Source organism: Streptomyces sp. PA03-5A (assembly GCF_033792725.1).
GTDB lineage: Bacteria > Actinomycetota > Actinomycetes > Streptomycetales > Streptomycetaceae > Actinacidiphila.
Genome location: NZ_JARAVL010000001.1, coordinates 112,253 through 225,153, shown reverse-complemented (window position 1 = coordinate 225,153; position 112,901 = coordinate 112,253). Strand labels below are relative to the sequence as shown.

The window sequence follows — 112,901 nt, the reverse complement described above, 5'->3', positions numbered from 1 at the left end:
CCGTCGACGCGCACGGCACGGAACACCCGGCCGGCCACGTCGTCGTCGCCGGCAACCGCATCGAGTCCGTCGGCGCGGGCCCCGCCCCCGCCGCACTCGACGGCGTCGTACGGAGGGTGGACGGCACCGGTCACCTGCTCACCCCCGGCCTGGTCAACACCCACCACCACTTCTACCAGTGGCTCACCCGGGGCCTGGCCACCGACCACAACCTCTTCGACTGGCTCGTCGCCCTCTACCCCGTCTGGGCCCGCATCGACGAGCGGATGACCCACGCGGCCGCCCAGGGCTCCCTGGCGATGATGGCCCGCGGCGGGGTCACCACCGCCATGGACCACCACTACGTCTTCCCGCGCGGCACCGGCGACCTGTCCGGCTCCATCATCCGGGCCGCCTCGGACATGGGCGTGCGCTTCACCCTCGCCCGCGGCTCGATGGACCGCGGCGAGTCCGACGGCGGCCTGCCCCCGGACTTCGCCGTCGAGAGCCTCGACGAGGCGCTCGTCGCCACCGAGGAGACGATCGACCGGCACCACGACGCCTCCCCCGACGCCATGACGCAGATCGCCGTCGCGCCGTGCTCGCCGTTCTCGGTCTCCACCGAACTGCTGCGCCAGGGCGCCGGACTCGCCCGGCGCAAGGGCGTGCGGCTGCACACCCACGGCAGCGAGACGGTGGAGGAGGAGCAGTTCTGCAAGGAGCTGTTCGGCATGGGGCCGACGGACTACTTCGAGTCCACCGGCTGGCTCGGCGAGGACGTGTGGATGGCGCACTGCGTCCACATGGGCGACTCGGACATCGCCGCCTTCGCCCGCACGCGGACCGGTGTCGCCCACTGCCCCTCCTCCAACGCACGCCTGGCCGCCGGCATCGCCCGCGTCCCCGACATGCTCGCCGCCGGCGTCCCGGTCGGCCTCGGCGTGGACGGCACCGCGTCCAACGAATCGGGCGAGCTGCACACCGAGCTGCGCAACGCGCTGCTCATCAACCGCCTCGGCGCCCACCGCGAGGCCGCACTGACCGCCCGTCAGGCACTGCGGCTGGGCACGTACGGCGGCGCCCAGGTACTCGGCCGGGCCGCGGAGATCGGTTCCCTGGAGCCGGGCAAGCTCGCCGACCTCGTCCTGTGGCGGATGGACACCCTCGCCCACTCCTCGATCGCCGACCCGGTCACCGCGCTGGTCCTCGGAGCGGCGGCCCCCGTCACCCTCTCCCTGGTGAACGGCCGGCCGGTGGTGGAGGACGGCCGGCTCGTCACCGCCGACGAGCAGGCCATCGCGCGCGCCACCCGTGACGAGGCCCGGCGGCTCGCGCGGATCGCGGGCCTGGCGGGATGACCGCCGCGGTCCTGCGCTGACCCCGGCCGGGGGAGGGACGGCCCCCCGGCCGGTGCCGGGCCCCGCCCTGCCCGGGCGGGGCCCGGCGTTCGGCGTTGCCCCGGCCGCCTGCGCCCGGGCCGCTTGTGCCCGGTCTAGCGGGCCGCGGGGCCGCGGCCCTGGGAGCGGCCCTGGGCCTCGCGCCGGACGGCGCCGCCGCGGGCGACGGTGTAGAGGTCCGTCGGCACCGGCCAGCCCTTCTGCCCGGCGTGGTCGCCGTTGAGCCTGCGGGCCCACTTGCTGTAGTCGGTCTCCAGACCGTTCCCGGTGATGCGGATGCCGGGCGGCACCATCCGGGCGGCGCCCGAGGCCGGCTCGGCCACGGTGTGCCGCAGGGTGACGAACAGGGCCTGGTTGGCGGGGTGGTCGGGTCCGGCGTCCAGGTGCAGGGCGACGACCTCCCGGCGCACCGGCAGCCAGAGCCGCAGCGCGGCCCGGGCCGACCGGGGAAGCGTGAACTCCTGCCGGGTCGCGGCGGTCCGGCCGGGCAGGTTCACGGTGAGCCGGATGCGGGACTCCTGCCCGGACAGGTCGGTGACGTCGGCGGCCACCAGGCCCTCGCGGGGCACCGCCGTCGCCCACAACACCTCCAGCGCCGCCAGCAGCCGCAGCCGGTACGGCTCGCGGCGCGGCTCCACGGGGGTGCTCAGCGCCCGGCGCAGCACGATGTGCCCGGTGAAGTCCAGGGGCTCCTTGGTGTGCTTGGACCACGGGCGCATCCCGCGGGCCTGCCACCCGAACGGGGGGCGCCCGGCCGCCCGGTTGAGGTCGGCGATGCCGTCCATGATGTCGCGCTGGCTCGCCGGGGTGAGCTCCCTGCCGACCTGCCCGGCCCGGGTGCGGTACAGGCCTGCCGCGATGCGGCCGAGCACGGTCTCCGGCCGGCCGGGGTGGCCGAGGACTGCGTCGTCGAACAGGTCGTCGAGGCTGCGCAGCGCCTGCGACGGTACGTCGGCGGCCGCCCGTTCCAGCACGGCGGTGGCCTTTCTCAGCCGTTCCTCCCGGGAACGGGACGTGGCGATGTGCGGGTCGGCCAGGGCACGTTCCAGGACGGCGCGGAGCTGGCGGAGGGCGGGCGCGTTCACGGCAGCAGGGTAGGGGCCGACGCTGACAGACGGGTGGAGAAAAGTAATGCGAGGGTCGAGAACACCGCGCGCCGCGGGCGCCCCAGGCCATGGAGCCGGGCGGTTCAGTCCCGGCAGACCGCCAGGAGCGCCATGTCGTCGCTGCGGGGGCCGCCGGTGTGCGCGTGGACGTCGTCCAGGAGGGCGTCGAGCAGTTCGGCGGGGCCGGTGAACGGCACCCCGGCCAGCCGGGTGACGGGGTCGTAGAAGGTGCCGTCGGCGTCGCGCGCCTCGGTCACGCCGTCGGTGTGCATCAGCAGGGCCGAGCCGGGCGGGAAGGGGACCGTGTCGGCCTCGTCGGTCACGTCGCCGAGGCCCATGCCCAGGGGCAGGGCGTGACCGGCGGGTTCGGCGTAGCGCACGGTGCCGTCGTGCAGGACCAGCGGGGGCGGGTGGCCGCGGTTGACCAGGCGCAGTGCGGTGCCGCCGGGCGGGAACTCGGCGAGGACGGCGGTGGCGAACCACTCCAGGCGGTCCATGCCCTCGCGGCGTTCGGCCTCGCGCCACAGCGCCCGGTCCATCCGTGTCGCCACCCCGGCGAGGGTGGGTTCCTCGTCGGCGGCCATGCGGAACGCGCCGAGCACCACGGTGGCCGCCTCCACGGCCGCCATGCCCTTGCCGCGCACGTCGCCCATGATGCAGCGCAGCCCGTAGGGCGTTTCCTGGACGGCGTAGAGGTCGCCGCCGATCTCCGCCTCGGCCTCCGCGGTCTCGTAGCGGGCGGCGATGCGGTACGGCCCGACGCGCCGCGGTGGTTCGGGCAGCACGGCCCGTTGCACGGCGGCGGCGACGCTGCGTGCGGAGCGCAGCCGGACGTCCCGGATGTGGAGCAGGCGGTTGATGAACACGGCGACGACGGCGACCGCGCTGATCGACAGCAGTTCGCTGATGCCGCCGGGGCCGCTGATGTAGCCGAAGTGGCTGAGGATGCCCGCGTCGGCGGCGACGGCGCCGAGCCCGACCAGCACGGTGCCGGTCAGGGACATCAGGGGGGCCGCGAGCATGGGGGCCACGGAGTAGAAGGCGGTGGCGCTGAACTGGGCGGGGGTCAGGTAGTCGACCAGGAAGCCGCCGACGAGCAGCACGACGGGGAGCAGCCGGACGTACCGCAGTACGTCGCGTCCTTCGTCGGTGAGGTCCTCGCCCCCACTCGCCACGCGTGTGCTCCTGCCGTCGCTCTCGGGTCGCCGGACTGGGTCCAAGGGTCCCCGTGGTCCCGTCGCCGGGCCAGCCATGGCGGTCCCCGCGGGTGAACGGCGGGGTGGCCGCCGGGCTCCGGGTAGCGCGCCGCGGCCGCTCGGGCGAGGCTGGGGGCACGACCCGTGAGCACAGGGAGCAGCAGCGATGATCCGCACCGACGCCCTCAACGAGCCGGCCGTCCGCGCCTTCGTCTCGGCGGTGAACGCCGGGGACCGCGAGGCCTTCGCGGCCGCGCTCGCCGAGAACGCGACGATGTCCGACGACGGCTCCGACCGCAATCTGAAGGAGTGGGCGGACCGCGAGATCTTCGAGTCCCACGGTCACATGGACGTGCAGTCCCAGGACTCGGCGGGGCTCACCCTGATCGCCGACTACCGCAACGACGCGTGGGGCGAGATGCGTACCAAGTGGCGCTTCACCGTGGACGACGGCAAGGTCAGCCGTTTCGACACCGGCCAGGCCTGAGCGGGCCGGCCGGACGGTTCAGCCGCCCGTCCCTTCGCGGTACGCCAGCAGGTAGCGCCAGAACAGCAGGCGTTGGATGCGGCTGCCCGGCAGCAGTTGTGCCGCTTCGGTGCGGATCTGCGGCAGGGGTGTGCCCGGTGGGTGTACGGGTGCCCGGACCGGTTGCGGGTGGTGGCCGCGGATCCGGTCGGCGGTGGCGACGGCGAGCCGGGCGGCGGCGTTGACGGGGACGGCGGCCAGGCTGACCGCCCAGTCGGCGGGGGTGCGCTCGGGGTAGCAGCCCAGGACGAGCAGGGTCCCGCCGGGGGCGAGCGCGGCGCGCAGCGCGGTGACCGTGTCGAACGGTACGTGGTGCAGGCTGGCCAGGCAGGTGATGAGGTCGTAGTGGGCCGTGGGGAGGTCCACGCGGGTGATGTCGGCGACGCGGAAGGTGACCCCGGGCGCGGTCCCGGCCGCGGCCACGGCTTCCGGGGAGGCGTCGATCGCGTCGACCCGCAGTCCGCGGGCGGCCAGGCGGCGGGCGAAGCGGCCGGTGCCGCATCCGACGTCCAGGGCGGTGAGGGCGCCGGGCGGGACCTTGCGCAGGAGCAGCCGGTGGTAGTGGTCGTTGTGGTCAAAGGGCATGTGGCGTGCCCCTCCAGGCCATGCGGTCGGGGAAGAGTTCGGCCGTGCCCTTGGCGACGGCGCGCAGCGGGACGCCGGCCTTGGCCGCGTACCGCGTCGTCATGTCGAGGCGGCCGGAGTCGGCCGTCGCTGCGGCCGGTTCGCTGCCCTCGGCGGCCCCGAGGCTGAGCATGGGGTACGGGCCGGGGATGGGCCCGTCCGCCTCGACGTCCACCGGGATGTGCAGGCTGGGCCGCACGGCGCGCGGTCGTGGTGCTGGCATGCCGACGATCATGCCAGCGCCCCCTGGCCCGGTGCGTGTGCTTTCCCGGGACGGCCGGCACGTGCGGCGGGGGTGACGCGCGGGGCCCCGACGGGTGCGGCCGGGGTCCCGCGCGGGAGGGTCAGTCGAGCAGTTCGTACGCGGGCAGGGTGAGGAAGTCGACGTAGGTCTCGTCGAGCGCCGTCTTCAGCAGCAGGTCGTGGGCCTGCTGCCAGCGGCCCGCGGCGAAGGCCTGTTCGCCGATGTCCTCGCGGATGGCGGCGAGTTCCCGGCCGGCCAGGGAGCGTACGAGGTCGGCGGTCGCCTTCTCGCCGTTGTCGGCGAAGACGACGCCCGCGTTGACCCACTGCCAGATCTGGGAGCGGGAGATCTCGGCGGTGGCGGCGTCCTCCATGAGGTTGAAGATGGCGACGGCGCCCATGCCCCGCAGCCATGCCTCGATGTAGCGGGTGCCGACCTGGACGGCGTTGCGCAGTCCCTCGTAGGTGGGCTTCGCCTCCAGGGAGTCGACGGCCAGCAGGTCGGCGGCGGTGACGTGGACGTCCTCGCGCAGCCGGTCCTTCTGGTTCGGCCGGTCGCCGAGGACGGCGTCGAAACAGGCGCGGGCGATCGGCACCAGGTCGGGGTGGGCGACCCAGGAGCCGTCGAAGCCGTCGTGGGCCTCGCGGTCCTTGTCGGCCTTGACCTTCTCGAAGGCGACCGCGTTGACCTCGGCGTCGCGCCGGGAGGGGATGAAGGCGGCCATGCCGCCGATGGCGTGGGCGCCGCGCTTGTGGCAGGTGCGGACCAGTAGTTCGGTGTAGGCGCGCATGAAGGGCGCGGTCATCGTCACGGCGTTGCGGTCGGGCAGGACGAAGCGCTCGCCGGCGTCGCGGAAGTTCTTGACGATGGAGAACAGGTAGTCCCAGCGGCCCGCGTTGAGGCCGGAGGCGTGGTCGCGCAGCTCGTGGAGGATCTCGTCCATCTCGAAGGCCGCGGTGATCGTCTCGATGAGGACGGTGGCGCGGATGGTGCCCTGTGCGATGCCCAGGTGGTCCTGGGCGAAGACGAACACGTCGTTCCACAGGCGGGCTTCGAGGTGGGACTCGGTCTTGGGGAGGTAGAAGTAGGGGCCCTTGCCCTTGGCGAGCAGGCGCCGTGCGTTGTGGAAGAAGTACAGGCCGAAGTCGACGAGGGCGCCGGGGACGGGCTCGCCGTCGACGGTCAGGTGGCGCTCGTCGAGGTGCCAGCCGCGGGGGCGGGTGACGACGGTGGCGAGTTCCGTATCGTCCCGCAGGGCGTAGGTCTTGCCCTCGGGGGAGGTGAAGTCGATGCGGCGTTCGTAGGCGTCGATGAGGTTGACCTGGCCCCCGATGACGTTCTCCCAGGTGGGGGCGGAGGCGTCCTCGAAGTCGGCGAGCCAGATCCGCGCGCCGGAGTTGAGGGCGTTGATGGTCATCTTGCGGTCGGTGGGGCCGGTGATCTCCACCCGGCGGTCGTCGAGCGCGGCGGGGGCGTCGGCGACGCGCCAGTCGCCCTCGCGGATGTGGGCGGTCTCCGGGAGGAAGTCCAGGGTGCCGGTGCGGGCGATCTCGGCGCGGCGGTCCTTGCGCTTGGCGAGGAGTTCGGCGCGGCGGGGCGCGAACCGGTGGTGCAGTTCGGCGAGGAAGGCGAGCGCCGCGTCGGTGAGCACCTCCTCCGCGCGCTCGACGGGGGGTGCGGTGTCGGCGACGACGGCGTGCGGTGCGGTCCCTGGTGCGGACATGAACCTGACTCTCCTCTTGCCGATGAGGGGTGCCGTGCGGCCGGGGGAGCCGGGCGGCCACCGCGCTCCGGCCCTGGCACGGGGTGCCGGACGGGGCGGTTTTCGGCTGCGAGGCGCGCCGACCGTACGGGCGCTTCTGCTGGGTGGAGCATAGTTTTTGCATGGTGGAAGTTCAACGTTTTGTGGCACCCGGTGCAGGGGGCTCCGGCGGGTGCGCCAGCAGCCACAGGTCGTCGGGGGTGTCGATGTCGGCGGGGACCGCGACGTCCCCGCACTCGACGCGTGCGATCGCCTCCTCGTGCCGCCTCAGGTAGGAGCGTGCCCCCTGGTCCCCGGCCGCACTCGCGGCGATCGCCGCCCAGTGGGCCGCGCCCAGCAGGATCGGGTGGCCCCGCCTGCCGCCGTACGTGGCGCAGGCGAGGGTGCGCGGCGAGGCGTAGGCGGCCACCACCCGGGCCACCGCCGCGGCGCCGATCCCGGGCTGGTCCACCAGTGCCACGACCACGGCCGGCGCGCCGGTGCCCGCCAGTGCCTCCAGGCCGGCGCGCAGCGAGGAGCCCATGCCCTGCTCCCAGTGCGGGTTCACGGTGACGGCGTAGTCGTCCAGGGCGGCCTGTCGGCGCACCTGCGCGGCGGCCGCGCCCAGCACGATGTGCACCGGGTCGCAGCCGCCGGCGCGCAGGGCCCGCGCCGCGTGCTCGACCAGCGGCCGGCCGTCGTACTCCAGCAGTGCTTTCGGGCAGCCGCCCAGCCGCCTGCCCCCGCCGGCCGCCAGCAGCAGCCCGGCGATGGCGCCCGTGCCCGCGTCGCGTTCCATGCCCCCTGGATACCGTGGACGGGGAGCGGGGGAAAGGACCGGCCATGACGCGCTGGATCATCGCCGTACGTCACGGCGAGAGCGAGGCGAACGCGGCCTTCGCCCGCGGCAGGTCCCTGGACGGGGTCAGGGACGCCGACGTGGCGCTGACCGCGCTCGGGCGGGAGCAGTCGGCCCGGCTCGGCCGCGACCTGCTGGCCCTGCCGGGCGCCGAGGCGCCCGGCCGCGTGCGCTGCTCACCCTTCGAGCGGGCCCGGCAGACCCTGCGCGCCGTCGAGGAGGCCGGTACGGCCGCGGGCCGCGAACGCCCGCCCGTCACCTACGACGAACGCCTCCGGGACCGCGGCATGGGCCTGCTGGAACTGCTCACCCCGCAGGGGGTCCGCGAGCGCTTCCCCGAGGAGGCGCGGCGGCGCGAGCGCGAGGGCGAGGCGGCCTACCGCCCGCCGGGCGGGGAGTCGCCGCGGGACGTCGAGGCCCGCGTCGGGGACTTCCTTGCGGACGCCGTCGCCCGTCCGGGGCCGCCCCTGCTGCTCGTCACGCACGACGCGGTGGTGCTGGCGCTGCGCCGGCTGCTCGGGCCCCCGCCGCCGGGTGACGCGCGCGTGGTCAACGCCTCGATGGCCCGGTGGCGGCGTGACGGCGCGGGGCACTGGGAACTCGTTGACTGGAACCGAACCGCGGCCCCCGGACGTTAATGTCGGCAAGTCGTCACGTGAGGCAGGAAGTTACGGCGGATTTCGCTCTCCGTATAGCGGGGGAAGCGCTCCGTCGCGTTTACTGTCCTCCCCGATACGGCGGACCGGATGGGGCCGGCCGTCCATGGGAATCACCGGGGGCCTACCTGTGGGGGACGTATCTGTGGTGAAGGACATGGCCGCCCGCGCGGCGGTCGACGACGAGGGGACCCTCGATCCGAGGGTGACCGCCCTGCGGGCCGCGGTCGCCCGGTGTCGCCGTGAACTCGCCGGGTACCGCGCCAACTTACCGGACCGGCACATCGCCGAGGACGAGCTCTCCGCGCTGGCCGCCGCCGCGACCGCCGGCGTCCCGGACGTCCTGCGGCTGCGTCGCGGCCTGCTCGTGATCGCCGGGGCGCTCGGCTCCGTCAGCGCCCTGGCCGGTGCCCTCACCGAGGTCCGGCGGGCGATCGAGCTGTTCGGCACCCCGCGTCCCGAGTGACGCGGGGTGCCCGCGGGGCCGGTCAGCCGAGCTCGGCCAGCCGGGGGACGGCCGGCGCGCAGTGGCTGTCGATCCAGCCGGCCGGTTCGGCGTCCGGCGGGACCACGATGACCGTGTCGATGCCGAGTTCGGCGTAACCGGCCATCTCGGCGACGAAGGCGTCGGTGTCGCCGGCGCGGAGGGAGTCGCCGACGAAGAGCATGGTCTTGCGGATCCGCGCGTAGTCGCGTCCGGCCTCGTCGCAGTGCGCGCGCAGCACGTCCAGCTTGTGCGCGACGTCGGCGGTCGAGGAGGCGAAGAGGTTGCAGGCGTCCGCGTACCGGGCGACCAGGCGGAGCGTCTTCCGCTCGCCGCCGCCCCCGATCATGATCTCGGGGCGGGGGGTGCTCACCGGGGGCGGCGTGCAGCGGGTCTCGGCCAGTGAGTAGTGCGTGCCCTTGAAGGGGCCGTCGTCGTCCTGGTCCCACATCTGCAGGCAGATCCGCAGCGTCTCCTCCAGCCGCTCGAAGCGCTCCGCGAGCGGCGGGAAGGGCACGCCCAGGCCCAGGTGCTCACGCTCGTACCAGGCCGCGCCGAGGCCCAGGGTCGCCCGGCCGCCCGACAGTACGTCGAGGGTGGTCGCGATCTTCGCCAGCAGGCCGGGATGGCGGTAGGTGATCCCCGTGACGAGGACGCCCAGCCGTACGGAGGAGGTGCGGGCGGCGAGGAAGCCCAGCGTCGTGTAGGCCTCCAGCATCGCCGCCTCGGCGCCCCCGTTGTTCTCCATCTGGAAGTAGTGGTCCATCACCGACAGCCAGCCCGCGCCGGCCGACTCGGCGGCCTCGCCGGCCGCCGCGAGCGCGGGCGCGAGCCCGGCGGGTCCCTGGGGATGGTCGAATTTCGTGAGGTGCAGGCCCAGTTGCATGGTTCTCCCCGTCCGGGGTCGTGGTCGCTACGGTAGGACCGTAGGCCTTGGAGTGCGCTCGAGGTCAAGCCGCCGTGGGACCGCCGTGAGGTGCCCCGAGCCGCCCTGGGCGGGCCCTCGCACCGGTTCCGCGCCGGCCGGGCCGGCGCATCCGCGTCGGCTCGACGTCGCGCGCGAGGGCCTGGGCGAGCGGCATCCGCAGCGCGAGCGCGATGGGTGCGACCCCGATGGCCGCGACGCCGGCCCCGCCGCTCGGCGGCACCGTGTCCGGCGGCGCGGCCTCACGCGGTGCCGGCGGCGCCCCGGCGCGAGCACCAGGAGGGCGGCCAACGCGGGCACCGTCACCGCCCGCACGGCACCGGACCCGAGGGGTGGAATCGTGACGCCCCGCCTTAGGCGGCGCCGTTGCTGGCCAGCGCGGACGACAGTTGCCGTGCCACACCGTGCAGCACCGGCACGATCTTCTCCGTGGCCGCCTCGGTCAACCGTCCGGCGGGTCCGGAGATGGAGATGGCGGCGGCCGTGGGGGAGTCGGGGACGGTGACCGCCAGGCAGCGGACCCCGACCTCCTGCTCGTTGTCGTCCACGGCGTAGCCCTGGCCGCGGATGTGCTCCAGTTCCGCGAGGAAGGCGTCCGGGTCGACGATGGTCCGCTCGGTGGCCGCCGGCATCCCGGTGCGGGCCAGCAGGGCACGTACCTCCTCCGGCGGGACGTGCGCCAGCAGGGCCTTGCCGACGCCGGTGGAGTGCGGCAGGACGCGCCGTCCGACCTCGGTGAACATCCGCATCGAGTGCCGCGAGGGGACCTGGGCGACGTAGACGACCTCGTCCCCGTCCAGGAGCGCCATGTTGGCGGTCTCGCCGGTCGCCTCGACCAGTTCCGCCAGGTAGGGGCGGGCCCAGGTGCCCAGGAGGCGGGCCGAGCTCTCGCCGAGGCGGATCAGCCGGGGTCCCAGCGCGTAGCGGCGGTTGGGCTGCTGGCGCACGTAGCCGCAGTCGACCAGGGTGCGCATCAGACGGTGGATCGTGGGCAGGGGCAGCCCGCTGCTCGCGGACAGTTCGCTGAGGCCCACCTCCCCGCCCGCGTCGGCCATCCGCTCCAGCAGGTCGAAGGCGCGTTCGAGGGACTGCACGCCCCCGGCGCGGTCTGACGCCACGTTTCCTCCCCAGGCGGACGGTGTAGTGGTGCAGCCTACCGACCCTGACCAGGCATGCGATCGCCGTTCGGGGCGGTCGTGGGCGCGGCGGTGGCCGGTGGGCGTGGAAAACGCATTCCATTGGGTGGAATTCTCCAACTGTACTGCCGGAGCCTCCCGTGGTGCCCGGGCAGGGGTTGACGCGGGCTCGCGCGCGAGCGGAGGATGCATTTCAACAGAACGTTGAATTTCTGTGGGACGCCGGTGGAAGGGGAACGCGTGTCCGAGGCCGCTGACGGGATCGAACTGGTGCTGCGTTCACCACGGGTGGTCACACCGCAGGGCGAGCGCCCCGCCGACGTGGCCGTCGCCGGCGGCCGGATCGCCGCCGTCCTGCCGTACGGGACCGAGCCCCCTCCCGGCGCCCGCCTGGTCGACCTCGGCGCGGACGCCCTGCTCCCCGGCCTGGTCGACACCCACGTGCACGTCAACGACCCCGGCCGCACCGAGTGGGAGGGCTTCGAGACCGCCACCCGGGCCGCCGCCGCCGGCGGCGTCACGACGCTGGTCGACATGCCGCTCAACAGCGTCCCCCCGACCACCACCACCGCCCACCTGGAGGTCAAGCGCGCGACCGCCCGCGGCCGGATCCACACCGACGTCGGCTTCTGGGGCGGCGCCGTCCCCGGCAACACCAAGGACCTGCGCCCGCTCCACGACGCCGGGGTCTTCGGCTTCAAGTGCTTTCTGCTGCCCTCCGGCGTCGAGGAGTTCCCGCAGCTCGCCCCGGCCGAACTGGAGGAGGCGATGCGCGAGATCGCCCGCTTCGACGGGCTGCTGATCGTCCACGCCGAGGACCCCCGGCTCATCGACGGCGCCCCGCAGCCCTCCGGGCCCGCGTACGCCGGCTTCCTCGCCTCCCGCCCCCGCGCCGCCGAGAACGCCGCCGTCGAGTCGCTGATCGCCCTCGCCCGCCGCCTGGACTGCCGGGTGCACGTCCTGCACCTGTCCTCCGCCGAGGCCCTGCCCCTGATCGCCGCCGCCCGCCGCGACGGCGTACGCCTGACGGCCGAGACCTGCCCGCACTACCTGACGCTCACCGCCGAGGAGGTCCCGGACGGCGCGACCCAGTTCAAGTGCTGCCCGCCGATCCGCGAGGCGGGCAACCGGGAGGCCCTGTGGCAGGGCCTGCTCGACGGCACCCTCGACTGCGTCGTCTCCGACCACTCGCCCTCCACCGTCGACCTCAAGCACCTCGACACCGGCGACTTCGGCGCCGCCTGGGGCGGGATCTCCTCCCTCCAGCTCGGCCTGCCCGCGATCTGGACCGAGGCCCGCCGGCGTGGCGCCACGCTCGCCGACGTGGTCCGCTGGATGGCGCGGGGCCCGGCGCGCCTGGCCGGACTCACCACCAAGGGCGCCGTCGCGCCCGGCCACGACGCCGACTTCGCCGTCCTGGCGCCCGACGAGAGCTTCACCGTGGACCCGTCGGCGCTGCACCACCGCAACCGGGTCACCGCCTACGCGGGCCGCACCCTCCAGGGGGTCGTACGGAGCACCTGGCTGCGCGGCGAGCGGATCGCCGACCACGGCACCCCGGCCCACCCCTCCGGCCGCCTCATCACAAGGGAGAACGCGTGACCGCCACACCCCGGTACACCGGCGCCGCCCAGCCGTACCCCGGAGGGGACCCCTACGCCGACTACCGCGGCGCCGACCTGCCCTTCACGGGCCTCGTCGACCTCGCCGACCGGCGCCTGGGCGCCGGGGTGATCGCCGCCAACGACGAGTTCTTCGCCGAGCGGGAGAACCTGCTCGTCCCCGGACGCCCCGAGTTCCGCGCCGAGCACTTCGGCCACAAGGGCCAGGTCATGGACGGCTGGGAGACCCGCCGCCGCCGCGGCACCGACGCCGCCGACCCGCACCCCGCCGACGCCGACCACGACTGGGCACTGATCCGCCTGGCCGCCCCCGGGGTCGTGCGCGGCCTGGTCGTGGACACCGCCCACTTCCGCGGCAACCACCCCCAGCAGATCGCCGTCGAGGCCACCTGCGCGCCCCTGGCCGCCGCGCCCGCGGACCTCCTCGCCGACGGCGTGCGGTGGACGGAACTCGTGCCCCGCACGGCCGTCGGCGGCCACGCCGCCAACGGCTTCGAGGTGGCCGTGGAGCGCCGCTTCACCCACCTGCGGCTCAAGCAGTTCCCCGACGGCGGCATCGCCCGGCTCCGCGTCCACGGCGAGATCGTCCCCGACCCGGCGTGGCTGACCGCGCTCGGCACCTTCGACCTGGTCGCGCTGGAGAACGGCGGCACCGCCGAGGACGTCTCCGACCGCTTCTACTCCTCCCCGCTCAACCCGATCCTGCCGGGCACGTCCCGCCGCATGGGCGACGGCTGGGAGACCCGCCGCCGCCGCGACAAGGGCCACGACTGGGCGCGCTACCGCCTCGCCGGGCAGGGCGTCGTCCGCGCCGCCGAGATCGACACCGGCTACTACAAGGGCAACGCCCCCGGCTGGGCCGCCCTGCTCGGCCGCGACGGCGAGGACGGCGAGTGGTTCGAGATCCTGCCCCGCACCCCCCTGCAGCCCGACACCGTCCACCGCTTCCTGGTCGACGTCCCGCCCGCCACCCACGTACGCCTGGAGACCTACCCCGACGGCGGCATCGCCCGGCTGCGCCTGTGGGGCTCGCTGACCGACGCGGGCGCCGACCGCCTCACCCGGCGGTGGGACACCCTGGCCTGACGGGCTTCACGAGGCGGCGGGCACGAGCCGCACCAGACCGAGCGAGGTGCGGTCGCCGGCCCTCGTCTGGAAGGCGCGTACCGCCCAGTGCCCGGGAGGCAGCGGGACGGGGGCCTGTTCGGGCCTGCCTCCGCCGGGGTATTCCACGCCCAGCAGGCCCCCCGCCTCGGCGGAGTCCATGAGCACCGCGGGCCCGTCGGTCCGCCACGTCCCGGACGCCTCCCACTCGACGGCGGGATCGGCGAGAACCGCCTCGGCCGCCGCGACCAGTTCGGCCTCGGAGTCGGCGCCGCCCCAGCGCAGGAAGGCCCGGTGCGCCGGGAGGTAGCACGTCCTGGCGGGCATGTCCCCGAGGACCAGCCCCTGTCCGCCGTCACGGCCGACGGGGATCACCCCCGCGAGGTCGTCCACGGCGCAGGCCCGGTCGTAGTCGTCGGGGACGTCCCCGTCACCGACGACCATCCCCTGCTCCGTGCAGCCGCCCCAGGCGGACAGGGCGGAGACGGGAACGACGATCAGCGGGCCGCCCATCGACTCCACCCACGCGGGGGCAGGCCGGGGCGCCGCGGAGACGTCGGGCGTGAAGGCGTCCATGGCGTGAGTATGGCGCGCGGCGCCGACAGTGCGCCCCCTCCGGGGCCCCGGTGCCCCGGAGGGGGCGCTGGTGCCGCGCGGCACCGGCGTCTGCCTCGTACGCCGGCGCCGCGCGGGGTCGGTCAGCCCGCCGGTGTCAGCCGGAAGGACTGCGCGGCGGTGCCGTTGCAGGTGTACTGCTGCAGCAGGGCGCCGTCGGCCGTCGAGGCCGCCGTGACGTCCAGGCACTTGCCGCTGTGCCGGGCCGTGAGGACGTACGACCCGTCCGCCTGGAGCACCGGCTTCCACTGCTGGTTGGCGCCCGAGGACCACTGCCAGGTCTGCACCGGCACGGAGTCAGCCGTCGCCGACGCCCCGCCGGTGACGTCCCAGACCTGCTCGGTGGCGGTCGCGTTGCGGTTCGCCACCCGGTAGTAGCCGCCGTCGGTCGGGCGGAACTGCCACTGCTGGTTGGCCTGCCCGGCGACGCAGCTCCACTGCTGCACCGCGGTGCCGTTGGCGGTGCCCCGGTCCTTGGCGTCCACGCACTTGCCGGAGCCGGCGCCGGCCACCTGGTACCAGGCGGAGGTGCTGATGCCGTCCCCGTCGCCGCCCCCGCCGCCGGTCGGCGCACCGGACCAGGTGAACGTGGTCGTGGCGCGGGCGGGCAGGCTGTACGAGAAGTGCTGCCCGGCCTCGCGGACCGTGACCTGCTGGGCGGACGACGAGGAGTTGTGGGTGACCAGCACCCGCTGCCCGTCGGTGTTGACGAAGGCCGTGTTCCACACCGGGTCGGTGGCGTTGCTGCCGATCCGCACCGCGCCCGCGCGGGCGAACTTCGTCAGCTGGCCCATCGTGTAGTACTCGACGGTGTAGTCGACCTGCCCGCTGCGCGCGTCGCCGTTGTGCACCGTGATCAGGCCGGTGCAGGTGCCGCAGCCGCCCGCGTGCGGGCCCATCGCCTGGTCCAGTGCCAGCGACCACTTCACGTAGGAGCGGGCCCAGTTGCGGGTGAAGCCGGTGATGTCGCGCAGGTCCTCCAGCTGCTGGTCGGTGACCCAGGTGCCGCCGGAGTGCTCGGTCTCGTACTGTGCCACGCCCGGGTACTGGCTCTGGACGGTGCTGCCCAGCGCGTAGTTCGGCGGGGTGGGCGCGTAGCCGTGCCAGGCGACACCGCCGAAGAGCGGGTCGCCGCGCAGGGCGGCGTCGGCGAGCTGGCCGGCGCCGGTGGTGTTCCAGTCGCCGTGGTTCCAGTCGTGGATCAGCGCCTTGGTGGTGATCCCGGCCGAACGGAACGCCGGGAAGAGGTGGTTCTTGGTGAAGTCCAGCAGCGTGGCCGCCGTCCACTCCATCGTGGGGTAGCCGCTGTTCGCGCCGCAGCACTGCGGCTCGTTCTGCACCGAGACGTAGTCGACGTGGACGCCGCGCTGCTCGTACGCCTGCAGGTACTTCACGAAGTACTGCGCGTAGGTGTCGTAGAACTCCGGCTTCAGCTTGCCCATCTGGGTCAGCTTGCCGTTGTCCTTCATCCACGCCGGCGCCGACCACGGCACTGCCATGATCTTCAGTGCCGGGTTGAGCTGCCGCGCCTGCTGGGTCAGCGGCAGGACGTCGGCCAGGTCCCGGGAGATGGAGAAGTCCGACAGGTCGCAGCAGGTGTCGTCGTACGTGTAGTGGCTGCGCGCGATGTCGGACGCGCCCATCGGGTTGCGCAGGAAGCCCAGGCCGATGCCCTCCGTGGGGGAGAACAGCTTGCGCATGGTGGCGTCACGGGTGGCCGCCGGCAGGGCGCCGGAGGAGTTCATCAGCCAGGCGGCGCTGTCGGTGAAGGACGCCCCGCCGCCCTCGAAGGGCTGGTAGCGGGCGGCGGGGTCCACCGTGATGACCGTGCCGCCGCTGCCGCTGCCCGCCTCGAAGGCGGCCGGGGTCTGCGCCTGCAGGCCCTTGACGACGGTCCTGCCGTCGGAGGTGATGGTCATGGTGACCTGGACGGCCGTGGCGGCGGCCGCTCCCGGTCCGGCGAGCACCAACCCGGCTAACGCCGCGGCGACCGCCGCGAGCACGGCGACCAGGCGTCTGACGTGGGAGGAGTGTGGCATCGCGGATCTCCTGTGTGGGGGGTGGAGACGGGATGGCGAGGGAGGTCAGGCCGCGCTGCGGGCGCGGCGCCGGTGGGCGGCGATGATGTCGGCGTAGCGGCGGCCGCTGCCCTTCACGGTCCGGCGCTGGGTCTCGTAGTCGACGTGGACGAGGCCGAAGCGCTTGGCGTAGCCGTACGCCCACTCGAAGTTGTCCAGCAGCGACCAGGCGAAGTAGCCGGCGAGCGGGGCGCCGCCGCGCACGGCACGGGCGCAGGCCGCCAGGTGCTCCTCCAGGTAGGCGGTGCGCTCGGGGTCGTGGACCTGGCCGTCGGGGCCGACGTGGTCCTCGTACGCCGAGCCGTTCTCGGTGACGTAGATCTTGCGGGCGCCGTACTCCTCGGTCAGCCGCAGCAGCAGCCGCTCCAGACCGCCGGCGTGCACCTCCCAGTCCATCGCGGTGCGGCGGACGTCCGGGACGCGTACGGCACGGGTGTGGGGGACCGGCCCCGACGGGTCGTCGGCAACGATGTCACGGAAGTAGTAGTTGAGGCCCAGCCAGTCCAGCGGCGCGGCGATGGTCTCCATGTCGCCCGTCTGCACGGGCAGTTCCACCCCGTACAGCTCCAGCATGTCCTGCGGGTAGCCGCGGCCGTGGATCGGGTCCAGCCACCAGCGGTTGGTGTGGCCGTCGGAGCGCAGCGCCGCGGCGACGTCCTCGGGGCGGTCGGAGGCCGGCTCGCAGGGGCTGAGGTTGTTGACGATGCCGATCTGCGCGTGCGGGACCGCGGCGCGCAGCGCCTGCACCGCCAGGCCGTGGCCCAGGTGCAGGTGGTACGAGGCGCGGACGGCGGCCGTCAGGTCGGTGAGGCCGGGGGCCATCACGCCCTGCAGGTGGCCGATCCAGGCCGAGCACAGCGGCTCGTTGAGCGTCGCCCAGTGGGTGACCCGGTCCCCGAGCCGCTCGGCCACCACGGCCGCGTAGTCGGCGAAGCGCAGCGCGGTCTCGCGCTCCGGCCAGCCGCCGCGGTCCTGCTGTGCCTGCGGCAGGTCCCAGTGGTACAGGGTGGGGAAGGGGGTGATGCCCGCCTCCAGCAGGCCGTCGACCAGCCGGTCGTAGAAGGCCAGGCCGGCGGGGTTGACCGGCCCGCCGCCCTGCGGCATCACACGCGGCCAGGCGAGGGAGAAGCGGTACGCGTCCAGACCGAGCCGGCCCATCAGGCCGATGTCCTCCGGCACGCGGTGGTAGTGGTCGCAGGCGACGTCACCGGTGTCGCCGTTCGCGACCTTCCCCGGCGTTCGGGAGAAGGTGTCCCAGATGGATGGTGCACGGCCGTCCTCGGCCACGGCTCCTTCGATCTGGTAAGCGGCCGTCGCGGCGCCCCACACGAATCCGTCGGGGAGGGCGCTGAGGTCGAGGGTCACGGACTGCCTTTCGTTCGGGGGACGCTGAGGGGCGGTGGGGCTCACTTGACGGCGCCGGCGGTCAGCCCGGCGACGAGGTAGCGCTGCAGGAGCAGGAACCCGGCGACCACGGGCACGCTCACCACGAGCGAGGCGGCCATGACCTGGTTCCAGTACACGTCGGTCTGGGTGGCGTAGCCCTGCAGGCCGACGGCGAGCGTGCGGGTGGTGTCGTTGGTCATGACGGAGGCGAAGAGGACCTCGCCCCAGGCCGTCATGAAGGCGTACACGCAGACCGCGACGATGCCGGGCACGGCGGCCGGGACGACCACCCGGAACAGCGCGCCCAGCGGCCCGCAGCCGTCGACCATGGCGGCCTCGTCCAGGTCCCGGGGGATCGAGTCGAAGTAGCCCGCCAGCATCCAGATGGAGAAGGGGAGCGAGAAGGTGAGGTAGGTCAGGATCAGGCCGCCGCGGCTGCCGTACAGGGCGATGCCCGTCGCGTTCCCGAGGTTGACGAAGATCAGGAAGAGCGGCAGCAGGAAGAGGATGCCGGGGAACATCTGGGTGGACAGGATCGTCACCGAGAAGAAGCGGCGCCCCTTGAAGTCGTAGCGGCTCACCGCGTACGCCGCGAAGATCGCCACCGCGACCGAGCACAGCGTCGCCCCGCCCGCCACGAGCAGCGAGTTCACGAAGTACCGGGCGAGCGGCACGGTGTGCCAGATGTCGGCGTACGGGCGCAGGGTGAAGCCGCTGGGGAACCAGCGGAACGGGCCCTGCACGTCCTGCAGCGGCTTCAGCGACGAGACGACCATGACGAACACCGGCGCCAGCGCGAAGGCCGTCAGCACGGTCAGCACGATCCGGCGGGTCCACACGAAGGAGCGCGGCGCGGCCATGGGGCTGCGGACGTCAGGCATCCTTCCTCCTCAGGGAGGTCGCGAGCAGGTAGAGCACCGTCACGACGAGCAGGAACAGCAGCAGGAGCACGGACATCGCCGAGCCGGAGCCGAAGTTCCAGGTCACGAAGGACGACTGGTAGATGTGGATCGAGATCAGGTCCGCGGCGTCCGGCGCCGCCCGCCCGAACAGCACGTAGGGCGTGTTGAAGTCGTTGAACGTCCACAGGAACAGCACCAGCACCAGCACCTGGTTGACCGGGCGCAGCGACGGCAGGGTGATCCTGCGGATCTGCTGCCAGATCCCGGCGCCGTCCATCGCCGCCGCCTCGTACAGCTCGCGCGGGATGTTCTGCAGACCGGCCATCAGGCACAGGAAGGCAAACGGCCACTGCCGCCACACCGACACCGTCACCAGCGCGTAGAAGCTGTTGTCGCCGATCAGCCAGAAGGGCCGGCCGTCGGTGAGGTGCAGCTGGTCGTGGATGACGTGGTTGATCATGCCGGTGTCCCGCTGGAACATGAACGACCAGGTGATCACCGCCGCGTAGACCGGCAGCGCGTACGGCACCAGGAAGACCGCGCGCAGCAGTCCCCGGCCGCGGAAGGCGTCCTGCATGAGGATCGCGGCGGCGGTGCCGAACAGCCAGGACAGTCCGACCGCCAGCACCGTGAACTCGCAGGTGACGAGGAACGACTTGAGCAGGTCCTCGCCGACCGGGGCGTTGAAGTCCACCGCCACGCGGTAGTTGTCCAGGCCCTTCCAGGGGGCGGCGGACCAGTCGCTGATGAAGAACTGCGTGAGCTCCTTGAAGCTCATCACGACGCCGACGACCATCGGCACCAGGTGGATCAGCAGTTCCAGCGCGAGGGCCGGCAGCAGCAGGACGTACGGGAGCGACGCGCGCCGCAGCCGCGCCGGAAGGCGCAGCCGCGACAGCGGGGCCCTCCCCCCGGCGGCCCGCCGGCCGCCGGGGGAAGGCGTCTTGGAGCTGTGCCGGACGGGCGGCACGGTGGCGGTCATCGGTTCCTTCACGCTCACGACGCCGGCATCTGCTGCTGGGCCTTTTCGAGGGCGGCCTTGACGCTCTCGGTGGTGACCGGCTTGCCGGCGGCGGCGTCGGCGAACAGGTCCTTCATCGCGGTGCCGACGGCGGTCTCGAACTGGCTCTCGTTGGCGACCTGCGGCAGCGGCGCCGCGCTGTTGGCGAGCGCGTCCGCGAGGACCTTCAGGTCCGGGGTGGCGAAGGCCGGGTCGGACTGGGCGGCCTTGACCGGCGGGAGCGAGCCGTAGGTGCCGTTGAGGAGCTTCTGCTCGTCGTCGCTGGTCATGAACTTCACGAACTTCAGCGCGCCGTCGACGTTGTCGGTCTTCTTGAAGACGGCCAGGTTGATGCCCGCGACCATCGAGTTCACGGCGGTGTCGCCGGAGGCGCCCGCGGCCTGGAACGGCACCTGGGCGACGCCGTAGTCCTCGGGCTTCATGCCGTGGGACTTCAGCGAGGAGCCGGCGGCCTGCCACAGCAGCATGGCGGCCTTGCCGGTGGCGAAGTCGGCGACGGACTGGTTGGCGGCGTACTCGGCGTTGCCGGGGGCCGCGATCTTGTCCTTGGCGATGAAGTCGATGTACTGCTTGACGGCCGCGACCGCCTCGGGGGTGGTGAACGTCGGCTTGCCCGAGGCGTCGAAGAAGTCGGCGCCGTGCTGCTTGCCGAAGACGAAGGCGTGGTGGACGTTCTCGGAGAGGTTGCCGCCCTCGACGGCGAGGCCGTACTTGCCGCCCTTGGTGAGCTTCTTGCCGTCGGCGACGAGCTCGTCCCAGGTGGCGGGCGGGTTGGCTATGCCCGCGTCGGCGAACATCTTCTTGTTGTAGTACAGGCCGTACGCCAGCGAGTACAGCGGGACCGCGGCCGGGTCCTTGCCCTCGGCGCCCGTCGCGCCCAGGGCCGAGGAGACGAAGCGGTCCTTGCCGCCGATGGCGTCGAAGGCCTTGGCGTCGAAGGGGCGCAGCGCGCCGGTGGCCTGCAGCGAGGCGGACCAGGTGTTGCCGATGTTGAGCACGTCGGGGCCCTGGCCGGAGGTGGCCGCGGCGAGGATCCGGTTCAGCAGGTCGGACCACGGGATGACCTCGAGCTTGACCTTGATCCCGGTCTGCTTCTCGAACTTCTTGAGCTCGGGCGTCAGGGTCGCCTTGTCCGCCTCGAGGCTGGCGCCCTGGTTGCTGGCCCAGTAGGTGAGCTCCTTGGGGCTGCCGTTGCCGCTGCCGTCGGTCGAGGAGCCGCCGCCGCACGCGGTGGCGGAGGCGATGAGCGCGGCCGCGAGCGTCACGGCGGCCGTGGTACGGGTGATGTGCATGACCGGGGATCCCTCTCCAGGGTGGGTGCCTTCGGGAAGTGAAGAACGTCACGCCTTAATTCAAGGCGTGATTTAACGTCTGAGAAAACCTGGCGTCAAGACTTGGCGCAGCGATAGATTCAGCCGGGGAGGGAGCACCATGGCAGACCGAGGCAAGCGGACCGTACGCGACCTGCGGCGGGGCAACCGTTCGGCGCTCTTGCGTCACCTGTACTTCGAAGGACCCCTCAGCCGTCAGGAGTTGGCCAGGGACACCGGCCTGAGCACAGGTTCCATCAGCAACGTCGTGGCCGAGCTCATCGCCGACGGCGTCGTCGAGGAGGCCGGCTCCGTCGAGTCCGACGGCGGACGCCCCCGCGTGATGCTCAAGGTCGCCCCCCGCCACGGCTTCCTCATCGGCGTCGACGTCGGCGAGACCCGGGTCCGCGTCACCCTCTTCGACCTCGCCCTCACCGAACTCTCCTCCACCGACCGCCCGCTGGCCGACAGCGGTCACGACGTCGCCCTGGTCGTCCAGCTCATCCTCGACGGCCTGTCCGTCGTCCTGGAGGACAGCCGCGTCGATCCCGCCCTCGTGCTCGGCGTGGGCATCGGCGTGCCCGGCATCGTCGAGCAGGGCACCGGCGGCGCGGGCGCGGTCGTGCACGGCCAGACCATCGACTGGGACGCCGTCCCCCTCGGCGCGCTGCTCGCCGAGGGCACCGCCCTGCCGCTCCACATCGACAACGGCGCCAAGACCCTCGGCCAGGCCGAGATGTGGTTCGGCGCCGGGCGTGGCGCCCGCAACGCCGTGATCGCGCTGCTCGGCTCCGGGGTCGGCGCCTGCGTGGTCGCCGACGGCAAGCCGTACCGCGGCGCCAGCAGCAGCGCGGGGGAGTGGGGCCACACCACCCTCCAGGTCGGCGGGCGGCGCTGCCGCTGCGGCGCCCGCGGCTGCCTGGAAGCCTACGTCGGCGCCGAGGCGCTCATCGAACGCTGGGACGCGCCCACCGGGGTGAGCGAGGAGGCCGCGATCGCCGCCCTCCTCGACGCCGCCGAGGCCGATGACGCGGCGGCCGTCGCGCTGCTCGACGAGACCGCCGAGTACCTCGGTGCGGGCATCGCCGACCTCGTCAACCTCTTCAACCCCGAGCGCATCGTGCTGTCCGGCTGGACCGGCCTGATGATCGGCCCACGGCTGCTCGACGCGGTCCGCGAGGCCACCGCCGCCTACGCGCTGCACCACCCCTGCGCGCAGACCTCCATCGAGCTGGGCCGGCTCGGGACGGACGCGGTGACGGTCGGCGCCGCCACCCTGCCGCTCGCCCGCTTCCTCGACGCCGGCGGCCGCCCGCCCGCCCCCGCCGCACGCCCGGAGGAGCAAGCGGAACCGAATCGTCCGGGTCGTTCGTTGTCGGGTACATCCGTCTGAACGAGGACGTCCCGAGACCACCCGGAGCACCGCAGTGACCCTGAAGCAGCAGATCGTCGGCAACGCCATGCAGATGGCCGTGTGCACCCTCCAGCCCGGCCAGACCGTCTACTGCGAGGCGGGGAAGTTCCTGTTCAAGACCGCGAACGTGAGCATGGACACCCGCCTGGCCGGTCCCGGCGCCCAGCGCGAGGCCCAGGGCGGCGCGGCGGGCGGCGGCATGGGCGGCATGCTCCGCCAGGCGATGGGCACGGCGATGCAGGTCGGCCAGCGGATGCTGGCGGGCGAGAGCATCGCCTTCCAGTACTTCACCGCGAGCGGCGGCGAGGGCACCGTCGGCTTCGCGGGCGTCCTGCCCGGGGAGATGCGCGCCCTGGAACTGGACGGGTCGCGCGCCTGGTACGCGGAGAAGGACGCCTTCGTGGCCGCCGAATCGACCGTCGACTTCGGCATCGCCTTCCAGGGCGGCCGCACCGGCACCAGCGGCGGCGAGGGCTTCGTCCTGGAGAAGTTCACCGGCCGCGGAACGGTGATCATCGCGGGCGCGGGCAACTTCATCGACCTCAACCCCGCCGACTTCGGCGGCCGCATCGAGGTCGACACCGGCTGCATCGTCGCCTTCGAGGACGGGGTCCGCTACGGCGTGCAGCGCATCGGCGGGCTCAACCGGCAGGGGATCATGAACGCCGTCTTCGGCGGCGAGGGGCTGTCGCTGGCGACCCTGGAGGGCAACGGGCGCGTCATCCTGCAGTCCATGACCATCGAGGGCCTGGCCAACGCGCTCAAGAAGGCCCAGGGCGGCGACAAGCAGGGCCCCACCGGCGGCCTCTTCTCCACCCACGCCGGCTGACGCCGTCCCGCGGGCTCACGTGCGAGGCGTGCGCGCGGCAGCGGCGGGACGCAGGCCGGGGCGCGGGCCGAGCGTCGGGTGCCTGAGGGCGTGGCAGGCCCCCCTCACGCCACCCCGGCGGCCTCCAGCACGCGCCGCACCGCCCGGTCCAGCGAGGCCCGCACCGCATCCGCGTCACCGAGCGCGGCGGTCATCACGGCGCCGTCGCGCAGCATCATCAGCGTCGCCGCGTCCTCGGCGGGCTCGGGGGCGCCCGCCTCCGCGAGCAGCCGGGCGACCAGCTCCCGCAGCCAGTCCCGGTGGGCCACGATCGCGCGCGAGACGGGGTCGGCCGGGTCCGGGTACTCCGCGGCCGCGTTGAGGAAGGGGCAGCCGCGGAAGCCCGGTGAGCAGAGCTGGTCGCCGAGCGCTCCGGCGACCCCCGCCAGGGCCTCCCGTGCGGCCAGGCCCTCCAGCGCGGCCTCGGTGAAGGTACGGATCTGCTCGTCGGTGGCCTGGATGTAGCTCAGGACGAGCTGCTCCTTTCCCAGGAAGTGCCGGTAGAGCGTCGCCCTGGTGGTGGACGCCTCCGTGACGATCCGGTCCATGCCCACCGCGTGGATCCCCTCGGCGTAGAACAGCCGGGCCGCGGTGGCCAGGATGCGGTCACGCGGCGGCGCGTCAGCGGCGGCGTACGTGACCAGGGGAACGGCGGGAGGGGCACTCATGTCCTTGACGGTAGCGGACGGCACCGCGTAGCGTCCCCGCAAGAAAGAACGTTCTGTATCGTCACTCCTCGACGACCTGAGCCCGCCCCCTGTGAGAGGACCCCGCCATGCCCGTGCCCGAGACCGGCGCCCCCGCCCCCGACTTCACCCTCCCGGGAGTCCTGCTCACCGGATCGGGCGACGCCGAGCGCGGCGAGTACTCCCTGTCCGCGCACCGCGGCGCCCCCGTCGTGCTCGCCTTCTACCCTGGGGACGACTCGGCGGTGTGCACCAAGCAGCTCTGCTCCTACACCTCCGACCTGGACCGCTTCCGCGACCTCGGGGCGACGGTGTGGGGCGTCAACTTCAGCGACCTCGACAGCCACGAGCACTTCGCCCGCAAGCGCGACCTGCGCTTCCCGCTGCTCGCCGACACCGAGCGCACGGTGGCGAAGGCCTACGGCATCACCATGCCCGGCCTCGGCCTGAAGCGCTCGGTCTTCATCGTGGACGCGGAGGGCATCGTGCGCTGGAAGCACGTCGCTCGCATCGGGCTGACCTTCCAGGACACCGACACCATCACCGCGCAGCTGGCCGCGCTCGCCCCGCGCTGAGCCGCGGCGACGCCGGGCCGGAGCGGCCCGCGCCACCCTTCCGGCCGAGCGTGAAGCTGCGCTGTTGCCGAGCTTAAGAAAAGATCGATGGACTGAACGCTCGAAGCCGGGCAGATTGCTGTGTGCCCGGCGCATCGCGCGAGCCGGCGCCGACGGGCGCCACCGCTCCGCCCGGGCTCCCTCGTGCCCGGTCCGCGTCCCCCCGCGCGGGCCGGGCCACATCGTCTGCCGGCAGGAGTCGCAAGAGTGAAGGCACTGGTGAAGGAGAAGGCCGAGCCCGGCCTGTGGCTGCGGGACGTCCCGGAGCCGGAGATCGGTCCCGGGGACGTCCTCATCAAGGTGCTGCGGACCGGCATCTGCGGCACCGACCTGCACATCCGTGCCTGGGACGGCTGGGCCCAGCAGGCCGTGGGCACCCCCCTGGTGCTCGGCCACGAGTTCGTCGGCGAGGTCGCCGCCGTGGGCTCGGACGTCGACGAGATCAAGCCCGGTGACCGCGTCAGCGGCGAGGGCCACCTCGTCTGCGGCAAGTGCCGCAACTGCCTGGCCGGCCGCCGCCACCTGTGCCGCAACACGATCGGCCTCGGAGTCGGCCGTGACGGCGCCTTCGCCGAGTACGTCGCGCTGCCAGCCTCCAACGTGTGGGTGCACCGGGTGCCCGTCGACCTCGACATCGCCGCGATCTTCGACCCCTTCGGCAACGCCGTCCACACCGCGCTGTCCTTCCCCCTGGTCGGCGAGGACGTGCTGATCACCGGTGCCGGCCCGATCGGCATCATGGCCGCCGCCGTCGCCAAGCACGCCGGCGCGCGCAACGTGGTCATCACCGACGTCAGCGAGTACCGCCTGGAGCTCGCCCGCAAGGTCGGCGTCAGCCTCGCCCTCAACGTCGCCGAGACCACCATCGCCGACGGCCAGCGCGAGCTCGGCCTGCGCGAGGGCTTCGACGTCGGCCTGGAGATGTCCGGTCGCCCCGAGGCCATGCGCGACATGATCGCCAACATGACGAACGGCGGCCGCATCGCGATGCTCGGCCTGCCCGCGGAGGACTTCTCCGTGGACTTCGCCAAGATCGTCACGTCGATGCTCACCATCAAGGGCATCTACGGCCGCGAGATGTTCGAGACCTGGTACGCCATGTCCGTGCTGCTGGAGGGCGGTCTCGACATCGCCCCCGTGGTCACCGGCCGCTACTCCTACCGCGACTTCGACGCCGCCTTCGACGACGCCGCGAGCGGCCGCTGCGGCAAGGTCGTCCTCGACTGGACCGCCTGACCCCTCCCGGCCCCCGAGGCACGGCCCACCGCACCACCCGCAGCTTCCCAGGGAGAACCCCGATGTTCGACTCCGTCCGCGACGACCTGCGCGGCACCCTCGACGAGATCCGCGAGGCCGGGCTCTTCAAGCCCGAGCGCGTGATCGGCACCCCGCAGAGCGCCTCCGTCTCCGTCACCGCCGGCGGCGTCCCCGGCGACGTCCTCAACTTCTGCGCCAACAACTATCTCGGCCTCGCCGACCACCCCGAGGTCACCGCCGCCGCCAAGGAGGCCCTGGACCGTTGGGGCTACGGCATGGCGTCCGTCCGCTTCATCTGCGGCACCCAGGAGGTCCACAAGGAGCTCGAGGCCCGGCTGTCCGCCTTCCTCGGCACCGAGGACACGGTCCTCTACAGCTCCTGCTTCGACGCCAACGGCGGCGTCTTCGAGACCCTCCTCGACGAGAACGACGCCGTCATCTCCGACGCGCTCAACCACGCCAGCATCATCGACGGCATCCGGCTGTCCAAGGCCCGCCGCCTGCGCTACGCCAACCGCGACATGGCCGAGCTGGAGGCCCGCCTCAAGGAGGCGTCCGACGCCCGCCGCCGCCTCATCGTCACCGACGGCGTCTTCTCGATGGACGGCTACATCGCGCCGCTGGACGAGATCTGCGACCTCGCCGACCGCTACGACGCGATGGTCATGGTCGACGACTCCCACGCCGTCGGCTTCACCGGCCCCGGCGGCCGCGGCACCCACGCCCTGCACGGGGTGATGGACCGGGTCGACATCATCACCGGCACCCTCGGCAAGGCCCTCGGCGGCGCCTCCGGCGGCTACGTCGCGGCCCGCGCGGAGATCGTCGCGCTGCTGCGCCAGCGCTCGCGCCCGTACCTGTTCTCCAACTCCCTCGCGCCGGTCATCGCCGCGGCCTCCCTCAAGGTCCTGGACCTGATCGAGGACTCCGAGGACCTGCGCACCCGCCTCGCGGAGAACACCGCCCTCTTCCGCTCCCGGATGACCGAGGCCGGCTTCGAGATCCTGCCCGGCGAGCACCCCATCGCCCCGGTCATGATCGGCGACGCCTCGGAGGCGGGCCGCATGGCGGAGCTGCTGCTGGAGCGCGGCGTCTACGTCATCGGCTTCTCGTACCCCGTCGTGCCGCACGGCAAGGCCCGCATCCGGGTCCAGCTGTCGGCCGCCCACTCCACCGCGGACGTCGACAAGGCGGTGGACGCATTCATCGCCGCGCGCGCGGCCCTGGCAGGATGAATGGGTGATTGACGCACGACGGCTGCGGACCCTGCGGGCCGTGGCGGACCACCGTACGGTGACCGCCGCGGCCGCCGCGCTGTACCTGACCCCCTCCGCGGTCTCCCAGCAGCTCGCCGCCCTGGAGAACGAGACCGGCCACCGGCTGCTGGAACGCGGCGGCCGCGGCGTCCAGCTCACCCCCGTCGGCGAGATCCTGCTCGCCCACGCCAACACGGTCCTCGCCCAGCTCGAACGCGCCGAGGCCGAGCTGGCCGCCTACACCTCCGGCGCCGCCGGCCAGGTGACCGTGGCCTCCTTCGCGACCGGCATCGCGCTCGTGCTCGCCCCGGCCATCGCCGCGCTCGGCGGCACCGCCCCGGGCATCCACATCCGCGTCCGGGACGCCGAGGGCGACGAGTCGCTGCCCATGGTGCTCGACGGCCGCGCCGACATCGCCGTCGCCGTCGAGTACCGCGGCGCCCCCCGAGCCGACGACCAGCGGCTCTCCCGCGTCCCCCTGTACGCAGAGCCCTTCGACGCGGTCCTCCCGGCCGGCCACCCCCTCGCCGACGCCGGGACCGGCACCGTGCGCGTCGCGGGACTCGCCGACGAGACCTGGATCGGCCCCTACCCGGGCAACCCCTGCCACGACGTGGTCGTCCTCGCCTGCGAGTACGCCGGTTTCCAGCCCCGCCTGGAGCACTCCTCCGACGACTTCCGCGCCGTGGTCGCCCTCGCCGCCGCGGGCGCGGGCGTGGCCCTCGTCCCGCGCAGCGCCCTGCGCGACATGGACCTGTCCGGCGTCGCCGTCCGCGCCGTCGACGACGTCGTCGCCACCCGCCGCGTCTTCGCCGCCGTCCGCCGCGGCGCCGAGGACCACCCCCTGCTCCGCCCGGTCCTCGACGCCCTGCGCGACGCGGCCGAGGGCGCGGGCGACGCCGACGGCGCCGCGGGGTCCTGATTCACCGCATTCCCTGGGGAGCCGGTCCCCGAATTCGGCCCTTTGCGGGAAAGTGCTCCGCCATCGCGTGTTCGGCCTCCTCCGTCAACTCCGGGGCCCGCCCCGTGGGGGAGTTGGGGCGCGGCCGCGGCGCAGGTCAGCGCCTCACCCGACCCTCTCGCGGAGTCACCCCCGAGGCCGATCGCAAGGGGACGGCGGAGGAAATTCCCCTCCGGCCGAGAAGTTCGAGCGACGGATGCGCCGGTGCCCATTCGTCCGCAGGCTGCCACCGGCTTTCCGGATTCGGCCTCGGACATTGCCCGCGGCTCCCACGTCCACGGTCGCGTCGGGGCGCGGCGCCGTCCGGTGGGGTGACCGGAAGGTGTGAACTCCCGGGGAACATCCCGTGATTGTCGTTTACATGACAGGCTCTACGCGCGTCATCCTGGAGCCATGAGAATCCCCCCACGGATCCTTCGCCTCGGCGCCCTGGGCGCCCTCGCCTCGGCCCTTCTCGTCGGCGGCCCGGCCGTCGCGACCGCCGTACCGGCGCCCGCCGGCGCCGCGGCCGCGGCTGTCGTCCGGGCCGCGTCGGTCGGTGACATCTGCTACTCCGACCTGCCGTCCCAGGCCTACACCACGCTCCGGCTGATCGACCAGGGCGGCCCGTTCCCGTACCCCCAGGACGGGACGGTCTTCCAGAACCGCGAGGGTGTGCTGCCCGCCCACGCGAACGGCTACTACCACGAGTACACGGTCAAGACGCCCGGCTCCTCGACCCGGGGCGCCCGGCGGATCATCACCGGCCAGGGAGCCGACGAGGACTACTACACCGGCGACCACTACGTGACCTTCGACCTGATCGACCACGGCTGCTGACGCGACCCGTCCACCGTCCTCGGGGCGGCGCCCGGTCGGTCCCACCGGGCGCCGCCCTTCGGTGCGTCAGCGTCCCGTCAGCGTTCCCGTGCGCGTGTCCCGTAGAGCCGCTCCAGGACGCGGGCCACGCCGTCGTCCTCGTTGGAGGCCGTGCGGTGGGCGACCGAGGCGAGCACGGCCGGGTGCGCGTTGGCGACGGCGCAGCACGTGCCCGCCCAGCTCAGGACCGGCAGGTCGTTGGGCATGTCGCCGAAGGCGATGACCTCCTCGGCGGCGATGCCGCGGGAGGCGCACAGGGCCGCGAGGGCGGCCGCCTTGGTGACGCCCCGGGTGCTGACCTCCAGCAGCCCGTGGCCGCCGGAGTGGGTGAACTGGGCCCGGCCGCCCGCCGCGTGCTCGGCCACGGCGAGCAGGGCGTCCGCGTCGAGCGCGGGCGACCAGACGAGCAGCTTCACGACCGGGCCCGGGCTCGCCCACAGTTGCGCGAGCGAGGGCACGGGGACCTCGGCGCCGGAGTCCTCGGGCAGGTGGTGCCCGTACCCCGGGGCCCAGTGCAGCCGGTGGCCCGTCTCGAGGGCGAAGCCGACGCCGGGCGCCGCGTCCCGCAGGGCGGCGGCCACCCGACGTGCGACGGGGACGGGGAGCGGGGTGGACCTCGTGACCGTGCGGCTGCCGATGTCGTACACGATCGCGCCGTTGGCGCACACCGCGGTCCCGGTGAGGCCGGTGGCGGCGGCGAGCGCGTCGAGGTAGCGGGGCGGCCGGGCGGTCACGAGGACGACCTCCGCGCCCGCGCCGGCCGTGGCGCGCAGGGCGTCCAGCGTGCGGGCGGAAAGCGTGCCGTCGTTCCGCAGGAGCGTGCCGTCGAGATCGGTGGCGACCAGGCGGGGGTGGGGCATCGCCGCATCCTACGGAAGCCGGTGCCGCGACGCCGTCCAGGTCACCGGAAGATCGCGTTTTTAAGTTAATTAGCAATTAATATTGACAGGCTTCGGGGGCCCGGCCACAGTTTCCGCCGTGGCACCGGCGCCCGGCACGTCGCCCTCCGTGGGGTGGACGGCCGCGTCCGTCAGGCCGCGCTCCGAGCCCTGTGCGCGACCCGTCCGCTGCGTCTGGCAGCGCATCGCTCCACCCCGTTCCATCCCGCTCCACCTGCGTCAACCGATGCCATCCGGCGCCAACAGGGGTGCCCCCGGGCCTTGTTCGGCCGAGGGCACATCCCTCTCGAAAATAAATTACTAATTAATCTTGACGGGACGCTGACCCCTGCGACAGGCTGTGCCTGCCGCACCCAGAGCCGGGCCGTCAGGGGGCCTCAGCTCCGTTCCGTGGGCACTAAGGGAGTTCACAGATGACCGCCTTCAACGCCAGCCGCCGCCGGTTCCTCGCCGTGTCCGGCGCCGTCGGCGCCGGCGCGCTGCTCAGCAGCTGCGTCACCCAGAGCCCGTCCGCCTCCGGAGGAAAGTCCGGCGGCCCGGTGACCCTGCAGTCCAACCTCTCCTCCCCGCAGGCGAAGACCTCGATGCAGCAGCTCGTGGCCGCCTTCAACAAGCGCGGCGGCGCCGAGGCGGAGCTCAACACCGTCGCGTCGGAGACCTTCCGCACGCAGCTGCCGACGTACCTCACCTCGGCCACCCCGCCGGACATCTACACCTGGTACCCGGGCTCCGTCGCCGAGTCGTACGCCAAGAAGGACCTGCTCCTCGACCTGGACGACATCTGGGGCAAGCCCGAGCTGTCCGGCTACACCGACGCCCTGAAGAAGCTGTGCACCTCGGCCTCCAGCGGCAAGAAGGTCTTCGTGCCCACCAGCTACTACTGGTGGGGCATGTTCTACCGGAAGTCCAACTTCGCCAAGTGGGGCGTCCAGGAGCCGAAGAACTGGGACGAGTTCCTCGACCTGTGCGACAAACTCAAGAGCAAGGGCGTCGCCCCGATCGGCCTCGGCGCCGGCGGCGACACCCCGTGGGTCGCCTCGGCCTGGTTCGACTACCTCAACATCCGCGTCAACGGTGCCACGTACCACCGCGAACTGCTTGCGGGCCAGCACCGCTTCGACGACCCCGAGGTCCGCAAGGTCTTCGACACGTGGGACCAGGCCCGGCCGTTCTTCGACCCCAACGGCACGGCGATACCGTTCCAGGACGCCACCACCGCCCTCCTCCAGGGCCGTACCGGCATGATGCTCATCGGCACCTTCTTCGCCGACGCCGCGCCGAAGGACGCCCTGGGCGACATCGACTTCTTCCAGTTCCCCATCATCGACCCCAAGGTGCCGGTCGCCGAGGAGGCGCCCACCGACGGCTACTTCGCCAGCGCCCGCAGCAAGCACACCGACGGTGTCAAGGAGCTGCTGAGCTACCTGGCGACCGCCGAGGCGCAGGAGCTCTACCTCAAGAACTCCTCCGGCACCGCGCTGCCCACCCACCCGGACGCCAAGGACGCCGGCACCCCGCTGGTGGTCAAGGGCCGCAAGCTCATCGAGAGCGCCGCCGACGTGACGCAGTTCTTCAACCGGGACTCCAGCGACGCGCTCCAGCCGACCGCCGACACGGCGCTGGTGCACTACCTGGCCAAGCCCAAGGAGATCGGCTCCATCCTCACCACGTGGCAGCGCAGCGCACAGAAGATCTGGAGCCAGTGACGATGGCGCTGATCGGCTCCACACGACGGTCCAGGGCCACTCGGGTGCCCCCGGTGGTCCTGGCCTTCGTCCTCATCCCGCTGCTCGCCGAGGCCTTCTGGGTCTTCTGGCCGGCCCTCCAGGGCTTCTACCTCTCCCTGACGTCGTGGGACGGTCTGGGAGCCCCGAAGTTCGTGGGCCTCGGCAACTTCAGCGAGATGCTGCACGACGAGGTCTTCCGCACCGCCGCGATCAACACGGTGCTGTGGCTTCTGCTCTTCGGCGGGCTGTCGGCCGCCCTGGGCCTCGGTGCCGCGCTGCTGCTCCAGCAGGAGCGGCGCGGCATCGGGTTCTACCGGGCGGCGCTCTTCCTGCCGGTGGTCTTCTCGCTGGTCGCCACCGCCCTGGTGTGGCAGGCCATGTACCAGCCGGACGGCCTGATCAACAACGTGCTGGACGGCGTCGGCCTCGGCAGCTTGAAGCACGCCTGGCTGGCCGACCAGGACACCGCCTTCTACGCGGTCATCGTGCCCGCGCTGTGGCGCCAGGTCGGCTACGTGATGGTGCTGTACCTGGCCGGCCTCAAGGGCATCGACCCCGCCCTCTACGAGGCCGGCAAGGTCGACGGCGCCACCCGCTGGCAGCAGTTCCGGCACATCACGCTGCCGCAGCTGCGCAGCGTCAACGCGGTCGTCCTGTCGGTGATCGTCATCGACTCGCTGCGCTCGTTCGACGTGGTGTGGGCGCTCACCCGCGGCGGCCCGTACCACTCCTCCGAACTGCTGAGCACCTACATGTACTCCACCGCGTTCCAGTCCCTGCGCCTGGGATACGGCTCCGCGCTCGCCGTCGTCATCTTCGTGCTGGCGTTCGGCGTCATCGTGGGATACCTCGTGCGCGCCTTCCGGGAGGCCGACTGATGACCGCCACCCAAGCCTCCGCGCGCGTCGAGGACCCGGCCGGCCGCGACGGCGGGACCGCCAAGGTCCCGGCCGCGGCGCCCCGCAGGCCCGCGCTGCGCGGCCGCGCCCTGCGCACCACCGGCTTCCACCTCACCGCGGGTCTGCTGTCCGCGCTGTGGCTGCTGCCGATCGCCCTCGTCCTGGTCACCAGCACCCGGACCTTCGACGACATCGCCGCGCACGGCGTCGGAAGCTGGCCGCACTCCTTCACCTTCGACAGCTTCCGTCAGGCGTGGGTGGACGGCGGCCAGCAGCGCGCGCTCATCAACAGCATGCTGGTCACCATCCCCACCGTGGCGCTCTCGCTCGGCCTCGCCTCCATGGCGGCCTTCGCGCTCAGCCGCTACGACCTGCCCTTCCGGCGCGTCCTGCTGCTGCTCATGCTCGGCGGCAATCTGCTGCCCCCGCAGATCCTGCTGATCCCCGTGTCCAAGCTGAGCGAAGTGCTCGGCATCTACGACCAGCTGTACGCCCTGATCGGGGTGCAGGTCGGCTTCGGTGTCGGCTTCTACGTCTTCGTGCTGCACGGCTTCATGCGGTCGATCCCCGGCGAGATCCAGCAGGCCGCCGTCATCGACGGCGCGGGCCCCTGGCAGATCTACTGGCGGATCATCCTGCCGCTGGCCCGGCCGGCGCTGGCCGCACTGACCGCCCTGTCGTTCACCTGGATCTTCAACGACCTGCTGTGGGCCATCACGGTGCTGCGCACCGACAGCCAGATGCCCATCACCGCGTCCCTCATCGGCCTGCAGGGCCAGTACGTCTCCATGTGGAACGTCATCGCGGCCGGTTCGGTGATCGCCGCCGCCCCGACGGTGGCCGTCTTCCTCCGCTTCCAGCGCCACTTCGTGGCGGGACTCAACCTCGGAGCCGTCAAGTGACCACGCACGACCGGTGGCTGCTGCGCACCGACGCCACCACCTACGCCGTCACCCTGGGCGGCGACCGCCGCTGGGCCGAACTCGCCGCCTGGGGGCCGCATGGCGCCGAGGACGGCCCGTCGCCCATGGAGTGGTCGCGCCGCACCCACTTCATCACCCCCGCCGACGCCGCCCCGGCCGAGTACATCCCGTACGGGCTGCGGCCGTTCACCGGCGCCGACCTGGTCGCCTCCCGCCCCGGCGGCGACCGCGGGAGCTGGTGGCGGTTCGACGGCGCCACCCAGGACGGCGACCGGGCCCTGCGCCTGGACTTCGCCGACGACCTCCTCGGGCTGCGCACCACGCTGTGCTACGAGACGGTGCCCGGCACCGACGTCGTCCTGCGCTGGACGGAGCTGACCTGCACCGGCGAGGACGAGGTGCGGCTGGAGCGCTTCGACTCCGCCGCCGTCAACGTGCCCGTCCAGGGCGGCGCACGGCTGACCTACCTGGCCGGCCAGTGGTCCCAGGAGTTCCAGCTCAAGGAGGTGGCACTGGAACGCGGGCGCTTCGAGATGGAGAGCACCCAGGGCTCCGCCGGGCACGCGTACCACCCGTGGCTCGCCGTCCAGGACGCCGCCGCCCCCGCCGAGGGCGCCACCCCCACCTACGGCATCGCCCTGGAGTGGTCCGGCAACTGGCGGATCACCGCCGACGCCGAGCCCGGCGGCGCGGTGCGCGTCCGGGCCGGCCGGGTGCCCCACGAGGGCGCGGTCCGCCTCGCCCCCGGCGCCGCCCTCGTCACGCCGCGGCTGGCCTGCGCGTTCAGCCCGGACGGGCTCGACGGCCTGGCCCGCGTCTGGCACCGCTACGAGCGGCACCTGACCGGCGAGCGCATCGAGCGGCCCCGCAAGGTCCTCTACAACTCGTGGGAGGCCACCGGCTTCGACGTCGACGCCGGGAACCAGCTGGAGCTCGCCAAGGTCGCCGCCGAACTCGGCGCCGAACTCTTCGTCGTCGACGACGGCTGGTTCACCGGGCGGCCGGACGACACCGGCGGCCTCGGCGACTGGGACCCGGACCCGGCCGAATTCCCCGGCGGGTTCGACCGGTTCGTCGAGGACGTGCGCGCCCTCGGCCTGGACTTCGGCCTGTGGGTCGAACCCGAGGGCATCAGCCCCCGCTCGAAGCTCTACGCCGAGCACCCCGAGTGGGTGTACCGGATCGACGGCCGGCCCGCGACGCTCGTGCGCAACCAGCTGCTGCTCGACCTCGGCCGCGAGGACGTCCAGGAATTCGTCATCGGCACCCTGGACCGGTTGCTCGGCTCCCACGCCATCAGCTATCTCAAGTGGGACATGAACCGTCCGCCCACCGAGCGCGGCCGCCCCGGCCACCTGGCGGGCGCCGACCCCGAGCGCCAGGACCTCGACGCCGCGCACGTCGCCGGCTACCTCCGCGTTCTGGACCACCTGCGCGCCGCGCACCCGCACGTCACCGTCGAGGGCTGCGCGGGCGGCGGCGGCCGCGTCGAGCACGCCACCATCGCCCGCACCGACGTGGTGTGGCCCAGCGACAACACCGCGCCCATGGACCGGCTGCGCATCCAGTACGGCTACCTCCACGCGCACGCCCCGCACACCATGAGCTCCTGGGTCACCGACGCCCCCGGCGTCTTCGACCCTCGGCCCCGCTCGCTGGCCTTCCGCTTCGTCAACTCCATGGCGGGCGTGCTCGGGATCGGTGCCGACATCCGCCACTGGACGCCGGAACAGCGGGCCGAGGCCGCGCGGTGGATCGCCCGCTACAAGGAGGTCCGCGACGTCGTCCACCACGGCGAGGTCCACCTGCTGGGCGGCCCCGCCGACCAGACGTGCGGGATCCAGTACGAGGAACCGGGCGGCGACCGCATGGTGGTGACGGCCTGGAACACCGGCCCCCTCGACGGGGCGCCGCTGGTGCCCGGCCGCGCCGCCCGGCTCCGCCTGCGCGGTCTGCGAGCGGACGCCGTCTACACCGACACCGCCACCGGCACCCGCTACAGCGGCGCCCATCTGACCCACTCCGGGCTGCCGTTCGCGTGGACGGCGGAGTACGACGCGGAACTCGTCGTCCTGGCCCGGCAGTGACGGCACGGCGAGAATCAGCACAGCAGCGATGAAACAGGAGACGACCAGCACCATGAACCCAGCGGCCCGCTTCACCAACCGCGTCGCCGTCGTCACCGGCGCCGCCTCGGGCATCGGCGCCGCCACCGCGGCGCGCCTGGCCGCCGAGGGAGCGGCCGTCGTGCTCGTCGACATCGCCGCCGACCGGGGCGAGGAGACCGCCGCGCGGCTGCGCAAGGACGGCGCGCGCGCCGTCTTCGTCGCCGCCGACGTCGCGAGCGAGGACGACTGGCGGCGGGTCACGGACGCCGCCCACGGCTTCGGGCCCGTGGGTGTCCTGGTCAGCAACGCGTACACGGTGCAGGTCGCCCCCGCGCACGAGACGAGCCTCGCCTCCTGGGAACGGCAGTTGTCGGTCAACCTCACCGGCGCCTTCCTGGGCTTCAAGGCGGCGCTGCCCGACCTGCGCGAGCAGCGCGGCGCCGTGGTGCTCACCTCCTCCGTCCACGCCCACCGGGGCATCCCCGGTCACCCGGCCTACGCGGCCAGCAAGGGCGCGCTGCTGTCGCTGTGCGGCCAGCTCGCCGTCGAGTACGGACCGGAGGTCCGCGTCAACGCGGTGATCCCCGGGCCGATCCTGACCGCCGCCTGGGACCGGGTGCCGCAGGCCGAACGCGAACAGAGCGTCGCCGAGACCGCGGCCGGCCGCTTCGGCACCCCCGAGGAGGTCGCCGCCGCCGTCGCCTTCCTCACCGCCGAAGAAGCCTCGTACATCACCGGATCGAGCCTGCTCGTCGACGGTGGCTGGAGCGTCGTCAAAGCCTCCGCCTGACGGGTACGCCCCGACGGAGACGGCCGAGACGACGGTCCAGCCCCACCGACCAGCAAGAAAGGCATACACATGACGCCATACGCGCGCCGCGGAGTGCACGGCCAGACCGTGGAGACCCTCGCCCGCCGAGTGCTCAGCGGCGAGATCCCCGAGGGAGCGACGCTCGACATGGCGGCCCTGCAGAGCGAGTTGGACGTCAGTCTGACGGCCCTGCGCGAATCGCTGAAGGTCCTCGCGGCCAAGGGCATGGTCGATGCCCGGCAGAAGCGCGGCACCTTCGTACGGCCCCGCTCGGACTGGAACCTGCTCGACGCCGATGTGCTGCGCTGGCAGTTCTCCGAGGGCAGCGACACCGGCGCCGACCTGGCGCTGCTGCGCAACCTCGGCGAGGTCCGCGGCATCATCGAACCCGCCGCCGTACGGCTGGCCGCGGCCCGCCGCACCGACGCGGATCTGGAGCTGCTGGAGACGGCACTGACGGCCATGGGCGAGGAGGGCGGCGCGAACCACGCCGTCGAGGCCGACCTCGCCTTCCACCGGGCGCTGCTCGCGGCCACCCACAACGAACTGCTGGAACGCATGGAGATGGTCATCGAGTCGGGCCTGGCCCAGCGCGACCAGCTCGTGCACAGCGCCCCGCACAGCGAGGACCCGGTGCCCAGTCACCGTGCCGTCCTCGACGCCGTGCGCGACCGGGACCCGGACGCCGCGGAACACGCCATGCGCGCCCTGCTCGACCAGGCGACGCGCGACCTCGACAAGGTCAGCGGCCCGCAGGCGCCCGAGGGCGCGGACGGCTCCACCGAACAGAAGGACGGCCAGGCACAGTGAAGATCGCGCGCGTCGAGACCTTCCTCGTCCCGCCCCGCTGGCTGTTCTGCCGCATCGAGACCGACGACGGCGTCGTCGGCTGGGGCGAGCCGGTGGTGGAGGGCCGGGCCGAGGTGGTGCGGGCCGCCGTGGAGGTGCTCGCCGAACACCTCGTGGGCCAGGACCCCCTGCGGATCCAGGACCACTGGCAGGTGCTCACCAAGGGCGGCTTCTACCGGGGCGGGCCCGTGCTCTCCAGCGCCGTGGCCGGCATCGACCAGGCCCTGTGGGACATCGCCGGCCAGGCCCTCGGGGTACCGGTGCACACCCTGCTCGGCGGCCCCGTCCGCGACTCGGTCCGGGTGTACGCCTGGGTCGGCGGCGACGAGCCGGACCGGCTCAAGGAGGAGGTCACCGCCCAGGTGGAGGCGGGGTTCACGGCCGTCAAGATGAACGCCGCCGGGCGCACCCCGCCGCTCGGCAGCCCCGCCGAGACGGCCGCCGTCGTGGAGCGCGTCGCCGCCGCCCGGGAGGCCCTCGGCCCGCACCGGGACGTCGCGGTGGACTTCCACGGACGGTTCAGCGCCGCCAACGCGCGGCGCGTGCTGCACGAGATAGCCCCGCTGCACCCGCTGTTCGTCGAGGAACCCGTCCTGCCCGAGCAGGCGCACCTGCTCCCGGGCCTGGTCGCGGCCTCGTCCGTGCCGCTCGCCACCGGTGAACGGCTCTACGGGCGGGCCGACTTCCTCCCGGTGCTGACGGCCGGCATCGCCGTGGCCCAGCCGGACCTGTCGCACGCCGGCGGGATATCGGAGGTCACCCGGATCGCCTCGCTCGCCGAGACGTTCGGCGCGCACCTGGCACCGCACTGCCCGCTCGGACCGATCGCGCTGGCCGCGAGCCTGCAGGTCGCCTTCGCCACCCCGAACTTCCTGATCCAGGAGCAGAGCCGGGGCATCCACTACAACAAGGACGCCGACCTGTTGTCCTACCTGGTCGACACCGAGCCCTTCCGGTTCGTCGACGGTCAGGCGCGCCGCACGGACCTGCCGGGACTCGGCGTCGCCGTGGACGAGGACGCGGTCCGCGCCGCGGACCGTTCCGGCCACGCCTGGCGCAACCCGGTGTGGCGGCACGCCGACGGCTCCTTCGCCGAATGGTGACCGGGAACCGGATCCCGGTCTCCGTGGTCAGCGACCTGGACCACGGCGGCCGGTGGACCTCGCTGACCGCCGGCGGCCGTGAATGGCTCTGGCACCGCGACGAGCCCCGCCGCCCCCGGGTCCGGCCCGGCGACCCCTTCGCCGACGCCGGCGGCCTGGAGGAGTGCGTACCCACCGTGCGCGGGCTGCCCGACCACGGGGACGCCTGGTCACGGCCCTGGCGCCGGGAGGCAGAGGCGGAGGTCGTGGACTGCCCCGACTTCCGGCTGACCCGGCGCCTGAGCACGGAGGCGGGAGCCGCCGTCGTCGACTACACGCTCACCGCCGAGCCCGGCTACCGCTTCGTGTGGGCCGCACACGCCCTGCTGGAACTCTCCCCGGGCGCGTGGCTCGGCATCGACACGGCAGCGGAGACCCGGCTCTACCCGGACGAGGGCGCGGGGTGGATCACCGGTCGGTGGCCGCACGTCGAGGGCATCCCCCTCGACCGGCTCGGCCCGGACGACGGGACCGCCGTCGGGGCCGTCGTCCTCACCCCGCGGGTGACCGTGCACGACGGCACCGACGCGCTGCACCTGGCGGTCGAGGCCGGCGGCCGGCCCGTCGCGGTCGCGCTGTGGCGCAACCTCGGCGGCTTCCCGCAGGACGCGCCGTACCGCTCGATCGGCGTCGAGCCGATGCTCGGCCGCGTCTTCGACCGCACCGGGGCGGACGACGACGACACGGTCGTCGTCCCGCCCTCCGGCGAGGTCGCCTGGCGGCTCACCGTCACCGCGACCCGCCGCCCCTGAACACCCATCACCAGAAGGGATGTCGGATGGACCTGCTCGCCGCGCTGCGTGCCCACCGGCTGCTCGCCATCGTCCGCGGCAGCGACCCGGACGCCGCGCTGACCACCGTGCTCACCCTCGCCGAGGAGGGGATCACCCTCATCGAGGTGTCCCTCAGCGGACGTGACGCGCTCGACGTCATCGCCCGGGCGCGCGCAGCGCTCGGCCCGGATGCGACCCTCGGGGCCGGAACCGTGCTCAGCGCCGAGGACGCACGGGACGCCCACAAGGCCGGCGCCGCCTTCCTCGTCACCCCTGCGGTCAGCGAGGGCATCGCCACCGGCCGGGAGCTCGGACTCCCGGTCCTCGCCGGGGTGATGACCCCCACCGACATCCTCCAGGCACTGCGGCTCGGCGCCGACGCCCTCAAGCTCTTCCCGGCCGGCAGCGCCGGCGGCCCCGGGTACCTGAAGGACCTGCGCGGCCCCTTCCCCGACCTGCCCTTCGTGCCCGTCGGGGGAGTGGACGCGCAGGCCGCCGCGGTGTACCTGCGGGGCGGCGCCCTCGCCGTCGGCGTCGGATCGCCCCTGATCGGCGACGCCGCCGAGGGCGGCAGCGTCACCGCGCTGCGCGAACGGGCCCGCACCTTCCTGGACGTCGTCCGCGCGGAGGACCGCCCGTGACCGCCACCGCGTCCCCGGCGGTCCTCGGGACCGACCGCCTCGAACTCGGCGAGGGCATCCGCTGGACGGACGGCCGCGCCGTGCTCACCGACATCCTCAGCGGCCGGCTGCTGGCCGCTTCCGACGGCCCCGCCGCCCCGCACACGTTGATCGCCCAACTGCCGTACCCGCTGGGTGCGGTGGCACCGGTCCAGGGCCGCCCCGGCCACTGGGTCGCGGCCGCGGGCACCGGCATCTGCCGCATCGACCCCGCGGGCCGGGCCGAGTGGATCGCCCGCCCCGAAGACGACGCCCCGGTGCCGATGCGGATGAACGACGGCGTCGCCGACCCGCACGGCCGCTTCTGGGCGGGCAGCATGGCCTACGACACCACCGAGGACGCCGGCTCGCTCTACCGCCTGGACCGCGACGGACGTGTCACCCGTGTGCTGCGGGACATCACGATCCCCAACGGGCCGGCCTTCACCGCCGACGGCACCGTCATGTACCTCGCCGACAGCGCCCGGGGCGTCATCCGTCGCTATCCGGTCGACCCCGCCAGCGGCGACCCCGGCACGCCGGACACCTTCGTCACCCTCGCCGACGGCAGCCCCGACGGCATGACCACCGACAGCGAGGGCGGGCTGTGGACCGCCGTCTGGGGCACCGGACAGGTCCACCGCTACCTCCCGGACGGCAACCTCGACCGGATCGTCGACCTGCCCGCCGGACAGCCCGCCGGACTCTGCCTCGGCGGCCCCGACGGCCGGACCCTCCTCGTCACCAGCGCGCACATCGGCCTGGCCGCCCCGGGACCGCTCGACGGCGCCGTGTTCGCCGTCCGGGTGGACGTCCCCGGCACACCGGCCGCCCCGTACCGCCCGGCGGACCGCGCCGACACCCCCTAGGAAGCCCCCATGAGCACCCCCCGGCCGCTGCGACCCGGACCCGTGGTCTGCGTCGGCGAGACCATGGCCGCCCTCGCCCCCGACCCCCTCGGGCCGCTCGACGACGCGGACCTGCTGCGCGTCGACATCGCGGGCGCCGAGTCCAACGTCGCGCTGTACCTCGCCGACCACGGAATCCCCGCCCGATGGGTCTCCGCGCTCGGCGACGACCCCTTCGGCCGGCGGGTCCGCGCGCGGATCGCCGCGGGCGGCGTCGACGTCACCGGGGTGCGCACCGACCCCGCACGGCCCACCGGGCTCCTGCTCAAGGACCCGGGAGCGCACGGCACCCGCGTCCACTACCACCGCGCGGGGTCCGCCGCCTCGGCGCTCACCCCCGACGTGCTCGACGACCCGGCCCTGGACGGAGCCGCGCTCGTCCACCTCAGCGGCATCACGCCCGCCCTCTCGCCCGGCTGCCACGCCCTCGTCGAACGGGCGCTGAGCCCCGACCGCCCGTGGCCCGTCAGCTTCGACGTCAACCACCGTCCCGCGCTGTGGACCAGCCGCTCCGCCGCGGACGTCCTGCGGCCGCTCGCCGACCGGGCCGACATCGTCCTTGTGGGTCTCGACGAGGCCCAGGCCCTGTGGGGCGGGGGGATCACCGACGCGCGCTCGGTCCGCGAGCTGCTGCCCGGGCCCGGTGTCCTCGTCGTCAAGGACGGGTCCCGGGCGGCCACGGCCTTCACCGGGACAGACGCGCACCGCGTGCCCGCCCTCACCGTCCGGGTGGCCGAGCCGGTCGGCGCCGGGGACGCCTTCGCCGCGGGCTTCCTCAGCGGTTTGCTGCGGGACCTGCCCGTGGAGCGGGCCCTGCGGCTCGGCCATCTGACCGCGGCCTCGGCCCTGCGTGTCCCGGCCGACCGCGGGCCGCTGCCGGACCCCGCCGTCCTGGCCGCGCTGCTGGAGGCGGACGAGGAGACCTGGCGCACCGCCACGATCGGCTGAACCCTTCGGATGAGACCGTCCGGGGTGTCTCGTCCCGCAGGGTGACGTGTCGCGGCGGGCCCCCGGGTTACCGTGCGGCACATGGACACGGTCGATCTCACGGTCTACGGCGAGGAGTTCACCGCCGATCCCTATCCCGTCTACGCCAGGCTCCGCGAGAAGGGGCCCGTGCACCGCGTGCGCACCGCCGACGTCGGGGAGCTGTGGCTGATCGTCGGCCACGACCAGGCCCGGGCCGCGCTCGCCGACACCCGGTTCGCCAAGGACTCCCGCGCACTCGGGTGGACCTCCTACGACGAGGAACTCCTCGGCCGCCACATGCTCGTCTCCGACCCGCCGGAGCACACCCGGCTGCGCAAACTGGTGGCCCGGGAGTTCACCGGGCGCCGGGTCGAGGAGCTGGCGCCGCGCGTGGAGGAGATCACGGCAGCCCTGCTCGACGCGATGCTGGCCCGTCCGGACGGCACCGCCGACCTCGTCGAGGCGCTCGCCTACCCGCTGCCCATCACGGTCATCTGCGAGCTGCTCGGGGTGCCCGACCTGGACCGTGCGGCCTTCCGCGCCTGGTCGAACGAGGTCGTCGCACCGACCGGGCCGGAGGCCGAGCGCAGGGCCATCGAGGAACTCGCCGCCTACCTGCACGAGCTGATCGAGGACAAGCGCTGCGCGCCCGGCGACGACCTGATGAGCGCGCTCATCCGCACCACCTCCGAGGACGGCGACCGGCTCTCGCGCTCCGAACTCGGCGGCATGGCCTTCCTGCTGCTGATCGCGGGACACGAGACGACGGTCAACCTGGTCTCCAACGGCGTCCGCGCGCTGCTCACCCATCCGGACCAACTGGCCCTCCTGCGGGCCGACATGAGCCTCATCGACGGCGCGGTGGAGGAGATGCTCCGCTACGACGGCCCGGTCGAGACCGCCACCTTCCGCTTCACGACCGAACCGGTCGACGTCGCCGGCACCGTCATCCCGGCCCGCGAACCCGTTCTCGTCGCCCTGGCCTCCGCCGACCGCGATCCGGACCGCTTCACCGAGGCCGACCGCTTCGACATCCGCCGGGACACCCGGGGCCACGTCGCGTTCGGGCACGGCCTGCACTACTGCCTCGGCGCCCCGCTCGCCCGCCTCGAAGGACGCATCGCCGTCCGCGCCCTCCTGGAGCGCTGCCCCGACCTCGCGCTCGACGCCGATCCGGAGAAGCTGGACTGGCTGCCCGGCATGCTCATGCGCGGTGTGCGCCGGCTCCCCGTGCGCTTCACGCCCACGGTCCCCGGCTCGCCCGGCGCCTAGAATGCCGGTGCCCCTCACCAGGGCGTCCCCGCACGTCAGGCAGCACAGGAGAACACCGTGACCGTCGTCGCCGTCCCCGGTTCGAAGTCCGTCACCGCCCGGGCGCTGTTCCTGGCGGCGGCGGCCGAGGGGACGACCACACTGCGGCGGCCGCTGCTCTCCGACGACACCGACGGCTTCGCGGAGGGGCTGCTCCGGCTCGGCTACCGTGTGGACCGCGGCCCGGACGTATGGCGCGTCGAAGGACGCCCGACCGGACCCGCGGTCCCCGAGGCCGACGTTTACTGCCGCGACGCCGCCACCGCGGCCCGGTTCCTGCCGGCGCTCGCCGCGGCCGGGCGCGGCACCTATCGCTTCGACGCCTCCGCCCAGATGCGCCGCCGTCCCGTCGCCCCGCTCACCACCGCCCTGCGGACGCTCGGTGTCGACCTGCGCCACGAGGAGGCGGAGGGCCACCTGCCGCTGACCGTCGCCGCCGGCGGCATCGAGGGCGGCGCGCTTGACCTCGACGCGAGCCTGTCCTCGCAGTTCCTCACCGCGCTGCTCCTCGCCGGCCCGCTCATGCGCGAGGGTCTGCGCGTCAACATCACCGGGCTGGTCTCCGTCCCCTACGTCGAGATCACCATCGCCATGATGCGATCCTTCGGCGTCGAGGTCGGCCGAGAGGGCAGCGTGCTCGTCGTCCCACCCGGCGGCTACCGTGCCGTGGACTACGCCGTCGAGCCCGACGCCTCCACCGCGAGCTACTTCTTCGCCGCGGCCGCCCTGACCGGCCGTGAGGTCACCGTTCCCGGCCTGGGCACAGGAGCGCTCCAGGGCGACCTGGGCTTCGTCGACGTCCTGCGCCGCATGGGGGCCCGCGTCGAGACCGACGCCGGCGCCACCACCGTCTCCGGCACCGGCACCCTGCGCGGGATCACCACGACCATGCGGGACATCTCCGACACGATGCCGACGCTCGCCGCGATCGCGCCGTTCGCCGACGGCCCGGTCCGCATCGAGGACGTCTACAACACCCGGGTGAAGGAGTGCGACCGCCTGGAGGTCTGCGCGGCCAACCTGCGCCGTCAGGGCATCCGGGTGGAGACCGGCCGCGACTGGATCGAGATCCACCCCGGCACCCCCGCCCCGGTCGAGATCGCCTGCCACGGCGACCACCGCATCGCGATGAGCTTCGCCGTCGCCGCGCTCCGCACGGAAGGGGTGACCTTCGACGAACCCGGCTGCGTGAAGAAGACCTTCCCCGAGTTCCACGAGGTGTTCGGCGCGCTGCGCGAGGAGTGGGGCCTGTAGCCGCGGACCGCGCCGGCCCGCCGCCGTGAGGATCTTCCCGTCCGTCTTCCCGTCCGTCTTCGTGTCCCTCTTCCTGTCCATCTCGGTCGTCCTCTCCCCGTGACGGCCCTGACGGCCGCGATGGCCGTGCTCCCGTGACGGCCCTTCGAACCGGGAAACCGCCACCGCCGCGGATCGCGTTGCACGGCCACGCGGAATTAACCGGATGCGGTGAAGGGCCCGCCCTGCGAAGCTGCGCCGATGGACCGACGCCGCATCTCGCGCATCGCGCACACCCACCACCCCATCGCCGCACCGCTGGACGACGCGACCGTGCGCAGTCTGCTCGGCAGGGCGCTGCGCCGCGGCGACGAACGCGTCCTCGACCTCGGCTGCGGGGAGGGCGCCTGGCTGCTGCGGGCCCTCGACGGCCGCCCGGGTGTCACCGCGGAGGGCGTCGACCTGGACACCGGGGCACTGCGGAAGGCGGTCCGCGAGGCGGCCGCGCTCGGCGTCGGCGACCGGCTGACCCTCCACGAACAGGACGCGGGCGACTTCACCTCGCCGCACCCCTTCGACGTCGTGCTCAGCGTCGGCGCCGCACACGCCTTCGGCGGCCTCCTGCCGACCCTCGACGCGGCCCGCGCCCACCTCGCCCCGGGGGGCACCGTGATCGTCGGCGACGTCTTCTGGGAGCGCGAACCCACCCCGGAACTCGTCGAGACGCTGGGGGAGTACGAGGACCTGGCGAGCACCGTGGACCGGATCGTCGCGGACGGCTGGACCCCGGTCCTCGCCCACGTCAGCACCGTCCGCGAGTGGGACGACTACGAGTGGTCCTGGACCGGTTCCCTCGCCGAGTGGGCCCTGGACCATCCCGCCGATCCCGACAGCGGCGCCGCCCTCGAAGCCGCCGCCGTCCACCGCGCCGAGTGGCTGCACGGCTACCGGGGCACGCTCGGCTTCGTCACGCTGCTGCTGCGCCGCACGACCTCCTGAGCGGCACCGCTCAGAAGGCCTGCGCTTCGGCCGGCCGGGCACGGAAGCTGGCCACCACGATGTGGAGGCTGACGACCAGTGCCCACAGGGGGAAGACCAGTTCGGCCAACCGCACGTTCGGCACGACGAACAGCAGCGTGACGCCGACGAGGTACCCCAGCAGCACCAGCCAGCGCGGGAACGTCCCCAGCCGCAGCGCGACGGTGGAGGCCGACAGCACGAACACCGCGGCCATCCGCATCGAGTACGTCGTCAGCAGGCTGTAGGTGAGGTGCTGCCCGAAGTACGACAACTCGGCCCGCGGGGGGCCGGGCGAGGCCACCTCCGTGGTGGCCAGCAGGCTGCCGGCCGCTGCGGCGGCGCCGAAGAGCGTCGCGACGAACACCAGGCCGCTGCCGAGGAACACCGTCGAGAGGAACTTGTCCTCGCCCGGGCCGACGTGCGCGCGCACCGCGCCCATGAACCAGAGGAAGAAGATGCCGGCGAAGGGGATGAGGGCCAGCGCCGTCTTGACCCCGCTGCGCGAGGAGAGGGTGAGGGGCGAGCTGGTCAGCGCGCCCTCACCGCTGGGGATGGAGGCCCGGACCAGGACGATGGCGGCGCCGATCAGCACCGCGAACGCGATCCCCACCAGCCCCGCCGCTCGAGGCGTGCGCAGCACCTGGACCTTCATCGCCATGAAAGGTTCTTCCCTCGTGGACAGCCGGGACCGACTCATCCCAGGAAGCACCGGCGTACGTGATCACGCCACCCGGGGCGGACCGCGGGGGTGACGTGCCCGGGGCGCCCCGTGCGGTCACCCCGCGCGCTTGCGGGCGCGCTCCGCGACCTCGGTCATCTCGGCGATCGTGACCGGCCGCCGCTCCCTGCGCGAGACCTCGCACGCCTCCGCCACGAGCAGCGCATCGAGCGCCTCGCGCCCCTCGCAGGGGTTCTCCGACCGGCCCGCCACCACCTGCACGAAGGCGTCGATCTCCGCCCGGTACGCGTCCCCGAAGCGGTCCACGAACCCCGTCCACGGATCCGGCACGCCCGGCGCCGCGCCCGGTTCCACCGACGTGACCGGCGTACGGGGGCCGACGCCGACCGCGATCTGGTCCAGTGAACCGGCGAGTTCCATGCGGATGTCGTAGCCGGCGCCGTTGTAGCGGGTGGAGGTGGCGGTCGCGAGGGTGCCGTCGTCGAGGGTGAGGAGCGCCGCCGCGGTGTCCACGTCGCCCGCCTCACGGAAGAAGCCGGCCCCGCCGTTGGCGCCCATGGCGTACACCTCGACGACCTCACGGCCGGTCACCCACCGCACCGCGTCGAAGTCGTGGATCAGGCAGTCCCGGTAGAGCCCGCCGGACAGCGGCACGAACTCCGGCGGCGGGGGCGCCATGTCGGAGGTCAGGGCCCGTACGGTGTGCAGCCTTCCGAGGCGGCCGGCCCGGACCGCCTCGCGGGCGGCGCGGTAGCCGGGGTCGAAGCGGCGCTGGAATCCCATCTGGAGGACGGAGCCGGCCTCCTCGACCTCACGCAGGGCGGTGACCGTGGACTCCAGGTCGAGGGCGACCGGCTTCTCGCAGTACGCGGGGAGCCCGGCCCGCACGGCGCGGGAGATCAGCCCGGCGTGGGCGGAGGTCGCCGAGGCGATGACGACCGCGTCCGCGCCGCCCGCGAACGCCGCGTCGACCGAGGCCGCCGCCCGCGCACCGGCACCGAGCCGCGCGGCGGCCTCGGCGGCCCGCGCGGCGTCGGCGTCCGCGAGGACCAGTTCGGAGACCTCGGGGTGGGCGTGGAGGGTGGCCGCGTGGAAGGAACCGAGGCGCCCGACACCGAAGAGGACGACGCGCATGTACGGGGTGCCTTTCTCACGGGTGCGGTGGAGGCGCGGGCAGGGCGGCCAGGGAGTAACCGCCCCACCCGCGCCGGATCCGGGGTGACCGGGGACGTGCGTCCCTCAGCGGTAGAACGCCGGTCGGTCGACCAGCTCGACCTCGACGCGTCCGCCCGTGCTCTGCGAGCGGACACCGGCCTCGCAGATCGCCGCCGCGGCGTAGCCGTCCCACACGCTCGGGCCGGTGACCTCACCGCGCCGGGTGGCGTCTACCCACGCCTGGACCTCGCGGTCGTAGGCGTCGGCGAAGCGCTCCACGAAGTCCTCGGCGATCGTGCCGCCCCAGCGGCCCGCGGTGTTGACGAGCAGGTCGTGCGCGTCGCCGATCCGGGCGCTGCCGCGCTCGCAGACCGCCTCGGCCTGCACCTGGTATCCGAAGCCGCAGTTGAGGAAGACCTCGACGTCGACGACGGCCCCGCCGTCGGTCTCGAAGACCACGAACTGCGGGTCGTCCAGGCCCTCGGGCGCGTTCGAGGACGGGCGCGGGCGCAGCACCGTCACGGCGGTGATCTCCTGGCCGAGCAACCAGCGGGTCACGTCCATCTCGTGCACGAGCGAGTCGTTGACGAGGTTGGCGTTGGTGAAGCCGGGAGGGATGCTCGCGTTGCGGTGCCGGTTGTGCAGCATCAGCGTCCGGCCCAGCTCACGGCTGTCCAGCAGGGCCTTGAGCTTCGCGTACTCCGCGTCGTAGCGCCGCATGAAGCCGACCTGCACCCGCCGGTGCCCCAGCCTCTGCTCGGCATCCATCACGCGCAGCGCCGACGCGGCGTCGGGAGTGAGCGGCTTCTCGCACAGCACCGGCAGGTCGTGCTCGAAGGCGGCGAGCAGCGCCGCCTCGTGGGCGGGGCCGGGGGAGGCGATGAGGACGGCGTCCACGTCGGCCGCGGCCATCGCCGCGGCGGGGTCGGTGTAGGCCGTGCAGCCCTCGATGCCGTCGGCGACCGCCTTCACCCGCTCGGCGTCGACGTCGACGACGGCGGTCACCCGGGCGCCGCTCACGACGTCGTTGATGCGGCGTACGTGGTCGGCACCCATCTTGCCGGTGCCGATGACGGCGACCCCGAGCGGTCCGTGCTGCGTCATGATGCGTGTCTTCCCTTTCGTGGGCGGTGCGTCAGGCACCGCAGGAGCGCAGGAACTTCCGGGTGCGCTGCGCGATGGGCAGCGGCCGCTCCGGCTCGCAGGGGTACATGTCCTGCTCGACGATGGCGAAGAGGTCCACGCCCAGGCCCTGCGCGGCGGCCAGCACGGGCTCCAGGGCGGGCACCCCGGCCGGCGGCTCGCACATGACCCCGCGCTGCACGGCCGGGCCGAAGGGGATCCCGTTCTTGACGACGTCGGCGAGGATCTCCGGGTCGACCTGCTTCAGGTGCAGGTAGCCGATCCGCTCGCCGTAGGTCTCGATGAGCTTGACGCTGTCGCCGCCGCAGTAGGCGTAGTGGCCGGTGTCCAGGCAGAGGCTGACCAGACCGGGGTCGGTGGCGTCGAGGAAGCGCTCGACGTGCTCCTCGGTGTCGATGTGCGTGTCGGCGTGCGGGTGGACCACGATGTCCAGGCCGTACGTGTCGCGGACCTGGCGGCCCAGGCGCTCCATGCCGGTCGCGAGGTGTCCCCACTGCTCGGCGGTGAGCTCGCGCGGCTCGATGACCTCGGCGGTCTTGTCGTCGCGCCAGAAGGACGGGATGACCACCAGGTGACCGGCGTCCATGGCCTGGGCGAGGGCGGCGACCTGGCCGACGTGCTCCCACGTGGCGTCCCACACCGAGGGCCCGCGGTGCAGGGAGGTGAAGACGGTGCCCGCGGAGACCTTCAGGCCCCGGCGCGCGGTCTCCTCGGTGAGCCGGGCGGGGTCGGTCGGCAGGTAGCCGTACGGGCCGAGCTCGATCCACTCGTAGCCCGACTCGGAGACCTCGTCCAGGAAGCGCTGCCAGGGCACCTGCTGCGGGTCGTCGGGGAACCAGACGCCCCACGAGTCGGGCGCGGAGCCGATCCGGATCCGGTCCAGAACGGGGGAGGGGGCAGTCATGAGGAGGGCTCCTCTCACCGGTCGCCGCGGACCGGTCGTGGTTCGGTAGGGCGGCCCGTCAGGGCGGTGGTACGGATGCCCGCGAAGCTCCGTGGTCCCGCTGGAAGCTTCGCCGTCCGGCCGGGCAGCCGTCAAGAGTTAGTCCTGACATACGGACGTCATGTCAGAGTGGAACCGGGGCCGGGCGGGCCCTCACGGGGAGGGACGGCCTTCGCCCAGGTCCTCCGGTTCGGGCAGTTCCTCCACGTCGACACCGCGGACCTGGGCGAGTTCGTGCTTGAGCGCGGCCAGCTCGGCGCCGCCGGCCATGTGGTGGGTCAGCTCCTCCAGGGAGACCTCGTCGCGGCCCGCGCTCAGCTCCAGGGTGCCCAGCCGCAGCACCGAGAAGTGGTCGCCCACCATGAAGGCGTGGTGCGGATTGTGGGTGATGAAGATGACGCCCAGACCCCGGTCGCGTGCGGCCGCGATGTACTTCAGGACGACACCCGACTGCTTGACGCCCAGCGCCGCGGTCGGCTCGTCCAGGATCAGCACCCGCGCGCCGAAGTGGACCGCGCGGGCGATGGCCACGGACTGCCGCTGGCCGCCGGAGAGAGTGCCGATGGGCTGTTCCAGGTCGTCCAGGACGATGCCCATCGCCCGCAGTTCCTCGTCCGCGGTCCGTTTCATCCGGGCGATGTCCAGGCGCCGTACGGGCCGGGGGCCGCGGGTCAGTTCGGAGCCGAGGAAGAAGTTCCGCCAGACCGGCATCAGTGGGACGGTCGCCAGGTCCTGGTAGACGGCGGCGATGCCGCGGTCCAGGGCCTCGCGCGGGGTGTTCAGCCGTACGGGTGCGCCGTCGATGCGGAACTCGCCCTCGGTGTGCTGGTGCAGCCCGGAGACGATCTTGATCAGGGTGGACTTGCCCGCGCCGTTGTCGCCGAGGACGCAGGTGACCTGCCCCGGCCGGACGGCCAGGTCGACCCCGTGCAGGGCGCGGACGTTGCCGTAGCTCTTGCCCACCCGGTCCAGTTCGACGACGGGCCCGGGGACGGCGGCGGTGCCGTCGGGGTCGGTGGTGGTGGCGGTGGTCATCGGGCTCACCTCCGGGTCGCCGTGCGGCGGACCCACAGATTGACGAGGGTCGCGATCAGGAGCATCACGCCGAGGAAGAACTTGAACCAGTCGGGGTTCCAGTTGGCGTACACGATGCCCTGGGAGACCATCCCGAAGATGAAGGCGCCGATCACCGAGCCGATCGCCGAACCGTAGCCGCCGGTGAGCAGGCAGCCGCCGATGACCGCCGCGATGATGTACAGGAACTCGTTGCCGACGCCTTCGCCCGACTGCACCGCGTTGAACGAGAACAGCAGGTGCATGCCGGTGAACCAGGCCCCGAAGCCCACGGCCATGAACAGCGCGATCTTGGTGAAGGCCACCGGTACGCCGACCGCCCGCGCGCTGTCCTTGTTGCCGCCGACCGCGAAGGTCCAGTTGCCGAACCTGGTGCGCAGCAGCACCCAGGTGGCCAGCGCCGCGAAGCCGAGCCACCACAGCACCGTCACCTTGAGCTGGACCCCGCCGATGCCGATCTCCGAGGCGAACAGCGCGCGCGCCTGGCCGAAGCCGTCCATGTCGCTGATGGAGTCGGTGGCGACGTTGCCGGTGAAGATCTTGGTGACCGCCAGGTTGAGGCCCTGCAGCATCAGGAAGGTGGCCAGGGTGATGAGGAAGCTGGGCAGCCCGGTCTTCACCAGCATGTAGCCGTTGAGCGCCCCGATGCCCAGGGACACCACCAGGGCGACGGCCACCCCGGTCCACACGTTCATGCTCAGCTGGAAGCTGAACATGCTCGCGGTCAGCGCCGACGCGGTGACCGCGACGCCGGCCGAGAGGTCGAACTCGCCGCCGATCATCAGCAGGGCCACGGGCAGCGCCATGATGCCCATGACCGACGCCTGGTAGAGCACGGTGGCCAGCGAGCCCGCCTCGCGGAAGGACGGCGCCACCGCGAAGAAGAAGAGGTAGACCGCGACGGCGGCGATCAGCGCGCCGATCTCCGGGCGGGCCAGCGTCCTGCGCAGCAGCGAGCGTTCGGCGGTGCGGCCGTCCGTCTTGGAGGCGGGTGCCGCGGGTGGTGAGGGGGACGCCGCTGGGGCGGCTGCCTGGGACACAGGGATCACCGGGTGCCCTTCGCGGCGAACGAGGCCACGGACTCGACGTTGTCCTTGTCGACGAAGGCCGGGCCGGTCAGCACCGGGGCGACGCCTCCACCGCTGACGTTGCCGTTGGTCTTGTACAGCCACAGGGAGTCGACGGAGAGATAGCCCTGCAGGTACGGCTGCTGGTCGACGGCGAACTGCACGCCACCGTCCTGGACGGCCTTGACCAGGTCCTTGTTGAGGTCGAACGTGCCGACCTTGGCCTTGCTCCCGGCGTCCGCGACCGACTGGACGGCCGTGAGAGCGAAGGGCGCGCCCAGGGTGACGACGTAGTCGATGCCGGAGTCCTGCTTGAGCTTCGCCGTGATCGTGGACTTCACCGACGGCATGTCCGTGCCGTTGACGTAGAGGTTCTCGGTCTTCCCCTTGAAGGTCTTCTTCACGCCGGCGCAGCGGGCCTCCAGGGCGACGTGGCCCTGTTCGTGGATCACGCAGATGTTGTGCTGCGCTCCGAGGTCGTTGAGCTTGTCGCCCAGCGCCTCACCGGCGACGCTCTCGTCCTGCCCGAAGTACTCCAGCAGTCCCTGGTCCTTCCAGTCGTCCAGACCCGCGTTGAAGCCGACCACCGGGATGCCCGCGGCCTCGGCCTTGGCGACGACGTCCTTCATGGCGTCGGGCTTGGCCAGGGTGACGGCTATCCCGTCGACCTTCTGGTCGATCGCGTTCTGGATCAGGTTGGCCTGGGTCGCCGCGTTGGGGTCGTTGGAGTAGATGAGCTCCACGTTGTCCTTGGCGGCGGCGGCCTGGGCGCCCTTGCGGATCAGGTCCCAGAAGGTGTCACCGGGGGCGGCGTGGGTGACCATCGCGATCTTCATCCGCGGGGTGCCGGCCTTGCCCGCGGCGGGGGCGTCCGCCGACTCCTCGGCCTTCTTCCCGCCTGAGCTGCTGGAACAGCCCGCTGCGAGGAGGACCGCCGCGGCGGAGAGGGCCGCGACGGCGGAGATCCGACGGTTTCTGCGAGAGCGTTCCATGTTCCTGCACCTCACTGCGGTGGGAGGGAGAAGGGGACGGACGTGTTCACATGGCCGGGTGCTGCACGGGAGCAAACCCCTCCCCGGGGCGCCTGTCAAGACTTTGTCAAGACATCAATTCATCTCGACGTAACGACAAGGTAACGACCCGGACTTCCGGCGGGCGGTACGTTCGTATGTAAGGACATAGTGTTGACATCGCGCGACCGGGCGGGCTAGACCTGACAGGGCCGCAGAGCGACCCCCCGGTGACGCACGACGAGGAGTCACGCCCATGACCGAGCCGTACGACCTGATCACGATGGGCCGGATCGGGGTGGACCTCTACCCCCTGCAGACCGGCGTGCCGCTGCCTCAGGTCGAGACGTTCGGCAAGTTCCTCGGCGGCTCCGCCACCAACGTCGCGGTCGCCGCGGCCCGCCTCGGCCGCAGCACCGCCGTCATCACCCGCACCGGCGACGACCCCTTCGGCGCCTACTGCCACCAGGCCCTCAAGGAGTTCGGGGTCGACGACCGCTACGTCACCCCCGTCGCCGCGTACCCGACGCCGGTCACCTTCTGCGAGATCTTCCCGCCGGACGACTTCCCGCTCTACTTCTACCGGCTCCCCAAGGCCCCCGACCTCGAGATCCACGCCGCCGAACTGGACCTCGACGCCGTCCGGACCGCCCGCATCTTCTGGATGACCGGGACCGGCCTGTGCGCGGAGCCCAGCCGCACCGCCACCCTCGCCGCCCTCGAAGCCAGGGCGCGGCGCGGCACCACCGTCTTCGACCTCGACTGGCGCCCCATGTTCTGGAAGGACCAGGACGAGGCCCGTCCCTACTACGCACGGGCGCTGGCCTCGGCCACCGTCGCCGTCGGCAACCTCGACGAGTGCGAGGTCGCCACGGGGGTGCGCGAACCACGTGCCGCGGCCGAGGCGCTGCTCGCCGCCGGTGTCGAACTGGCCGTCGTCAAGCAGGGCCCGAAGGGCGTCCTGGCCGTCCACCGCGACGGCAGCACCGCAGAGGTCCCGCCGGTGCCCGTCGAAGTCGTCAACGGGCTCGGCGCGGGCGACGCCTTCGGCGGCTCCCTCTGTCACGGGCTGCTCGCCGGCTGGGACCTGGAGCGGATCATGCGCCACGCCAACGCCGCCGGCGCGATCGTGGCGTCGCGCCTGGCCTGCTCCTCCGCGATGCCCACCGCGTCGGAGGTCCAGGACCTCCTCGACCGCGGCTGACGGTCCGTCCTCTGCCCGAAAGTGAGCTCCTCTTGAGCATCAGCATCTCCGACCTCGTGAAGGTGCGGACCCACCATCCCGAGGCGATCGCCGAAGCCGCCGCCCGCCGCGTCCGCCGCCCGCTCGTCGGCGACAGCGGCCGGTTGATGATCGTGGCCGCGGACCACCCCGCGCGGGGCGCGTTCGCCGTGGGCGACCGGGAGTTCGCCATGGCCAACCGCGTCGACCTGCTGGAGCGGCTGTGCACCGCGCTCTCCCGCCCCGGCGTGGACGGGGTCCTCGGCACCGCGGACATCCTGGAGGACCTGCTGCTGCTCGGCGCGCTCGAGGGCAAGGTCGTCATGGGGTCGATGAACCGCGGGGGCCTCGCCGGTGCCTCCTTCGAGCTCGACGACCGCTTCACCGGCCACCGCGCCCAGGACATAGCCCGGCTCGGCTTCGACGCGGGCAAGCTGCTCCTGCGCATCAGCTACGAGGACAGCGGCTCGCTGAGCACCATGGTCGCCACCGCCCGCGCCATCGACGACATGGCCGAGCACCGGCTCCCGGTCTTCGTCGAGCCCTTCATATCCCGCCGCGTCGACGGCAGGGTGCGCAATGACCTGAGCGCGGAGGCCGTCACCAAGTCCATCGCCATCGCCTCCGGGCTCGCCGGGACCTCCGCCTACACCTGGCTCAAGGTGCCCGTCACCGATGACGTCGACGACATGGCCACCGTCATGGAGACCTCCACCCTCCCCGCCGTCCTGCTCGGGGGAGAGGTGGGCAGGGAACAGGACGCGGTCTACGAGAAGTGGCGCAAGGCGCTGCGCCTGCCCACCGTCCAGGGCCTGGTCGTCGGCCGCACGCTGCTCTACCCGGCGGAGGGCGGTGTGGAGACCGCCGTCGACACCGCCGTCGGCCTGCTGTGACGTCCCGGTCGAACCGCGAGAAGTGCGAGGCTCACGCCATGACCAGCACCGAGAACCACCTGGCCGCAGGGAAGGCCGCCGCCGGCCCGTACGCCGTCGACGTCGACCCCCGACGGGCCGGCTGGGACCACTCCTCGCTGCGGATCCTGGAACTCGCGCCCGGCGGGCGGCACGAGTTCGCCACGGGTGACAGCGAGTGGATCGTGCTGCCGCTCTCCGGAGGCTGCGAGGTCTCCACCGGAGAAGGGACGTCCCGGCTCACCGGGCGCGAGAGCGTCTTCGCCGGCGTCAGCGACTTCGCGTACGTGCCGCGCGACGAGACGGTCACCGTCACCACCGCCTCCGGCGGCCGCTTCGCCCTGACCGGTGCCCGCTGCGACCGCCGGCTGCCCGCCCGCTACGGACCGGCCTCCGCCGTCCCCGTCGAGCTGCGGGGCAGCGGCAGCTGCAGCCGCCAGGTCAACAACTTCGGCGCCGCCGGGGTCTTCGAGTGCGACCGGCTGATCGCGGTCGAGGTGCTCACCCCGGCGGGCAACTGGTCGTCCTTCCCGCCGCACAAGCACGACGAGGACCGCGAGGGCGAATCGCGCCTGGAGGAGATCTACTACTTCGAGATCGCCCCGGCGCACGGGAAGGAGGGCATCGGCTACCAACGGGTGTCACCCTCCGGCAACGGCCGCAACACCGACGTCCTCGCCGAGGTCCGGCACGGCGACGTCGTCCTCATCCCCGACGGCTGGCACGGCCCCTCGATGGCCGTCCCCGGCCACGACATGTACTACCTCAACGTCATGGCGGGCCCGGGGGAGGAGCGCGCCTGGCTGATCTGCGACCACCCCGACCACGCCTGGGTCAGGGCCACCTGGCCGGACCAGCCCGTCGACCCGCGCCTTCCGCTGTACACCGCCCCCGCCGTCACCGACGAAGCCCCCGAGAGGTCCTGATGAGCAGCCAGTCCGTACGACGCCACACGGTCGCCCAGGCGCTGGTGCGGTTCCTGTCCGCGCAGTACACCGAGCGCGACGGGGTCCGCCGCCGGCTCGTCGCCGGCACGTGGGGCATCTTCGGCCACGGCAACGTCGCCGGCATCGGCCAGGCCCTGGTGGAGTACCGCCAGGAGATGCCCTACCACCAGGGCCGCAACGAGCAGGCCATGGTGCACGCCGCCGTCGGCTACGCCCGTCAGCTCAACCGGCTGTCCGCGCAGGCCGTCACCACCTCCATCGGCCCCGGGGCCACCAACCTCGTCACCGGCGCCGCGCTCGCCACCGTCAACCGGCTGCCGGTGCTCCTGCTCCCCGGCGACTCCTTCGCCAACCGCCTCCCCGACCCGGTGCTGCAGCAGCTGGAGCACACCCAGTACGGCGACGTCTCCGTCAACGACGCGCTGCGCCCGGTCTCCCGCTGGTTCGACCGGGTCACCCGGCCCGAGGCCCTGATCCCGTCCGCGCTCCAGGCGATGCGGGTGCTCGCCGACCCGGCCGAGACCGGCGCCGTCACGCTCGCACTCCCGCAGGACGTCCAGGCCGAGGCGTACGACTGGCCGGAGGAGTTCTTCGCCGAGCGCGTCTGGCACGTACGCCGCCCGGTCCCCGAGGCCGCCGAACTCGCCGCGGCCGCCGAGGCGGTGCGCGCCGCGCGGCGCCCGCTGATCATCGCGGGTGGCGGTGTCCACCACAGCGAGGCCGAGCCCGCCCTGCAGGCGCTGGCCGACGCCACCGGAATCCCGGTGGCGTCCACCCAGGCCGGCAAGGGCTCGCTGCGCCACGACCACCCGGCCGACCTCGGCGGCGTCGGGCACACCGGCACCGCCGTGGCCGACGACATCGCGCGCACCGCCGACCTGGTCATCGGCGTGGGCACCCGCTACACCGACTTCACCACCGCCTCCTCCACCCTCTTCGCCGCCTCCGGGGTGCGGTTCCTCAACCTCAACGTCACCGGCTTCGACGCCCACAAGCTCGGTGCCCGCACCCTGGTCGGCGACGCCCGCGCGAGCCTCGAAGCCCTCGCCGGGGCCGTGGCGGGACACCGCGTCGACCCGGCGTACGAGGCCGAGTACCGCGCGGGCAAGGAGAGCTGGGAGCGCGTGGTCGACGGCGCGTACGCCGCGGACGACACGGACCGCCCCACCCAGACCCAGGTGCTCGGCGCGCTCGACTCGGTGGTCGGCGACGACGACGTGGTCATCAACGCCGCCGGCTCCCTCCCCGGTGACCTGCACAAGCTGTGGCGCGCCCGCTCACCGCGGCAGTACCACCTGGAGTACGGATACTCCTGCATGGGCTACGAGATCCCCGCCTCGATCGGCGTGCGGATGGCTGCGCCCGACCGGCCGGTGTGGGCGCTCGTGGGGGACGGCACCTACCTGATGATGCCGACGGAGATCGTGACCGCCGTCCAGGAGGGCGTGAACGTCAACCTCCTCCTCATCCAGAACCACGGCTACGCCTCCATCGGCGGACTGTCCTCCGAGGTCGGCGGCGAGCGCTTCGGCACCGCCTACCGCTACCGGGCCGCCGACGGCTCCTTCACCGGCGACCCGCTCCCGGTGGACCTCGCCGCCAACGCCGCCAGCCTCGGGATGGACGTGCTGCGCGCGCGGACGGTGCGCGAGCTGCGCGAGGCGCTGGCCGCCGCCCGTGCCTCCGACCGCCCGACCTGCGTGTACGTCGAGACCGACCCCACTCCGACGGCCCCCGCCGCCCAGGCCTGGTGGGACGTGCCGGTCGCCGAGACCGCCTCGCGGGAGGCGGCCGTCGAGGCCCGCAAGTCCTACGAACGGCACCTGGGCGACCGCCGCCGCCACCTGTGAGGCGGCTCCAGGAACCCGGCACCACCGGCCGCGCCACCGACCGCACCGGCCCGCCCGCGGGCCCTTCGAGAAGGGGTGGACCCAAATGTTCGGACAATGTGATGTCAGAGTTTCCTGAGATCGAGACCGGCGGATACGCTCCCCCTGTGTCCAAAGCAGAGTCCGCGCCGCTCGAGTTCGAGGTGGACCGCTCCAGCCCAGTGCCGCTGTACTACCAGCTCGCCCAGCAGCTGGAGGGCGCCATCGAGCACGGCAGGCTCGCCCCGGGCAGCCTCCTGGGCAACGAGATCGAACTCGCGGGACGGCTCGGCCTCTCCCGGCCGACCGTCCGGCAGGCCATCCAGTCCCTCGTGGACAAGGGACTGCTGGTGCGCCGTCGCGGCGTGGGCACCCAAGTCGTGCACAGCCAGGTCAAGCGGCCCCTGGAGCTGAGCAGCCTCTTCGACGACCTCCAGGCGGCCGGGCAGAGCCCCGCGACCCAGGTGCTGCGCAACGAGACCGAGCCGGCCTCCGCCCTGGTCGCCGCCGCGCTCGGCCTCGCCGAGGGCAGCGACGTCGTCGTGCTGCAACGGCTGCGCTTCACCCACGGTGAGCCAATGGCCCACATGTGCAACTACCTGCCGCCGGGACTGCTGTCCCTGGACAACGCCAGGCTGGAGTCCACCGGCCTGTACCGCATGATGCGCGCCGCCGGGATCACCCTGCACAGCGCCCGTCAGTCGGTCGGCGCCCGGTGCGCCACCGAGGCGGAGGGCGAGCTGCTCGCCGAGGACCCCGGGGCCGCGCTGCTCACCATGAGCCGGACGACGTACGACGACACGGGAAGGGCCGTCGAATACGGCACGCACATCTACCGCGCCTCCCGCTACGCCTTCGAGTTCCAGCTCCTCGTACGGGCCTGAACGACCGCGGAACCCCCCCTTCCGCAAGCATCGCACCCTGTGACGGATACTTGGTCGGTTCCAAGACCTGCAGGGAAAGGCACGACGTGGAGAGCGCGAACAGGGGAAAGCGTGCGCTCGGTGCGCTACTGACAGTGGTCATCGGTGTGGCGCTGGCGGGTTGCAGCAGCACCGGGGGCCTGCGCGCGGAGCAGCGGGCCAAGGAGGCCCAGGCCAACGGATCGGCCGTCGACACACCGAAGTGGACGGTCGCCATGGTCACCCACGCCGGTGCCGGGGACAGCTTCTGGGACATCGTCCAGAAGGGCGCCCGGCAGGCCGCGGCCAAGGACAACATCAAATTCCTGTACTCCAACAGCGACCAGGGCAAGGACCAGGCGCAGCTGGTGCAGACCGCCATCGACCAGAAGGTCGACGGCCTCGTCGTCACGCTCGCCAAGCCCGAGGCCATGAAGGACGTCGTCCTGAAGGCGGAGAAGGCCGGCATCCCGGTCGTCACCATCAACTCCGGGTCCGCCCAGTCCAAGGAGTACGGCGCCCTGGCGCACATCGGCCAGGACGAGACCGTCGCCGGCGAGGCCGTCGGCGACGAGCTCACGGCGCGCGGCAGGAAGCACGTCCTGTGCGTGCTCCACGAGCAGGGCAACGTCGGCCACGAGCAGCGCTGCGCGGGCGTGAAGAACACCTTCGCGGGCACGACGGAGAACCTCTACGTCAACGGCACCAACATGCCGGACGTCCAGTCCGCCCTCCAGGCCAAGCTGGCGGCCGACCGTTCCATCGACGCCGTCGTGACCCTGGGCGCGCCCTACGCCGCCACCGCCGCCAAGGCGAAGGACCAGGCGGGCAGCCAGGCCGAGGTCGACACCTTCGACCTCAACGGCCAGGTCGCGGGCGCGCTGGAGGACGGCACCATCGGCTTCGCCGTCGACCAGCAGCCGTACCTGCAGGGCTACGAGGCCGTCGACCTGCTGTGGCTCTACCGGTACAACGCCGACGTGCTCGGCGGTGGCAGGCCCGTGCTCACCGGCCCGCAGATCGTCACCAAGGACGACGCGGCCGCGCTGAAGGACTACGCGAAGCGGGGCACCCGATGACCGCGGACAGCCTCGCGCCCCCGAGACGGCTCGGGCACCGCCTGCTCAGCCGCCCCGAGCTCGGGGCGGTCGTCGGCGCCGTGGCCGTCTTCGTCTTCTTCTCCGTGGCGGCCGACTCCTTCCTGCGGCCGGCGAGCCTGGGGACCGTCCTCTACGCGGCGTCCACCATCGGGATCATGGCGGTGCCAGTGGCGCTGCTGATGATCGGCGGCGAGTTCGACCTGTCGGCGGGCGTGCTGGTCACGTCCTCCGCCCTGGTGTCGTCGATGTTCAGCTACCAGATGACGGCGAACGTCTGGGTGGGCGTCGGCGTCTCGCTGCTCGTCACCCTCGCCATCGGCTTCTTCAACGGCATCATGCTGGCCCGCACGAAGCTGCCGAGCTTCATCATCACGCTGGGCACCTTCCTGATGCTCACCGGCCTCAACCTGGGCTTCACCAAGCTCATCGACGGCACGGTCAGCACCAAGTCCATCTCCGACATGGAGGGCTTCGCGTCGGCGCGGGCGCTGTTCGCCTCGCACCTGAGGATCGGCGACGTCGACCTCCAGGTGACCATCCTGTGGTGGATCGCGCTGGTCGCCGTCGCCACGTGGGTCCTGCTGCGCACCCGCGCCGGCAACTGGATCTTCGCCTCCGGCGGCGGCCCCGACGCGGCCCGCGCGGTCGGCGTCCCCGTCACCCGTACGAAGACGGGCCTGTACATGGCCGTCGCCTTCTGCGCGTGGATCTCCGGGCAGCACCTGCTGTTCTCCTTCGACGTCGTGCAGTCGGGAGAGGGCATCGGCAACGAGTTCCTGTACATCATCGCCGCCGTGATCGGCGGCTGTCTGATGACCGGCGGCTACGGCTCCGCCGTCGGCTCGGCGGTCGGCGCGTTCATCTTCGGCATGACCAGCAAGGGCATCGTCTACGCCGAGTGGAACCCAGACTGGTTCAAGTTCTTCCTGGGCGCCATGCTGCTGCTGGCGACGCTGCTCAACGCCTGGGTGCGCAAGCGGGCGGAGGCGGCGAAGTGACGGTCCTGGTGAAGCTGACCGACGTCAGCAAGGCGTACGGGCACGTGCGCGCCCTGGAGGGCGTCTCCCTGGAGGTGCACGCGGGGGAGATCACCTGCGTCCTCGGTGACAACGGTGCGGGCAAGTCCACCCTGATCAAGATCATCGCCGGGCTGCACCAGCACGACGGGGGCACTTACGAGGTCGAGGGCGTGCCTGTACGCCACGCCTCCCCCCGCGAGGCCCTCGACCGAGGCATCGCCACGGTCTACCAGGACCTGGCCGTCGTCCCGCTGATGCCGGTGTGGCGGAACTTCTTCCTCGGCTCCGAGCCGAGGAAGGGCCGCGGCCCCTTCAAGCGCCTGGACGTCGCCATGATGCGGGAGACCACGCGCACGGCACTGCGCGACATGGGGATCGACCTGCGCGACGTGGACCAGCCCATCGGCACCCTGTCGGGCGGGCAGCGGCAGAGCGTCGCCATCGCCCGGGCCGTGCACTTCGGGGCCAAGGTGCTCATCCTCGACGAGCCCACGGCGGCACTCGGCGTCCGGCAGTCCGGCGTCGTCCTGAAGTACGTCGCCGCGGCCCGGGACGCCGGGCTGGGTGTGGTCCTCATCACGCACAACCCCCACCACGCCCACCTCGTCGGCGACCGCTTCGTCCTGCTGCGCCGCGGCACGATGACCGGCTCCTACACCAGGGACGGGATCACGGTGGACGAGCTCACGCGGGAGATGGCCGGCGGCTCGGACCTCGAGGCGCTCGCGCACGAACTGCGCCGCCCGGCGCCGTGAGGGCGGGTGGGCGGCCCCCGGTCGTCCACCCGGGCACCCGCTCCGCCGGCGCCCGGGGCAGCGGGCCACGCCCCCGCCGGCCCCGGCACTTAGAATCACTCGGAGAAACGCCCCCGACCCCGGAGAGACGAGCCTTGCGAGCGACGACCGAGCAGCAGTTCGGGACCGAGTCCGGGATCGGATCCACGGGGGTGAACCGATGAGCATGTACCGAGGTGCCGCCCGCTCCTCCAGCAGTTCCACACTCCTGAGCACGGTGGGCCGCCGCGAGCGCCGCTCGCACCTCACCGCGCCCCGGGTCCCCACCGTCGGCATCGACATCGGCGGCACCAAGGTGATGGCCGGCGTCGTCGACGCGGACGGCACCATCCTGGAGAAGCTGCGCACCGAGACCCCGGACAAGAGCAAGAGCCCGAAGGTGGTCGAGGACACCATCACCGAGCTCGTCCTCGACCTGTCCGAGCGGCACGACGTGCACGCCGTGGGCATCGGCGCGGCCGGGTGGGTCGACGCGGACCGCTCCCGGGTGCTCTTCGCCCCCCACCTGTCCTGGCGCGACGAGCCGCTGAAGGCCCGCCTCACCGAGCGCCTGCGGGTCCCCGTCATGGTGGACAACGACGCGAACACCGCCGCATGGGCGGAGTGGCGCTTCGGCGCCGGCCGCGGTGAGAACGACCTCGTCATGATCACGCTGGGCACGGGGATCGGCGGCGCCATCCTGGAGGACGGCCAGGTCAAGCGGGGCCGCTACGGCGTCGCGGGCGAGTTCGGCCACATGCAGGTCGTGCCCGGCGGCCACCGCTGCGCCTGCGGCAACCGCGGCTGCTGGGAGCAGTACAGCTCGGGCAACGCCCTGGTGCGCGAGGCCCGCGAACTCGCGGCGGCGGAGTCCCCTGTCGCGTACGGGATCATCGACCGGGTCGACGGCCAGGTCCGGGAGATCACCGGACCGCTCATCACGGAGCTCGCCCGTGAGGGTGATCCGATGTGCGTCGAGCTCTTCCAGGACATCGGCCAGTGGCTGGGCGTCGGCATCGCCAACCTCGCCGCCGCCCTGGATCCTTCCTGCTTCGTCATCGGCGGCGGCGTCAGCGCGGCCGACGACCTGCTGATCGCCCCGGCCCGCGACGCCTTCCGGCGCCATCTGACCGGCCGCGGCTACCGGCCGGAGGCGCGTATCGTCAAGGCCCAGCTCGGCCCAGAGGCCGGGATGGTCGGCGCCGCGGACCTGGCGCGGCTGGTCGCGCGCCGCTTCCGGCGGGCCAACCGGCGGCGGGTCGAGCGGTACGAGCGCTACGCGAAGGTCGTCGGCAAGTGAGTGCCATGCCCGCGAGGAAGCCGCCGCGCTGGGTGCAGTGGACGGTCGTCCCGCTGCTGATCCTGGTGCCGATCGGCTACGTGATCATCTCCGCCGAGCAGAGCCGGGACAGCGGCGAGGAGAAGCAGCAGCAGGCCGCCGCCACCACGCTCACCTACCTGTGGCCCACCAAGGTGCAGCGGCGCATCTACGAGGTGCCGATCCCGTCCGGGTCGACGCCGGTGGCGTACCTGGAGACCAACAACTGGGCCTCCAGCTCTTTCTACGTGCAGTTCCGCACCAACCAGGGCGGCCTGGACACCTTCCTCGCCCAGGTCGGCACGAGCCGCTCCGCCCTGAGGGACGGCGACGTGACCGTGAGCCCGAAGCAGGCCCGCACGGTGCGCTGGACCTTCGGCACGGACCGCCGGTGGGCCGGTCTCAAGCTCAAGCAGCACGGCGACAAGCCGGACCACAACATCACGGTCGACCTCTCCAACACGGACCACCCCGTGGTCTATGTCGTGTCCACGATAAACTTCCGCTGACCGGCGCCCAGGCGCCGCAAGGGTCCCGCGCCGTCACGGGGCCCGGGCGTCCGTGCCCGCGAACGCCTCGATAGCGTGGAGCGAGTGACCGACGAGCAGACCCCCAAGACCCTCCAGCACCGCATCGACGGCCCGCAGGACGCCCCGGTCCTGGTCCTCGGCCCCTCACTGGGCACGACGTGGCACATGTGGGACCGGCAGATACCCGAGCTGACCCGGCAGTGGAGGGTGCTGCGGTACGACCTCCCGGGGCACGGCGGTGCCCCCGCCGACCCCTCTGCCTCCACCGCCGACCTCGCCGACCGCCTGCTGCGCACCCTGGACGAGGCCGGCGTCGAGCGCTTCGGCTACGCGGGCTGCGCTTTCGGCGGCGCCATCGGCACCCAGCTCGCGCTGCGCGCCCCGCAGCGCGTGGCCTCGCTCGCGCTGGTCTCCTCGGCCGCCCGTTTCGGAACCCCTGACGCATGGCGGCAGCTCGGCGTCGTCGTCCGTGCGAACGGCCTGGAGCAGATCGCCCTGAGCACCCCCGAGCGCTGGTTCGCCCCCGCCTTCCGTGCCGCCCAGGCCGCCATCGTGGACTGGTCCGTGCAGATGGCCCGCGCCGTCGACCCCGAGTGCTACATCGCCGCCTGCGAGGCGCTGGCCGCCCATGACGTGCGCGCCGAGCTGGGCCTGATCACCGTGCCGACGCTGGTCCTGGGCGGCGCCGAGGACCAGGTGACGCCGCCCGCCGACGCCCGGGCCCTGGTCGCCGGGATACCGGACGCGCGGCTCGCGGTCGTCCCCGGGGCCTCGCACCTGGTGCCGGTCGAGCAGCCCGCCGCCGTGGGCGAACTCCTCGTACGCCACTTCGAGGCCACCTGGACCGAGCAGCCCGCCGCCGTGACCCTCCCCGCGCAGCCCGCACATGCGGCCCCCGAGCCCGCTGCGGCGGCCCCCGTACGGCCCGCGCCGCAGCACCGGGGCGGTACCGCGGGCGAACGCCCGGACGCGTACGCGCAGGGCGACCGCACCCGGCGCGAGCTCCTGGGCGACGCCCACGTCGACCGGGCGGCGGGGGAGGCCGAGGAGTCCGCCGGGGACTTCGAGGAGTTCGTCACCCGCTACGCCTGGGGGGAGGTCTGGAACCGGCCCGGGCTCGACCGGCGCACCCGCAGCGTCGTCACCCTGACCGCGCTCGTCGCCGGCGGCCACCACGCGGAACTGGCCGGGCACACCCGGGCCGCGCTGCGCGGCGGCCTCACCCCGGCCGAGATCGAGGAGGTGCTGCTGCACACCGCCGTCTACTGCGGGGTGCCCGCCGCCACCTCCGCCTTCGCGGTGGCGCGGCGTGTCATCCGGGAGGAGACTCGGCCACGGGAGTGAGCCCGCGCGCACGGCGGCAGCCCGGTCGCCCCGTCAGCCCCTTGCCATCCCCACCTGGATGCGGCGTGTGCGGTGCGCACGGCCCCGGCCATGATGGCCATGCAAAGGATCACCGCTCCGGAGGAGAGCCATGAAGCTGACGAAGAGGGGCCATGCCTGCGTCCGCCTGGAGAAGGACGGGCGCACGCTCGTCATCGACCCCGGAGCCTTCACCGAACCGGAGGCGGCGACGGGGGCGGAGGCGGTGCTCATCACGCACGAGCACGCGGACCACTTCAGCGAACAGCAATTGCGCGCCGCCCTGGAGGCCGACCCCGCCGCCGAGATCTGGACGTTGAAGAGCGTCGCCGACCAGGTGTCGGCCGCCTTCCCGGGCCGGGTCCACACCGTCGGCGAGGGCGACACCTTCAGTGCGGCCGGCTTCGACATCGAGGTGCACGGTCAGATGCACGCCGTGATCCACCCCGACATCCCGCGCATCACCAATGTGGGCTTCCTCGTCGACGGCTCCGTCTTCCACCCCGGCGACGCGCTCACCGTGCCCGGCCGGTCCGTCGAGACGCTGCTGCTGCCGGTGCACGCCCCCTGGAGCAAGGTCTCCGAGGTCATCGACTACCTCCGCGAGGTCAAGCCGGCCCGCGCCATCGACGTGCACGACGGGCTGCTCAGCGACATCGCGCGTACCGTCTACGACCGGCTGCTCGGCCCCGACGGGCCCGGTGTCGGCGGCGCGGAGCACGGCAGGCTGGCCCCCGGCGACAGCGCCGACCTGGGCTGACGACCTGCCGCGGACGGCCCCGGGGAACGCCGCGGGGCCGGTTGTCGGAGGCGGGCGGTACATTCGGGTCCATGCGCATCGCCACCTGGAACGTCAACTCGATCACCGCCCGCCTGCCGCGGCTGCTGCCCTGGCTGGAGAAGAACAGCCCGGACGTGCTGTGCATCCAGGAGACCAAGTGCGCCGAGGCGCAGTTCCCGTTCGACGAGCTGCGCGCCCTCGGCTACGAGACCGCCGTCAACGCCACCGGCCGGTGGAACGGCGTCGCCCTGCTGTCCAAGGTGGGTCTCGAGGACGTCGTCGTCGGCCTGCCCGGCGGCCCGCTGTACGAGGAGGTCGACGAGCCCCGCGCGGTCTCGGCGACCTGCGGCCCGGTCCGGGTCTGGTCGGTGTACGTGCCCAATGGCCGTGAGGTCGGCCACGAGCACTACGCCTACAAGCTGCGCTGGTTCGAGGCGCTGCGCGCGGCGGTCGCGCAGGACGCTGCCGGCGGGCGCCCCTTCGCCGTCCTCGGCGACTACAACGTGGCGCCCACCGACGAGGATGTGTGGGACCCCTCGGTCTTCGAGGGGCTGACCCACGTCACCCCCGCGGAGCGGGAGGCGCTGGCGCACCTGCGCGAGGCCGGGCTCAACGACGTGGTGCCCCGCCCGCTGAAGTACGACCGTCCCTACACCTACTGGGACTACCGCCAGCTGGCCTTCCCCAAGAACCGCGGCATGCGGATCGACCTGGTCTACGCGAACCAGGCCTTCGGCAAGGCGGTCTCCGACGCCTACGTCGACCGTGAGGAGCGCAAGGGCAGGGGCGCCTCCGACCACGCCCCCGTCGTGGTCGACCTCGACGTCTGACCGCTCCGGGGCAGGCCCACCGCGAAGCGCCCGCCGGCCCTGCGCTGGAACTCGACGTAGCCGCGCAGGCCGGGCGGGCAGGGCAGGTGCAAGGTGGCCGGATGCGCCACGTCGCGCAGGTCCACCACCAAGGCGTCGTCCGGCAGCCCGGTCAGCGCGCCCGCCAGCTCCGGGTCGGCGTCGGGCCGGGCCTGCCCCACGGGCGTGCCCCGCAGGTCGGGCCGGTAGGAGAAGACGTGCGAGGTCTCGGCGAGCCGCTCCAGCACGGCGGTGTGGTCCGGAGCCGTGCCGTCCGCCCGTTCGGGATCCGGATCCGGCTCGGGCACCGTGCGCTCCAGGGCCGTGAGCCCGGCCCGGGCCAGCAGGGTGACCCAGTCGACCAGCGACGGCGCGACGTACGCCCAGGTGTCGAGGAAGACGCCGGTCGCGGCGAACACCCGGCCCCAGGCGCCGGTGCCCTCGTCCACGTCGACGAAGAGCGTGTCCCCGCCCGACTCGTGCAGCAGGTGCGCGGAGCCGGGCGGCCCCACCGCCCAGCCACCGGGGTGCAGCCCGCGCTCCGGGGCCAGCCGGTACTCCTCCAGCCCCCCGATGCGGATCGACCGCACCCTGCCGACCAGGTGCCGCACCTCGTCGGGCAGCGGCACGCCCCACGCCGCGATCTCGGCGTCGTCCGCGCCGGGTGCCAGCCGCACCGTCCCCGGTGCCCGCGCCGCCAGTTCCTCCAGCAGCCGCCAGGCGCGGTCCGCCGCCCGTGCCGCGGCTTCCCGTTCATCCCGCATTGCATGGCCCTTCTCGCGCGGGGCAGCCTTACGTTACGTATTGTGCGGCAACGGAACGTATACAACGTGTCGTTACCGTTGGCATACGCCCGCGCGTACGCTCCCGGCCATGAAGAGCTTCTCCGTCGACATCGCCGCCGCCGTGCTCGAACCCGACCCCCTGGACCCGGAGCAGATCGTCTCCGGCTCCCCGGAGGTCACCGGAACGGTGCTGTGGCAGTCGCCCGACGGCACCCGTTCGAGGGGGATCTGGCAGATCACCCCGGGCGTGGTGACCGACACCGAGGCGGACGAGATGTTCGTGGTCGTCAGCGGGCGGGCCACCGTCGAGGTGGAGGGCGGACCGACCCTGGAGCTCGGCCCGGGTGACGTCTGCGTCCTCCGCGAAGGAGACCGCACGACATGGACCGTCCACGAGACACTCCGCAAGGCCTACGCCATAGGCTGATGCCCATGGACATCTCCTTCCTGGACAGATGGCGCAAACGGTACGGCGAGGTCCGCGGCGCGGCCGTACCGGAGTCCCTCGCCGAGGACCCGGAAGGAGTCGCGGAACTGCTCTCCGAGTGCGAACTGCTGCGCGCCAGGGCCGAGGCCGAGGGCGTGGAACTGGACGACACGGCCGCCTCTTTGGAGCGCCTGGACCAACTGGTGCCGCGCTGGCGCGACGATCCGGACGAGCTGTCCTGGCTCGGCAACGACGCCGGGCTCTACCTCGGCACGGTCGTCGTGCGCACCGTGCCGGGCGCGAACTGGCAGATCTGGCCCAACGGCCGGCCCGTCATCCTGCTGGCCTCCGGCCGTGAACTCGACGTCGTCGAGGCCGGCCACGAGTGGGCGGAGAGCGGCACCCCGGAGCTGTCCCAGGTCCACGCCGAGGCGTCCGAGGCCTGAGCGCCGCCCGGCGCTCCTAGATGACGCGCTCGGCCTCGCCGAGCATGGCCTCGAACCAGCGGTCGAAGCCATAGAGCACCGAGCCGGGCGGCGTGGCGGAGAGCCGGTAGACCAGCGAGCCCCGCGGGTCCGCCGGCGGTCCGATGACGGAGACGAAGGCGGCACCGTCGAGGCGCACCAACCGCCACACCGGCGCGGTGCGGTAGCGGTAGACCTCCAGCTGAATCGTTCCTTCATCGGCGAGGGCGGCGAGCATGTCCTCCGCGAAGCGCAGGCTCGACGCGAAGAAGCGCGGTGTCTCGCCGACCTCCTCCGCGATCCGGGCGACCGCGGGGCTCTCCGGGTGCAGCAACAGCAGCCGCATGCGGGGAGGAGACCCGGTCCGGCCGTCGCGGGTCAGGGGCCCCCGCAGCAGCGAGTCGCCGAGCGCCACCAGGCCCAGGGCGCGCACGCCCACCACGTCCACCGCGTCGGCGCTCGCGGCCGCCTCGCGGATCTCCGCGGCCGCCTCGGGCTTGGTCAGCGCGACCGCCGCGACCTGCGGATGGTCCATCAGGTCGCGGACGCCGTACGAGCGCAGGCGGCGCGGCGCGAGCCCCATGAGCATCCGTGCGTGGTCCGGCATGCGCAGGCCCTGCGCGATGCGCTCGAACACGTCGAACCGCACCACCGAGCGGCGCCCCCGCACGATCTCGTTGACCCGGCCCTGCAGCAGCCCCGTCGCGGCGGCGATGCGCGACTGGCTCGCGCCGCCGTACTGCTGCGCGAACCGCAGGATCGCCCCGGCGTCGCGGGCCCGCAGGGCCTCCCGTATCTCCTCGCGCTCCCAGGCCCACGCGGGGATCTCGACGGCAGCGCCGGCAACCGGTCCCGACATCCACGACTCCCGTCCGTACCGGCGCCGGTTCCTTCCACCGGCGTTACCAGCGGGTATGTCGTGGTGAGAATAGCGCGGGGGTATCGCGTGCACGTGTGCTTCACGGAATGCTCGGCGCCACCTACGACACCTGTGAGGTGGTCACATGGGGGACAACTTGGCCGCACAGCCCCCGTTCCGGCGCGTCGCCCCCGGCGCCGACCGCGGTGCCGACCGCGGTGCCGGAGACGAGTCCCCTCCGGATACCCTCCATACCCACGGTCCGGCGGCCGAACCCGTCCCGGCCCCACCCGCCACCGTCCTGCTGGGCGAGGTCTTCCTGCCCGCCGACGACCTGGCGCCCGCCCAGGCGCGCCGCATCCTGGCGGCGACCCTGGACGCGTGGGACCTCGGGTACCTGATGGACCCCGCGAGCATCGTCCTCGCCGAGCTCGTCTCCAACGCCGTGCGGCACGCCGGGGGCCGGCGTGTGGGCGTCACGCTGTCGCGGCGGCTGACGCTGGTGCACATGTCGGTCCGCGACGGCTCCCGCACTCCGCCCTGCCTGGTGCTGACCGGGCGGGTCCCCGACACGACGGGGAGCGCCCGCGGTCTTCAGGTGGTTTCCGCCCTCACCTACCGCTGGGGGACAGACCTCCTGCCGGGCGGCAAGCGTGTCTGGGCCGAGATCGCCGTCTGACGGGGCGTCGGGAGGTGCATGATGGGGTCATGGACTCCCTGCAGCAGATGCCCAACATCGGCGCGGTCCTGGCCGAGCGCCTTCGCAGCGCCGGTGTGCCGGACGCCGACGAGCTGCGCCGCCTCGGATCCGGAGGGGCCTTCGCGATGATCCGCGAAGGGCTTCCCGAGGACGCCTGCACCCACACCCTGCTCGCCCTCGAGGGCGCGATCCGCGGTACCCGCTGGACCGCCATCCCCAAGGCCGACCGCGACGCGCTGGTCGGCCGGGTGCTCGGCGAGGGCCACGCGGGCGCCGCAGCCGGAGGCCGTTAGCGATCGCACGCCACCACCGGGCCGAGGGGCGCGGCCTCGCCGGGTCCGGCCACGCGCCCGCCCGGCAGCCGGTCAGGACGAGAAGTCGATGCTGTACGCCACACGCCAGCGGTCGGCGCGGATCACCGTGTCCGAGGTCTCCACGGCGCGGTCGTCGGCGTCGAAGTACGTCCGCTGGACCGCCGTCACGCACTGGCCGTGCGCACAGCCGAGGGTCTGCGCCTCCCAGCCGGTGGCGGGCCGTGATTCCAGGACCTCGCGGGCCCGCACCACGCGGACCCCGATCGCGGCCAGCCGTCCCCGCACACCACGGCGGGCGTAGGGGCCGCGTTCGGGGTGCGCGACGTCCGTGCCGTCGGTGATGGCCAGCGGTTCCCAACTGGTCGCGAGCTGCACGGGCCGGCGGTTCGCCAGGTACTCGTAACGGGTCATCACCACCGGGTCGCCGGTGGCGATGCAGAGCCGCTCGGCGATGGCCGGCGGGGCGGTCGTGGTGACCGTCGAGGACTCCCAGTCCACCATTGCGGCGTCACCGGCGACCCGTGTGGCGAAGGGTGAGTCGACGGCGCCGGTGCCGCGGTCGAGCGTCCCCCGGGCCGAACGGTCGATAACGAACACCCCGCGGCCGAACTGCCCTTCGACGTAGCCCGCCGCCTTCAGCACGCGCACTGCCCGGTCGACGGTCTGGTCGCTCGCCCGGTAGGCCTCCTTCAGCCGGGAACGGGAGGGGATGCGGGACTCGGGCTTGAGGAGTCCCTCGTCGATCCGCCGCATGAGGTCGTCGGCGATCCACTGGTACACCGGCGCCGGCTCGGCCATCCCCGCTGTCCTCTCTCCCGCTCCTGGCACGACGTTAGGTACGCAGGCCACAGCTGCGTACCGAGGTACGCACGCTACGGGAGTGACGGTCGGCGAAGCGGCAGGGAGAGCCGGGACGGGTCCGCCGCCGGGGAGGAGAAGGCCAGCCCGGAGAAGGCCGGGTTGTGCTCGATGTAGAGGGGGTCGACGGTGTCCACGACCACGGTCAGGCGGTGGCCGGCCGGGACGTCGTAGGCGGTGGAGTACAGCTCCAGGTCCACCGCGAAGGGGCTTCCCGGGGTGCGGTCGGTGAAGGTGTAGGGGGCGTGCGTGATCAGCTTGCCGATGCCGAGGGAGTTCACGTCGTACAGGTAGGCCACGAAGGTGCCCCGGGAGGCCGAGGGCGTCACCGTGGTGTGCAGCACGGGGGTGCCGCGGACCTGCTGCACGGTCTCGTCGCGGGGACTCTGCCAGACCGCGGCGAAGGTGCGCGGCAACAGCGGTACGGAGACGACGGGCGGCGCCTGCGCGAGCTGGTCGGCGAGCGAGGAGAGGAAGATGATGCCGCCGTCCGCGCCCGAGTCGACGTTCGCGGCGATGCGGCGGGTGCCGTCCAGCGGCAGCTCGCGGGTGGCCGAGGGTACGGCCGACCAGCTGCCGTACCCCTCGTAGCCGCCACCGCTGCGGGAGGCCAGGCGGACCGGCTGCTCCTTGTCGATGCCGTTGTCCACGCCCTTGAGGTGGTGGTCCAGCCAGCGCCGCGTGTCGGACCAGACGTCGTTGGGCAGCCCGAACAGCCCCGTGATCTCCGGTGTCGCGTGGTCGCCCGGGCGGAACTCCAGGCGCTTGGGGACGGTCAGCCGGTCGTAGAACGAGGCGAGCTGGTTGGGCGAGAAGATCGTGTCGCCCCAGGCGTTGGCGAGCATCACGGCGGTGCCGTTGGCGTTGATCCGGTCGAGGTAGGTGCCGGGGGAGCGCAGCCGGCTCCAGGCGATCAGCTCGTCCTCCTGGTCGTAGTCGGAGGCCAGGAAGTCGGTGAGCACCCGCTGGAACTCGGCGCTGGGCCGGCCCGTGAGGTATCCGGCGGCGCCGAGCAGCAGGGAGGACTGCAGGTGCTGGGTGCGGCCGCCGTAGATGGACTCGGTCAGGTCCGCCCAGCCGCTGAGCGCCGCCACCGCCTTGACGCGGGGGTCGTGCGCGGCGCCCATGAGGGTCAGTCCGGCACCGTAGGAGACGCCGGCCATGCCGATCCGGCCGGGGTCCGCGGGGGTGTTGGCGAGCGTCCAGTCGATGACCCTCGAGATGTCCGCGACGTCGAGCGGCCCGGCGACGTCGATCGTCCCGCCGGAGAGGTAGAAGCCACGAGCGGTGTAACTCACCACGACGTAGCCGGAGTCGGCGAGCTTCTGCGCCTGGGCCAGGTACTGCAGGTCGTTCAGGCCCCAGCTGCTGGGGAGGACGACGGCGGGATAGCGCGCACTTGCGTCGCGACCGCCGTTGCCCGAAGGGGTGAAGACGTTCCCCTTGAGGGTGATCCCGCCGGCTCCCGGGATGTCGACGAAGCGGACGGAAGGGGCGGCGGTGCCCGCCCCGCGGGCCGTGCCGGCCGCGGTGCCCGGGCCTGCGAGCGGGGTCGCGTGCGCGGCGGGGGCCGCGATGCCCAGTGCCGCGGTGGCGAGCAGGACGGCGGAAAACGTTCCCGCGGTGGTACGAAGCGCTCTCATGGCGGCTCCAGATGTCCCCGTGACAAAGTGACTGGAGAGTAACCAGAGCCGCTTACCGTTGGTAATACCTCTGCATGTTACGCGCCAGTAACGATTGCCCTGAGCTGAGGGAACGTCAGTCCATCGAGCGAACTTGCGACGCATCCATTGACTTCGGCCACGCGGGACGCCGAATCTGAACCCGTCAGCGTCGACAGGGGGAGGGCCCGATGGGTGTCGGACGTGCATCGATCCTGGGAGCGGCCGCGGCGGCGGCCGCGCTCGTGCTCGCCGCGGTGAGCACGGTTCCGGCCACCGCGCACTCGCGCGACGGCCACCATCAAGGCAACGGTCACGGCAACGGCCACCGGGACGCGTACGTCGCGCTCGGGGACTCGTACACGTCGGGACCGCTCATCCCCGACCAGGTGGACGCCAATTGCGCCCGGTCGAACCGGAACTACCCCTCGTTGGTGGCGGGGCGGCTGAGAGGCACCAGCCTGACCGACGTGAGCTGCGGCGGGGCCACCACCGCCGAGATGTGGAAGGCGCAGGGCAGCAACCCGCCGCAGCTGGACGCCCTGAGCCGGCGGACCTCCCTGGTCACCCTGCAGATCGGCGGCAACGACGTCGGCTTCGGGAGCATCATCCGCACCTGCGCCGGCGCCGCGGTCTCCGACCCGACCGGCAATCCCTGCGAGAAGTACTACACGGCGGGTGGAACCGACCGGTTGCGGGCCGCCGTGGAGCAGACGGCACCGAAGATCGACGCCGTGCTGGACGCCATCCACCACCGCGCGCCGCGGGCCCGCGTCGTGGTCGTCGGCTACCCGGCGCTGCTCCCCGACAGCGGGGTCGGCTGCCGCCCGGCCGTGCCCTTCGCCGACAAGGACTTCGCCTACCTCCGGGACACCGAGAAGCGGCTCAACGCCATGCTGGCCCGTCGTGCCAAGGCCGCCCACGCGACCTACGTCGACACCTACACCCCGACCGTCGGCCACGACATGTGCACGGCCCCCGGCGTCCGCTGGATCGAGCCGCTCACGCCCGCCGCTCCGGCCGCGCCCGCCCATCCCAACGCGCTGGGCGAGAAGGCCATGGCCGCTGCCGTCCTGGACCGGATCTGCGTGCGCGGCCGCATATGACGGGGCCGCGGGGGCCCGTGCCCCCGCGGCCGTCCCGCCCGGTCCCGGGCCGTCACTCCGCGGCGACGGCCACCGGCGGGCTGGCGGGGGTCTTGGCCTCGCGGGTGACGTCGGCGACGACCTCCACCACGTCGGGTCCGTAGGCGTCGGAGTTGACGACCTTCAGCAGCAGGCAGAAGGTGCCGTCCACCCCGTACTTGCGGGACAGTCGCTGGTAGTGGCGGGCGAGGTAGCGCACGGCGGCCTGGTTGGTCACCCCGCGCTGGCCGGAGGCGAGGAAGACCGGGCGGTTGTTCCCGGTGTTCTCGTTGGCAGCCAGCCGGGCCAGGAAGACGTACTCCACCTTGCCCTTCTCCATACGGTAGGTCTCGCCGCCCACGGTCAGCGCGCCCTGGTCCTCGACGGGCCCGGTGAAGTCGTTGACCTGGAAACCGGGCAGCATGGAGCGCAGGTGCGCCGCCATGCGGTGGTTGGATATCGGACCGCCGACGCAGAACTCGGTGCGCGCGCCGAAGCCCTGCCAGGCGGTGTCGTGGGGCAGGATCTCGGCGTGCGCTCCGCACTCCTTGATCAGCGCGGACAGTTCGATCAGCGCGAAGACGTCATGGCGCGCCACGCTCCATCCCCGTGTCGAGCCCGGATCGCGGTTGATCACCAGCAGGCACTCCGAGCCGGTGGGCAGCCCGAAGAAGCGCTGTTTGCGCCGCAGCTTGCGCCGCCACAGGTACGTGCGGACGAACCAGCCCAGCGCGGCGCTGATACCGCTCGCGGCGAGTCCCAGGACGAAGTTGCGCACGTCGTCGCTCATGGGCCGGGATCGTAGTTGAGGCGTTCCTGACGAGGAAGGCAGGGTGGGGTTAGGCTGCCCGGACGGTCGCCCCAGTGGAGGTCCACGTATGCGTCGTCACGCTGTACGGAGTCTGTCGCTGCTCGCCGTAACCGCCACCGCCGCGCTGTCGGTGGCCGCGGCCCCGCCGGGGGCGGACGCCCGGGCCCGGGACGCCACACCCGCCAAGGTCCCGCTCGCCGTCGGCTACGGGGGCGCGGTCTCCAGCGTCGACGCCGACGCCTCCGCCGCCGGCATCGAGGTGCTGCGGCGCGGAGGGAACGCCGTGGACGCCGCGGTCGCCACCGCGGCCGCCCTGGGCGTCACCGAGCCGTACTCCTCGGGCATCGGCGGCGGCGGTTACTTCGTGTACTACGACGCGAGGCAGCGCAAGGTCCACACCATCGACGGCCGCGAGACGGCCCCCAAGAGCGCCACCGACAAGCTCTTCGTCGAGAACGGCCAGCCGCTGCCGTTCAACGACGCCGTCACCAGCGGTCTGAGCGTCGGCGTCCCCGGTACTCCCGCGACCTGGGACACCGCCCTGAGATCCTGGGGCAGCCGCAGCCTGGGTGACGTGCTGCGACCCGCCGAGCGCCTCGCGCACGACGGGTTCACGGTGGACGCCACCTTCCGCAGCCAGACGGAAGCCAACCAGGCGCGCTTCAAGGACTTCCCGGCCACCGCCGCGCTCTTCCTGCCCGGCGGGCAGCTGCCCGCGGTGGGTTCCACGCTCAAGAACCCCGACCTCGCCCGCACCTACGACGAGCTGGGCCGCAAAGGCGTCTCCGCCGTCTACAGCGGCGGCATAGGCGCCGACATCGTGAACACCGTGCGCAAGCCGCCCGTGGACCCGGCCGCGACGCGGGTCGTCCGCCCCGGCGACCTCACGACGGCGGACCTGAAGGCCTACAAGGCCAAGCCGCAGGACCCGACCCGGGTCTCCTACCGCGGCCTGGACGTCTACGGCATGGCGCCCTCCTCCTCCGGCGGCACCACCGTCGGTGAGGCGCTGAACATCCTGGAGCGGACCGGCAGACTCTCCCGGCTCTCCGACGCCCAGTACCTGCACCGCTTCCTCGAGGCGAGCAGGATCTCCTTCGCCGACCGCGGACGCTGGGTCGGCGACCCGGCCTTCGAGAAGGTCCCGACCGCGGGGCTGCTGTCGCAGTCGTTCGCGGACTCCCGGGCCTGCCTGATCAAGGACGACGCGGTGCTGACCAGCCCGGTCGCCCCGGGCGACCCGTACCACCCGGCGCGCTGCGGCAGTGGCGGCAAGGCCGCCCCGACGACGTACGAGGGCGAGAACACCACGCACCTCACGGTCGCCGACAAGTGGGGCAACGTCGTCGCGTACACGCTGACCATCGAGCAGACCGGTGGCAGCGCCATCACCGTCCCCGGGCGCGGTTTCCTGCTCAACAACGAGCTGACCGACTTCTCGTTCGTCCCTGCGAGCGCCTCGGTGCACGACCCCAACCTGCCGGGCCCCGGGAAGCGGCCGCGCTCCTCGATGTCGCCGACGATCGTGCTGAAGGACGGCCGCGTCGACTTCGCGCTCGGCTCGCCCGGCGGCGCCACGATCATCACCACCGTGCTGCAGGTGCTGACCGAGCACGTCGACCGCGGGCTGCCGCTGGTGGACGCGATCGCCGCGCCGCGCGCGAGCCAGCGCAACGCCGCGACCACGCAGGTCGAGCCGGCCTTCCTCGCGAGCGACGTGGCGGCGGAGCTGAAGGACATCGGGCACAGCTTCGCCGACGCGGGTGAGATCGGTGCGACGACGGGCGTCCAGCGACTGCCGGACGGCCGCTGGCTCGCCGCCGCCGAGACGGTGCGCCGCGGCGGCGGCTCGGCGATGGTGGTTCAGAGCACCACGCGGTAGTGGGTCGTCAGGCGCCGCTCGTCGTCCAGCACGTGGAAGGCGACGCCGGGCGGCGCCGAACGGTCGGCGACCGAGCCGTCCTGTGCGCCCTCCCACGGCATGCGCAGCGTCCACGTCACCCCGGGCGCGGCGATCAGGGGCCGCCCGGCGAAGGTGGTGGCGGCGGGCGTGTGCGCGTGCCCGGTCAGGACGGCGATCACCTCGGGGTGCGCGGCCAGCAGTTCCTCCAGGGGCCCGGGCCCGCCCAGCCGGTAGCCGTCGGGCAGCGGATGGTGGAGCGCGACGGGCGGGTGGTGGAAGGCCACCAGCGCGGGCGTGCCGGGGGCCAGCCCGTCCAGCGTCGAGGACAGCCACCGCAGGGTCTCCTCGTCCAGGAGGCCGTCGTCCTCCTCCGGGATCGTCGAGTCGCACATCAGCACCGCGGTCCCGGCGACGAGGTGCGCGCGGTTCACCGGTTCCGCCGCCTCGGCCTCGCCCAGCAGCGCCTTGCGGTAGGCGGCCCGCCGGTCGTGGTTGCCCGGGCAGGGGAGCACCGGGAAGGGCGCTTCCAGGATCCGGGCCGCCTCCTCGTACTCGGCGGGGGCGCCGTGGTCGGCGATGTCCCCGGTGACCAGCAGCGCGTCCGGCGGCCGGGGAAGCCCGCGCAGGTACGCCATGACGCGGGTGGCGCGCTCCGTCGAGCGTTCGGTGCCGTCGAGATGCAGGTCGCTGATGTGAGCCAGCAGCAGCATGGGCCGCTCCCCTCTAGGCTTAATGCTTAATTCGAGTCCTAACATTAGAACGGTAGGGTGCGGCGGGCGGACGATCAAGAGGAGGGGCGCCGTGGAGCGCTACCTGGCCCTGGAACTGGTGAGCACCATCCGGCACGACGGCGACGGAGGGGTCGCCGACGACCTCTGCGACCCCTCCGCGCTGACGGCGTGGGTCCGCGAACACCTTCCCGGGTCCGGCGGCTTCACCGCCGACGATGCCGCCCTCGCCGACGTCCTCGCACTCCGCCGTGCCGTCCGGGCCCTGTTCGCCCGCGCCGTGGCGCCCGGGCCGTCCAGCTCCGCCGACGCCCGGCGTCTGATGCCCGCGGAGGAGGCCCTCGCCCACCTCAACGCCGCCGCGGCTCGGGTCCCCGTCGTCCCCCGGCTCGTGTGGGAGGCGGAGCAGGCTCCCGTGGCCCGTCTCGTGCCCGGGGCGGAGCGCGACGACCCCGCCGCCCGGATCGTCGCCGAACTGGCCCGCGCGGCCGTCGACTTCCTGGCCGGACCCGAGCGGGAACGGCTGCGTGCCTGCACCGCGCCCCGGTGCGTCCGGTACTTCGTCAAGTCCCACGGCCGTCAGGAGTGGTGCAAGCCGTCCTGCGGCAACCGGGCCCGTGTCGCCCGGCATTACCGTCGTCACCACCCGGAGGCGGCCGGGTCCTGAGGGCCGGGGGACGCCTCCGGCGGCGGCCCCGGCCGGGGGCGCGCCGCCGTGCCTCCGCGCGGGGCCCGGGCGCCCGTGCAGCCTCTGCCCCTTCCGTGAAAACTCTCCGTAGCACCGCCGTAACACAGCGGGTGTCGAATGCCGTGCGGACCACACGCTTCCGCCGCCAGGCGGCGGACAGGGAGGAGCGACAGTGGAGCGCGGGGCGCACAGCCAGGCCATCGAGCAGGTAGGCGAGTTCGCCGGGTACCTCCGGGGGCTCGTCGGCGCGGCGGGCGACACGCCCGGCTGGTACGCGGTCTTCGCCGAACGTGATCCCGACGGCGTACGGGCCTGGCTCGACGGCACCGACGTCCCGCCGTGGGACGTCGTCCTCGCCCTCCTCCAGGACGTCGCCACCGCCCGTGGCACCCATCCGGCGCAGGAGGCGGCCCAGCGCGCCCGCAGGCTGCATGCTGCCGCCGTCGCCGCCCACGACGCCGTACCGGGCGGGGAGGCGGCGCTGAGTTCACGGCTGGACGTCTTACTCCGGGAACGCCAGTACGCGGTGCTGCACGAGCGTGACGTCGCCGCCGCGCTGCGCGGCGCCCCCACCCCCGCGGAGGCGGAGCGTCTGGGCAACGAGCTTGCCTGGGCCCGCGACGACCGCGAACGGGCCGTCGCGCGCTGCGCGGAGGTGCAGGCGCGCCTCGACGCGGTCCGCTCCCGCCCCGCCGTGCCCGACGGGTGGTTCCGCCCGGAGGCGGACCGGCTCCCCCGGGTGCCGACGCCCCGCGCCCCGGCCACGCCCCCGTACCCGCCCGACGCCGGCCAGGCCGCCGCACCCGCACCCGCACCCGCGCCCGGCGACGGCACCCCCGCGCAGGCCCGGACGGACCACCGGCCCTCCGGGCGTGCGAGCAAGGAACGCCCGCGCGGCGGAGCACGGTACGGCGGGGCCCGCTTCGCCGGGGCGCCCGAGGCCGAGGTGGTCGTGCCGCCGGTCGTGCCGCCCGTGGTGGCACCGGAGGACGGCGCCGCCCCCGGCCCCCGCGGGGCGCGCTTCGCCGGCGCGGCGGGCCAGGACACCCCCCACGCCCGCGAGGCCGCGCACGGGCACACCGACGTCCGGGAGGCGCACGTCCGCAGGGAGGCCGCGCGGGCGACCGCGGCACGCATGGCGGAGCTGCGCCGCACCGGCCGCACCGGCGAGGCGTACGTGCTGATGAGCGAGGCCGTCGCAGGCCCGCCCGAGGACGCTCCCGAGCTCGCGGCCGCGCTGGAGCGCTCGGGACTGGCCGCCGACGTGGCCACCCTGCTGTGGGAGCTGGCCGCGCAGCCCCCGCACCGTCTCGCGGCCGCCGCGATTGCCCTGGACTCGGCCGGCCGCGGTGACGACTGCAGGACCCTGCTGCACCAGGCGGCCGCCCGGCCCGCCGCCGAGATCGCCGCGACCGCCGGGGCCCTCCTCGACGCCGGCCACCGGGACGCGGCGCTGAGCCTGCTGGTCGCCCTCGTGCGCGCCCGCAGCCCGGAGACGGCCGCCGGCATCGCCCACGAGGGCGCCGGGCTCGTCGGCCCGCTCCTGGACGCGGCGGGTCTGGTGTCGGTGTCCAAGCGCCGCGACGTGGCCGCCGCACTGCGCCGAGCGGGTCTGCCCGGCCGCGAAATCTGATCGGCTTCGTTGAGTAACGGCGCCGGTATTGCCACAGTGGGCTGTGGGCTCTTACGTTCGTCCCAGCGCCGGATCTACGTGCGTAGACCAGCCCGCCGTTCCGGCGTGACCTCGCGTCAAAGGAGCTGTCATGCCCAATGTCGTACGCGCCGCGCTCGTCCAGGCGACGTGGACCGGTGACACCGAGTCGATGATCGCTAAGCACGAGGAGCACGCCCGCGAGGCGGCCGCGCGGGGAGCCCAGGTGATCGGCTTCCAGGAGGTGTTCAACTCCCCGTACTTCTGCCAGGTGCAGGAGGCCGAGAACTACCGGTGGGCCGAGCGGGTGCCGGACGGCCCGACCGTGCAGCGCATGCAGGCGCTCGCCCAGGAGACGGGCATGGTGATGGTGGTGCCGGTCTACGAGATCGAGCAGGACGGCTTCTACTACAACACCGCCGCCGTGATCGACGCCGACGGCAGCTACCTCGGCAAGTACCGCAAGCACCACATCCCGCAGGTCAAGGGCTTCTGGGAGAAGTACTACTTCAAGCCCGGCAACCTGGGCTGGCCGGTCTTCGACACGGCCGTCGGCAAGGTCGGCGTCTACATCTGCTACGACCGCCACTTCCCCGAGGGCTGGCGGGCACTCGGCCTCGCCGGCGCGCAACTGGTCTACAACCCCTCGGCGACGCACCGCGGGCTCTCCTCGTACCTGTGGCAGCTGGAGCAGCCGGCCGCGGCCGTCGCCAACGAGTACTTCGTCGCCGCCATCAACCGGGTCGGCCAGGAACCGGACTACGGCGACAACGACTTCTACGGCACGTCCTACTTCGTCGACCCGCGCGGCCAGTTCGTGGGCGACGTCGCCTCCGACAAGGAGGAGCAACTGATCGTGCGCGACCTGGACCTCGACCTGATCCCCGCGGTGCGCCAGCAGTGGGCCTTCTACCGGGACCGCCGCCCTGACGCCTACGGCACCCTGACGGAGGCGTGAACACGTCCATGACCATCACCGAGAACCCGCACGCCGCGCTCCACTCCCGCCACCAGGCCGTGATGCCGCAGTGGCTGGCTACGTACTACCGGGAGCCGATCGAGATCACCCACGGCGAGGGCCGCCACGTCTGGGACGCCGAAGGCCGGCAGTACCTGGACTTCTTCGGCGGCATCCTCACCACCATGACCGCGCACGCCCTGCCCGAGGTCACCGCCGCGGTCCGCGAGCAGGCCGGGAGGATCCTGCACTCCTCCACGCTCTACCTGAGCTCCCATGCGGTCGACCTCGCCGAGCGCATCGCCCGTCTGTCGGGCATCCCGGACGCCCGGGTCTTCTTCACCACCTCCGGCACGGAGGCGAACGACACCGCGCTGCTGCTCGCCACCACGTACCGCAGGTCCAACCAGATCCTGGCGCTGCGCAACAGCTACCACGGCCGCTCCTTCTCGGCGATCGGCATCACCGGCAACACCTCCTGGTCGCCGACGAGCCTGTCGCCGCTGCAGACGCTGTACGTGCACGGGGGCGTCCGGCACCGCGGCCCGTACGCGCACCTGTCCGACGCCGAGTTCACGGCCGCGTGCGTGACGGACCTGGAGGACATGCTCGGCCAGGCCAACGGCCAGGTCGCCGCCCTGATCGCCGAGCCGATCCAGGGCGTCGGGGGCTTCACCTCGGGCCCGGACGGGCTGCTGGCGGCCTTCAAGGAGGTCCTCGACCGGCACGGCATCCTGTGGATCACCGACGAGGTGCAGACCGGCTGGGGCCGCACCGGTGAGCACTTCTGGGGCTGGCAGGCGCACGAGGGCTCCGGCCCGCCGGACGTCCTGACCTTCGCCAAGGGCGTCGGCAACGGCCTGTCCATGGGAGGAGTCGTCGCCCGCGCCGAGGTGATGAACTGCCTCACCGCCAACTCCATCTCCACGTTCGGCGGCAGCCCCATCACCACGGCCGGCGCGCTGGCCAACCTCCAGTACCTCCTCGACCACGACCTGCAGGGCAACGCACGGCGCGTGGGCGGCCTGCTCAAGTCGCGGCTTGAGGCCATCTCCGCCGGGCTCCCGGTGGTCCGGGAGGTGCGCGGCCGCGGACTGATGCTCGGCGTCGAGCTGGCCTCGCCGGCCGCGGCGGGCGTGGTCCTCGAAGCGGCCCGCGAGGGGGGCCTGCTGATCGGCAAGGGCGGGCGGGCCGGCGACGCGCTGCGCATCGCGCCGCCGCTCTCGCTGACCGTCGCCGAAGCGGAGGAAGGCGCCTCGATCCTGGAGTCCGCGCTCAAGCAGGCGCAGAGCGAGCTGGGCGACGGCCCGGCCTGACGGTACGCCACAAGGCCGGGGCCACGGGCCCCGGCCCGCGCCGCCGCGGTCAGAGCTTCAGGTCGACGACGAGCGGCCGGTGGTCGGAGACCGGCACGGCCGGCGCCCACGCCGAGCGCACGGCGGCCCGCCCGACCCCCGCCGCCAGCACGTGGTCGAACTGCACCACGGGACGGTGCGAGGGGTAGGTGCGCGTACGGGCCAGCGCCCGCCAGGCCCCGCCCAGCGCCAGTGAGGGCACCGGGCCCACCAGGTTGAGGTCGCCCAGCAGCAGATGGGGCCGGGGCAGACCGGCGATCCAGCGGCGGACCGCGGTCAACTGGCCCACGTTCCAGCCGGGGACGAACGACAGGTGCACGGCGACCACCGTGAACGGGCCGCGGGCGCCCTCCAGGACGGCGGCCAGCGCGCAGCGCGGCTGGTCGGCCGTCATCCGGAGCCCGGCGAGCCCGGGCACCCGCAGGGGCATGCCCACGGGCGAGGGGGACAGCCGCCGGGCCCGCCATTCCCGTACGGGGAGCCGGGTCGCCAGGGCGATCCCGTGCGACGGCGGGCCCTCGCCCCGGTCCGTGTCCTTGGGCCCGGACACCCGCATCCCGGGTACGGCCGGATCGGGCACCCACCCGGTGCCGGGCACCGAGCGGCCGTGGACCGCCGACGCGTAGCGCCAGTCCCGGGCGCCCGACGCCGCGGCGGCGGCCGCGGCCTGGTCGACCCGGCCGGACCGCTCCTGGAAGCGGTCGAGCTCCTGCAGCGCGAGGACGTCGGCGTTCAGGGACGCGACGGCGCGGGCGAGCGGCTCCCCGGCGGCAGCACCGCCGGGGAAGGGGGCCGGTCCGCCGTCCCTGATCGGCAGGCCGTGCAGCACGTTGAACGTCGCGAGCCTCATGGGCGCCCCACCCGCGGTGCGGCGACGGGCGAGGGTGACGGGGCGTCGGCCCGGCGTCGCGGACGGCCCGGTCTGCGGAAGTGGGCGCACGGCGGGTACGCCTCGAAGGCGACGTCGAGCTCGGGCCCGCGTCGCCGGCCTCCGGGCTCCAGCGCCGGGGTGAACTGCTCGACCAGGGCCATGTGCCCCTTCACCACGCCCTTCTGACGTGGCCCCTGACCGGCCGCCCACGCCAACTGCGTGGCGGCGAAGGAGAACGTGCCGCGGCCGCCGACGAGGAACAGCGTCCACGCGTGGCCGACCGGCCGCAGCCGGTCGCGGGAGTCCGCGTGACGAAACGGCCGCCACCATGCGTCGGCGTCGCGCGCCGTGCGCGCCTCGTCCGTGCGGACCGTCAGTGGCACCCCGCCCGTCAGCCGGTGGCGCAGCCGGGGCCACCGGCTCACCCGCAGGCCCGCCGAGTGGTGGACCAGGACGAGGTCGCCGCGGCCGTCGCGCAGCGGGACGTGGACCGCGAGGGAGAACAGTCCGGCCGGCGTCGAGAGCCCTGCGTGGTCGCCGACCGGGAAGCCGTGCGCGGCGGGGTCGGTGAGCGCCGTGTGACGCGGGGGATGCCAGGTCTGCACGACGCGGGGCTCCACCGGGCCGGTACGCGGGCGGAAGTGACGCAGCCTCAGCCGCATGCGGGATCCTCCATCCTGCCATGGTCGCCGTGCCGCCGCGGCCGGGGCAACGCGATTTCGCACCTCGTCGCCTACAGACCCGCACGCCCGGTTCATGGCATATTGTGAGCGTTCGCCGTACGGGGGTGCGGAGGAGGAGCGAGCGCCCCCGCCGATGGGGAGCAGCGGTATTGCCACCGTGGGTGACCGGTCATACGTTTTCCACCATGGCGGGGTCTACGTGCGTAGAGCCTTTCCGACATGGCATCGAGGTTTCCGGGGACCCCGCCCTCAGCCAGTGGAAGGAGTGGGAGCATGAGCCGCATCGTCATCCGGGGCGGACTGGTCGTCACCGCCGCGGAGGAGGTCCACGCCGACGTCCTCGTCGAGGGGGGCAGGGTCGCCGCCCTCGCGTCGCACGACTCCGACGCGGCGCAGGGCTGGACCGCGTCCGCCGACCGCGTCATCGACGCGACCGGGAAGTACGTCATCCCGGGCGGTGTCGACGCCCACACCCACATGGAGCTGCCCTTCGGCGGTACCCACGCCTCGGACACCTTCGAGACCGGCACCCGGGCCGCCGCTTGGGGCGGTACGACGACGATCGTGGACTTCGCCGTCCAGTCGGTGGGCGAGTCGCTGCGTGCCGGACTCGACACCTGGCACGCCAAGGCCGACGCCCAGTGCGCCGTCGACTACGGCTTCCACATGATCCTCTCCGACGTGAACGAGGACACCCTCAAGGAGATGGACATCCTCGTCGAGGAGGGCGTCACCAGCTTCAAGCTGTTCATGGCCTACCCCGGTGTCTTCTACAGCGACGACGGCAAGATCCTGCGGGCCATGCAGCGCGGTGCCGACAACGGCGGCCTGATCATGATGCACGCGGAGAACGGCATCGCCATCGACGTGCTCGTCGAGCAGGCGCTGGCCGCGGGCAAGACCGACCCCCGCTACCACGGCGAGGTGCGCCACGCCCTCCTCGAGGCCGAGGCGACCCACCGCGCGATCCGGCTGGCCCAGGTCGCGGGCTCCCCGCTCTACGTCGTCCACGTCTCCGCGCAGCAGGCCGTCGAGCAGATCGCCCTCGCCAGGGACGAGGGGCTGAACGTCTTCGGGGAGACGTGCCCGCAGTACCTGTTCCTGTCCACGGACAACATGGCGGAGCCGGACTTCGAGGGCGCCAAGTACGTCTGCTCGACGCCGTTGCGCCCGAAGGAGCACCAGGCGGTGCTCTGGCGGGCCCTGCGGACCAACGACCTGCAGGTGGTGTCCACGGACCACTGCCCGTTCTGCTTCGTGGGGCAGAAGGAACTGGGCCGGGGTGACTTCTCGAAGATCCCCAACGGTCTGCCGGGGGTGGAGAACCGGATGGACCTGCTCCATCAGGCGGTGGTGGACGGGCACATCAGCCGGCGCCGGTGGATCGAGATCGCCTGCGCGACCCCGGCGCGGATGTTCGGGCTGTACCCGCGCAAGGGCACCATCGCGCCGGGCGCGGACGCCGACATCGTCATCTACGACCCCGACGCGGAGCAGGTCATGTCCGCCTCCACCCACCACATGAACGTCGACTACTCGGCCTACGAGGGCCGGCGGATCACCGGCCGGGTCGACACCGTGCTCTCCCGCGGCGAGCCCGTCATCGACGGCCGGGAGTACGTCGGACGGGCGGGCCACGGCCAGTACACCCCGCGCGGAACCTGCCAGTACCTCATCTGAGAAAGGCGCGTGGACCCATGGACTTCGGACTCGTCCTGCAGACGGACCCGCCCGCCTCGGAGGTCGTGGAGCTGATGCGGCGCGCCGAGCGCAACGGCTTCACCCACGGCTGGACCTTCGACTCCACGGTGCTGTGGCAGGAGCCGTTCGTCATCTACAGCCAGATCCTCGCGCGGACGGAGCGGATGGTCGTCGGCTCCATGGTCACCAATCCGGGCACCCGTACCTGGGAGGTGACCGCGTCCACCTTCGCCACGCTGAACGAGATGTTCGGCAACCGGACGATCTGCGGCATCGGCCGGGGCGACTCGGCGATGCGTGTGGCGGGCCGCAAGCCCAACACCCTCGCCCGCATCGAGGAGGCGATGCACGTCATCCGCGATCTCGCCGAGGGCCGCGAGGCCGACCTCGGCGGCACCGTCATCCGCATCCCCTGGATCAAGGAGGGGGCGCAACTGCCGGTGTGGATGGCGGCGTACGGGCCGAAGGCGCTGGCGATCGCCGGGGCGAAGGCGGACGGGTTCATCCTGCAGCTCGCCGACGTCTACCTGACCGAGTGGATGGTCAAGTCGGTCAGGGACGCCGCGGTCGCCGCCGGCCGGGACCCCTCGCAGGTCAAGGTCTGCGTGGCGGCCCCCGCCTACGTCACCGAGGACGACTCCCCGCAGGCGCTGGCCCACGCCCGCGAGCAGTGCCGCTGGTTCGGCGGCATGGTCGGCAACCACGTCGCCGACCTGGTGGCCCGGTACGGCGAACACTCCGCCTCCGTGCCCGACGAACTCACCGACTACATCAAGGCCCGTCAGGGGTACGACTACTCCCACCACGGCCGTTCGGGGAACCCCGACACCACGTTCGTGCCCGACGAGATCGTCGACCGCTTCTGCCTCCTGGGCACCGCCGAGCGGCACATCGAGAAGCTGCGCGCCCTGAAGGCCCTCGGCGTCGACCAGTTCGCGGTCTACGACATGCACGACGCCAAGGAGTCCACCATCGACGCCTACGGCTCCACCGTCATCCCCGCACTGCGCGGCTGAGGGGGGAGCAGCGCACCCATGCCGGCCCCCACGCCGCCCGACCAGATCACGCACCCCGACGGCCGCGTCGAGCTCCGCCTCGACGCGGCCGTGCCGCACGGTCCGTACGCCAACGAGGACCTGCTGCCGATCCCCGTCGCCAAACGGCACTGGACCACCTACAACTTCACCGCGCTGTGGATCGGGATGGCGCACAACATCCCGTCGTGGACGCTCGCCTCCGGCCTGGTGGCCCTCGGCATGGACTGGAAGCAGGCGGTGTTCACCATCGCCCTGGCCAACGTCATCGTGCTCGCGCCGATGCTGCTCACCGGCCACGCGGGCCCCAAGTACGGCATCCCCTTCCCGGTGCTGGCCCGTTCCTCCTTCGGGGTGCGCGGGGCCAACCTCCCGGCGATGCTGCGCGCCGCCGTGGCCTGCGCCTGGTTCGGCATCCAGACCTGGATCGGCGGCCAGGGCATCTTCGTCCTCCTCGGCAAGATCTGGGGCGGCTGGGCGGGCGCCGCGCACGTGGCGGGCTACCCGTGGACGCTGTGGGTCTGCTTCCTCGCCTTCTGGGCGCTGGAACTCGCGATCATCTACCGGGGCATGGAGACGCTCCGCCGCTTCGAGAACTGGGCCGCGCCCTTCGTCCTCGTCGGCGCCGTCGTCCTGCTGGTCTGGATCACCAACAAGGCGGGCGGCCTCGGCCACCTGCTGGACCAGCCCTCCGCCCTCGGCTGGGGCGGGGACTTCTGGAAGGTCTTCTTCCCCGCCCTCATGGGCATGATCGGCTTCTGGTCGACCCTCTCCCTCAACATCCCCGACTTCACCCGTTTCGGGGCCGGGCAGCGCGCCCAGGTCTGGGGCCAGTCGCTCGGGCTGCCGACCACGATGACCTTCTTCGCCGTCCTGTCGGTGCTGGTCACCTCCGGCTCCCAGGCGGTCTATGGCGAGGCCATCTGGGACCCGGTCGAACTGGCCGGCAAGACCGACAACGTCATCGGCCTGCTGTACGCCCTGGTCACGGTGCTGGTGGCCACCATCAGCGTCAACATCGCGGCCAACGTGGTCTCCCCGGCGTACGACCTGTCCAACCTCGCGCCCCGGCACGTCGACTTCCGCACCGGCGCGCTGATCACCGGCGTCGTGGGGGTGCTGATCTTCCCCTGGAAACTGACCTCCACCCCCGAGCTGTACATCTTCACCTGGCTGGGCGTGGTCGGAGGTGTCCTCGGCACCGTGGCCGGCGTCCTCATCGCCGACTACTGGGTCGTCCGGCGCACCCACTTGGCGCTGCCCGAGCTGTACGAGGCAGGTGGCGGCCGTTACTGGTACCACCGCGGCTGGAACTGGCGGGCGGTGCTCGCCCTCGTCGTGGGCGGCCTGCTGGCGGTCGGCGGCTCGTACTCCACCGTCGACGCCGACGGCCGCAAGCAGGGCCCGTTTCCCGTCGACGGCCTGATCCCGCTGCTGAAGCCGCTCGCGGACTACGGCTGGCCGGTCGGCCTGGTCAGCTCGTTCGTGCTGTACAGCGCCCTGATGCGGAAGGCGGGCCCCGCCGCACGGACGGCGTGAACCCGCCAAAGCCACCACGGGTGCGCGGCGCCGCGGACGATCTGGTCTGATGGAGGAGTGATCGATGACGCACTCTTCAAGGCGGTCGAGGACACGGTGCGCGCGACCGCCGAGGCGGAGGTCGTGCCGCGCTGGCGCCGGCTGAGCGCAACCGACATCAGCCACAAGACCGGACCGGGCGACCTGGTCACCGTCGCCGACCGCGAGGCGGAGCTGCGGCTCGCCGAGGAACTGCCGGCGTTGCTGCCCGGTTCGGTCGTGGTGGGGGAGGAGGCCGTGCACGCCGACCCGGGCGTCCTGCGCCGTATCGGCGGGGACGACCCGGTGTGGATCGTCGACCCCGTCGACGGCACCGCCAACTTCGTCGCGGGCAGGCCCGAGTTCGCCACGCTCGTCGCGCTCGCCCGCGGCGGCGAGGTCCACGCCTCCTGGACGTACGTGCCGAGGCTGGCCCTCATGGCCACCGCCCGACGCGGCGGGGGCGCCCTGCTCAACGGCGAGCCGATCCGCACCGCCCGCGACTCCGGCGGGTCCGCGCTCACCGTCGCCACCTCGCAGTTCGCCTTCCTCGACGAACAGGAGCGGCGCCGGTTCGAGGGGCTCGGCACCGACGGCGTCGAGTCCCGTCAGTGCACCTGCGCAGGGCTGGACTACCTGGAGGTCGCCCGGGGCGCCATCGACGCCGTCGCCTTCACCTGGGAGTCGCCCTGGGACCACGCGGCCGGACTGCTGCTGGTCACCGAGGCCGGCGGCGCCAGCATCACCGCGGAGGGCGTGCCCTTCCGCATCGGCGGCGGCAACGCCTTCCCCTTCTCCGTGGCGCGCGACGAGGCGACCGCGCGACGGGTCGTCGACCTCATGGCAGGTGACCGATGAGCAGGGCACACGTCACGGACGTCATCGTCGTCGGAGCCGGGCCCAACGGCCTGACCGCCGCGGTCGAACTCGCCCGCGCCGGGCACTCCGTGGAGCTCTTCGAGGCCGGCGACCAGGTCGGCGGCGGCGCGCGCACCGAGGAGCTGACCCTGCCGGGCTTCCGCCACGACCCGTGCTCGGCCGTGCACCCGCTCGGCGCCGGCTCGCCCGCGTTTAACGCGATGCCGCTCGCCGACCACGGCCTGCGGTGGCTCCACCCCGAGCTGCCGCTCGCGCACCCCTTCGACGACGGCACCGCGGCGGTGCTGGACCGCACCGTCGGCGCGACCGCCGCCTCGCTCGGACCGCGCGACGCGGGCACCTACCGCAGGCTCCTGGCCCCGTACGTCGGCCGCTGGAAGACCCTCGCCCACGACTTCCTGCGCCCCCAGTGGCGGGGACTGCCCCGCGACCCGCTGCGCTTCGCGAGCTTCGGGCTGACCGGGCTGCCGCCGGTGTCCGTGCTCGCCCGGCTGTTCCGCGACGAGAAGGCCCGCGGGCTGCTGGCCGGTCTCGCCGCCCACGCGATCGCCCCGCTGACCAGCCCGCTCACCGGTGCGACGGCGCTGATGTTCGCCGTCTCCGGCCACGAGGTCGGCTGGCCGGTCCCGCGCGGCGGCTCGCAGTCGCTCGCCGACGCCCTCGCGTCCTACCTGCGGCTGCTTGGCGGCACCGTCCACACCGGCGTCATGGTCCGCAAGCTCGACGAGCTGCCGCCGGCGCGCGCGTACGTCTTCGACACCTCGCCGACCGCGCTGGCGCGCATCGCCGGGCTCGGCGACGCGTACCGGAACTACCGCTACGGACCCGCGGTCTGGAAGGTCGACTACGCCCTGGACGGCCCCGTGCCCTGGACCGCGGCAGAGGCCCGCCGGGCCGGCACCGTGCACATCGGGCCGAGCTTCGGCGAGATCGGCGACGCGCTGAACCGGGCGGTACGCGGCCGCCCGCCGCAGACCCCGTTCCTCATCACCGCCCAGCCCACCGTCGTCGACCCCGGGCGGGCGCCCGAGGGCAAGCACGTCTTCTGGGCGTACGGGCACGTGCCCAACGGCTTTCGGGGCGACGCCACCGAGGCCGTCGAGCGGCAGATCGAGCGCTTCGCCCCCGGCTTCCGGGACCTCGTCCTTGCCCGGGCGGTCAGCGGACCGGCCGAACTCGCCGCCCGCAACGCCAACTACGTCGGCGGTGACATCGCCAGCGGGGCCTTCGCCGGCCTCCAGACGGCCTTCCGCCCCAAGCTGCAGTGGAACCCGTACACCACCTCGCGCCCCGGGGTCTTCCTCTGCTCCTCCGCCAGCCCGCCCGGCCCGGGGGTCCACGGCATGTCCGGCCACCACGCGGCCCGCGCCGTGCGCCGCCACCTGGAGGGGACCGCCCGCCGGTAGCCCGGTAGCCCGGTAGCCCGGTAGCCCGGTAGCCCGGTAGCCCGGTAGCCCGGTAGCGCCCGCCCCGTCGGCCGCGGCCGGCGGGGCAGCGACTAGCATCGAAGGCATGGAGCAGCGCGTATTGGGCAGGACGGGCCGCAAGGTGTCCGTCGTGGGTCTCGGCACCTGGCAGCTGGGCGCCGACTGGGGCGAGGTCCGCGAGGAGGACGCACTCGCCGTCCTGGACGCGGCCGTGGCGGAGGGCGTGACCCTCTTCGACACGGCGGACGTCTACGGCGACGGACGCAGCGAGCAGCTGATCGGGCGCTACCTCCGGGAGCGCCCGGACGCCGGGATCTTCGTCGCCACGAAGATGGGCCGCCGGGTCGCCCAGGTCCCCGAGAACTACGTCCTGGACAACTTCCGCGCCTGGAACGACCGGTCCCGGGCCAACCTCGGCGTCGACACCCTCGACCTGGTGCAGCTGCACTGCCCGCCGACCGCCGTCTACTCCTCGGACGCGGTCTTCGACGCCCTCGACACCCTCGTCGAGGAGGAGCGCATCGCGGCCTACGCCGTCAGCGTCGAGACCTGCGAGGAGGCGCTGACCGCGATCGCCCGGCCGGGCGTCGCGAGCGTGCAGATCATCCTCAACGCCTTCCGCCTCAAGCCTCTGGAGCAGGTCCTGCCGGCCGCCGCCGAGGCCGGGGTGGGCATCATCGCCCGCGTGCCCCTCGCCTCCGGCCTGCTGTCCGGCCGCTACACCAAGGACACGGTCTTCCCGGCCGACGACCACCGCACCTACAACCGGCACGGCGAGTCCTTCGACCAGGGCGAGACCTTCTCCGGCGTCGACTACGCGACCGGCCTGGAGGCCGCCGCCGAGTTCACCGCCCTCTCCCCGCAGGGCGCGACCCCGGCCCAGACGGCGCTCCGCTGGATCATCCAGCAGCCCGGCGTCACCACCGTGATCCCCGGCGCCCGCTCCGTCGAGCAGGCCCGCGCCAACGCCGAGGCCGCGGCCCTGCCGCCGCTGCCGCAGAGCACGCTGGACGCCGTGCGGGACCTGTACGACCGGCGCATCCGCGCCCAGGTCCACCACCGCTGGTGACCGCCGCGGCGAACCTGCCCTGAGCCGTGCCCCCGGACGATCCGTCCGGGGGCACGCGCGTCACCCCGCGGCGGCCTCGCGGGCGATCCCGTCCAGGAGCGCGGGCAGCGAGCTCCCGATCGGCTCGCGCACCAGCTCGTCCGCGATCTCGTCGTACGGCGTCGGCTCGGCGTTGACGATCACCAGCCGCGCCCCGTGCTCCGCCGCGATCCCGGCGAGCGACGCCGCAGGCTGCACCTGCAGGCTGGTGCCGACCGCGATGAAGACCGTGCAGCCCTTGGCGATGGCCATCGCGTTGCCCAGCACCACCGGATCCAGCCGCTGCCCGAACATGACGGTCGCCGACTTCAGGATCCCGCCGCACTTTCCGCACGCCGGGTCCGGCTCGCCCGCCCGGACCCGCGCCAGCGCCTGGTCCATCGGCGCCCGGTCGTGGCACCGCGTGCACACGACGGTGCGGGCCGTGCCGTGCAGCTCCAGCACCTTGCGCTCGGGCAGCCCCGCCATCTGGTGCAGCCCGTCGACGTTCTGCGTGATCACGCGCACCGCCACGCCCGACCGCTCCAGCCGGACGATCGCGTCATGCCCCGCGTTGGGCCGAGCCTCCAGCGTCGGGCTCTCCATGCGCATCCGCCACGACCTGCGGCGCACATCGGGATCGGCCATGTAGTGCTCGTACGTCACGAGCTTCTCCGCCTCCGGATCGCGCCGCCACAGCCCGTTCGGACCGCGGTAGTCCGGGATGCCGGAGTCGGTGGAGATACCTGCGCCACTGAGGACGGCTACGAGAGGCCTGGCCATGCGCCGAGGGTAGGACGGCTGGCGGCCCGGCGCGAACGTATATCGGGGGTGCCGCTCGCCCACCGGCCACACCCGCGTTCACCTGCGATTTTGTCTCGACTAACAGCGGTCGTGAACAGTCTCGTACCACTGGACCAAGCAGGGAAAGGTGACCATGAAGCAGTCAGCAGAGGTCTCGCGGGCCCCCCGATCCTTGAGCATCCGCCGGGGGAACTCCCTTGAGTTCGTCGAGTCGCACCCGAGTGAGCCGGGCAAGGGCGTCAGGGTGGCGCATTTCCTCGGCCCGGACAGCGGCGCCAGCCACTTGTCGATCGCGATCGTCGAACTCGAGCCCGGTGGCCAGGTCATCGGTCACCGGCACCCGTTCGAGGAGTCGTTCTTCGTCCTGGAGGGCAACCCGCTGCTCGCGGTGGCCGACCACCGGTACGCCCTGCGTCCCCATGACTTCGGCCTCGTGCCCTACGCCGTCGGTCACGCGTGGAGCAACCCCACGGATCAGCGCGTGCGCATGTTGCGTGTGCACGCTCCCCAGCCGCGCCCCATCGACGGCAGGGGGACGTGGGGGGTGTTCGAAGCGCCTGAGACCCGGGTGCCGACGCAGGGCGTGGCCGTCGACGAACTCGACCCGGCCAAGCCGTACGTCGGTCACTTCGATTAGACGGACATGGCGCCGCCCGGGTCGATCTCCATGCCCGCCTACCACGGGGCGAACGTGCAGAACGTCCAGATCCGCATGATGGTGGACGACCTCCTCGGGGCGCGCCACCACGCGATGTTCATCGTGCAGTTCACCCCGGGCGTGGTGGACAACGCCCCGCTCAAGACGGCGAAGGAGCACTTCCATCCGTTCGAGGAGATCTACTACCTGATCTCCGGACAGACGCGGTCCTTCTGTGACGGTGAGCAGGACCTGGCCGGGGTCGGCGACCTCGTCTTCGCGCCCGTCGGCGCGTCGCACGGATTCGCGGCCCTCGGCACGGAGCCTCTGTGCTGGATCGAGGTGCAGTCGCCGATGCCGCCGGCGAGCGGCGGGTTCACCTTCCACAACGACTGGGCGCAGCACACCAACATCGGTTGATCCGCTCGTCCGGCGCCGGGACCCGCGCGTTTCCGCCCGGGGTCAGCCCAGCGCCGCGCGGACGTCCGCGACGAGGGCGGCGGCGTCCTCCACCGCCGTGACCGGGTCGCCGAGGCCGGACAGCACCGCTTCGGCGCGGGACCGGAAGCCGGGCGGGGTGTCGGGGAGGGCGCCCGCGGCGGCGAGGGCGCCCTTCTCGTTGAGGCACCACACGCGGTGGTGGGCGTGGAGCGACTGCGTCAGCACCCCGACCGCCCGTGAAAGGCACAGGGCGGCGTGCAGGACGTCCCCGCCACCCGCGGACTTGCGGGCGTTCACGACCAGGAAGTCCGCCTCCCAGGAGGCCCCGACGAGGGCCTCGCGCAGCGGCTCCGGGTAGACCAGCGTCCGCTCGCGCAGCGCGGTCAGCTCACCCGCCGGGTCGGCCAGGACGCGGCCGAGGGCGACCTCACCGGCGTACACGGGGGACCAGAAGCCCAGCGGATGGCCGGCCTGGACACCGACCTCGTAGCGGCCGGCGCGGCAGTCGTCCCACACCCGCCCCACCCGGTCCAGGTCCCGCAGGATCCAGTCGACCTGGACGCCGTCGACGCGCAGCCACGCCCCGCCGTTCACCCAGGGACCCCAGCCGCCGGGGCCGGCGATCTCCACCGGTGTGCCCGTCGCCTCGTCGGCGAGCGCGGCGAGCGCCGCCAGGTCCGGTTCGCCCCGGTAGTACACGCCGAGGTCCCAGTCGGAGTCGGGGCGGTGCGTTCCGCGCGCCCGGCTGCCGCCCAGCATCACCGCGACCACACCGGGGACCCGGGCGAGCGACCGTGCCATGGAGGAGACTGGGGGTACGTGTTCGCGCTCGTGGGGCATCGTGCGAGTGTAGGTGCACCCCCGGCGCGAGGAGTACGGAATTGTTCACGACCCGGCCCACCCTCCAAGGCACCTTCGGCATGGCCTCCTCCACGCACTGGCTCGCCTCGCAGTCGGCGATGGCCGTGCTGGAGAGCGGCGGCAACGCCTATGACGCGGCGGTGGCCGCCGGGTTCGTCCTGCACGTGGTGGAGCCGCACCTCAACGGGCCCGCGGGCGAGGTGCCGATCATCGTCGCGCCCGCCGGCGGTCCGGTGCGCGTGCTCTGCGGCCAGGGCCCCGCCCCGGCCGGGGCGAGCGTCGACCACTACCGAGCGCTGGGCCTGGACTTCGTCCCCGGCACCGGTCCGCTCGCGGCCGCCGTGCCCGGTGCGTTCGACGCCTGGATGGTGCTGCTGCGCGACCACGGCACGAAGCCGCTCGCGGACGTGCTCTCCTACGCCATCGGTTACGCCGAGCACGGCCACCCCGCGGTGGAGGCGGTCGGCGCCACGGTCGGCTCGGTCCAGGCGCTGTTCGAGACGGAGTGGACGACCTCGGCCGAGCTGTACCTGGCCGGCGGCCGCCCGCCCCGGCCGGGAGACCTGCTGCGCAACCCCGACCTCGCCGCCACCTGGCGGCGGTTGCTGCGGGAGGCGGAGGCCGCCGGCAGCGACCGGGAGGCGCAGATCGAGGCGGCCCGGCGGGTGTGGCGCGAGGGCTTCATCGGCGAGGCGCTGGCCACCTTCGCCGCCCGTCCCGCGATGGACACCACGGGGGAGCGGCACGCCTCCACCCTGACCGGGGACGACCTCGTCGCGTACGAGGCGCACCACGAGGACCCGGTGACCTTCGACTGGAACGGCTGGACGGTCTGCAAGGCGGGACCGTGGAGCCAGGGCCCGGCTTTCCTGCAGCAATTGGCCCTGCTGCCGCCGGATCCCGCGGAACTGGAGTACGGCTCCGTCGACTACGTGCACACCCTGGTCGAGGGCACCAAGCTGGCGATGGCCGACCGCGAGGCCTGGTACGGCGACGCCCAGGACGACGTCCCCCTCGCCGAACTGCTGTCACCCGCCTACAACGACGCACGGCGCGCCCTGGTCGACCAGGCGAGGGCTTCCCACGAGCTGCGCCCCGGCAGCCCGCGCGGCCGTACGCCGCGGCTGCCGCACTTCCCGCTCCACGACGCCGCCGCGGCAACGGGATTCGACGCCATGGGCGTCGGCGAGCCGACCGTCGCCCACAACGGCGCGACCCGCGGCGACACGTGCCACCTCGACGTCGTCGACCGCTGGGGCAACATGGTCGCCGCCACCCCCAGCGGCGGCTGGCTCCAGTCCAACCCGGTGGTCCCCGGGCTCGGCTTCCCGCTCGGCACCCGCCTGCAGATGACCTGGCTGGAGCCCGGGCTGCCGAACTCCCTCACCCCGGGCCGCCGTCCGCGCACCACGCTCACCCCGTCGCTCGCGCTGCGCGACGGCGTGCCGGTGATGGCCTTCGGCACCCCCGGCGGCGACCAGCAGGACCAGTGGTCGCTGCACTTCTTCCTGGGCGTCGTCCTGCGCGCCCCCGTCCGCGGCGGCCTCGACCTCCAGGGCGCCATCGACGCGCCCAACTGGCACAACGACAGCTTCCCGAGCTCCTTCCACCCCCGGGAGATGCGGCCCGGCAGCCTCACCGTGGAGAGCCGCTTCGAGGAGTCCGTCATCGCCGGGCTCCGCAGCCGCGGCCACGACGTCACCGTTGCCGCCCCCTGGTCCGAGGGCCGCCTGTGCGCGGTGGCCCGCGACCCGGAGACCGGCGTCCTGTCCTCCGCGGCCAACCCCCGCGGCATGCAGGGTTACGCGGTGGGCCGCTGACCCGCCGCCCGGGCAGGCGCCGGCCGCCGGCACGGCCGGCGGCGCGGCGCGGACCTGTGGTGGAGGCCGGTGGCGGGACTGCTCCTCGGTCTCCGGGGGCGTTGCCATGCGCCGGGCGGACAGCCCCGTGGCCCGCGACCCGGAGACCGGTGCGGCCGACCCCCGCGGCATGCGGGGTTACGCGGTGGGCCGCTGACCGACCACCGGGGGGCGGCCGTTGACCAGTTCGACGGGGCAGGCGCCGTCCGCCTGTGCGGCCAGGGCGGCGCGGACACGGCGGTAGAGGCCGGGGGAGAGGTACTCCTCGGCCTCCTCGGGCGTCGCCATCCGCCAGGCGGACAGTTCCTCCTCCTGCAGCACGATCGCGCCGAGCGCGGCCTCGCCGAGCACGCCGCCGTCGTACAGGTAGGAGGTCAGCGGCGGGCGGCCCGGCCACTGCACCCAGTCGACGGCGAGCAGGGCGCCCGGCTCGACGTCCAGACCGACCTCCTCCAGGGTCTCCCGGCGCGCCGCCTCGCGGGGGGTCTCCCCGTCGGCCGACTCGATGGTGCCGCCGGGCAGCACCCACTTGCCGTCCTGGCGGTAGGTGGTCTCGGCGATCAGGATCCGGCCGTCGCCGTCGCGGAAGAGCGTGCTGGCCCCGGCGAGGATCTTCGGCAGGCTGTCGATGTAGGCGTCGAAATCGGTGGTCGTCACGAGCCCCAACCTACGGGTTCGCGACCCTCGACGGCGGCGGCCACCTGCGCCGGGTCCAGGCTTCCGGGGGCGCGGCGGTCGCGTGCCGCACGGTTCGCGAGCCGTCGCAGCGTCTCGTTGACCGGGACGGGTATCCCGTGGAGCCGTCCCAGCAACACGATCTCGCCGTTGAGCCAGTCCGCCTCGACGCTCCCGGTGCCCCGGGTCAGGCTCTGCCAGGACGAGCCGCCGCCCCGGGCGAAGCCGTCGACCGGTCGCAGGCTCACCCGGTCGCCGCGGACCGCCGCCTGCTCCTCCTCGCCCGCGTACGGGATGCCGGCCGCGTCGAGCACCTGGGCGCCCTCGGCCCGCGCCCGCTTGACGAGGCCGGCGGCCGTGTCGTCCCAGCCGCCGCAGAGCGCCTCGACCGCGTTGCCGAGGTTCGACAGCAGCTTGGCGTACTTCCAGCGCATCACGTCGGCCACGACCGGGGCGGCGAACGAGGACTTCTCCAGGTCCGCGGAGACGGCCCGCGCGAGCCCGTCCGTTCCGTGCGGGTAGCGGCCCAGGTGGAGGATGCCGGTGAGCGGACCGCAGGGGGCGACCACCTCGCCGGGCTCCAGGTGGGTCGACGGCAGCCACACGCACATGCCGTACACGTCGCGGAAGCGGCGCAGCGCCATGCGTTCGTTGGCGACGCCGTTCTGGGCGCAGACCAGCGGCAGGTGGTCCGCGACCGGGGCCCAGGCAGCGAGCGCGGCCTCCGTGTCCTGCGTCTTCACGGCGAGCACCAGCACGTCGTCCTCGCGCAGCGTCAGCCCCTCCGGGCCGCCGGCCACCGGGACGGGCAGCGACAGCGTCCCGTCCGGCGTCCGCAGCGTCAGCCCACGCTCGCGCAGCGCCTCCAGGTGCGCTCCCCGCGCGACCAGGACGACCTCGTGACCGCTCTCGTACAGCCGGCCGCCGATCGTCGCGCCGACCGCGCCCGCTCCCACAACGATGTATCGCACACGCGGACCCTACGGCACGAGCAGCGCCGTGCGACGGGCGAGTTCGCTGATCGCCACGCCGTCGAAGCCGAACACCGCGCTGCGCACCCGGTCCTCCAGCGGTTCGGTCCACTGCGGCGGGATCGCCGCTGCGCCGCAGAACACCCCGGCCACCGAACCGGCGGTCGCGCCGCCGGAGTCGGTGTCCAGACCGCCGCGCACGGTCAGCGCGATCGTGGCGGTGAAGTCGCCCGCGCCGTACAGCAGCCCGGCGGTGACGAGCGCGGCGTTGGGGACGGCGTGGATCCAGTGCAGCCCGCGCGTCTCCTCGTCCAGCTCCGCCATCGTGCCGGCCCAGTCCAGCCCCGCCGCGTGCAGCGCCATCGTCCGGCGCACCGTGCGGGCCAGCCGGCAGCCCGGCGGGACGTGCTGCAGCGCCGACTCCAGCGCGGCCCGGGCGTCGGGCGCGGTGAACGCCGCCGCGATCAGCGCCGCGGCCCACATCGCGCCGTACACCCCGTTCCCCGTGTGCGACAGCACCGCGTCCCGGCGGGCGAGCGACGCGGCCCGCCGAGGGTCGCCGGGGGAGGTCCAGCCGTGGACGTCGGCGCGGATCAGCGCCCCGATCCACTCCTGGTACGGGTTGTCGGCCGTGGCCGTCAGCGGCGGCTTCATCCCGCCCGCGAGGTTGCGGTACGCCGCGCGCTCGGCGGTGAAGGTCTGCAGGTAGGGAAGGCGCAGCAGCCACAGCTCGCCGACCTGCTCGGTGGTGAAGTCCGGGCCGTACGTCTCCAGCAGGTCGAGCCCGAGGATCGCGTAGTCGACGTCGTCGTCCCGCGCGCTGCCGTGGATGTTGCCGCGGGTGCACTGCGGCCACTCCGGGCGCAGCTCGAACTCCGCCGGATCCGCAGGCGGGTCCAGCGCCGGGATGTAGTCGGTCAGCGGCAGCGCCCCGGCCCGGCGTAGGTAGCGGTCGATGCGCTCCCGGGTCCAGTGGTCGCCGCGCTCGACGGGCTTGCCGAGCATGTTGCCGGCGATCCGGCCGAGCCAGCCGCCCAGGATGCGGTCGTGGAGAGAGAGGGCCATGCCTCCGGTGTACCGCCCGGACACCCCGGGATAGGGTCCAAGCGGCGCGACCTGCCGTAAGGGAGATCAATGTGACGGACGCACGGCCCGCGCGGGTGCTCATCGCCGCGGACAAGTTCAAGGGCTCGCTCACCGCCGTCGAGGTGGCGGAGCGGCTCGGGGCGGGGCTGCGGAACGCCGCCCCCGACCTCGTCGTCGAGTCCGTGCCGGTGGCCGACGGCGGGGACGGAACGGTGGACGCCGCCGTCGCCGCCGGATTCGAGCGGCGCCTGGTGGAGGTCACCGGGCCGCTGGGGGAGCCGGTCACCGCCGCGTACGCACTGCGCGACGGCACCGCCGTCGTGGAGATGGCCGAGGCCTCGGGGCTGCGGCACCTGCCGCCCGGCGTCTTCGCGCCGCTGACGGCGACCACCCGCGGCACCGGTGAGCTGCTGCTGGCCGTGCTCGACGCGGGCGCGCGGTCCGTCGTGCTCGGCGTCGGCGGCAGCGCGACCAACGACGGGGGCGCGGGCATGCTCGTCGCGCTCGGCGCCCGCCTGCTGGACGGCCGGGGCGAGCCGGTGGGCCCGGGCGGCGCGGCGCTCGCCGGGCTGGCCTCGGCGGACCTGTCCGGCCTCGACCCGCGGCTCGCTGCGACCGAGGTCGTCCTCGCCAGCGACGTCGACAACCCGCTGCTCGGCCCGAAGGGCGCCGCCGCCGTCTACGGCCCCCAGAAGGGTGCCACGCAGGAGGACGTCGCCACGCTGGACGCGGCGCTCGCCCACTACGCGGAGGTGTTGGAGGCCGGTGCGGCCGCCGAGGCCCCGGGGGCGGGTGCGGCCGGCGGGGTCGGGTTCGGGGCGCTGGTGGGCCTGCGCGCCTCTTTCCGGCCCGGCGTCCAGGTGCTCCTGGACATGCTCGGTTTCGCGGCGGCTCTGGAGCGGGCCGACCTGGTGATCACGGGCGAGGGCTCGCTGGACGAACAGACCCTGCACGGCAAGGCCCCGGCCGGTGTCGCGGCCGCCGCCCGTGCCCGGGACGTGGACGTGGTCGCCGTCTGCGGCCGCCTCGCGCTGTCCGGCGCCGCCCTGGGCGCGGCCGGCATCCGGCGGGCGTACGCCCTGACCGACCTCGAGCCGGACCCGGCGCGCTGCATGGCCGAGGCCGGGCCGCTGCTGGAGCGCCTCGCCGAGGACATCGCGCGCGACCTGCCGGCCTGACCCGGGAACGCCAGGGGCCCCGAGCCTTCCCGGCTCGGGGCCCCTGACACGTACGTCGTACGTCGTGCGGCTACGGAAGCTGCGCCGTACGCGCCTCGCGGCGGTTGTTGCGGATCGTGTTGACCCGGCGGGTCGTCGCGAAGAGCGGGATCACCGCCGCCGCGCAGATCTGCAGGGCCGCGCCCGTCTGCAGCAGCACGTCACCGCCGGGGACGGCGAACGCCCAGCAGACCAGGCAGCCCATGCTCAGCACGATCCAGGCCAGCGTGATCGTGGCGAGCCGGCCGCGGGGCTTGGGGTACTCGACCCGGCTGACCATCAGCCACGCCACACCGACGATGGCCAGCACCGTCGGGATGAAGGGCAGCTCCAGCAGCACGACGGAGATGACCGTCATCGCCCCGAAGGGGCTCGGCATGCCCTGGAAGATCCCCTCCCGCACCGTCGTGCAGGAGAACCGGGCCAGGCGCAGGACGACCGCGAGCAGCACCACGACCGCCGCCACCGCCGACAGCTTGCCGTAGGCGTCGTCCGAGATCAGGCCCCAGACGACCACGAAGTAGGCGGGGGCCAGGCCGAAGCTGATCAGGTCGGACAGGTTGTCCAGCTCCGCGCCCATCGCCGAGCTGCGCAGCTTGCGCGCCACGAGGCCGTCGAAGAGGTCGAAGACCGAGGCCATGAGCATCAGCAGCACGGCGGTGGCGGCGCTGTGCCGTGTCATGCCGCCGTCGGTGTTGCCCATCAGGTGCGGGACGAGCACCCCGGTGGTGGTGAAGTACACCGCCATGAATCCGCAGATCGCGTTGCCGAGGGTGAGGCCGTCCGCTATCGACAGCCGCGTCGACAGCGGCATGTCATCGTCGTCGTCCTCGTCCACCGCGGCGACCCACGGTGCCTGGGTGTCGGGATCAATCACGGTCAAGGCGCGTCACCCCAGCCACGGTGGTCTGGCCGACCTCGACGTCGGGCTCGACGCCCTCCGGCAGGTAGATGTCCACACGGGAGCCGAAGCGGATCAGGCCGATGCGCTCGCCCTGCTCCACCTTGGTGCCCTGCGGCACGTAAGGGACGATGCGGCGCGCCACGGCTCCGGCGATCTGCACCATCTCGATGTCGCCGAGCTCGGTGTCGAAGTGCCAGACGACCCGCTCGTTGTTCTCGCTCTCCTTGTTGAACGCCGGAACGAAACCGCCGGGGATGTGCTCGACGGACGTGACGGTGCCGGCGAGCGGCGCGCGGTTCACGTGGACGTTCAGCGGGCTCATGAAGATCGCGACGCGGGTGCGCCCGTCCTTCCACGGCATGATGCTCTGCACCACACCGTCGGCCGGCGAGATGACGCGGCCCTGGGTGATCTCACGCTCGGGGTCGCGGAAGAACCACAGCATGCCCGCCGCGAGGGCGGTGGTGGGGACGGCCACGGCCGCCCAGCGCCCGGAGCGGCGGGCGCGGACGAGGCTGATCGCGGCGGTGGCCACGGTCGGGAGGAGCCACGGCGACGCTCCGCGCGCGAGGCGTACGCCGGCCCGGCTGTCGCGTTGTGCAGAGGAATGGCTGTGGGGCATGGAAGACCTTCGTAGCGGAGGGTGCCGCAATGATGGTGCAGGGGACGGCGGCTTTCCGTGAATGGTATCGGGAGTGACCGGCAACTGGGCAAGCCAGCAGTCGAGTCAGTGGCCGGTATTTGATGACTGGGTGTGACCTTTGGCTCGCACAAAGTGTCACAACCCAGACATTCACCCCTGGATTCGGTACTCCTCGAGCAGCCGACGCCCGATGATCATTTTCTGGATCTCGGCGGTGCCCTCACCGATGAGCAGCATCGGGGCCTCGCGGTAGAGGCGCTCGATCTCGTACTCCTTGGAGAAGCCGTAGCCGCCGTGAATGCGGAAGGCGTCCTCCACGACCTCCTTGCAGTACTCCGCGGCCAGGTACTTCGCCATGCCGGCCTCGAGGTCGTTGCGCTGGCCGGAGTCCTTCTTGCGGGCCGCGTTCACCATCAGCGCGTGGGCCGCCTCGACCTTGGTGGCCATCTCGGAGAGCTTGAACTGGATCGCCTGGTGCTGCGCGATCGGCTTGCCGAAGGTCTGCCGCTGCTGGGCGTACGCGATCCCCAGTTCGAAGGCGCGCTGTGCGACGCCGCAGCCGCGGGCGGCCACGTTGACCCGGCCGACCTCAACCCCGTCCATCATTTGGTAAAAACCGCGGCCGCTCTGACCGCCCAGGACGCGATTTGACGGAATCTTCACATCCTCGAGGATGAGTTCGGTCGTGTCGACGCCCTTGTACCCCATCTTCTCGATCTTGCCGGGCACGGTGAGGCCCTTCACCGTCGGGTTCGGCCCGAAGCCCGGCTCCTTCTCGATGAGGAAGGTCGTCATCGACTTGTGCGGGGCCGCGTCCTCCGGCTGGCCCTCGTCGGTCCGGCACAGCACCGCGACGAGGTTGGAGGTGCCGCCGTTGGTCAGCCACATCTTCTGGCCGTTGATGACGTAGTCGTCACCGTCCCGGACCGCCTTGGTGCGGATCGCCGAGACGTCCGAGCCGAGGCCCGGCTCGGACATAGAGAAGGCGCCGCGCACGTCGCCGGCGGCCATGCGGGGCAGGAAATGGTCCTTCTGCTCCTGGGTGCCGTGCTGCTTGAGCATGTAGGCGACGATGAAGTGCGTGTTGATGATGCCCGACACGCTCATCCAGCCGCGGGCGATCTCCTCGACCGTCAGGGCGTAGGTGAGCAGGGACTCGCCCAGGCCGCCGTACTCCTCGGGGATCATCAGGCCGAAGATGCCGAGTTCCTTGAGGCCCTCAACGATGTCGGTGGGGTACTCGTCCTTGTGCTCCAGCTCGTTGGCGACCGGGATGATCTCCTTGTCGACGAAGCTGCGGACGGTGGAGAGGATCTCCTGCTGGACGTCGGTCAGCCCGTCGGTCTGCGCGAGGCGGCTCATGTCTGCTGTCTCCTAGGCGTTCAGCTCGGGGCGGCCGGGCTGCTCGCCGCCGCGCTCCTTGATGTACGTGGCGGTGGGGACCATCACCTTGCGGCGGAAGACGCACACCAGGGTGCCGTCCTGCTTGTAGCCCTTGGTCTCCACGTGGACGATCCCGCGGTCGTCCTTCGACTTCGACGGCCACTTGTCCAGCACCGTCGTCTCGCCGTAGATGGTGTCGCCGTGGAAGGTCGGCGCCACGTGCTTGAGCGACTCGACCTCCAGGTTGGCGATCGCCTTGCCGGACACGTCCGGCACCGACATGCCGAGCAGCAGCGAGTAGACGTAGTTCCCCACGACCACGTTCTTCCCGAAGTCGGTGGTCCTCTCCGCGTAGTTCGCGTCCATGTGGAGCGGGTGGTGGTTCATGGTCAGGAGGCAGAAGAGGTGGTCGTCGTACTCGGTGACCGTCTTCCCGGGCCAGTGCTTGTAGACGGCACCGACCTCGAACTCTTCATATGTACGGCCGAACTGCATCTCTCCTACGCCTCCGGGGTGTCGAACGTGTTCGTACGGGTGTTCGCTGCCGGGGTCACGCGGCGACCTCCAGCGGCTCCAGCTTGTTGGCCCTGCGGATCTCGTCCACGATCCTGCCGATGATCTCGGTGATCCCGAAGTCCTTCGGCGTGAACACGGCCGCGACGCCGGACTCGACCAGCTTGGCCGCGTCCGCCGGCGGGATGATGCCGCCGGCGATGACCGGCACGTCGTCGACCCCGGCCCTGCGGAGCCGGTCCAGCACGTCCGGGACCAGCTCGGCGTGCGAGCCGGAGAGGATCGACAGGCCCACGCAGTGGACGTCCTCGGCGACCGCCGCCGACACGATCTGCTCGGGCGTCAGCCGGATGCCCTGGTAGACCACCTCGAAGCCGGCGTCCCGTGCCCGTACGGCTATCTGCTCGGCGCCGTTGGAGTGACCGTCCAGGCCCGGCTTGCCCACCAGCAGCCGCAGCTTGCCGGTGCCCAGCTCCTCGGCGGTCAGCGCCACCTTGCGGCGTACCGCGGCCAGCGGCGTGCCCGGCTCGGCGGTGACCGCCACGGGGGCGCTGCTCACGCCCGTCGGCGCGCGGAACTCGCCGAAGACGTCGCGCAGCGCCCAGGACCACTCGCCGGTGGTGACACCCGCCCGGGCGCACTCCAGGGTGGCCTCCATCAGGTTGCCCGTCCCGGCGGCCGCGGCCTTGAGGGCCTCCAGCGACCGCTGCGCCCGTACTTCGTCCCGGTTGTCGCGCCAGTCGTGGAGGGCGGCGACGACCCGTGCCTCGTTCTCCGGGTCGACGGTCATGATGGCGCCGTCCAGGTCGGAGGTGAGGGGGCTGGGCTCGGTGCCCTCGTAGCAGTTGACGCCGATGATCTTCTCCTGGCCGGACTCGATCCGCGCCCGGCGCTCGGCGTGCGAGGAGACCAGCTGCGACTTCAGGTAGCCGGACTCCACGGCGGCCATGGCGCCGCCCATCTCCTGGATGTGCTCGATCTCGGCCAGGGACCGGTCGACGAGCTCGGCGACCTTCGCCTCGACGACGTGGCTGCCGTCGAAGATGTCGCCGTACTCCAGCAGGTCGCTCTCGTGGGCCAGCACCTGCTGGATGCGCAGGGACCACTGCTGGTCCCAGGGGCGCGGCAGGCCGAGCGCCTCGTTCCAGGCCGGCAGCTGCACGGCGCGGGCCCGGGCGTCCTTGGAGAGCGTCACCGCCAGCATCTCCAGCACGATGCGCTGGACGTTGTTCTCCGGCTGGGCCTCGGTCAGGCCGAGCGAGTTGACCTGGACCCCATACCGGAAGCGGCGCTGCTTGGCGTCCTCGATGCCGTAGCGCTCGCGGGTGATCTCGTCCCAGATGCGGGTGAAGGCCCGCATCTTGCACATCTCCTCGACGAAGCGCACGCCCGCGTTCACGAAGAAGGAGATGCGCGCGACGACGTCGCCCATCCGCTCCTGCGGCACCTGGCCGGAGTCGCGGACCGCGTCGAGGACGGCGATCGCGGTGGACATGGAGTACGCGATCTCCTGCACCGGCGTGGCCCCGGCCTCCTGCAGGTGGTAGCTGCAGATGTTGATGGGGTTCCACTTGGGGATGTGGTTGACCGTGTACGCGATCATGTCCGTCGTCAGCCGGAGCGACGGGCCGGGCGGGAAGACGTACGTCCCGCGCGACAGGTACTCCTTGACGATGTCGTTCTGCGTCGTCCCCTGGAGCCTGGTGACGTCGGCGCCCTGCTCCTCGGCGACCACCTGGTAGAGCGCGAGCAGCCACATGGCGCTGGCGTTGATGGTCATCGAGGTGTTCATCTCCTCCAGGGGGATGTCCTGGAAGAGCCGGCGCATGTCGCCGAGGTGGGCGACCGGGACCCCGACCCGGCCCACCTCGCCGCGGGCCAGGATGTGGTCGGGGTCGTACCCGGTCTGCGTCGGGAGGTCGAACGCGACCGACAGCCCGGTCTGGCCCTTGGCGAGGTTGCGCCGGTACAGGGCGTTGGACGCCTCGGCGGTGGAGTGCCCCGCGTACGTCCGCATCAGCCACGGACGATCCTTCTGACGCTCGCTCATGCTCGTTCCCGTTCTCAGACGTTCCGGAAGCGGTTGATGGCGTCGAGGTGCTCGGCGCGCAGCTCCGCGTCGCGGACGCCGAGGCCCTCCTCTGGGGCGAGCGCGAGCACGCCGACCTTGCCCTGGTGCACGTTGCGGTGCACGTCGTGCGCTGCCTGGCCGGTCTCCTCCAGGCGGTACGTCTTCGACAGCGTGGGGTGGATCTTGCCCTTGGCGACGAGGCGGTTGGCCTCCCACGCCTCGCGGTAGTTCGCGAAATGGGAGCCGACGATGCGCTTGAGCGACATCCACAGGTAGCGGTTGTCGTACTCGTGGTTGTAGCCCGAGGTCGACGCGCAGGTGACGATCGTGCCGCCCTTGCGGGTGACGTAGACCGAGGCGCCGAAGGTCTCGCGGCCCGGGTGCTCGAAGACGATGTCGACGTCCTCGCCGTCGGTCAGCTCGCGGATGCGCTTGCCGAGGCGCTTCCACTCCTTCGGGTCCTGGGTGTGCTCGTCCTTCCAGAACCGGTAGTCCTCGGCGGTGCGGTCGATGATGGCCTCGGCGCCCATGCGGCGGCAGATCTCCGCCTTCTGCGGCGAGGAGACCACGCAGATCGGGTTGGCGCCGCCGGCCAGCGCGAACTGGGTGGCGTAGCTGCCCAGGCCGCCGCTGGCGCCCCAGATCAGGACGTTGTCGCCCTGCTTCATGCCGGCGCCGTTGCGGGAGACCAGCTGGCGGTAGGCGGTGGAGTTCACCAGGCCAGGGGCCGCGGCCTCCTCCCAGCTGAGGTGCCTGGGCTTGGGCATCAGCTGGTTGGACTTGACCAGCGCGATCTCCGCGAGGCCGCCGAAGTTGGTCTCGAAGCCCCAGATGCGCTGCTCGGGGTCGAGCATCGTGTCGTTGTGGCCGTCCGCGGACTCCAGTTCGACGGACAGGCAGTGCGCGACGACCTCGTCGCCCGGCTTCCAGAGGTTCACGCCGGGGCCGGTGCGCAGCACGACGCCCGCCAGGTCGGAGCCGATGACGTGGTAGGGCAGGTCGTGGCGCTTGGTGAGCGGGGAGAGCCTGCCGTACCGCTCGAGGAAACCGAACGTCGACACCGGCTCGAAGATCGACGTCCACACCGAGTTGTAGTTGACCGAGCTGGCCATGACGGCCACCAGGGCCTCGCCCGGGCCGAGCTCGGGCACGGGCACCTCGTCCAGGTGCAGCGACTTGCGCGGGTCCTTCGCGCGGCTGTCCACGCCCTCGAACATGCCGGCCTCGTCCTTGTGGACGGTGATGGCGCGGTACGACTCGGGAAGCGGCAGCGCGGCGAAGTCCGCGGCCGTGCTTTCGGACGCCATGATTGCGTCGAGGATGTCCTTCACGGTGATGCCTCCGGCGAAGCGCGACGTAGGGACGCTTGAGGGAACGTCGGGGGTTGCGGTGGGTGGTGCCGTCGGTTCGGCGGTGGTGCTGCTGTCCGTGGCGGTCGCACGGATGGAGCGGGGGCGCTTGGTGGCGCGGTGAATGCCTGTGACGCGGGCGTCCGGGCCTTTGGGGACAGACGGCGTGCGACGGATCCCAGCACGCCGCCCGCCCGGACAGTTCTCACGTTATGGCACCGCGTGCCACCCTGCAAGACACTGCGTGCCAACAATTTTTCTCAGATGGCACCACGGCTTCACGTTTGAGCAACACGCGAAAGCGCCCCCGGCGCGAGGGCCTGGGGGCGCTGGTGGGATGCCGGAGGCGCGGGAGGACGCCGGGGGCGCGAACGGGCGGCTACGCGCCCTTCAGGGCTTTTTCGATCGTCCGCATGACCTCGGCGGGCGAGGCGTCCGTGCGGGCCACCGCGACGACGACCTCGCCCTGCTCGGAGGTGAGGACCGGGGCGGGGGCGGGGGTGGGGCGCCGGCCGATGCCGGTGCCGAAGGTCTGCTTGATCACCTCGAAGGCGTGGTCCAGCTGGGCCTCGACGTCCCCCTTGCCGCCGGCGCGCAGCCAGCGCCGCAGCACGTGGTTGTGGGCGGCGACGACGGCGGACGCGGCGACCTCCGCCAGCAGCGGGTCGTCGTCCCCGTCGTGGTGGGCGCCCTCGTCGAAGTGGCCCAGCAGGTAGCGGGTGAACAGCCGCTCGTAGCGGGCCACCGAGGCGATCTCGCGCTCCCGCAGGATCGGGATCTCGCGGGTCAGGCGGTAGCGCTCCACCGAGACCTCTGGGGCCTCGGCGTACATGCGCAGCACCTCGGTGATGCCACGGCACACCGTGTCGAGCGGGTGCTCGTGCGGTTCGGCGGAGTCCAGCACCTGCCCGACGCGCACGAGGGTGTCGTCGTGGTCGGGGAAGATCGCCTCTTCCTTGGAGCGGAAGTGCCGGAAGAACGTCCTGCGCGCGACCCCCGCGGCCGCGGCGATCTCGTCGACCGTGGTCGCCTCGTAGCCCTGGCTCGCGAACAGGTGCATCGCCGCGGCGGCCAGTTCCTGGCGGACACGATGGCGCTGGGCGGTGGTGGAGGACGCACGGGCGGGCTTCACGGGCTGGGGCATACCGCGAACGTACTGCATTCCCGCTGCACCGTGGGCCGGGCCCGGTTTCCGGAGGCGGTGGGGCGGCCCCAGGAGACCGCCCCAGCCACCGGGATCGTCCCGGCCGTCCCAGCCGCTGCCCGCGTAATCAGCGGCGGGCATACTCGCGGAAGCCGCGGCCGGTCTTGCGGCCGAGGCAGCCCGCGGACACCAGGTGCTCGAGCAGCGGCGCCGGCGCCAGGCCCGGGTCGCGGAACTCCTTGTGCAGCACCTGCTCGATCGCGAGCGAGACGTCCAGCCCGACGACGTCGAGCAGTTCGAAGGGCCCCATCGGGTAGCCCCCGCCGAGCTTCATCGCCGAGTCGATGTCCTCGACCGTCGCGTAGTGCTCCTGGACCATCTTCACGGCGTTGTTGAGGTACGGGAACAGCAGCGCGTTGACGATGAAGCCGGCCCGGTCGCCGCAGTCCACGGCGTGCTTCCTGATCCGGCCGCAGACCTCGTGGACGGTGGCGTGCACGTCCTCGGCGGTCAGCACGGTGCGGACCACCTCGACCAGCTTCATGGCGGGGGCCGGGTTGAAGAAGTGCATGCCGATCACGTCCCGCGGACGCGACGTCGCGGTGGCGACGGCCACCACCGGCAGCGAGGACGTCGTCGTGGCCAGCACCGCGCCCGGCTTGCAGATCTTGTCCAGGGTCGCGAAGAGCTGCTGCTTGACCGGCAGGTCCTCGGCGACCGCCTCGACGGCCAGGTCCACGTCCGCGAAGGCGTCCAGCGATCCGGCCGCGGTCACCCGCGCCACGGCGGCGTCGCGCTGCTCCTGGCTGAGCCGGCCCTTGGCCACCGACCGGTCCAGGGACTTGGCCAGCGCCGCGACCGCCTTGTCGGCCTTCTCCTGGCCGCGGGCGGCCAGCACGACCTCGTAACCGGCCTTGGCGAAGACCTCCGCGATGCCGGTGGCCATGGTGCCCGAGCCCGCGACGCCGACGCTGCGCACGGGGCGCCCGCCGGTGGCACCGGCGGCCTCGGCCGGCGTCTCGGCGTCCGGGACGACGCTCGCGCTGCCGGGGGCCTGGTAGGTGTAGAAGCCGCGTCCTGCCTTGCGGCCCTTGAGGCCGGCGGCGGAGAGCTGCTTCAGGATGGGCGCGGGGGCGTGCAGCCGGTCGCGCGAGGCCTCGTACATCGCCTCCAGGACGGTCTGCGCGGTGTCGATGCCGATCAGGTCCAGCAGGGCGAGCGGGCCCATGGGCAGGCCGCAGCCGAGCCGCATGGCGGCGTCGATGTCCTCGCGGGTGGCGTACCGGGCCTCGTACATGGCCGCGGCCTGGTTGAGGTAGCCGAAGAGCAGCCCGTCGGCGATGAAGCCCGGGCGGTCGCCGACCGCCACCGGCTCCTTGCCGAGCGAGCGGACCAGCTCGGTCACGGAGTCCGTGGTCTCGGGGGAGGTGAGCACGGTGGAGACCACCTCGACCAGCTTCATGGCCGGCGCGGGGGCGAAGAAGTGCAGACCGAGGACGCGGTCGGGGCGCGAGGTGTGCGAGGCCAGCTGGGTCACCGACAGCGCGTTGGTGCCGGTCGCCAGGACGGCGCCCGGCTTCAGGAGGGCGTCCAGGGCGGTGAGGACCTCGCGCTTGATCTCGAAGTGCTCGGTGACGACCTCGATGACCAGGTCGGCGTCGGCCGCCGCCTGGAGGTCGGAGAAGGTGCGGAAACGGGCCAGGACGTCGCCGCGCTCGGCCTCCGTGATCCGCTCGCGCTGCACGGCGCGGGCGGTGGAGGCCTCCAGGGCGGCGACGGCGCGGAGCGCGGCCGCGTCGTCGATCTCGATGCCGATCACTTCGTGGCCGGCCCGGGCGACGACCTCGGCGATGCCGGTGCCCATGGTGCCGAGACCGATGACGGCGACGGTGGGGAAGGGTCGTGGACGGTCCATCGCGGAACTCCGAATGCTGAGGGTCCGCGCCGTGCGTCTCTGCTGCGCAGGCGCGGGGGCGGGAGAGTCGAGGAGCCGCGGGGGTGCGTACGCGTGTGTGGGCGTACCCGCGTGAGAACCGGCGAGCCCTGTCCCGGGGCTGCGCCGCGATGGTGCCGAACCGACAACGGCTGCACGCGGTGGCTGCGTCACCAGGCCCACGCGTGCGTTGGTTAGAGGGTAACCGGTGAGTAACCTCGGCGCCAGCCCTCGCGCCCATGTGATTTACGCCTCCTACAGATGAGCGCGCCATTAGGGTGGACGCACGGGGGAGAGGGGGGACCGTGGAACGGGAGCACGGGGGCGCCGGTCACTCGGCGCGGCGCGCGGACGAGCTGTACGGGGCCGTACGGTCGGGGGAGACGGACGTCGCGCGGCTGCGCGGGCGCGGGGAACCGCGCCGCGTCCTGGGGCTGCTGGAGTTCGCCGGCCAGGGGCGGTGCGAGGAGCGCGGCGCCTATCTGAGGCGGCTCGCCGCCTCACCGGACGCCGCCGCCATGGTGCGGCCCTGGCTGGGGCCCGCCGAACGCGCGCGCCTCGACGTCGTCGGCGGGCGGGCCCCCGCCGTCCCTGCGCTGCTGGCCATGCTTCCCCGTGGCACGGAGGAGGAGCGCCGCTATGCCCTGGAGGCGTTGGCGGTGAAGCGCCCCATGGAGGCGACGGCACCGCTCTTCGACCTGCTCGGCGCATCCGGGCAGGAGGAGCCCTCCTGGTACCCCGGGTTGATGGAGGACACCATCAGCCGCATCGTCATCGGTCGTCACCTGCCCTTCTGGCGCTGGGCAGCCAGGACCGGCCCCGTGCCGCCCGCCGTCTGCGTGCCCCTGCTGCTGCGTCAGGCCTGCCAGGAGGCGCCCCGGGCCCGGCGGCTCGCCCTGACCCTGCTCGGCTGCGACCGCGACCCGGCGCATCTGGACCTGTTCCTCGCGGCCGCCGGCGACCCGGACGAGTCGGTGGCCGAGGAGGCGCTCGTCGCCCTTTGGCGGCGGGACGTCCCCGAGGCCCGGGACCGCCTCGCCGCCGTGCTGACCGAGCCGTCGCGCTCCGTGCAGGAGCGTCTCGTCGCCTCCGTCCTGCTGGGGAGGGCCGGTGACCGGCGGGCCTTCGAGACCCTCGTGCTGTTCCTCAACCACCGCGACGCCTGGAACACCCTTGCCGCGGCCGAGGCCCTGATCCGGCTCGGCGACCCGCGGACCGCGCGTGCCGCCGCCGCGCTCGCCACGAACCGGCTGCGGATCCGCTACGCCCTGGCCGCCGTGCATCTGCTGGGGCGGTTGCGGGCGCCCGAGTCGCTGCCCGCACTCACGTCCACCCTCACATGGCTCATGGACGAGGGGCGGACGGGCTACCAGGCGGCCGCGGGCTGCGTCGAGGAACTGGGACGGCTGGCGGACGTGCGGGCGGTGCCCGTCCTGACCCGGGCCGTTGCGGATCCCCGCCTGCGCGCCGCGGCGGTGGACTCCCTCGGCCGGATCGGCGGCCCGCAGGTACTGGAGACGCTGCTCGGCGTCGCTTCTGACGAGGACGCGGAGGTGCGGGCGGCCGCGGCGCGCGGACTGGCCCGCTACGAGGACGAGCCCCGCGCGACCGCCGCCCTTGTGGGGCTGTGCGCGCCGCCGTACCCCAGGCGGATCGTGCGCGCCCTGGTGCGGTCGGGCGATCCGGTGGCCGCAGCGGTGCTGGCCGCGGCGCGGGAGGAGGCACCGAGTGCCACGACGCGCCGTCTCGCCGGGCGCTTCAGACCAGATCCGTCGCGTACCGCAGCTCCTTGAGCGGGACGCCGTCGTACCTCTCGATCTGGTCGGTGCCGTCCGGTGCGAGACCGGACCGTTCATAGAAGCGCAGCGCCCGCGCGTTGTCCGCGAGGACCCACAGGCGCAGGCTCCGGAAGCCGCGTTCACCGGCGCGGGCCCGTACGGCGTCCATGAGCGCGCGGCCCGCGCCCCTGCCGATCCGGTCGGGTCGTACGTAGATCGCGTACAGCTCGCCGACCTCGGCCTCGTCCGGCTCACCCCGGTAGGGGCCGAGCGAGGCCCAGCCCGTCACCTCGTCGCCGTCCGTGGCGACCAGGGTGTCCACCCGGGTGCCGCCCGCGTCGAACCACTCCCTGCGACGCTCCGCGTCCGCCCCGATGTCCATCGCTTCGAGGTACGCCTGCGGCACGATCCCCGCGTAGGCCGCCTGCCATCCCCGTACGCGGATCGCCGCCACGGCGTCGATGTCATCTCGGGTCATCACCCTCACAACCGTCATGCCGCGACGTTAAGGGGGGTGGAGCCCGGTGGGCACCCGCTTTTCGTGGGCTCAGATCAGGGTCAGTTGCGTCGGCGGGGCCGGCTGGGCGGGCTCGGGTGCGGCGGGCGGCCCGGGGGTGTCCTCCTCGGGCGCGGAAATCCGGCGCGCGGTCCCGGAGCGGCTGGGCCCGATCCCGAACTCGGCGGCGAACTCGTGCACTTGGCGGGTGATGCGCCGCTGGTACCAGGTGGGCGCGTAGGCGCCGTCCGCGTAGAGCGCCTTGTAGCGGGAGATCAGCCGCGGGTGGTGCACCGAGAGCCAGGCCATGAACCACTCCCTCGCCCCGGGGCGCAGGTGCAGCACCAGCGGGGTGACGGACGTGGCACCGGTCCCGGCGATCGCGCGGACCGTCTCGCGCAACTGCTCCGGGGAGTCGCTGAGGTACGGCAGCACCGGCGCCATCAGGACGCCCGAGGGGATGCCGTGCTCATTGAGCGTGCGGCAGACCTCCAGGCGCTTCGCCGGCGACGGCGTGCCCGGTTCCACGGTGCGCCACAGGTCCCGGTCGGTGAAGCCGACGGAGACCGCGGTCGAGACGTCGGTGACCTGGGAGGCCTGCACCAGGAGGTCCAGGTCGCGCAGGATCAGCGACCCCTTGGTGAGGATCGAGAAGGGATTGGCGTGGTCGCGCAGCGCGGCCAGGATGCCGGGCATGAGCCGGTAGCGGCCTTCCGCGCGCTGGTAGCAGTCGACGTTGGTGCCCATCGCGATGTGCTCGCCCTGCCAGCGGGGCGAGGCGAGCTCGCGGCGCAGCAGCTCGGGCGCGTTGACCTTCACGACGATCTGGGAGTCGAAGTCGAGGCCGCTGTCGAGGTCCAGGTAGGTGTGCGTCTTGCGTGCGAAGCAGTACACACAGGCGTGACTGCAGCCGCGGTAGGGGTTGATCGTCCACTCGAACGGCATCCGGGACGCGCCGGGTACGCGGTTGACGATCGTGCGGGCGCGCACCTCGTGGAAGGTGATCCCGCGGAACTCGGGGGTATCGAACGTACGGGTCACGGCGTCCACGCCGAAGAGCGCGGGTGTGGTCGCCGCCGTGTCGCGGCTCAGGTTGTCCCACCTCATGCCGCCTCCTTCGTTGCTCTCCTCCCGAGAATAGAACATCTGAGCGAATAGCGTCGAGGGGATCCGGGGGATTCCCGGGACCACTGTGCGTGACCGCGTGTGACGCAGGGCCCCGGGCGTGCCGTAGGCGCCGTCCGGGGCCCTGCCGGGGCCGTCCACCGTCACTGCGGCCGCAGGCTCAGGACGAGGTCGCGCGGCAGGCCGTGGGTGTCGTGGAGGTAGTGGAAGTCCTCCTCGTCCAGCGGGCCCCGGAAGCGGGGGCGGGCCAGCACCTGCCGGCCGCGCTCCAGGAGCCGCCCGAACCGGCGCTCCTCCTCTAGCAGCACCCGGAGCGGCTCGTCCGGGTCCACGCCCTGGCGGAAGTGGTCCAGGGTGTGCCGGACCAGTTCCTGCGGCAGATCGCCGAGGCCACGGGACGGGTCGTCCCGCCACAAGGTGGTGAGGACACGCCGCACCAGCCGGCGCAGCACGTACCCGCGGCCGGTGTTGGACGGGCGCACCCCGTCACCGATCACCACCACGGCCGAGCGCAGGTGGTCGCAGACCAGGCGCAGCGACGGTTCGTCCAGTGGCCACAGGGACGGTACGAGACTGCGCCAGGGGGTGAAGACGTCGCACTCGAACACCGACGTGCGGCCCTGCAGCAGCGAGGCCAGGCGTTCCAGGCCGAGTCCGGTGTCGACGTTGCGCTGGGGGAGCGGCACGAGCGAGCCGTCCTCGAGCCGGCGGTGGCGCATCATCACGTGGTTCCAGACCTCGACCCAGCGGTCGTCGCGGGTGGGCGTGGACCGCGGCG

108 protein-coding genes (2 of these 108 running past the window's edge) are annotated in these 112,901 nt (G+C 72.9%); 61 read left to right on the top strand and 47 right to left on the bottom strand.

What is annotated here, in order from left to right; all coding sequences use genetic code 11:
* A protein-coding gene (locus PV410_RS01050) for an 8-oxoguanine deaminase (RefSeq protein WP_500321666.1) crosses the window boundary here: on the top strand, positions 1-1,337 show its 3' portion. Its footprint begins 49 nt before the window's first position; 1,337 of the gene's 1,386 nt are visible here — the last part of the coding sequence; the start codon falls outside the window, past its left edge; its stop codon occupies positions 1,335-1,337.
* Positions 1,338-1,471: 134 nt separating this feature from the next.
* On the opposite strand, the gene PV410_RS01045 is transcribed toward PV410_RS01050, so the two are convergent.
* Both PV410_RS01045 and PV410_RS01040 read right to left on the bottom strand, forming a co-directional pair.
* Positions 1,472-2,461 (bottom strand): hypothetical protein, encoded by a 990-nt coding sequence (locus tag PV410_RS01045; protein WP_500321665.1) that lies wholly within the window; start codon positions 2,459-2,461, stop codon positions 1,472-1,474.
* Between the two features lie 104 nt (positions 2,462-2,565).
* The gene (locus tag PV410_RS01040) at positions 2,566-3,657 is read right to left on the bottom strand and encodes a PP2C family protein-serine/threonine phosphatase (protein ID WP_500321664.1); all 1,092 of its coding nucleotides are present in this window, start codon (positions 3,655-3,657) and stop codon (positions 2,566-2,568) included.
* A gap of 187 nt (positions 3,658-3,844) precedes the next feature.
* Between PV410_RS01040 and PV410_RS01035 the strand changes: the two genes are divergently transcribed.
* Positions 3,845-4,165, top strand: a complete 321-nt coding sequence (locus PV410_RS01035) for a nuclear transport factor 2 family protein (RefSeq protein WP_500321663.1) — start codon at positions 3,845-3,847, stop codon at positions 4,163-4,165.
* An 18-nt stretch (positions 4,166-4,183) separates the two neighbouring features.
* On the opposite strand, the gene PV410_RS01030 is transcribed toward PV410_RS01035, so the two are convergent.
* The 4 genes from PV410_RS01030 to PV410_RS01015 all read right to left on the bottom strand — a co-directional run bounded on the left by PV410_RS01030 (position 4,184) and on the right by PV410_RS01015 (position 7,612).
* Positions 4,184-4,789: a class I SAM-dependent methyltransferase gene (locus PV410_RS01030; RefSeq protein ID WP_500321662.1), complete on the bottom strand. Its 606-nt coding sequence runs from the start codon at positions 4,787-4,789 to the stop codon at positions 4,184-4,186.
* Positions 4,779-5,051, bottom strand: coding sequence for a hypothetical protein (locus PV410_RS01025; RefSeq protein WP_500321661.1), 273 nt, complete (start codon positions 5,049-5,051; stop codon positions 4,779-4,781). Before PV410_RS01025 ends, PV410_RS01030 begins: the two co-directional genes overlap by 11 nt.
* A 121-nt stretch (positions 5,052-5,172) precedes the next feature.
* A complete protein-coding gene (gene aceB / locus PV410_RS01020; protein ID WP_500321660.1) occupies positions 5,173-6,795 on the bottom strand; it encodes a malate synthase A in 1,623 nt (540 codons plus the stop codon).
* Between the two features lie 172 nt (positions 6,796-6,967).
* Positions 6,968-7,612: a nucleotidyltransferase family protein gene (locus PV410_RS01015; protein WP_500321659.1), complete on the bottom strand. Its 645-nt coding sequence runs from the start codon at positions 7,610-7,612 to the stop codon at positions 6,968-6,970.
* A 44-nt stretch (positions 7,613-7,656) separates the two neighbouring features.
* On the opposite strand from PV410_RS01015, the gene PV410_RS01010 reads away from it, so the two are divergent.
* Together PV410_RS01010 and PV410_RS01005 are read left to right on the top strand one after the other, a co-directional pair.
* Positions 7,657-8,310 (top strand): histidine phosphatase family protein, encoded by a 654-nt coding sequence (locus tag PV410_RS01010; RefSeq protein WP_500321658.1) that lies wholly within the window; start codon positions 7,657-7,659, stop codon positions 8,308-8,310.
* A 175-nt stretch (positions 8,311-8,485) separates the two neighbouring features.
* Positions 8,486-8,794 carry a DUF5955 family protein gene (locus PV410_RS01005; RefSeq protein ID WP_500321657.1) on the top strand — a complete coding sequence of 103 codons (309 nt, stop codon included), beginning with the start codon at positions 8,486-8,488 and terminating at the stop codon, positions 8,792-8,794.
* Between the two features lie 22 nt (positions 8,795-8,816).
* Here PV410_RS01005 and PV410_RS01000 read toward each other — a convergent pair whose 3' ends face one another.
* Complete coding sequence (locus PV410_RS01000) at positions 8,817-9,698, bottom strand: LLM class F420-dependent oxidoreductase (protein ID WP_500321656.1); 882 nt, start codon at positions 9,696-9,698, stop codon at positions 8,817-8,819.
* Positions 9,699-10,090: 392 nt separating this feature from the next.
* Entirely contained in the window at positions 10,091-10,855 is a 765-nt protein-coding gene (locus tag PV410_RS00995; RefSeq protein WP_500321655.1) for an IclR family transcriptional regulator, read from the bottom strand.
* 258 nt (positions 10,856-11,113) lie between these two features.
* On the opposite strand from PV410_RS00995, the gene allB reads away from it, so the two are divergent.
* Both allB and alc read left to right on the top strand, forming a co-directional pair.
* A complete protein-coding gene (allB, locus tag PV410_RS00990; protein WP_500321654.1) occupies positions 11,114-12,475 on the top strand; it encodes an allantoinase AllB in 1,362 nt (453 codons plus the stop codon).
* Positions 12,472-13,581: an allantoicase gene (alc, locus tag PV410_RS00985; RefSeq protein WP_500321653.1), complete on the top strand. Its 1,110-nt coding sequence runs from the start codon at positions 12,472-12,474 to the stop codon at positions 13,579-13,581. Before allB ends, alc begins: the two co-directional genes overlap by 4 nt.
* A 6-nt stretch (positions 13,582-13,587) precedes the next feature.
* On the opposite strand, the gene PV410_RS00980 is transcribed toward alc, so the two are convergent.
* The 6 genes from PV410_RS00980 to PV410_RS00955 all read right to left on the bottom strand — a co-directional run bounded on the left by PV410_RS00980 (position 13,588) and on the right by PV410_RS00955 (position 20,893).
* Complete coding sequence (locus tag PV410_RS00980; protein WP_500321652.1) at positions 13,588-14,175, bottom strand: Imm21 family immunity protein; 588 nt, start codon at positions 14,173-14,175, stop codon at positions 13,588-13,590.
* 122 nt (positions 14,176-14,297) lie between these two features.
* A complete protein-coding gene (locus PV410_RS00975) occupies positions 14,298-16,253 on the bottom strand; it encodes an RICIN domain-containing protein (RefSeq protein ID WP_500321651.1) in 1,956 nt (651 codons plus the stop codon).
* 45 nt (positions 16,254-16,298) lie between these two features.
* Positions 16,299-17,657 (bottom strand): GH1 family beta-glucosidase, encoded by a 1,359-nt coding sequence (locus tag PV410_RS00970; protein WP_500321650.1) that lies wholly within the window; start codon positions 17,655-17,657, stop codon positions 16,299-16,301.
* 41 nt (positions 17,658-17,698) lie between these two features.
* Positions 17,699-18,559 carry a carbohydrate ABC transporter permease gene (locus PV410_RS00965; protein ID WP_499514741.1) on the bottom strand — a complete coding sequence of 287 codons (861 nt, stop codon included), beginning with the start codon at positions 18,557-18,559 and terminating at the stop codon, positions 17,699-17,701.
* Positions 18,552-19,562, bottom strand: coding sequence for a carbohydrate ABC transporter permease (locus PV410_RS00960; protein WP_499516975.1), 1,011 nt, complete (start codon positions 19,560-19,562; stop codon positions 18,552-18,554). The genes PV410_RS00965 and PV410_RS00960 overlap by 8 nt, the downstream gene beginning before the upstream one ends.
* Before the next feature lie 14 nt (positions 19,563-19,576).
* Positions 19,577-20,893, bottom strand: coding sequence for an ABC transporter substrate-binding protein (locus tag PV410_RS00955; protein ID WP_500321649.1), 1,317 nt, complete (start codon positions 20,891-20,893; stop codon positions 19,577-19,579).
* A gap of 139 nt (positions 20,894-21,032) precedes the next feature.
* On the opposite strand from PV410_RS00955, the gene PV410_RS00950 reads away from it, so the two are divergent.
* On the top strand, positions 21,033-22,304 hold the full coding sequence (locus PV410_RS00950; protein ID WP_500321648.1) for an ROK family transcriptional regulator: 1,272 nt from the start codon (positions 21,033-21,035) through the stop codon (positions 22,302-22,304).
* A gap of 34 nt (positions 22,305-22,338) precedes the next feature.
* Positions 22,339-23,154 carry an AIM24 family protein gene (locus PV410_RS00945; protein WP_500321647.1) on the top strand — a complete coding sequence of 272 codons (816 nt, stop codon included), beginning with the start codon at positions 22,339-22,341 and terminating at the stop codon, positions 23,152-23,154.
* A gap of 104 nt (positions 23,155-23,258) precedes the next feature.
* Here PV410_RS00945 and PV410_RS00940 read toward each other — a convergent pair whose 3' ends face one another.
* A complete protein-coding gene (locus PV410_RS00940; RefSeq protein WP_500321646.1) occupies positions 23,259-23,861 on the bottom strand; it encodes a TetR/AcrR family transcriptional regulator in 603 nt (200 codons plus the stop codon).
* A gap of 107 nt (positions 23,862-23,968) precedes the next feature.
* Here PV410_RS00940 and PV410_RS00935 point away from each other — a divergent pair, with 107 nt between their 5' ends.
* The 5 genes from PV410_RS00935 (at position 23,969) to PV410_RS00915 (ending at position 28,786) form a co-directional block, all read left to right on the top strand.
* A complete protein-coding gene (locus PV410_RS00935; protein WP_500321645.1) occupies positions 23,969-24,454 on the top strand; it encodes a peroxiredoxin in 486 nt (161 codons plus the stop codon).
* 246 nt (positions 24,455-24,700) lie between these two features.
* Complete coding sequence (gene tdh, locus PV410_RS00930) at positions 24,701-25,729, top strand: L-threonine 3-dehydrogenase (protein ID WP_500321644.1); 1,029 nt, start codon at positions 24,701-24,703, stop codon at positions 25,727-25,729.
* A gap of 62 nt (positions 25,730-25,791) precedes the next feature.
* Positions 25,792-26,985, top strand: coding sequence for a glycine C-acetyltransferase (locus tag PV410_RS00925; RefSeq protein WP_500321643.1), 1,194 nt, complete (start codon positions 25,792-25,794; stop codon positions 26,983-26,985).
* Between the two features lie 4 nt (positions 26,986-26,989).
* On the top strand, positions 26,990-27,928 hold the full coding sequence (locus PV410_RS00920; protein WP_500321642.1) for a LysR family transcriptional regulator: 939 nt from the start codon (positions 26,990-26,992) through the stop codon (positions 27,926-27,928).
* A 432-nt stretch (positions 27,929-28,360) separates the two neighbouring features.
* Positions 28,361-28,786: a guanyl-specific ribonuclease gene (locus tag PV410_RS00915; RefSeq protein WP_500321641.1), complete on the top strand. Its 426-nt coding sequence runs from the start codon at positions 28,361-28,363 to the stop codon at positions 28,784-28,786.
* A 77-nt stretch (positions 28,787-28,863) separates the two neighbouring features.
* Here PV410_RS00915 and PV410_RS00910 read toward each other — a convergent pair whose 3' ends face one another.
* Entirely contained in the window at positions 28,864-29,685 is an 822-nt protein-coding gene (locus PV410_RS00910; protein ID WP_500321640.1) for an HAD family hydrolase, read from the bottom strand.
* 452 nt (positions 29,686-30,137) lie between these two features.
* On the opposite strand from PV410_RS00910, the gene PV410_RS00905 reads away from it, so the two are divergent.
* The 14 genes from PV410_RS00905 (at position 30,138) to PV410_RS00840 (ending at position 45,035) form a co-directional block, all read left to right on the top strand.
* Positions 30,138-31,430, top strand: a complete 1,293-nt coding sequence (locus PV410_RS00905; RefSeq protein ID WP_500321639.1) for an ABC transporter substrate-binding protein — start codon at positions 30,138-30,140, stop codon at positions 31,428-31,430.
* Between the two features lie 2 nt (positions 31,431-31,432).
* On the top strand, positions 31,433-32,329 hold the full coding sequence (locus PV410_RS00900) for a carbohydrate ABC transporter permease (RefSeq protein ID WP_500321989.1): 897 nt from the start codon (positions 31,433-31,435) through the stop codon (positions 32,327-32,329).
* Positions 32,329-33,252 (top strand): carbohydrate ABC transporter permease, encoded by a 924-nt coding sequence (locus PV410_RS00895; RefSeq protein WP_500321638.1) that lies wholly within the window; start codon positions 32,329-32,331, stop codon positions 33,250-33,252. Before PV410_RS00900 ends, PV410_RS00895 begins: the two co-directional genes overlap by 1 nt.
* On the top strand, positions 33,249-35,360 hold the full coding sequence (locus PV410_RS00890; RefSeq protein ID WP_500321637.1) for an alpha-galactosidase: 2,112 nt from the start codon (positions 33,249-33,251) through the stop codon (positions 35,358-35,360). Before PV410_RS00895 ends, PV410_RS00890 begins: the two co-directional genes overlap by 4 nt.
* A gap of 52 nt (positions 35,361-35,412) precedes the next feature.
* Positions 35,413-36,171, top strand: coding sequence for an SDR family NAD(P)-dependent oxidoreductase (locus tag PV410_RS00885; RefSeq protein ID WP_500321988.1), 759 nt, complete (start codon positions 35,413-35,415; stop codon positions 36,169-36,171).
* A 69-nt stretch (positions 36,172-36,240) separates the two neighbouring features.
* Complete coding sequence (locus PV410_RS00880) at positions 36,241-37,002, top strand: FadR/GntR family transcriptional regulator (RefSeq protein ID WP_500321636.1); 762 nt, start codon at positions 36,241-36,243, stop codon at positions 37,000-37,002.
* Entirely contained in the window at positions 36,999-38,144 is a 1,146-nt protein-coding gene (gene dgoD, locus PV410_RS00875; protein ID WP_500321635.1) for a galactonate dehydratase, read from the top strand. Before PV410_RS00880 ends, dgoD begins: the two co-directional genes overlap by 4 nt.
* Complete coding sequence (locus PV410_RS00870) at positions 38,138-38,935, top strand: hypothetical protein (RefSeq protein ID WP_500321634.1); 798 nt, start codon at positions 38,138-38,140, stop codon at positions 38,933-38,935. The genes dgoD and PV410_RS00870 overlap by 7 nt, the downstream gene beginning before the upstream one ends.
* 26 nt (positions 38,936-38,961) lie before the next feature.
* A complete protein-coding gene (locus PV410_RS00865) occupies positions 38,962-39,597 on the top strand; it encodes a bifunctional 4-hydroxy-2-oxoglutarate aldolase/2-dehydro-3-deoxy-phosphogluconate aldolase (RefSeq protein WP_500321633.1) in 636 nt (211 codons plus the stop codon).
* Positions 39,594-40,484 (top strand): SMP-30/gluconolactonase/LRE family protein, encoded by an 891-nt coding sequence (locus PV410_RS00860; protein WP_500321632.1) that lies wholly within the window; start codon positions 39,594-39,596, stop codon positions 40,482-40,484. The genes PV410_RS00865 and PV410_RS00860 overlap by 4 nt, the downstream gene beginning before the upstream one ends.
* Positions 40,485-40,493: 9 nt before the next feature.
* Complete coding sequence (locus tag PV410_RS00855; RefSeq protein ID WP_500321631.1) at positions 40,494-41,471, top strand: sugar kinase; 978 nt, start codon at positions 40,494-40,496, stop codon at positions 41,469-41,471.
* Between the two features lie 81 nt (positions 41,472-41,552).
* Entirely contained in the window at positions 41,553-42,764 is a 1,212-nt protein-coding gene (locus PV410_RS00850) for a cytochrome P450 family protein (protein ID WP_500321630.1), read from the top strand.
* Between the two features lie 57 nt (positions 42,765-42,821).
* Positions 42,822-44,057, top strand: a complete 1,236-nt coding sequence (gene aroA, locus PV410_RS00845) for a 3-phosphoshikimate 1-carboxyvinyltransferase (protein WP_500321629.1) — start codon at positions 42,822-42,824, stop codon at positions 44,055-44,057.
* Between the two features lie 240 nt (positions 44,058-44,297).
* Positions 44,298-45,035, top strand: a complete 738-nt coding sequence (locus tag PV410_RS00840) for an SAM-dependent methyltransferase (protein WP_500321628.1) — start codon at positions 44,298-44,300, stop codon at positions 45,033-45,035.
* A gap of 10 nt (positions 45,036-45,045) precedes the next feature.
* Here PV410_RS00840 and PV410_RS00835 read toward each other — a convergent pair whose 3' ends face one another.
* The 7 genes from PV410_RS00835 to PV410_RS00805 form a co-directional block, all read right to left on the bottom strand.
* The gene (locus PV410_RS00835) at positions 45,046-45,714 is read right to left on the bottom strand and encodes a hypothetical protein (RefSeq protein WP_500321627.1); all 669 of its coding nucleotides are present in this window, start codon (positions 45,712-45,714) and stop codon (positions 45,046-45,048) included.
* 117 nt (positions 45,715-45,831) lie between these two features.
* The gene (locus tag PV410_RS00830) at positions 45,832-46,869 is read right to left on the bottom strand and encodes a Gfo/Idh/MocA family protein (protein WP_500321626.1); all 1,038 of its coding nucleotides are present in this window, start codon (positions 46,867-46,869) and stop codon (positions 45,832-45,834) included.
* A gap of 105 nt (positions 46,870-46,974) precedes the next feature.
* Positions 46,975-47,994, bottom strand: coding sequence for a Gfo/Idh/MocA family protein (locus PV410_RS00825; protein ID WP_500321625.1), 1,020 nt, complete (start codon positions 47,992-47,994; stop codon positions 46,975-46,977).
* Between the two features lie 31 nt (positions 47,995-48,025).
* Positions 48,026-48,937 (bottom strand): sugar phosphate isomerase/epimerase family protein, encoded by a 912-nt coding sequence (locus PV410_RS00820; RefSeq protein ID WP_500321624.1) that lies wholly within the window; start codon positions 48,935-48,937, stop codon positions 48,026-48,028.
* Positions 48,938-49,129: 192 nt separating this feature from the next.
* Positions 49,130-50,011, bottom strand: coding sequence for an ATP-binding cassette domain-containing protein (locus tag PV410_RS00815; RefSeq protein ID WP_500321623.1), 882 nt, complete (start codon positions 50,009-50,011; stop codon positions 49,130-49,132).
* A gap of 5 nt (positions 50,012-50,016) precedes the next feature.
* Positions 50,017-51,099 (bottom strand): ABC transporter permease, encoded by a 1,083-nt coding sequence (locus tag PV410_RS00810; RefSeq protein WP_500321622.1) that lies wholly within the window; start codon positions 51,097-51,099, stop codon positions 50,017-50,019.
* Positions 51,096-52,109, bottom strand: a complete 1,014-nt coding sequence (locus PV410_RS00805; protein ID WP_500321621.1) for a sugar ABC transporter substrate-binding protein — start codon at positions 52,107-52,109, stop codon at positions 51,096-51,098. The genes PV410_RS00810 and PV410_RS00805 overlap by 4 nt, the downstream gene beginning before the upstream one ends.
* Positions 52,110-52,383: 274 nt before the next feature.
* On the opposite strand from PV410_RS00805, the gene iolC reads away from it, so the two are divergent.
* The 13 genes from iolC to PV410_RS00740 all read left to right on the top strand — a co-directional run bounded on the left by iolC (position 52,384) and on the right by PV410_RS00740 (position 65,690).
* On the top strand, positions 52,384-53,331 hold the full coding sequence (iolC, locus tag PV410_RS00800; protein ID WP_500321620.1) for a 5-dehydro-2-deoxygluconokinase: 948 nt from the start codon (positions 52,384-52,386) through the stop codon (positions 53,329-53,331).
* Between the two features lie 32 nt (positions 53,332-53,363).
* Entirely contained in the window at positions 53,364-54,242 is an 879-nt protein-coding gene (locus PV410_RS00795) for a Cgl0159 family (beta/alpha)8-fold protein (protein WP_499514772.1), read from the top strand.
* A 38-nt stretch (positions 54,243-54,280) separates the two neighbouring features.
* Positions 54,281-55,186: a 5-deoxy-glucuronate isomerase gene (gene iolB, locus PV410_RS00790; protein ID WP_500321619.1), complete on the top strand. Its 906-nt coding sequence runs from the start codon at positions 54,281-54,283 to the stop codon at positions 55,184-55,186.
* On the top strand, positions 55,186-57,057 hold the full coding sequence (gene iolD / locus PV410_RS00785) for a 3D-(3,5/4)-trihydroxycyclohexane-1,2-dione acylhydrolase (decyclizing) (RefSeq protein WP_500321618.1): 1,872 nt from the start codon (positions 55,186-55,188) through the stop codon (positions 57,055-57,057). The genes iolB and iolD overlap by 1 nt, the downstream gene beginning before the upstream one ends.
* A 101-nt stretch (positions 57,058-57,158) precedes the next feature.
* The gene (locus tag PV410_RS00780; RefSeq protein WP_500321617.1) at positions 57,159-57,959 is read left to right on the top strand and encodes a GntR family transcriptional regulator; all 801 of its coding nucleotides are present in this window, start codon (positions 57,159-57,161) and stop codon (positions 57,957-57,959) included.
* Positions 57,960-58,093: 134 nt separating this feature from the next.
* Complete coding sequence (locus tag PV410_RS00775; protein WP_500321616.1) at positions 58,094-59,056, top strand: sugar ABC transporter substrate-binding protein; 963 nt, start codon at positions 58,094-58,096, stop codon at positions 59,054-59,056.
* On the top strand, positions 59,053-60,075 hold the full coding sequence (locus PV410_RS00770) for an ABC transporter permease (protein WP_500321615.1): 1,023 nt from the start codon (positions 59,053-59,055) through the stop codon (positions 60,073-60,075). The genes PV410_RS00775 and PV410_RS00770 overlap by 4 nt, the downstream gene beginning before the upstream one ends.
* Positions 60,072-60,851, top strand: coding sequence for an ATP-binding cassette domain-containing protein (locus PV410_RS00765; protein ID WP_500321614.1), 780 nt, complete (start codon positions 60,072-60,074; stop codon positions 60,849-60,851). The genes PV410_RS00770 and PV410_RS00765 overlap by 4 nt, the downstream gene beginning before the upstream one ends.
* A gap of 199 nt (positions 60,852-61,050) precedes the next feature.
* On the top strand, positions 61,051-62,169 hold the full coding sequence (locus tag PV410_RS00760) for an ROK family glucokinase (RefSeq protein ID WP_499514778.1): 1,119 nt from the start codon (positions 61,051-61,053) through the stop codon (positions 62,167-62,169).
* A gap of 5 nt (positions 62,170-62,174) precedes the next feature.
* Complete coding sequence (locus tag PV410_RS00755; RefSeq protein WP_500321613.1) at positions 62,175-62,696, top strand: hypothetical protein; 522 nt, start codon at positions 62,175-62,177, stop codon at positions 62,694-62,696.
* A gap of 84 nt (positions 62,697-62,780) precedes the next feature.
* Entirely contained in the window at positions 62,781-64,061 is a 1,281-nt protein-coding gene (gene pcaDC / locus PV410_RS00750; RefSeq protein WP_500321612.1) for a bifunctional 3-oxoadipate enol-lactonase/4-carboxymuconolactone decarboxylase PcaDC, read from the top strand.
* Positions 64,062-64,191: 130 nt separating this feature from the next.
* Entirely contained in the window at positions 64,192-64,839 is a 648-nt protein-coding gene (locus PV410_RS00745) for an MBL fold metallo-hydrolase (RefSeq protein WP_500321611.1), read from the top strand.
* Positions 64,840-64,910: 71 nt separating this feature from the next.
* Entirely contained in the window at positions 64,911-65,690 is a 780-nt protein-coding gene (locus PV410_RS00740; RefSeq protein ID WP_500321610.1) for an exodeoxyribonuclease III, read from the top strand.
* Here PV410_RS00740 and PV410_RS00735 read toward each other — a convergent pair.
* Entirely contained in the window at positions 65,615-66,472 is an 858-nt protein-coding gene (locus tag PV410_RS00735; protein WP_500321609.1) for an SMI1/KNR4 family protein, read from the bottom strand. The two genes, PV410_RS00740 and PV410_RS00735, sit on opposite strands and share 76 nt — an antisense overlap.
* 109 nt (positions 66,473-66,581) lie before the next feature.
* On the opposite strand from PV410_RS00735, the gene PV410_RS00730 reads away from it, so the two are divergent.
* Positions 66,582-66,920, top strand: coding sequence for a cupin domain-containing protein (locus PV410_RS00730; RefSeq protein WP_499514784.1), 339 nt, complete (start codon positions 66,582-66,584; stop codon positions 66,918-66,920).
* 5 nt (positions 66,921-66,925) lie between these two features.
* Positions 66,926-67,366 (top strand): DUF6278 family protein, encoded by a 441-nt coding sequence (locus tag PV410_RS00725; protein WP_500321608.1) that lies wholly within the window; start codon positions 66,926-66,928, stop codon positions 67,364-67,366.
* Between the two features lie 16 nt (positions 67,367-67,382).
* On the opposite strand, the gene PV410_RS00720 is transcribed toward PV410_RS00725, so the two are convergent.
* Entirely contained in the window at positions 67,383-68,243 is an 861-nt protein-coding gene (locus PV410_RS00720; protein WP_500321607.1) for a helix-turn-helix domain-containing protein, read from the bottom strand.
* A 145-nt stretch (positions 68,244-68,388) separates the two neighbouring features.
* Here PV410_RS00720 and PV410_RS00715 point away from each other — a divergent pair, with 145 nt between their 5' ends.
* On the top strand, positions 68,389-68,922 hold the full coding sequence (locus PV410_RS00715) for an ATP-binding protein (protein ID WP_500321606.1): 534 nt from the start codon (positions 68,389-68,391) through the stop codon (positions 68,920-68,922).
* A 29-nt stretch (positions 68,923-68,951) separates the two neighbouring features.
* Positions 68,952-69,236 carry a TfoX/Sxy family DNA transformation protein gene (locus PV410_RS00710; protein ID WP_326571765.1) on the top strand — a complete coding sequence of 95 codons (285 nt, stop codon included), beginning with the start codon at positions 68,952-68,954 and terminating at the stop codon, positions 69,234-69,236.
* Positions 69,237-69,308: 72 nt separating this feature from the next.
* On the opposite strand, the gene PV410_RS00705 is transcribed toward PV410_RS00710, so the two are convergent.
* Entirely contained in the window at positions 69,309-70,055 is a 747-nt protein-coding gene (locus PV410_RS00705; protein WP_500321605.1) for a GntR family transcriptional regulator, read from the bottom strand.
* A gap of 74 nt (positions 70,056-70,129) precedes the next feature.
* Complete coding sequence (locus tag PV410_RS00700) at positions 70,130-71,758, bottom strand: CocE/NonD family hydrolase (RefSeq protein ID WP_500321604.1); 1,629 nt, start codon at positions 71,756-71,758, stop codon at positions 70,130-70,132.
* Positions 71,759-71,967: 209 nt separating this feature from the next.
* On the opposite strand from PV410_RS00700, the gene PV410_RS00695 reads away from it, so the two are divergent.
* Positions 71,968-72,882 carry an SGNH/GDSL hydrolase family protein gene (locus PV410_RS00695; RefSeq protein WP_500321603.1) on the top strand — a complete coding sequence of 305 codons (915 nt, stop codon included), beginning with the start codon at positions 71,968-71,970 and terminating at the stop codon, positions 72,880-72,882.
* A 52-nt stretch (positions 72,883-72,934) separates the two neighbouring features.
* Here PV410_RS00695 and PV410_RS00690 read toward each other — a convergent pair whose 3' ends face one another.
* A complete protein-coding gene (locus tag PV410_RS00690) occupies positions 72,935-73,690 on the bottom strand; it encodes a hypothetical protein (protein WP_500321602.1) in 756 nt (251 codons plus the stop codon).
* Between the two features lie 88 nt (positions 73,691-73,778).
* On the opposite strand from PV410_RS00690, the gene ggt reads away from it, so the two are divergent.
* The gene (gene ggt, locus PV410_RS00685; RefSeq protein WP_500321601.1) at positions 73,779-75,593 is read left to right on the top strand and encodes a gamma-glutamyltransferase; all 1,815 of its coding nucleotides are present in this window, start codon (positions 73,779-73,781) and stop codon (positions 75,591-75,593) included.
* Here ggt and PV410_RS00680 read toward each other — a convergent pair.
* Positions 75,575-76,324: a metallophosphoesterase gene (locus PV410_RS00680; protein WP_500321600.1), complete on the bottom strand. Its 750-nt coding sequence runs from the start codon at positions 76,322-76,324 to the stop codon at positions 75,575-75,577. The genes ggt and PV410_RS00680 overlap by 19 nt on opposite strands.
* Before the next feature lie 91 nt (positions 76,325-76,415).
* On the opposite strand from PV410_RS00680, the gene PV410_RS00675 reads away from it, so the two are divergent.
* The 4 genes from PV410_RS00675 (at position 76,416) to PV410_RS00660 (ending at position 80,955) form a co-directional block, all read left to right on the top strand.
* Positions 76,416-77,009, top strand: a complete 594-nt coding sequence (locus PV410_RS00675) for a CGNR zinc finger domain-containing protein (RefSeq protein WP_500321599.1) — start codon at positions 76,416-76,418, stop codon at positions 77,007-77,009.
* A gap of 193 nt (positions 77,010-77,202) precedes the next feature.
* The gene (locus tag PV410_RS00670) at positions 77,203-78,663 is read left to right on the top strand and encodes a hypothetical protein (protein ID WP_500321598.1); all 1,461 of its coding nucleotides are present in this window, start codon (positions 77,203-77,205) and stop codon (positions 78,661-78,663) included.
* Positions 78,664-78,793: 130 nt separating this feature from the next.
* Positions 78,794-79,639, top strand: coding sequence for a nitrilase-related carbon-nitrogen hydrolase (locus PV410_RS00665; RefSeq protein WP_500321597.1), 846 nt, complete (start codon positions 78,794-78,796; stop codon positions 79,637-79,639).
* Positions 79,640-79,647: 8 nt separating this feature from the next.
* Positions 79,648-80,955 (top strand): aspartate aminotransferase family protein, encoded by a 1,308-nt coding sequence (locus PV410_RS00660; protein WP_500321596.1) that lies wholly within the window; start codon positions 79,648-79,650, stop codon positions 80,953-80,955.
* Between the two features lie 49 nt (positions 80,956-81,004).
* On the opposite strand, the gene PV410_RS00655 is transcribed toward PV410_RS00660, so the two are convergent.
* Together PV410_RS00655 and PV410_RS00650 are read right to left on the bottom strand one after the other, a co-directional pair.
* Entirely contained in the window at positions 81,005-81,844 is an 840-nt protein-coding gene (locus PV410_RS00655) for an endonuclease/exonuclease/phosphatase family protein (protein ID WP_500321595.1), read from the bottom strand.
* Positions 81,841-82,527, bottom strand: a complete 687-nt coding sequence (locus PV410_RS00650) for a hypothetical protein (protein ID WP_500321594.1) — start codon at positions 82,525-82,527, stop codon at positions 81,841-81,843. The genes PV410_RS00655 and PV410_RS00650 overlap by 4 nt, the downstream gene beginning before the upstream one ends.
* Positions 82,528-82,821: 294 nt before the next feature.
* On the opposite strand from PV410_RS00650, the gene hydA reads away from it, so the two are divergent.
* The 6 genes from hydA (at position 82,822) to PV410_RS00620 (ending at position 90,215) form a co-directional block, all read left to right on the top strand.
* Complete coding sequence (gene hydA, locus PV410_RS00645) at positions 82,822-84,228, top strand: dihydropyrimidinase (protein WP_500321593.1); 1,407 nt, start codon at positions 82,822-82,824, stop codon at positions 84,226-84,228.
* Positions 84,229-84,245: 17 nt separating this feature from the next.
* Entirely contained in the window at positions 84,246-85,265 is a 1,020-nt protein-coding gene (locus PV410_RS00640; RefSeq protein ID WP_500321592.1) for a TIGR03842 family LLM class F420-dependent oxidoreductase, read from the top strand.
* Positions 85,266-85,283: 18 nt separating this feature from the next.
* The gene (locus tag PV410_RS00635) at positions 85,284-86,822 is read left to right on the top strand and encodes an NCS1 family nucleobase:cation symporter-1 (RefSeq protein ID WP_500321591.1); all 1,539 of its coding nucleotides are present in this window, start codon (positions 85,284-85,286) and stop codon (positions 86,820-86,822) included.
* Positions 86,823-86,879: 57 nt separating this feature from the next.
* The gene (locus PV410_RS00630; RefSeq protein ID WP_500321590.1) at positions 86,880-87,698 is read left to right on the top strand and encodes an inositol monophosphatase family protein; all 819 of its coding nucleotides are present in this window, start codon (positions 86,880-86,882) and stop codon (positions 87,696-87,698) included.
* The gene (locus tag PV410_RS00625) at positions 87,695-89,125 is read left to right on the top strand and encodes a phytoene desaturase family protein (protein ID WP_500321589.1); all 1,431 of its coding nucleotides are present in this window, start codon (positions 87,695-87,697) and stop codon (positions 89,123-89,125) included. The genes PV410_RS00630 and PV410_RS00625 overlap by 4 nt, the downstream gene beginning before the upstream one ends.
* A 106-nt stretch (positions 89,126-89,231) precedes the next feature.
* A complete protein-coding gene (locus tag PV410_RS00620) occupies positions 89,232-90,215 on the top strand; it encodes an aldo/keto reductase (protein ID WP_500321588.1) in 984 nt (327 codons plus the stop codon).
* Between the two features lie 60 nt (positions 90,216-90,275).
* Here the strand turns inward: PV410_RS00620 and PV410_RS00615 are convergent, their stop codons facing one another.
* Positions 90,276-91,016, bottom strand: a complete 741-nt coding sequence (locus PV410_RS00615) for an SIR2 family NAD-dependent protein deacylase (protein WP_500321587.1) — start codon at positions 91,014-91,016, stop codon at positions 90,276-90,278.
* Positions 91,017-91,170: 154 nt separating this feature from the next.
* Between PV410_RS00615 and PV410_RS00610 the strand changes: the two genes are divergently transcribed.
* Positions 91,171-91,674 carry a cupin domain-containing protein gene (locus PV410_RS00610; RefSeq protein WP_500321586.1) on the top strand — a complete coding sequence of 168 codons (504 nt, stop codon included), beginning with the start codon at positions 91,171-91,173 and terminating at the stop codon, positions 91,672-91,674.
* 6 nt (positions 91,675-91,680) lie between these two features.
* The gene (locus tag PV410_RS00605; protein WP_500321585.1) at positions 91,681-92,094 is read left to right on the top strand and encodes a cupin domain-containing protein; all 414 of its coding nucleotides are present in this window, start codon (positions 91,681-91,683) and stop codon (positions 92,092-92,094) included.
* Between the two features lie 42 nt (positions 92,095-92,136).
* Here the strand turns inward: PV410_RS00605 and PV410_RS00600 are convergent, their stop codons facing one another.
* Entirely contained in the window at positions 92,137-92,955 is an 819-nt protein-coding gene (locus PV410_RS00600) for a nucleotidyltransferase domain-containing protein (protein WP_500321584.1), read from the bottom strand.
* Between the two features lie 41 nt (positions 92,956-92,996).
* Between PV410_RS00600 and PV410_RS00595 the strand changes: the two genes are divergently transcribed.
* The gene (locus tag PV410_RS00595) at positions 92,997-94,796 is read left to right on the top strand and encodes a gamma-glutamyltransferase family protein (protein WP_500321583.1); all 1,800 of its coding nucleotides are present in this window, start codon (positions 92,997-92,999) and stop codon (positions 94,794-94,796) included.
* A gap of 177 nt (positions 94,797-94,973) precedes the next feature.
* Here PV410_RS00595 and PV410_RS00590 read toward each other — a convergent pair whose 3' ends face one another.
* Genes PV410_RS00590 through PV410_RS00580 form a run of 3 tightly spaced genes read right to left on the bottom strand, consistent with a single transcriptional unit; the run spans position 94,974 to position 97,546 of the window.
* Positions 94,974-95,492 (bottom strand): NUDIX domain-containing protein, encoded by a 519-nt coding sequence (locus tag PV410_RS00590; protein WP_500321582.1) that lies wholly within the window; start codon positions 95,490-95,492, stop codon positions 94,974-94,976.
* Positions 95,489-96,481, bottom strand: coding sequence for a ketopantoate reductase family protein (locus tag PV410_RS00585; protein ID WP_500321581.1), 993 nt, complete (start codon positions 96,479-96,481; stop codon positions 95,489-95,491). The genes PV410_RS00590 and PV410_RS00585 overlap by 4 nt, the downstream gene beginning before the upstream one ends.
* Positions 96,482-96,490: 9 nt before the next feature.
* Positions 96,491-97,546: an ADP-ribosylglycohydrolase family protein gene (locus tag PV410_RS00580; RefSeq protein WP_500321580.1), complete on the bottom strand. Its 1,056-nt coding sequence runs from the start codon at positions 97,544-97,546 to the stop codon at positions 96,491-96,493.
* A 95-nt stretch (positions 97,547-97,641) separates the two neighbouring features.
* Between PV410_RS00580 and PV410_RS00575 the strand changes: the two genes are divergently transcribed.
* On the top strand, positions 97,642-98,745 hold the full coding sequence (locus PV410_RS00575) for a glycerate kinase (RefSeq protein ID WP_500321987.1): 1,104 nt from the start codon (positions 97,642-97,644) through the stop codon (positions 98,743-98,745).
* Between the two features lie 70 nt (positions 98,746-98,815).
* On the opposite strand, the gene pssA is transcribed toward PV410_RS00575, so the two are convergent.
* The 8 genes from pssA to PV410_RS00535 form a co-directional block, all read right to left on the bottom strand.
* Positions 98,816-99,667 carry a CDP-diacylglycerol--serine O-phosphatidyltransferase gene (gene pssA / locus PV410_RS00570; protein ID WP_500321579.1) on the bottom strand — a complete coding sequence of 284 codons (852 nt, stop codon included), beginning with the start codon at positions 99,665-99,667 and terminating at the stop codon, positions 98,816-98,818.
* Positions 99,654-100,310 carry a phosphatidylserine decarboxylase gene (locus tag PV410_RS00565; RefSeq protein ID WP_499514813.1) on the bottom strand — a complete coding sequence of 219 codons (657 nt, stop codon included), beginning with the start codon at positions 100,308-100,310 and terminating at the stop codon, positions 99,654-99,656. Before PV410_RS00565 ends, pssA begins: the two co-directional genes overlap by 14 nt.
* 171 nt (positions 100,311-100,481) lie before the next feature.
* A complete protein-coding gene (locus tag PV410_RS00560; RefSeq protein ID WP_500321578.1) occupies positions 100,482-101,693 on the bottom strand; it encodes an acyl-CoA dehydrogenase family protein in 1,212 nt (403 codons plus the stop codon).
* Between the two features lie 12 nt (positions 101,694-101,705).
* Positions 101,706-102,209 (bottom strand): MaoC family dehydratase, encoded by a 504-nt coding sequence (locus PV410_RS00555; RefSeq protein WP_396569326.1) that lies wholly within the window; start codon positions 102,207-102,209, stop codon positions 101,706-101,708.
* 55 nt (positions 102,210-102,264) lie between these two features.
* Positions 102,265-104,277, bottom strand: coding sequence for a protein meaA (locus tag PV410_RS00550; RefSeq protein ID WP_500321577.1), 2,013 nt, complete (start codon positions 104,275-104,277; stop codon positions 102,265-102,267).
* 14 nt (positions 104,278-104,291) lie between these two features.
* The gene (gene ccrA / locus PV410_RS00545) at positions 104,292-105,629 is read right to left on the bottom strand and encodes a crotonyl-CoA carboxylase/reductase (RefSeq protein ID WP_500321576.1); all 1,338 of its coding nucleotides are present in this window, start codon (positions 105,627-105,629) and stop codon (positions 104,292-104,294) included.
* A gap of 397 nt (positions 105,630-106,026) precedes the next feature.
* Positions 106,027-106,809 (bottom strand): TetR/AcrR family transcriptional regulator, encoded by a 783-nt coding sequence (locus PV410_RS00540; protein WP_500321575.1) that lies wholly within the window; start codon positions 106,807-106,809, stop codon positions 106,027-106,029.
* 109 nt (positions 106,810-106,918) lie between these two features.
* Positions 106,919-108,706 carry a 3-hydroxyacyl-CoA dehydrogenase family protein gene (locus PV410_RS00535; RefSeq protein ID WP_500321574.1) on the bottom strand — a complete coding sequence of 596 codons (1,788 nt, stop codon included), beginning with the start codon at positions 108,704-108,706 and terminating at the stop codon, positions 106,919-106,921.
* A 323-nt stretch (positions 108,707-109,029) separates the two neighbouring features.
* On the opposite strand from PV410_RS00535, the gene PV410_RS00530 reads away from it, so the two are divergent.
* Positions 109,030-110,517, top strand: coding sequence for a HEAT repeat domain-containing protein (locus tag PV410_RS00530; RefSeq protein ID WP_500321573.1), 1,488 nt, complete (start codon positions 109,030-109,032; stop codon positions 110,515-110,517).
* On the opposite strand, the gene PV410_RS00525 is transcribed toward PV410_RS00530, so the two are convergent.
* The 3 genes from PV410_RS00525 to PV410_RS00515 all read right to left on the bottom strand — a co-directional run.
* Positions 110,483-110,998: a GNAT family N-acetyltransferase gene (locus PV410_RS00525; protein ID WP_500321572.1), complete on the bottom strand. Its 516-nt coding sequence runs from the start codon at positions 110,996-110,998 to the stop codon at positions 110,483-110,485. The genes PV410_RS00530 and PV410_RS00525 overlap by 35 nt on opposite strands.
* Positions 110,999-111,049: 51 nt before the next feature.
* A complete protein-coding gene (locus PV410_RS00520; protein ID WP_500321571.1) occupies positions 111,050-112,105 on the bottom strand; it encodes an Rv2578c family radical SAM protein in 1,056 nt (351 codons plus the stop codon).
* A 161-nt stretch (positions 112,106-112,266) separates the two neighbouring features.
* Positions 112,267-112,901: the 3' portion of an alanine--tRNA ligase-related protein gene (locus PV410_RS00515; RefSeq protein WP_500321570.1), read on the bottom strand. 532 nt of this gene lie beyond the right edge of the window; 635 of the gene's 1,167 nt are visible here — the last part of the coding sequence; its start codon lies off the right edge, out of view; it ends in the stop codon at positions 112,267-112,269.

Coding starts and splice junctions, on each gene's coding strand:
- PV410_RS01035 (WP_500321663.1), top strand. CDS start 3,845: ATGATCCGCACCGACGCCCTCAACGAGCCGGCCGTCCGCGCCTTCGTC.
- PV410_RS01030 (WP_500321662.1), bottom strand. CDS start 4,789: ATGCCCTTTGACCACAACGACCACTACCACCGGCTGCTCCTGCGCAAG.
- PV410_RS01025 (WP_500321661.1), bottom strand. CDS start 5,051: ATGCCAGCACCACGACCGCGCGCCGTGCGGCCCAGCCTGCACATCCCG.
- aceB (WP_500321660.1), bottom strand. CDS start 6,795: ATGTCCGCACCAGGGACCGCACCGCACGCCGTCGTCGCCGACACCGCA.
- PV410_RS01015 (WP_500321659.1), bottom strand. CDS start 7,612: ATGGAACGCGACGCGGGCACGGGCGCCATCGCCGGGCTGCTGCTGGCG.
- PV410_RS01010 (WP_500321658.1), top strand. CDS start 7,657: ATGACGCGCTGGATCATCGCCGTACGTCACGGCGAGAGCGAGGCGAAC.
- PV410_RS01005 (WP_500321657.1), top strand. CDS start 8,486: ATGGCCGCCCGCGCGGCGGTCGACGACGAGGGGACCCTCGATCCGAGG.
- PV410_RS01000 (WP_500321656.1), bottom strand. CDS start 9,698: ATGCAACTGGGCCTGCACCTCACGAAATTCGACCATCCCCAGGGACCC.
- PV410_RS00980 (WP_500321652.1), bottom strand. CDS start 14,175: ATGGACGCCTTCACGCCCGACGTCTCCGCGGCGCCCCGGCCTGCCCCC.
- PV410_RS00975 (WP_500321651.1), bottom strand. CDS start 16,253: ATGCCACACTCCTCCCACGTCAGACGCCTGGTCGCCGTGCTCGCGGCG.
- PV410_RS00965 (WP_499514741.1), bottom strand. CDS start 18,559: ATGCCTGACGTCCGCAGCCCCATGGCCGCGCCGCGCTCCTTCGTGTGG.
- PV410_RS00960 (WP_499516975.1), bottom strand. CDS start 19,562: ATGACCGCCACCGTGCCGCCCGTCCGGCACAGCTCCAAGACGCCTTCC.
- PV410_RS00955 (WP_500321649.1), bottom strand. CDS start 20,893: ATGCACATCACCCGTACCACGGCCGCCGTGACGCTCGCGGCCGCGCTC.
- PV410_RS00950 (WP_500321648.1), top strand. CDS start 21,033: ATGGCAGACCGAGGCAAGCGGACCGTACGCGACCTGCGGCGGGGCAAC.
- PV410_RS00940 (WP_500321646.1), bottom strand. CDS start 23,861: ATGAGTGCCCCTCCCGCCGTTCCCCTGGTCACGTACGCCGCCGCTGAC.
- PV410_RS00935 (WP_500321645.1), top strand. CDS start 23,969: ATGCCCGTGCCCGAGACCGGCGCCCCCGCCCCCGACTTCACCCTCCCG.
- PV410_RS00925 (WP_500321643.1), top strand. CDS start 25,792: ATGTTCGACTCCGTCCGCGACGACCTGCGCGGCACCCTCGACGAGATC.
- PV410_RS00915 (WP_500321641.1), top strand. CDS start 28,361: ATGAGAATCCCCCCACGGATCCTTCGCCTCGGCGCCCTGGGCGCCCTC.
- PV410_RS00910 (WP_500321640.1), bottom strand. CDS start 29,685: ATGCCCCACCCCCGCCTGGTCGCCACCGATCTCGACGGCACGCTCCTG.
- PV410_RS00905 (WP_500321639.1), top strand. CDS start 30,138: ATGACCGCCTTCAACGCCAGCCGCCGCCGGTTCCTCGCCGTGTCCGGC.
- PV410_RS00900 (WP_500321989.1), top strand. CDS start 31,433: ATGGCGCTGATCGGCTCCACACGACGGTCCAGGGCCACTCGGGTGCCC.
- PV410_RS00895 (WP_500321638.1), top strand. CDS start 32,329: ATGACCGCCACCCAAGCCTCCGCGCGCGTCGAGGACCCGGCCGGCCGC.
- PV410_RS00885 (WP_500321988.1), top strand. CDS start 35,413: ATGAACCCAGCGGCCCGCTTCACCAACCGCGTCGCCGTCGTCACCGGC.
- PV410_RS00880 (WP_500321636.1), top strand. CDS start 36,241: ATGACGCCATACGCGCGCCGCGGAGTGCACGGCCAGACCGTGGAGACC.
- PV410_RS00870 (WP_500321634.1), top strand. CDS start 38,138: ATGGTGACCGGGAACCGGATCCCGGTCTCCGTGGTCAGCGACCTGGAC.
- PV410_RS00865 (WP_500321633.1), top strand. CDS start 38,962: ATGGACCTGCTCGCCGCGCTGCGTGCCCACCGGCTGCTCGCCATCGTC.
- PV410_RS00855 (WP_500321631.1), top strand. CDS start 40,494: ATGAGCACCCCCCGGCCGCTGCGACCCGGACCCGTGGTCTGCGTCGGC.
- PV410_RS00850 (WP_500321630.1), top strand. CDS start 41,553: ATGGACACGGTCGATCTCACGGTCTACGGCGAGGAGTTCACCGCCGAT.
- PV410_RS00840 (WP_500321628.1), top strand. CDS start 44,298: ATGGACCGACGCCGCATCTCGCGCATCGCGCACACCCACCACCCCATC.
- PV410_RS00835 (WP_500321627.1), bottom strand. CDS start 45,714: ATGGCGATGAAGGTCCAGGTGCTGCGCACGCCTCGAGCGGCGGGGCTG.
- PV410_RS00830 (WP_500321626.1), bottom strand. CDS start 46,869: ATGCGCGTCGTCCTCTTCGGTGTCGGGCGCCTCGGTTCCTTCCACGCG.
- PV410_RS00825 (WP_500321625.1), bottom strand. CDS start 47,994: ATGACGCAGCACGGACCGCTCGGGGTCGCCGTCATCGGCACCGGCAAG.
- PV410_RS00820 (WP_500321624.1), bottom strand. CDS start 48,937: ATGACTGCCCCCTCCCCCGTTCTGGACCGGATCCGGATCGGCTCCGCG.
- PV410_RS00815 (WP_500321623.1), bottom strand. CDS start 50,011: ATGACCACCGCCACCACCACCGACCCCGACGGCACCGCCGCCGTCCCC.
- PV410_RS00805 (WP_500321621.1), bottom strand. CDS start 52,109: ATGGAACGCTCTCGCAGAAACCGTCGGATCTCCGCCGTCGCGGCCCTC.
- iolC (WP_500321620.1), top strand. CDS start 52,384: ATGACCGAGCCGTACGACCTGATCACGATGGGCCGGATCGGGGTGGAC.
- iolB (WP_500321619.1), top strand. CDS start 54,281: ATGACCAGCACCGAGAACCACCTGGCCGCAGGGAAGGCCGCCGCCGGC.
- iolD (WP_500321618.1), top strand. CDS start 55,186: ATGAGCAGCCAGTCCGTACGACGCCACACGGTCGCCCAGGCGCTGGTG.
- PV410_RS00780 (WP_500321617.1), top strand. CDS start 57,159: ATGTCAGAGTTTCCTGAGATCGAGACCGGCGGATACGCTCCCCCTGTG.
- PV410_RS00770 (WP_500321615.1), top strand. CDS start 59,053: ATGACCGCGGACAGCCTCGCGCCCCCGAGACGGCTCGGGCACCGCCTG.
- PV410_RS00760 (WP_499514778.1), top strand. CDS start 61,051: ATGAGCATGTACCGAGGTGCCGCCCGCTCCTCCAGCAGTTCCACACTC.
- PV410_RS00755 (WP_500321613.1), top strand. CDS start 62,175: ATGCCCGCGAGGAAGCCGCCGCGCTGGGTGCAGTGGACGGTCGTCCCG.
- PV410_RS00745 (WP_500321611.1), top strand. CDS start 64,192: ATGAAGCTGACGAAGAGGGGCCATGCCTGCGTCCGCCTGGAGAAGGAC.
- PV410_RS00740 (WP_500321610.1), top strand. CDS start 64,911: ATGCGCATCGCCACCTGGAACGTCAACTCGATCACCGCCCGCCTGCCG.
- PV410_RS00735 (WP_500321609.1), bottom strand. CDS start 66,472: ATGCGGGATGAACGGGAAGCCGCGGCACGGGCGGCGGACCGCGCCTGG.
- PV410_RS00730 (WP_499514784.1), top strand. CDS start 66,582: ATGAAGAGCTTCTCCGTCGACATCGCCGCCGCCGTGCTCGAACCCGAC.
- PV410_RS00725 (WP_500321608.1), top strand. CDS start 66,926: ATGGACATCTCCTTCCTGGACAGATGGCGCAAACGGTACGGCGAGGTC.
- PV410_RS00720 (WP_500321607.1), bottom strand. CDS start 68,243: ATGTCGGGACCGGTTGCCGGCGCTGCCGTCGAGATCCCCGCGTGGGCC.
- PV410_RS00715 (WP_500321606.1), top strand. CDS start 68,389: ATGGGGGACAACTTGGCCGCACAGCCCCCGTTCCGGCGCGTCGCCCCC.
- PV410_RS00710 (WP_326571765.1), top strand. CDS start 68,952: ATGGACTCCCTGCAGCAGATGCCCAACATCGGCGCGGTCCTGGCCGAG.
- PV410_RS00705 (WP_500321605.1), bottom strand. CDS start 70,055: ATGGCCGAGCCGGCGCCGGTGTACCAGTGGATCGCCGACGACCTCATG.
- PV410_RS00700 (WP_500321604.1), bottom strand. CDS start 71,758: ATGAGAGCGCTTCGTACCACCGCGGGAACGTTTTCCGCCGTCCTGCTC.
- PV410_RS00695 (WP_500321603.1), top strand. CDS start 71,968: ATGGGTGTCGGACGTGCATCGATCCTGGGAGCGGCCGCGGCGGCGGCC.
- PV410_RS00690 (WP_500321602.1), bottom strand. CDS start 73,690: ATGAGCGACGACGTGCGCAACTTCGTCCTGGGACTCGCCGCGAGCGGT.
- ggt (WP_500321601.1), top strand. CDS start 73,779: ATGCGTCGTCACGCTGTACGGAGTCTGTCGCTGCTCGCCGTAACCGCC.
- PV410_RS00680 (WP_500321600.1), bottom strand. CDS start 76,324: ATGCTGCTGCTGGCTCACATCAGCGACCTGCATCTCGACGGCACCGAA.
- PV410_RS00665 (WP_500321597.1), top strand. CDS start 78,794: ATGCCCAATGTCGTACGCGCCGCGCTCGTCCAGGCGACGTGGACCGGT.
- PV410_RS00660 (WP_500321596.1), top strand. CDS start 79,648: ATGACCATCACCGAGAACCCGCACGCCGCGCTCCACTCCCGCCACCAG.
- PV410_RS00655 (WP_500321595.1), bottom strand. CDS start 81,844: ATGAGGCTCGCGACGTTCAACGTGCTGCACGGCCTGCCGATCAGGGAC.
- PV410_RS00650 (WP_500321594.1), bottom strand. CDS start 82,527: ATGCGGCTGAGGCTGCGTCACTTCCGCCCGCGTACCGGCCCGGTGGAG.
- hydA (WP_500321593.1), top strand. CDS start 82,822: ATGAGCCGCATCGTCATCCGGGGCGGACTGGTCGTCACCGCCGCGGAG.
- PV410_RS00640 (WP_500321592.1), top strand. CDS start 84,246: ATGGACTTCGGACTCGTCCTGCAGACGGACCCGCCCGCCTCGGAGGTC.
- PV410_RS00635 (WP_500321591.1), top strand. CDS start 85,284: ATGCCGGCCCCCACGCCGCCCGACCAGATCACGCACCCCGACGGCCGC.
- PV410_RS00625 (WP_500321589.1), top strand. CDS start 87,695: ATGAGCAGGGCACACGTCACGGACGTCATCGTCGTCGGAGCCGGGCCC.
- PV410_RS00620 (WP_500321588.1), top strand. CDS start 89,232: ATGGAGCAGCGCGTATTGGGCAGGACGGGCCGCAAGGTGTCCGTCGTG.
- PV410_RS00615 (WP_500321587.1), bottom strand. CDS start 91,016: ATGGCCAGGCCTCTCGTAGCCGTCCTCAGTGGCGCAGGTATCTCCACC.
- PV410_RS00610 (WP_500321586.1), top strand. CDS start 91,171: ATGAAGCAGTCAGCAGAGGTCTCGCGGGCCCCCCGATCCTTGAGCATC.
- PV410_RS00605 (WP_500321585.1), top strand. CDS start 91,681: ATGGCGCCGCCCGGGTCGATCTCCATGCCCGCCTACCACGGGGCGAAC.
- PV410_RS00600 (WP_500321584.1), bottom strand. CDS start 92,955: ATGCCCCACGAGCGCGAACACGTACCCCCAGTCTCCTCCATGGCACGG.
- PV410_RS00580 (WP_500321580.1), bottom strand. CDS start 97,546: ATGGCCCTCTCTCTCCACGACCGCATCCTGGGCGGCTGGCTCGGCCGG.
- PV410_RS00565 (WP_499514813.1), bottom strand. CDS start 100,310: ATGCCCCACAGCCATTCCTCTGCACAACGCGACAGCCGGGCCGGCGTA.
- PV410_RS00560 (WP_500321578.1), bottom strand. CDS start 101,693: ATGAGCCGCCTCGCGCAGACCGACGGGCTGACCGACGTCCAGCAGGAG.
- PV410_RS00555 (WP_396569326.1), bottom strand. CDS start 102,209: ATGCAGTTCGGCCGTACATATGAAGAGTTCGAGGTCGGTGCCGTCTAC.
- PV410_RS00550 (WP_500321577.1), bottom strand. CDS start 104,277: ATGAGCGAGCGTCAGAAGGATCGTCCGTGGCTGATGCGGACGTACGCG.
- PV410_RS00540 (WP_500321575.1), bottom strand. CDS start 106,809: ATGCAGTACGTTCGCGGTATGCCCCAGCCCGTGAAGCCCGCCCGTGCG.
- PV410_RS00535 (WP_500321574.1), bottom strand. CDS start 108,706: ATGGACCGTCCACGACCCTTCCCCACCGTCGCCGTCATCGGTCTCGGC.
- PV410_RS00525 (WP_500321572.1), bottom strand. CDS start 110,998: ATGACGGTTGTGAGGGTGATGACCCGAGATGACATCGACGCCGTGGCG.
- PV410_RS00520 (WP_500321571.1), bottom strand. CDS start 112,105: ATGAGGTGGGACAACCTGAGCCGCGACACGGCGGCGACCACACCCGCG.